The sequence below is a fragment of the Photobacterium sp. GB-50 genome (assembly GCF_003026755.1).
In the GTDB taxonomy this organism is placed as follows: Bacteria; Pseudomonadota; Gammaproteobacteria; order Enterobacterales; family Vibrionaceae; genus Photobacterium.
Window position 1 is genome coordinate 230,686 of the sequence record NZ_PYNX01000001.1, and the last position, 115,343, is coordinate 346,028.

Genomic DNA, 115,343 nt, shown 5'->3' on the forward strand with positions numbered 1-115,343 from the left:
GCTTTCTTTAATATTGTTGGGTGACACAAAACCAACGCCATAGGACTCTATAAGCAAACTCAAATATGAGCAGAAATTATTTAGAAACTCGCTCTATTTTTACAAGTAAATATTAGAAAAAGTAACGATAAATTCGACTATAAACATTTACTAGCCAAAATGATTAAAACTACAGAATCACTTCTTTTCTATGAAAAATGCTCTACAAGTAAACGTCCTGTTTATTTTATTTCTAGCTGTTTACTCAGCTTTCGCCAAAGTTACTTCTTGATCTAGTTTGCTGAAATCCCAGTATGTGAAATTTTCTCTCAGTGAAAAACCACCTAAATTCTCTTCCCAAGTAAAGTCTGTGTCACTGTTATTCCATTTTACCGAATACAGTAACCCGTCCCCCTTCTCATTACATTTTAATTTTTTCGGTGTGCCATCTGAAAATTTAGCGGATGTTTCAATTTCCTTATTCGCATTACATGACGTAACAAACAATGCAAACGCACTGAGACTATAATCTTTGTTCTTATAAACATGAATTACGTATCCCTTATTCATATTGACCTTTCTAAGAATACTCTTACCGTCTACCTCACGAATCTGAATACGTTCATATAAGTCATGCCATACCCAGTCTTTATCGGTAGCATAACTTAACTCAACCTCATCTTTCTTTCGCTGCTCATTCTCATTGTAAAAGTAGTAACTCACGCCACTTAATATTGAGATTAAAATAATTACAAGAGTTACTTTTAATAGCGTTCTTATGAACTTCACAATGTATCCTTTATCAAATTACAAATCAGTATTCTTACGCTATAGGCAAAAAAACACTCATAAATTACGCGATAATATTCTATTTAACTCATAGTTATCATTAGGTTGATTGCTATTTTTTATTTCAAAGTGTTTTTTAAAGATGTAGAAAACAAGAAATGTACTAAATTCTCCTTAGAGAATTTGCCCTGCTTTAACAATACAAATGACCCAACTTAAAAAGGCTGCTGAGTCAAACTCAGCAGCCTTCTTTAATATGATGGAGAAGTTATAGGTATTAGAGGATTTGAATCCTTCTAATATGGGTATAAGTCTAGAAAAATATATTCATTCTTTCAGATGCAAAAAAGCCGCTGAGGATTAACCAGCGGCTTTTTCTAAATATGGCGGAGAGATAGGGATTTGAACCCTAGATACGCTATAAACGTATGCCGGTTTTCAAGACCGGTGCTTTCAACCACTCAGCCATCTCTCCTAAATTGTCATCTCTTATTAAATAAGAAATGGCGGTGAGGGAGGGATTCGAACCCTCGATACGTTGCCGTATACACACTTTCCAGGCGTGCTCCTTCAGCCACTCGGACACCTCACCACATTGTTGCTGAATCGCTATGCGTTTCAACGGCGGCTAATGTAATCACTTATGCGATATCGGTCAAGGTATTTTCCTGTTCTCTTATTCATTCGCCGACTTATAGATCAATTAGGTCTATTCTCATACCAATCTATTGTTTTTCATCAATTTCAATTACTGTAACATAACGCTGATATACCTTGCTGTTTATGCATCCGTAGTACTCAATTACAGGTTTTTTATGCGATTTTTCTCATTTTTTTATCTCTTCTTATTCTTTCTCATTTCCACCCCACTATCTGCTGAAGAGAATGCATCACACCAACACATTATTGCCAACAAGATCAGTCAGCTTGAAGCTCAACAAAAAACGCCTGAAATAATCAAACAGCTTTCTGCCTATCAAACAGCGGAAAACCAGCTTGAGAAAACTAAAAACTTTAATCAAGCAATACGTAGTTATGAAAAGTTAATGAACTCCTATCCAGAAGATAAGGCAAGAGTTCAAGATCAAATAGCGAATTTTAGCGCGACAGAATTTCCAGCATCTAACGACTGGGATCACGACCAGCTAACATTAGAAATTGCAGAGCAAGATACCAAGCTGATCCAACTAGAAATAGCACGCCAGTCATACCGCAATATTTTAATTGAAATTGAGCATGGTATTGACGATTTCTCATATCAAACCAATAAGTTAAGAACACAAAAACAAAGTATCACTAAAGAGCTATCTCAAGCGCAACGGGGCAATAACACAGAAGCTATCATGCTGCTCCAAATCGCCGAGCAATATACGACTAGTCATTTATTTATGCTGGAAGCTGAACAGCTAAGTGCAGGTAATCGTCGTGCGTTAGCAAAATTAAATCTGCAATATGAAAACTTACAAATTGAAGCACATCAGGCATATCGTAATAACTTACAAAATACACTTAATCGTGTTTTACGCTCTAACGTTTCTGAAAATGATGAGCAAAATGAAGAGCTACAAGCTGATATTCAAAACCAGCCAGAAGTGATTAAACAGCAGTTAACATTAAACAAGCATTTGTCTTCTGAGCTAGCAGCGCTGACGTCTAATATTGAGCAAACACAGCAGTCTATTAGTACAACCAATGAGCAAATTACTGAAACCACACAAACAGCAGATGCATTAAGAGTCATGGCTGATTGGCTTAAAATAAGCCCAATTATTAGTGAGAACCTTCGTAACCGATTACAAAGTTTACCGTCAAATCCACCGATTGATAAACTTAATCGTGATGTCGCCCGTAATCAAATTCGACTTTATGATTATCAACAACAGTCTGATTTACTTAAAAATAACAAAGAAAAGATCAGTACCAGTAATCTATCACCGCAACAAATTGATCGTTTACACGCGCTGATACAAGATAACCTCAAACTATATAGTGATATTAATAAAGCGTCTGAAACGTTAATTTACCAACAAGCCAAGCTTAAAGTTATTTTCGATCGCCTAAATAGCATGCTGATCAAGATTAAAAATGAATCAGCAAAATTACTTTTTTGGGCACCCAATACTAACCCACTCAGCTTTGATGTCATCAAGCAAATGGGTGAAAAAATCAAATGGTTCTTTTCTCCAACACAATGGATAGGTCTTGTTAAAGTCCCGCACTTTATTAGCCCTTACTCATTGTTTGCTAGTATATTTGTCATTGCTTCACTGCTTGCATTTCTATATTTTGCCAAAAAGCATTGGGTACTTTATTTAGAAAAAACCAGCAAACGAATTAACCGTGTCACTGAAGATAAATTCCGTTATAGCTATACCAATGTTGCGATAGCCTTCCTTCTGGCATGGCCAATCCCTCTGATCATATTTGTTGTTGGTTATACTTTAAGCCTTGCTTGGCAGTTACCCTTTATTTTCCATTTAGGCCAAGCCCTATCGCTACCTTATGCACTGGTTGTGTTCTTTTTCATTCGAGAGTTATGCCGCAAAGATGGACTTTTCATCAGTCACTTTGGTTGGTCTGAAGAAATTACGAATAAAGCATTAGATAATTATCGACGCTTAATGATGGTGTTTATTCCAGCACTTATCTTGCAGCAATTCACTATGCTAACAAGTGAACTCGATACAACGGCTACCCTTGGACGATTAGCTTTTATTATTTCTAATATCGCTATCAGTTTTTTCCATTGGCGATTGTGGAAACTCAAGATGCCAATGACCTATGGTGATTTGCCTGAAGGAAAAGCCCATATTGGACACCATATCTTTTGGTGGGTACTCATCATTACCCCACAGGTACTCAACTATGCGGCACTCAATGGATACTTAGCCACATCACAAACCATCATGCTACGTATTCAGCAAGGTGCCGTGATTGGTGTTGTCGTCTTACTGGTGTACTTCTTAATAAAAAGATTGATGTTAATACAAAAACGTCGATTAGCATTTGAACGCGCAAAAGCAAAACGCCAAGAAATCATTGCTCAGCGTCAAGCAGAAATGTTGGAAGATAAAGACGAACACCACGTTAGTAACGATCTCAGCATTGACATTGAAGAGCCGAAAGTAGACTTAGATAAAATCAGTGCTCAATCATTACGTTTATTACGCTCGCTATTATCACTGATTTATCTGTTTATTTTAAGTTGGTTGTTTTCCGATTTTTATCAAGCAACGTCACTATTAGAAGGTGTTACGTTATGGGATGTAACCAATACCATCAACGGTATTGAAGAGCTACATACCATTACATTACAAAGTGTTTTACTGGCGGTATTTGCTTTTGGTTTAACGGTTATTTTGGCACGCGATTTACCCGGTGCTATGGAACTGCTTATTCTGCAGCATCTTGATTTAAGCCCAGGTACGGGTTATGCGATAACTTCTGTTACTCGCTATTTAGCTATTTTCATCGGGATTATTGTTGGCTCGGCATTAATTGGTTTTGACTGGAGCAAGATGCAATGGCTAGTCGCAGCCCTTGGTGTTGGTATTGGTTTTGGTATGCAGGAAATATTTGCCAACTTTATTTCTGGCTTAATTATCTTGTTTGAAAAACCAATTCGTATTGGTGATACGGTAACGATCCGTGAGCTCACGGGTGTAGTCGCGAAAATAAAAACCCGCGCAACGACGATTGTAGACTGGGATAGAAAAGAAGTAATCGTGCCTAATAAAGCTTTTGTTACTGAGCAATTTATTAACTGGTCATTATCCGATGCGATAACTCGAGTAAATCTTTCAATCAATGTGAAATTTAAAGCCGATCCTGAGCTAGTAACACAATTATTATTTGAGGCGGCAGAGGAATGTGAACTGGTACTCGATAATCCAGCACCTGAAGTATTCTTCTTAGGTTTAACCGCTAATTGCCAACAATTTGAATTGCGTGCTTATGCCGCAGAAACGGGGCATCGCTTAAGCTTAACCCATGATCTCCACTGCCGAATTAAGAACAAATTCATTAAAAATCATATTGATATAGCATCGCCGCAGTTAGAAGTAACAATGAAAGGCCAGCAATTTCATCCCGCCAGTGGCAAATAACATTTAATCATATCTTCACGTACTGCTATTAAACCGATAGCAGTACGTATATTAAGAACCACTCTCGTTTCACTTCCCTTTTAGAACCCTCTTAATATATCTGTTAAAACAGAACAACATAATAACAATCATATTACCTTTTAGCGAAAAATCATGAACTAAGATCACAAAAAACAGTTACTGATAAAACTATTATGTTAATTTAATGTTTTTAAAAAGTTTTTAACTCTAATATGGATATTTGTATCAATAGCTTTATGATACAAAATTTCATCGAAATACCGATTTTACAAGAAGAATAAAAAGACAGGGGTCAAGGATGAAGCCAATGATGTATGTTGTTATTGAAGGTATTATCTGGAAAATTACAGAGTCAGGCGAATGGGTTCAAATTCCAGCTTCAGAAATTATCGATCAGTCGATTCCTTTCATCAAAGAAAGAGCCTACATCAATGACATTTTAAAAACACAAACCCACCAAGATGATGCCCCTGTTATCGAGAGCTCTTCGCATCGTACCCAGTTTTTTCTTGATACCAATATTGGCCAAGAGCCATTATCAAGCAACAGCGCTTCTTTTATTTCTCAGATAAAAGCCACATTAGCTGAAACCTTACCCAAAGCGGGATTTAGTACTCGTTCAATAGCATCCATTCAAAAAACAGAAAATGAATCTGTTGCAGATGCTATCCCATCTCTTAAAGCTTCTGCGACGTTATCAGCCTCCATTATTGATGGTAACGATGGTTATAAAAGCCGATTTGAAACACCTTCTGCGGTACTACTGGGCGACGCTATTGATATTGAAGATGGCAGAATAGTTATCGTTACTGTGACAGATATTAACGGCAAAGTATTCACTGCCAGTGCAGTCGTACAAAATCAAAAATGGATAGTTAATCATCAAGACTTGAGCTCTCTTGCTGAAGGTGAGCTTTCTATTTATGCCTCTGTTACTGACTTCTACGGCAATGTTGTTGATGCCAAAGACACAACAATCAAAGATACCTTTGCTGAAATAAACGCAAAAATTGACGGTAAAGGTGATAATTACTTAAACCTATCTGAAATTACAAATAGTGATTTATTCGGTGAGATAAATTTTGTTGAAAATGATCAACCAATATTTATCACCATAACCGATAGCCAAGGTAAAACACTACGCTTTGAAACCGCCAATGATGATGCGGCTGCTTGGCAAATAAATAATGCTGATCTTTCTTCTCTTGCTGAAGGTGAACTCACTGTTCTAGCAGAAACCGTCGATATTGCGGGAAATCCTGCTTCCGCCACCAGCACCATCATCAAAGATACCTTAGCCACTATTACGACTGATTTTGACGGCAACGGTGATCGCTTCCTCAATCAAGCCGAAGTCTCAACGACTGAGCTATTTGGCAGTATCGCGAATATTGAAGATGGACAAACCGTTACTATTACTGTTACTGACAGCCAAGGCTTAGAGAAAACCTTTGAAAGTACTGTTAGCGCTGGGAAATGGACAGTTAGTAATGCCGACTTAACCGATTTAGCAGACGGTGAACTAACCATTCTCGCTGAAACTACCGATATTGCGGGCAACCCAGCCTCTGCAACCAACACTATTATCAAAGATACTGCGGCAAATGTTACGACCAGCGTTGATGGTAAAGGCGATGCGTACCTCAACGCCGTTGAAACACCCATAACCGATTTATTTGGCGCTGTTGAAAATATAGAAGACGGACAAACAGTGACTATTGCTATCGCAGATAGCAGCGGTGCCGAGAAAATTTACACCGCCACTGTTAATAATGGTAAATGGACAGTAAATGACGCCGATCTAACATCGCTTGCTGAAGGTCAACTCACCGTTACGACCACAGCCACCGATATTGCAGGTAATATAACATCAGCCACTAACACCATAATCAAAGATACCCTTGCTAACATTACAGCGAGCTTTGAAGCTAATGGCGATAGCTTTTTAAATAAAGCCGAAATCGACGCTAAAACCACTCTGTTTGGTGACATTGATTTTGTTGAAGACAACCAACCAGTCACAGTAAAAGTAACAGATAGCAATGGTAAAACTCTCACCCTGACCACTACAGTCATAAGCGGTGCATGGCAAATTGATGATGTTGATTTATCTGCACTTGCAGAGGGCGAGTTAACCGTTACTGCTGAAGTTATTGATGTTGCAGGCAACCCAGCGTCTACCACCAACACCATTATCAAAGATACCCTTTCTACCATTACGGCTAACTTTGATGGTAAGGGGGATGAGTATCTTAATCGTGATGAAATCTCTGTGACCGATCTTTTTGGCTCGGTATCCAATGTTGAAGATGGTCAAACCGTTGCAATTAAAGTCACCGACAGTAACGGCCTAGAAAAGTCGTTCGAAACCACTGTGATTGATGGCAAATGGACAATAGAAGATGCCGACTTAACCGATTTCGCTGAAGGTGAACTGACAGTCAATGCTGAAACAGTTGATCTTGCTGGTAACACATCGTCTGCTTCCAACACTATTACCAAAGACACATTCACTGGTATTAGCGCCGATTTTGATGGTAAAGGCGATGAGTATCTCAACCGCGTTGAAATTCCAGTTACCAATTTATTGGGTAAGATCGAAAATGTCGAAGATGGACAGTTCATTACCATTACCATCACCGATAGTAACGGATTAGAAAAAATCTATACCACCACCGTCATTAATGGTAATTGGACAGTTGATAATGCTGACTTAACAGGACTTAGCGAAGGTGAGCTCACTGTCATCGCTGCTACTGTTGATCTTGCAGGTAACCAAGTATCAGCCACAGACACCATCATCAAAGATACCTTAGCGACTATTACGGCGGATTTTGAAGGCAACGGTGATCGCTTCCTTAATCAAGCCGAAATCTCAACGACTGAGCTGTTTGGCACTATCGCCAATATTGAAGATGGACAAACCGTGACTATTACCGTCACTGACAGCCAAGGCTTAGAGAAAACCTTTGAAGGTACTGTTAGCGCAGGTAAATGGACAGTTAACAATGCCGACTTAACCAATTTAACAGACGGTGAAATAACCGTTCTCGCTGAAACTACTGATATTGCGGGCAACCCAGCCTCTGCTACCAACACTATCATCAAAGATACTGCGGCAAATATTACGACCAGCGTTGATGGTAAAGGTGATGAATACCTCAACCTCGTTGAAACCCCCATAACCGATTTATTTGGCGCTGTTGAAAATATAGAAGACGGACAAACCGTTTCTATTACCATCACAGATAGCAATGGTACTGAAAAAATTTATACCACGACGGTAAATAACGGAAAGTGGACAGTAAATGACGCCGATCTCACGACACTCGCTGAAGGTCAACTCACCGTTACGACCACAGCGACCGATATTGCAGGTAATACAACCTCGGCCACTAATACCATTACCAAAGATACCCTTGCTGAAATCACGGCGAACTTTGAAGCTAATGGCGATAGCTTTTTAAATAAAGCTGAAATCGATGCTAAAACCACTCTGTTTGGTGACGTTGATTTTGTTGAAGATAATCAACCAGTCACAGTAAAAGTAACTGATAACAATGGTAAAACTCTCACCCTGTCCACTTCGGTTATCAATGGTGCATGGCAAATTGATGATGTTGATTTATCAGCTTTTTCTGAAGGCGAATTAACCGTTACCACAGAAGTGATTGATATCGCAGGTAATACTAAAGAAACAAGCAATACCATCATCAAAGATACGTCAGTACTTACTATTGATATTGATACAAGCAGTTACCAGCAAGGAGGCTTAAATGTCTCGGCATTAAAAAATGGTCAAGTACCTTACTTGCAAGGTTCAACAACAGGTACCCAAGCTGGCGATAAGATAACCGTTACCTTTAGTGACGGAGTAGATACTGTATCTCTGACAACATCAGTAGATAACTCAGGCAATTGGCGTATAGATAACATTGAATTATCTCAATTAGATCCACAGCAAACTTGGCAGATGATCGCCACAGTTACAGACGCTGCAGGTAATACTGCCAGTGACGATATGCCCACATTCGCGAGCTCAAGCGATATGACTTTCTCTGAAAAAGCGCTTGAAACGGAATCTTCAATTGAATCAAGCTCAACGATTAATATTGAATTCGCCGAATTTACTTTCGGCGCAGCGCAGAGTGCTTTAGAACAGTTAACTTCTAATGGTAAAGACGTTACCGTTACTATTTCTGCTGACGGCTTAACGCTAACCGTACAAACAGCCACCACAACCGTACTCACTGCGGTTATTGACCCTAGCACTCAAACAGTAAAAACAACATTAAGTGCTGCCATTGATCACTCCCCCGGCAACCCTAATACTGAAACAGTGATCTTCATTGACGGTATTCAAACGGATAATGATGGTACGAGTGAAACTGTCATCATGCCAATCGAGATCAATATTCAAGATGCCGCACCTGAGATTGTCGATGATACGAGTGACGTTATTGAAGGCAACGTTGTTACAGGTAATGTGCTAACCAATGATGTGGATGTGGATGCTTCTCTTCTCGTTAAAAGTATCACTATTAATGGAGAGACAAAGGCACTGAATAACACATCGGTTACCTTTGATCTTCCTGAAGGAAAGTTCACCATCAATAGTGATGGCGAATGGACATTTACCGCCAATCGCAATCTTAATCATAGCCAAGGTGATATCAACCTTTTCATTGATTACGTCGCTTCAGATAAAGATCAATACGAGAACAATGCAAGCCTTACAATTTCAGTTAAAGATGGTCTTGCCAATGTCATACTCGATGATAATGCAAAGACGGTTGAAAGTGTGATTTCAGCTGGAAGCGCTACCTACAAGGGTGAGTTTACTGTACAAGCTGGAGCAGATAATCCTGATCCAAGTAGCCTAACATTTAATTCCCAGACAATAACGGCACTTGAAGCACTAAATTTGTATTCTGGTATCTCAACAGCATCGCTTAGTTATACCGTCAGCGCCGATGGTAAAACAATCACCGCCAAAGCGGGTGGCGACACTATTTTTACCTTGAGTTTATCGGCAACCGCCTCAGGCGATAACGCGACGGGTACTGTCACCTTGGTACAACACTTCCCTCTCAATCAACAAAGTTTAGCTGATGCTATCACCCTACCTCTGTTTATTGATGCCGTTGACAGTGATGGTACTGCTACTCCAACAGGGAAATTTGATTGGGTTATCGAAGATGGCGCGAATCCAGTATTAGCCGCATCTGGGCAATTAGAGTTTAAAGAAACGGATCTATCTAATCCGTCAAATCAACCTAATCAACCCAATCAACCATTGCAACAAACAGGCACGATCACCGTCACCATTGGTAGTGATGGTTTAAATGGCACCACAGAGCAAAGTCCACTGTATTTTGATTTAAGCCAACTACCAACCGGTTTAACCAGTGGTGGAAAAGCGATTTCTTATGTGATCTCTAATGATAATCAAACTATTGAAGCAAGAACAAGCTCAGGTAAAGTCTTTGAAATAAGCTTATCTTCTCGCCCAGATGCAGAAGCAAACTCAACCGTTGACTATGTTTTTACCCTGCATCAGGCACTGGATCAAACCAGCGTAAACGATGAATTAACTATTTCTATTCCGGTCTTTATTAAAGACAACGATGGAGATATTAACCAAACTGCTATCGATGTTGTCATTGTTGATGGTAGTGCCCCTGTTATTAATACAACGTCAATAGAAATATCAGAAACGCCGATGAGTGCTTCTTCACCAGCAGGTAGTTCAAACCAAGCAGACGCCACAATCACAGTAACCGCAGGACAAGATCCTATCGTCGATTTAAATCTTGTTTTATCGGGTACGGTGAAAAGTAGTGATGGCAATAACATCACCTACCAAGGACAAGCATTAACTTGGCAATTTGATGGCAGTAACACCTATAACGCATCATTACCTGATGGCACAGTGATCTTTTCTGTTCATTTATCAGATATTGGTGCAGTTCCATCGGGTAGTGCAGCAAATGCAACAATCACAGTGACGCTTAATGAGTCTATCGACCATACCAATGGCAACGATACCGAACTTAATTTATTACTGCCCGTTGAAGTGAAAGACAGTGATGGCAGCTCGAGCACATCAAACGTAACGGTGAGTATTTTAGATGGCTTAGTGCCGAGCATTACCGTCAACAGTAACCTTAACGTTCACGAAAATGACTTACTGGATGATAATTTAGCCGTTGATGCATCAACCACGTCAGCACCAACACTCAGCTTTAACCAAAGTAGTGATGCGCTTGCTTCCGTGCAGCTAGATACTGCGCAGTTTAATAGTCAAAACTATACCAGTGGTGGTGAAAACATCACACTTAGCGCAGCAGATGCGAACGGTTGGTATAACGCAACAGCAAACGGTAATGATATTTTCCGTATTAAAGTCAATCTAGATGGTACCGTGCAATTTGAGCTTTTCGAAGCGATTGACCGTCCGTCATCATCAAGTCAAGGTGTGCTTAATTTAGAGTTTGGCGCCATTGCCACAGACGTAGATGGTGATAAATCAGCCACCACTCCTTTTGAAGTGACAGTTACTGACGATATCCCTGTTGCAGGTCCTGATGAACAACTTGCTGTTTTTGAAGGTGTTGATAAGACACTACGCCTATTATCTAGAGGCGTTACTGGTGCTGATGGTGGTGAGGTCGTCAGTATCAAGTATCGTGGCAAAGAGTATCCAGCAGACGGTAATCCAATTGATTTAATAAATACTCAAACGGACCCACACACTAAATATGGCACTATCGCTGTTAATTCAGATGGCACTGTCATCATTAAGACGATTGCCAGTAAGGAAAGTAGTGGCGAGATCAGTGATGAGTTCAGCTACACCGTTAAAGACAGCGATGGTGACACTGCGGTAAGAACCAAGAAACTATCATTTGCAGATGATCCTGGTCGTATTGAGGTGAATGCAGAGCAGACACTTGAAGACAGTATGAGTAACCCACTCACGATTCAAGTATTCCTTGGTGATATTGACCAGAATGAATCACTTAGCACTATCACAATCAGTGAAAGCTCATTAGCGGGTGGACAGCTGTATTTAGATGGCAATTTGCTAACGGCAACAAATGGCGTAATTACCCTTAGCGACTTTATTAGTGAAGGTGATTTCTACAAGCCAAACGGTGATCTTACTTATAAACCTGCACCTGATACTGCGCTTAATCAACAAGATACAGTTGTGCTTAAAATAACAGCGACGATATCAACCAATAACCAAGATAAAACACTGACCAAAGATCTCACTATCAAGGTGCTACCTGATGCTGATGCCGCAATTTGGGACGAGGCTAAAGATTACGAGTACACCGCAGTCGAAGATGATAGTAATGGCATTCAACTCAATGTTGCGGCGGATCTACAAGACACCGATGGTTCAGAAACCCTTAAATACCGAATTTCAGGGATCCCAGACGGCATTACACTCAAACTGGGTAACACCATCATTAGCGACGGCAAAATCATTATCGCTGATCAAATTAATGATGTGAAGATATTTTCTGATAAACACTCAGCAGGCACATTTACCTTCACCATTACTGCGCTCAGCACAGAAAAAGGCAATCAGTTCCTTGATAAAAGTACCGATCGAACAGAAGAATCGCAACGTCTTGTCACAGTAAATATTATTCCTGAAGCGGATGCGCCAAAACTCTCGGTTAAAAACCTTAAAGGCCATGAAGATCAGCCTATTGATCTCAGTAAGGCCATTATTGGTAAATTAGCTGATAACGATGGTTCTGAAAGCCTAAGTTACCGAATTAAAGTGCAAGATGGTTGGTCAATTCAAGGTGGCGATGCGGTAGAAGAGCCTGCCGGATCTGGCATCTATATTGTGAGTGCAGAATATATTGAAAATGGTCAAGCACAGCTTCATCCAAAAGCTGATATCAGTTCACACACTGAAAAACTCACTATTGAAGTAACGGCTATATCTACTGAAGCCGCTATTAACGGACTCACCTCTGCTACCAGTACAGAGGGTGCGACAAAGACTATTTCCATTAACTTAAAAGGCACCATTGACCGCCCAGACATTACAGACGGCGGTAATGGGCATTGGCAATACATTGCTAGTAGCACAGATAACACCACTGGCTTTAAGGGCACGCTCAAAGGCATTAATGGTTTTGATGAAGATAAGCCATTACCGCTCGATTTTTTAATTACCACCAGTGATAACGATAAATCAGAAGAGATAACCATCTTAATCACCAACTTGCCTGACGGTGTGAAGTTTATCGATTTTCATGGCAAGCCTTTAAACCTTGAAATTGTCGGTAAGGATGCTTCAACTGGGCTGATCTATCGGATCACATCCGATCAATTAACATCGACGTATTTATCCACCCCTGAAGACATGAGTGGCAACTTAACATTTGATGTTATTGTAATTTCTACCGAGCCCGACGGTGCGAGTGGTGAATTTAACTACAAGGTGGATATTGAAGTCTTGCCTGCTGTTGATGAGAAAAATGAGATAGATAAGGAAGGTCGCCCTATATTGCAAATATTGCAAAACACTGGTTTTGAAGATCAACCTATCTCATTTTTAGTTGAACCGACCATCAGAAAAGATAGCGACAACAGTGAAACGCTGACAGGTTATAAAATTACCAATGTACCTGATGGGTTAACCCTATTTATTGACGGTATAGAAGTTATTATTCCTGCTAATGGGCTCGATCTTGCTAACTATAAAGGCAACCAATCATGGGCTGAATTTATTAACAGTGGTCGCGTGACCATTCATGCTGATGAAGATCTCAGTGGCATTTTTGATATCAAGATTAATTATGAAGTAACGGATACGTCAACTTCCGGACAAACAGCGAGTAAAAACATCAATGCCATTATCCAAGTTGATGTTGCAGGGGTCGTTGAAACCGATACGCGCTTAGAATCTACAGAAGATCTGTTAAGTAGTACCGGTGATATCCCTATTGATTTAACCAATGCGGTTCACTTTATCGATGAAGATCTTGATGGCTCAGAATATCTAGATTACATCGTGATCGAAGTACCTGATGGCATTAATCTCATCATCGATCACCCTAACGGTGCCCATATTGACGGTAGTGGTAACTGGATTATTCCCGCAACGGGCTTAACAAGCGCTAGCATTAAAGAAGCAATGCAAGATCTGTTAGCTGGAGCAACCGTAAGCGCTAGCTTTAATACACAGGTGATTGATCTTGTGGTTAAAGCTCGTGTGGTTGACGGCAACGATTCTCGCTTTTTAGAAGCACCCGTTCAGATCCAGATCACAGGTAAAACAGGAGGTGGAGGTTCATGTCCTCCGACCGAAGCGCCAGATAAAATTCAAGGTGATATGATTATTGCTAAAGAAGGCGAAGATATTAATTCATCAGGTCTACTAAATGGCGATATTGATAATAACCCAGAAATCGCCCTCTCCTTTTTTATTGACGTTAATGACTTACCTGACAATGTTGAAATTATAAGTAACAAAAATACTCCCGACTTTAGCGGTATCATTACCGAATATAACGATGCGGGTGAAATTATTGGTTACACCATCACAGAAAATGGTCTTTCCAATATGACATTCATTGGATTAGATGAAGCTTGGGCTGGATCTTTAGATATTCCGATCACGATCACTCAAACCTCTACCTGTAATGGTACAAAATCCACCACCACACAACATATCAAAATTGACGTTGTTCCGGTTGTTGATAACATCATTACAACAACAGATACCACCAGTATTATAGAAGATACCGCAACCGCAATTAACTTAACGGTGCTGTTAGGCGATAGTGTAAGTAACGGACAAACCATCACGGGTGAAGGTACTTCTGCGACTGGTAAAGAAACCATCAACTGGATGACAATCACCTTAGCACCTGGTGGTGAATTGATTGGCGATCCTGCGATAGTAGCCCAGAACCCCGATGGTAGTTGGCAAGTACTGGATCCAAGTCGTTTAGACGAATTGCTTTTAAAGCCGCCTCATAACTACAGCGGCGATTTAACCATTACTGTTGATACCAACATCACCGATAAATCCGATTCATCATCGCAAACGGATACTCAGACCAAAACCTCTTCTGTGATTATTAACGTTGAGCCTGTGACTGATATCGCCACCATGCCGAATACCATCACCGAGCAAGGTGATGAAGATGGCTACATTCATATCGTTGGATTAGGCGCAATCTTATACGATGATGACGGCTCTGAAACCATTTCACTGAATCTATCCGGCGTTCCTAATGGTGCCGTGATGTTCTATTCACCAGACGGTGGCACGACCTTTATCCAATTGCCTAATACTGGAAAATCATGGAGCTTTGATATTGCGCAAGCCGATAGTATCTATATTCGTCCACCCACAGATTTCAGTGGTGATATCACATTGAAGTTGGATGCGATCACGAACGAAATTGGTACAACGGAAATAATAACATCGACCTCTGAAGTTATTATTGGCGTCAATCCTATTGGTGATGATATTCAATTTATTGGTGTACCAGAGAGCCTATCGGGCGATGAAGGTGAAAGCTTCACGATTCCAGTCGATATTGAAAGTACCGAAACCAATAGTAATGAAACATTATTCTTAGAAGTGATCTTTAGTGCAGCTGAGCAAACTCAGTTAGCAGGCCTAGATAAAATTCAAATCGGTGATCAAGAGATAAGTATCATTAAAAGTGGTGATATATGGCTTGCGACTGCAATAGTAAATAGCACTACCTTAGACCAATTAACCCTATTTAGCGGTGATGCTTTTGGCGACATTACTATCACACTCAAAGCCAGCAGTATTGATACCGATACTATTTTAGGCTCAGAAATTACGCATTATGGTCAAACTGTTGAGAAGAATATCAGTTTAACTCTTGCACCTATGCCTGATGCGCCAGAGCTTAATCTTCAGTACAACAGCGTTATAGCTAAAACCGAAACGACGATTGCGCTAAATCTTGAGCTATCAATGTTTAATCCTGCGCCTAATGAGCAAGGGAGTATTATTATCACAGGTTACCCTAGTGATTTCGCATTCTCAGCAGGCCAAGCGAAAGGAAATGGTTGGGAAGTCGCATTTGACGAAATTGCCGATCTGACGATGACTGCTAATAGTGAGCAAGATTTCTCTCTTTCTATTGAGCCAATTTCAACTCTGGATGGACAAACGGCTGCAGGTGTCACGCAAACCATCGACGTTAGTATCACGGATAAAAATGATAATTCGCTTATCGGCACTGCAAATGATGATGTGATCATTGGTACTGCCAATAACGATAACATGACGGGCGGTAGCGGTAATGATCGCTTTGTATTCAAAGCCGAAGATCAAGGAACTAGCTCTAGTCCGGCACAAGATACCATTGTAGATTTCGATGTCACAGCCAATAGTGACAACATTGATTTACGCGCTATTTTAAATAACGTTACAGATGGAATATCTGCTGATAACTTTATTGATATCACGGAGAATAACGGTTCAGTAACATTACATATTAAAGAAAATGGCGAAGATATTAGCCAAGAGATCACGTTAGAAAACGTAGACAAAGATGCACTTTATAGTAACGATGCAAGTACAACAACAGATGCTGAACTATTACAAAAAATGATAGATGATAATAATTTACTCGCTGGATAATTACTCTATTTAGGCGTCTAACTCTATCAATTTAAGACTTTGATACTAGCTCATCTTGCGTACTACTATTCACCCAATAGTAGTACGCAACTTTTGCAATATATCTTTTAGCTCCTATAGATATAAATATCTAAACCCCACTGATTATTAATAAATTTTATTGGTCACAACGCACCCATCTCTATTAACAAATATGTAACCAGCATCACAAAAAATAATGTCTGCACCGTAGGTTTTGTAAAAATAATGTTTTTCAATCCTTTTGCTCTCTAATATTGATTAACGTGGCGAGATTGTGCATTGGATGAAACAAACACTCGACACACTTTTCCACAATAAATAATAAAACGCAGGGGCCAAGGATGAAGCCAGTAATGTATGTAGTTGTTGAAAACGTTATCTGGAAAATAACAACGGAAGGTGAATGGGTACAAGTTCCGCCATCGGAGATCATTGATAATTCAGTACCTTTCATTGCAGAGCAAGCACAAGTTAACGACATCATAAAAACTCAAAATAATGAAGACGATGTTGTTAACTTGACGCAATCTGATTCGGCACCTCGTCACACACAAAACGCCTCAGAATCTAATATCAGTTCAAGTGATGGTATTTCTTTTATTACCCGTATTAAACCTACGCTTGCTGAAACCTTGCCTGAAGCGGGATTTACTACCCGTCCAACAACTTCCCAAGAGAGAAACGAACGAGATGAAATTGGCGATACCATTTTGTCACTTCGTAACTCTGCCGCTTTAACAGTCACAATTGTTGACGGTGGTGATGGTTATGAGAACCGCTTTGAAGTGCCGACGGTCGATCTCTTTGGTGACGCTATTGATGTTGAAAATGGCCGTATTGTGGTTGTGACTATCACGGATATTAATGGCAAAGTGTTCACAACAAATGCGGTCGTTAAAGATCAAAAATGGTTTATTAACGATCAAGACTTAAGTGAACTCGCTGAAGGTCCACTTGATGTTTATGCTTCTGTCACTGATTACTATGGCAATTTTGTTGACGCCACAGATAACACCATCAAAGACACCTTAGCTGAAGTTACCGCTGAATTTGATGGCAAGGGTGATAATTATCTCAACCAATTTGAAATCGTTGTTAGTGATTTATTAGGCGATATCACCTTTGTAGAAAATAACCAACCCGTTACGATTACCGTCACCGATAGCCAAGGTAAAACCATCACCTTTGAAACAACTAACACTGATGGTACTTGGAACATTAACGATACAGATCTATCTTCCCTCGCCGAAGGTGAACTCACAGTAGTTGCAGACACGGTCGATATTGCAGGTAATCCAGCCTCTGCCACCAGCACTATTATCAAAGATACCCTTGCAGATATCACCGCAGCCTTTGATAGCGATAACGATGGCGTTGCTAATGATTATCTCAATAGCGAAACAGTAAAAAATACCCATCTTTTTGGTAGTGTTAATCACGTAGAAAATGGTCAAACCGTTACCATTACCGTTTCAGGACAAGGCAGTAATAATTTAACGTTTACCACCACTGTAACCAATGGTAGTTGGAATATTGCTAATGTCGATCTTAGTGATTTTAATGATGGCGAAATCACTATCACCGCAGAAACCATGGATATCGCAGGTAACCCAGCGGTATCGAGCAATACAATCATTAAAGATATCACGCCACCAACTATCGATATTGATACCAGCAATTACGATTTGGGCGGATTGAATATCACCGCACTCAAGCTTGGTTATGTCGAGTTTTTAGAAGGTACAACAACAGGCACTGAGGCGGGTGATAAGATCGAAGTCACTTTCAGTGATGGCACTGAAACCGTTATCTTAACCACCACTGTAGATAGTGCGGGAAATTGGCGTATTGAAGATTTCGATCTTAGCCAACTCAATGTACAAAAAACATGGGAAATGTCAGCAACCGTTACCGATATAGCAGGTAATACTGCGACTGATGATATGCCGACATTAAGACATCCTGATTCTTCAGTTTTTTATGAGACGACATTAGATTATCAAGGTTCAGAAACTGCAACGGCTTCTATCAATATCGAGTTTGCTGAGTTTACTTTTAATGCCAATCAAGCATTACTAGAAAAGTTAACCTCTAACGGTAACCCGATTACGGTTACCATCTCACCGGATGGGCTCACACTCACTGCGGTAAGCAACGGCGTCACCGTTTTAACGGCAACGATTCAAACCGTCTCTCAAGACATTAAAATTACGTTATTTGAACCTATTGATACTAAATTTGGTTTCAATAGCACTCAATCAGCGATCTTGATTGATGGTGTCCAAACCGATAGCGATGGCACAACAGAAACGGTTGTTGCGCCCGCGTTAATTTATATCCGAGATTCAGAACCTACGATTCTTGATGACTATAGCAATGTGATTGAAGGCAATATTACCTCTGGCAATGTGCTCAACAATGATAGTGATCTTGATTCCCCTCTCTCTGTTGTTCGTGTCACGATTAACGGTGAAACCAAAGATCTAACAGGTTCTTCTGTAACGTTTGATCTTCCTGAAGGTCAACTGACCATGAAAGAAAATGGTCATTGGATTTTTACCGCCAATCGTAATCTCGACCATAGTGCGGGTGATATTGACCTCGTGATTAGTTACATTGCAGGTGATAACGATAATGACAACGGAAGTGCGGATCTCACCATCACAATTAAAGATGGCGAAGCAAATACCATCATCAATAACAATGATAGTAACGTTGAAGGACTGATTTCTAATCCTACAGATACCTTTACGGGTGACTTTACCATTAAAGCAGGATCAGATAACCCCGATCCTAATAGCATCACTTTTAACGCCCAAACTATTGCTACTTTAAGTGCTTTAAATCTAACGTCAGGTACTTCCGTTAAATACCTTGAATACACACTAAGTAGTGATGGAAAAACCATTACAGCAACTTCTGGCGGAGAAACCATCTTCACCTTAACTCTAACTGGTGCTGCCAATAGTGATGATGTAACAGGTACAGTAACCTTGGCTCAACATCGTCCGTTAAATCACACCAATGCCAGTGATGTAATCAAATTACCACTACTGGTTGATGCTACCGATCTTGATGGTACGAAAACCCCAACAGGACAATTTGATTGGTATATCCAAGACGGCGCAGATCCTGAATTAATCGTAAAACAAGAACTGGCATTTGATGAAGCCAACCTATCTTCAAGTCAGCCAATATCCAAAACAGGCACTATGGACGTGGTTGTTGGTAGTGATGGCTTAGATGGCACTCTTACCCAAAGCCCATTATTTTTTGATCAAACACAGCTACCATCAGGATTAACCAGCGGCGGCGATATCATTACTTACACCGTTACTGGTACAGGTCAAATGATTGAAGCATCGGTCAATGGTGAAAAAGTTTTTGATATTGCCATTACACAAAAACCTGATGCTGAAGGTAACTCGACGGTTGAGTACACTTTCAACCTGTATAAATCTATCGACCAAACAGATCCAAATGGCATTGAAACCATTACCATTCCAGTCTTTATTCGCGATAACGATGGCGACGTTAACCAAGCCAATATCACTGTAACGATTGCCGATGGTGACACGCCAGTCATTACTAATACCACATTAGAAATTACCGAAAACCCAATTGCTGTAGCACCCGATGCGCCACCAGCAGGCACGACAGAAACAGCAAGCTCAACAATTTCTGTTACCGCAGGGCAAGATCCGATTGTTGATTTACAACTAGCTCTAACAGGCGCAGTTCAAACCAGTGATGGTGATGCGATCACTCATAACGGTGAAGCACTGACGTGGCAGTTTGATGGTAACAATACCTATGATGCGGTTTTAGCTAACGGTACGGTGATCTTTTCCATCAACCTTTCCGACATTGGCACTATCGCTGCAGGTGGCAGTGCAGATGCAACCATTACCATTGTGCTGAATGACTTTATCGATCACCTCAATGGTAAAGATACCAAGCTTGATATCACCCTTCCCGTTCAAGCTACTGATAGTGATGGCAGTGTTGGAACATCCAACGTAACGGTCACAATTTGGGATGGTTTGAAGCCAGAAATCATCGTTAATGGCAGCTTAAATGTCCAAGAAAATGATTTATTAGATGATGGTGTAGACAGTGATGCCTCTGATGTAGCAACACCAACACTGAGCTTTAATACAGGCAGTGATAGTGTGGTATCCGTGACCTTAGACACCGCCTTATTTAATGGTAAAAACTACACCAGCGCAGGCGATAACATCACGCTTGGCGCACCTAATGCTGATGGTTGGTATATCGCAACAGCCGCGGGTAAAGAAATATTCCAAATTAAAGTTAACCTTGATGGTACGGTGGAGTTTGATCTCTTTGCCTCTATTGATCATCCAGATGCCACATCACAAGATACGCTTAACCTTGAGTTTGGTGCCATTCTGACTGACAGCGATGGCGACACCTCGCCTGCCACTATCTTTGATGTGAATGTCTTAGATGATGTTCCAAAAGCCGGTACTGACAGTACATTGTCTTTAGTTGAAGGACAAAGCCAAACCTTACAACTATTAACCGATGAGATCACTGGGGCTGACGGCGGTGAAATTGTTAGCTTCATTTACAACAAAACCACTTACACTGTTGATGGTAATCCGATTGATTTAATCAATACTACGATCTCGCCGTCGAAAAAGTACGGTACCATGGTCGTTAATGCTGACGGTACGGTTGAAATAACAACTGTCTCAACGTCTGAATTTAGTGGACGGATCCTCGATACACTAAAATATACAGTTAAAGATGGCGATGGTGATACCGCGAATCGAACCGCAACAATGGCATTGGGTGATAACCCAGGTCATATCAACGTTGAACTGATGGAAGTATTGGAAGACACGTTGACAGCCCCGTTAACAATCAAAGTCTTCCCAGGCGATAATGACCAAAATGAAACCCTTACCAGTATCACTATTAGTGAAAGCTCATTGGCAGGTGGACAACTTTATTTGAATGGCACGTTACTCACGGCAGTCGGCGGCGTCATCACGATTACCGATTTTATTAAAAACGGTAATTTCTACTCTCCTAACGGTGAACTCACCTATCAACCAGCCCCTGATGTTGCAATTAATCAGCAACGTATGGTGAACCTTGAAGTCACAGCAACCATTTCAAAAGATTCAGGCATTACATCCTTAGATAAGAAGTTACCTATAAAAGTATATCCAAATGCTGATGCGCCTGTATGGGACGCCCCTGAAACTGAATACACAGGCGTTGAAGATGATAACGGCAGCATTAAACTAGACCTTGCTGCCAATCTTACCGATACCGATGATTCCGAAAAATTAACATATCGAATTTCAGGTATTCCAGATGGCATTACATTAAAACTCAATGGCAATGTCGTTAAAGACGGTGATGTATTAAATCAAAATCAACTGAATAAAATCACTATCGTTTCAGATAAAAACCTTGCAGGTAAATTTGAATTTACCGTAACCGCTATAGCGACCGAAAAAGGTAATCAGTTCATTGATAAAAATGAGCATCAAACCGAAGAAACACCACACCAAGTTATTATTAACATCAAGCCAGACGCTGATACACCGACCCTATCGGTGAAAAACATTAAAGGTATTGAAGATCAACCGATTAACTTAAGCCAAGTATTAGTCGGTAAGCTTACCGATACCGATGGTTCTGAAAGTTTAAGCTATCAAATCAAAGTGCAAGATGGTTGGTCTATTCAAGGCGGTGGTGCTATTGAGCAACCAGTAGGATCAGGTATTTATATTGTCAGCGCTGAAGGTATTGAAAACGGTACAGCCCTACTTTATCCAAAAGAAGATATCAGCTCATGGACAGAAACGCTGACCATTGAAGTCACGGCGGTATCGACCGAAACCTCCGTTGATGGACTTGATCCCATTAATATCACTGCGGTTAGTGATACCAAAACCATTACTATTGATTTAAAAGGTGTGATTGATCGCCCTGATGTTGTAGATGGCGGTAATGGTCATTGGGAGTACGTTACAGAAAGCCCAAGCACTGGAAATTCCACGGGCTTTAAAGGCACAATCAAAGGTACATCCGGCTTTAACGAAGATAGTCCATTGCCTTTAGATTTCATGATCACCACCAGTGATGATGATAAATCGGAACAGATCACTATTATGATCACCAACCTTCCTGACGGGGTAATGTTTGTTGATAGTAACGGTGATCCGATCACACTAGAAATCGTAGGTGAAAATGCATCGAATGGCGTGATCTACCAGATCAGCAACGATCAGCTTAAAACCACCTTCTTAAAAACACCGAAAGACTTCAGTGGGCAACTTAATTTTGATGTTAACGTGATTTCAACTGAGCCTGATGGTGACAGCGGCGAATTCAATTACCAAGTAGAAATTGATGTGCTTCCTGTCGTTGATGAAAAAGATGGCGCTATCCTTGAAACAACAACGCTTGAGGATAAATCAGCAAGCTTCTTAAGTGAGCCCATGATTAATCAAGATATCGATCACAGTGAAAGTTTAACCGGTTATAAGATCACTGGATTACCTTCAGGCTTAACACTCTTTATTGATGGTATTGCCGTATCTGTACCTACTGGTGGATTAGATCTTGCTGGCTACAAAACCAGTGGCGAATCGTGGACTGACTTCATTAACAGCGGTCGTGTTACTGTGCTTGCTGATGAAGATTTAAGTGGTTTATTCAATATTTCAATTAGCTATGAAGTCACTGACACCTCACCTACAGGACAAACGGCGACAAAAGACATTAATGCAACCATTCAACTTGATGTGAATGGTATTGTTGAAGGCGATACCCGTTTAGAATCAACATCAGAAGTGCTCACCAGTACCGATGGAAGCCCTATCGATTTAACCAACGCGGTTCACTTTTTTGATGAAGATCTCGATGGCTCAGAGTACCTTGATTACATCATCATCGTCGTACCAAATAGTATTAACTTAATCGTTGAACACCCAAATGGTGCGTCCATTGACGGCAGTGGTAACTGGATTATTCCCGCAACGGGATTAACCAGTGACACAGTAAAAGAATCGATGAAAGATATCTTGGCAGGTGCAACCATTAGCTCTAGCTTTGATACTGACATTATCGATCTACGTGTTGTAGCCCACGTTATTGATGACGAACATTCACGCTATATTGAAGCTCCTCTTCAAGTCCAAATTACAGGTCACAGCGGCGGTGGTTCTTGTCTTCCAATTGACGATCCAGATAGCATTCAAGGTGACGATGCCATTATTGCCAAAGAAGGTGAAGATATTGATTTATCAGGGTTGCTGGATGGCAACATTGACGACAACCCTGAAATAGAAATATCGTTTTTCATTGATATCAAAGATCTACCTCTAGGTGTTGAAATTGAAGGCGATGGTGTTATTCCTGAATACAATGCTGTTGGTGAAATTCTTGGCTATACCATTACACCAAGCGGCTTAGAAAATATGGTCTTTGTTGGACTCGATGAAGATTGGGCTGGCTGTATTAATATTCCGATTGAGATCACTCAAACGTCCACCTGTAACGGTCAATCGTCCAAAACAACGCAGAATATTAAGATTGAAGTTATCCCTGTTGTCGATGATATCATTGTCAATGCAGGACAAACCACGATTCAGGAAGATACCGAATCTGCTATCAACTTAGAATTAATCTTAGGTGATAATATTTTCGCGGGGCAAACCATCAGCGGTGAAGGTGAATCAGCCACAGGTAAAGAAACCATTAACTGGTTGAAAATTACTTTACCTGCCGGGGCAGAACTCAACGGCGATCCCGCCATTTTACAAGACAACGGCGATAACACATGGACAATTAAAGACCCAACCCGTTTAGGTGAATTAACCTTAACACCACCACTTAACTTCAGCGGTGAGTTAATCATTAATGTTGCAGCCAACATTACTGATGAAGCTGATTGCCCAACCCAAACCGATACCCAAACCAAAACGGCATCAGTGGTCATCAATGTTGCACCAGTAACTGATTTTGCTGAAATGCCCGATAAAATCGAAGTTCTCGGTGACGAAGATAGCTACATTAATATCACAGGCATAGACGCAATTTTATTTGATAACGATGGTTCAGAAACACTATCTCTGAATATTTCAGGGCTACCTGAAGGTGCTGTATTGTTCTATTCACCCGATGGCGGAAATACATTCGTCCAGTTACCTAACAGTGGTCAATCATGGAGTATCAGTGCCAGCCAAATGGACGGGGTTTATATACGTCCACCGCTAGATTTTAGTGGCGATATGAAACTCAAACTAGAAGCCATCACCAACGAAATTGGCACCAATGATATTAAAACCTCGACCACTGATTTAGTCGTAGGCGTTAAACCTATTGGCGATGATGTTCAGTTCTTTGATGTCCCAGAAAGTCTTGCTGGAACTGAAGGTGATAGTTTCACTATTCCAGTGAATCTAGAAAGCTATGAAACAAACAGTGATGAAGCATTACGACTCACAGTAACGATCAGTGCGAATGATCCTGCTCAGTTACAAGGGTTAGATAAAATCGTTATTGGCGGACAAGAAGTTACCTTTGGGCAAAAAGGAAATAATTGGTTTGCTACCGTCGTCGTTAATGCCAATACATTGGATGAATTCACACTTTATCCTGGTGATGCTTATGGCGACATGACGATCACATTAGCTGCCAATACTGTTGATACCAATATCGTATTAGGCACTGAGTACACTCATGAAGGTGTTATCGCTACCGAAGAGATCAAATTAACCATTGATGCGCTACCTGATGAGCCTGAATTAACGGCGCAATACAACAGTATTATTGCTGAAACAGATTCAGCGATCGCCTTAAATCTTGATCTCATGATGCAAAATCCAGCACCTAATGAAAAAGGCAGCATTATGATCACAGGCTTCCCAAGTGATTACACTTTCTCTGCTGGAAAAGAAAATAATGGTGGTTGGGAAGTCGAACTTGCTGATATTGCCAGCCTCACCATGACAGGCAACAGCGCACAAGATTTCACTTTATCTATTGAGCCAAGTGCCAGCATCGGCAACCAAACTGCAACGGGCACAGCGCAAACCATCGATTTCAAAGTCGCAGTATCGGGTGATAATACCCTAGTAGGTACAGCCAATGACGATTTGATTATCGGCGGTAAAGGTAACGATATAATGTCAGGTGATAACGGTAATGACAGTTTCGTCTTTAAATCTGATGATCTTGGTTCAATCTCTGCACCAGCACAAGATACTATTTTAGATTTTGATACCACAATTAATACCGACAACATTGACTTAAGCGCTATTTTATCAAATGTCACTGATGGTATTTCAGCCGATAACTATATTGATATTACTGAAAATAACGGTTCCGTCACATTACATGTTAAAGACAATGGTACAGATGTTACACAAGAGATAACTTTAGACAATGTAAGTAAAGATGCGCTTTATGGCGCAGATACGAGCTCTGCAACGGAAGCAGAGGTTCTACAAAAAATGATAGATGATAATAATCTAATTACTGGCTAGGGATGGTATGAGTAGTAAAAATCCGCCGTTAGATAATGACATCTGGCTCGCCTCTATTTTGTGGCTATGCCAGCATTACAGCATTCGCTGTCATCGTCTAAAAGTCACCTCAGGTTTACCCTTAATAGAGGGTAAACTTGACGATTCTCTGTTTGAACGTGCAGCCAACCAAGCTCAGTTGGACGTTGGCTTACACCCGAAAAAAAAGCTAATCACAGCAAGCTTACCAGCCGTAGGGATAACTGATGCTGGCGAGCCAATCATTATTAGTGAGCACGTTGATGGTGTATTTAAAATCGTCCAGTTTAAAACTAATGATGATCATACCCCAACTCCCGTTGTATCTCAGCAATCAAGCGATGAGCTAACACATCTGCTCAGCGGCGATGTCTGGCAAGTTTCGCCGATCCAAGTTGCTGACCCCCGCGTGGATGATATTAAACCTAAGCCGAAAAAACATTGGTTACTTGCAGCGATTTCAGAGGTAAAACCTTGGTATCGTGATCTGCTTATTGCCTCTATTTTTATCAACCTACTCGCTCTTGTCGTGCCGTTGTTTACCATGAACGTCTACGATCGCGTGGTACCCAACCAAGCCTTTAATACCTTATGGGTGTTGGCGGCAGGGGTATCAATTGCGTTGATATTTGATTGGTTATTACGTGAAGCACGAAGCGCTATCACCGATATGGCTGGGCATCATATTGATACCAAACTATCGGCAATTTTAATGCAAAAAGTCTTGGGGATGAAACTTGAACATCGCCCCCAATCAGCCGCTGCATTTGCGCGTCAAATTCAAGATTTTGACAGTGTGCGAGAGTTTTTCACGTCAGTCACTTTAGTTACCTTGGTGGATTTACCTTTCACCTTGTTCTTCCTTGCATTAATTGGTTGGCTTGGCGGACCTATGATGTTTGTTCCTATCGCTGTTATGGCGGTGCTATTGCTCCTAAGCACCGTTATGAAAGGAAAAATTGGTCAAACATTGGATGAATCCGCTCGCTTATCGACCCAGAAACAAACCCAACTATTAGATAGCTTATATAATCTGTCTGATATCAAACAAAACAATGCTGAAGGCATCATCCAACGCCGTTGGGAGCAAACCGTCTCTGCACTCTCTGATTGGCATATAAAATCACGAAAATACACCAATGTTGTTTCTCATTCGGTAATGAGTAGTCAGCAAATCGTAACCATAGGTTTAATTATCATTGGTGTTTATCGTATTTCAGAAGGCTTGCTTAGCATGGGTGGCTTGATTGCTATTGTTATGCTGAGCGGTCGAGCCGCGAGTTCAATCAACCAGTTATCGATGTTAATGCTGCGCTATCAGCAAAGCTGCTCTGCTATTACAGGGCTGGATCAAGTGATGGTATTACCGCAGGAAAGTAATGAGCATCAGGTCATGGATCGCGGTGAGTTTAACGGTAATGTTCAGTTAGATGATGCGAACTTTGCCTATCCTGAGCAGCAATTCAATGCCCTCAGTAATATAAAATTAGCGATCCGCCAAGGTGAGCGTGTTGGTATTATTGGCGCCGCAGGCTCTGGTAAATCGACCCTATTAGCCCTACTTTCTTATCAATATCGTCCAAGTTCAGGACAATTGTATTTTGAAGGTATTGATGCTCAGTTATGGCCACCCGCCGCCCTTCGTAACAACATCGGTTGGGTTGGACAGCAGCCAGCTCTTATTTACGGCACTATTTATGAAAATATTCTATTTGGCTGTGATGAAGTCGATGAAAAGCGCCTAAGTCATGCCATAACCACGTCGGGCTTAAATAGCTTTATGGATCGCCTTGCCAACGGATTAGAAACCCAAGTCGGTGAAAATGGCCGTAATTTATCAGGCGGTCAACGCCAAGCAGTAGCACTGGCTCGCGCACTGTATCGCTCACCTAGCCTATTGTTGATGGATGAGCCAACTAGCGCTTTAGATCAACAAGCAGAAGAACGTTTTCGTCAAGCCCTGCATAAATTACCGCGTGATATCACCATGGTAATTAGCTCTCACCGCCAGTCTATTTTGGCACAATGTGATCGCATTATTGTGCTAGAGCGTGGGCAAATAGTGGCAGATGGTGATGCAAAAACCATTCTTGCTAAACAAAAACCACAACGTCCAGTTAGCCGTGTTCGATCCGTCAGTATTGTTCAAGGAGGCGGTAATGAGCAGTAATTTAAAATGGGCAAATCAAAAACACGCCTATCGTTCTCGTAAAATCGTTTGGCTTTGTTCACTACTAGTTATCTCTATTATCACTTGGGCTGCTTATTCCAAATTGGAAGAAGTGGTCGTGGGTGATGGCAAAGTTGTACCGACCCTCGCCATTCAAAAAATTCAGAGTTTAGAAGGCGGTATTATTGAACAAGTCTTAGTTAAAGCAGGCGAACAGGTAAAGAAAGGTCAGCCTTTAATTATTTTAGATGACACCCGTTTCCGTACCGCTTTCCAAGAATCTGATGAGCATTACCGTACTTTACAAGCGCAAATCAAACGCCTGAAAGCCGAATTAGACACAGTAAAAGTCAATACCAAGGAAAAAGATTGGAAAAAACAAATCACTATTTCCCATCAAGCTATCGCTTTTGATGATTTAAGTAAGCGTGCCCAGCTTAATGCTAAAGCCAATTACAACGAACGTATTGGACAAATTGAGTCACAACTTGAAGAAGCACAGCTTACGATTGAACAGCAAACTGAAGCGTTACGTGATGCGAAAAGTAATACATCCACACTTTATAGCAGTCTTCGTTTAGTCAATAAAGAAGCCAAAATGCTCGAAGGGGCGGTAAAACGAGGCGCTGTTGCGGAAGTAGAATTGATCCAAACACGTCGCGATCAGGTCAAATTACGCGGCGAAATTGCCAGTTCAAAAGTTGCACAACAAAAAACGTCAGCAGCATTACGTGAAGCTATTGTGATGCGCCGCAATCTTGCGTTGGAATTTAGAACCTCAGTCCAAGCACAACTCAATGAATTGACCAATCAATTTGCCCAATTAGAAGATAGTCAAGAAGGGTTAGCCGATCAGTTAAAACGAACTGAAATCACCGCCCCAATGGATGGCACTATTAAAGATATTTTAGTGCGCTCATTAGGCGGTGTTGTAAAACCCGGTGAACCCATCATGGAGTTAGTGCCTAATGACAGTAAGTTAATCGTTGAAGCACGAATTTCGCCGCAAGATATTGCTTTTGTACAAACAGGATTAGAAGCCACCATTAAATTTACAGCCTATGATTTTGTGGTTTACGGTGGACGTAAAGGCACGGTGACATATGTCAGTGCTGATGCCCTACAAACAGAAGACGGTACCGCTTATTACCGCGCCCATATTCAGCTCCATGATGATCCCGAAACACGTTTGCAAGCCATTCCTGGCATGCAAGCTATGGTGGATATCTTAACGGGAGAAAAAACCGTTTTGAGCTACTGGTTAAAGCCGTTATTACGCGCCAAAGCAAGTGCATTAAGAGAGCCATAACATTTAGCTAATTAGTCATGCCGTTTTACACAAAACGGCATACAGAATAAGAGATAAAGGAAAAGGAATGCGTTTATCATCATTAATAGCAGCTGCGCTATTTTCATCAAGTGCTGCGCACGCGCTCTCTTTAGAAGAGTCTGTTGCCTCAGCCATTGATTACAGCCCACAAATTGCGGGGCAATATGCCCGTTTTCAATCAGTACTTCGTGAAGTCGATGGCGCACAGGCTGATTACTTGCCACAAGTAAATCTATACGCTGCTGCGGGTTATGAAGAAACCCGTTACAACAGTGGCAATAAAATCCCAAAAGACGATCGCGGCATGAACCGAACTGAAATTGGTTTCAAAGCCTCGCAGTTAATCTTTGATGGCTTTAAAACCTCAGCCAATACTGATCGTCTGAGCTATGAAGCAGAATCTGAGCGGTTAACCTTGTTATCTGATGCAGAAGATATCTCATTAGATACCACACGTTTATACATGGAAGTACTGAAAGCCAAAACCATTCATGAATTAACCCAACGTAACGTTCGTGAACATGAAGCGATTTACCAAGATATTCTGGATAAAAACTCAAAAGGTTTAAGCAGTAATTCTGACTTGGCCCAAATCGCAGCACGTGTTGCGACGGCGCGCTCATCACTCATTGCCGCCGAAAATAACCTCTACGATCTCGATGCCCAATTTATGCGTTTAGTTGGAAAACCGGCAACGGGTTTAGTCGATCCTGTGGTCGATACTGCCCTGCTGCCTAGCAGCAAAGAAATTGCTATTAAACAAGGTATTAAGCAGCATCCTGAAATTCAAGCCGCCATGGCTGATATTCAAGCGGCACGTGAAGAAATTCGCCGTGAAAAAGGCAATTACTTCCCTGAATTTAAGCTAGAAGTACACGCAAATGCCAACGACAACGTGGGGAACACACTGGGTCCGGATCAAGATGCCCGTGTCATGCTAACCATGAATTACGACATCTATAACGGCGGAAAAACCAATGCTGATACAGAAGCCTCTGCATGGCGTCATGAAGAAGCACGTACTATCCGTTTGCGTGCAGAACGTGAAGTGGTTGAAGGAACAACCCTAGCGTGGAATGCCTACAACATGTTAGAGCAACAGAAGAAATTGTTAAAACAGAACGTTGATGCAGCAAAAGCCGCTGAAATGGGTTATGAAGAACAATTTCGTTTAGGCCGTCGTAGCTTACTTGACGTACTTGATGCAAAAGTAGAAGTGTTCCTTGCCCGCAAGAACTACATTAATACCGAATATGACCACACCTTAGCGGCATATCGCATTCTTAATGCTATGGGTAAATTGACCTATGCGTTACGTGTTGAATACCCAGAACAATGGCAGGCGAAGGAGCAATAATCATGAAAAAATCACTACTTTCTCTCATTTTATTGCCTTTGCTTTTAACTGGCTGTGCAGATATGCCTGATACTCAAGTCACTCGCCATCAGATTGATGATCTTCGCGATCATGATAAAGATGGCGTGATCAATCAACGGGATATGTGTGCCGATACGCCTGCTGGTACGCAAGTTGATATTACTGGCTGTGCACCTTGGGAAGTGAAGCCAAAATACGACATCCAGACAGTTTACTTTAACTTTGATGACGACCATATTCGCTTAGATCAAAATGAAACCTTCACTCAACTTTTTGATTTATTAAAGCAAAAGCCACAGGCAAAGGTCATCCTTGTGGGTGATACTAGCCCTGAAGGTACAAACGAATACAACAAAGCATTAGCGCAACGTCGTACAGGTGTGATTAAAGATGCATTGATTGAAAATGGTATTGCACCTGAGCGCATCTCAGAGCAAGAGTTTACGCAGGTGACCGAATTAACCAAGCACCTAAAGAAACGTGAGCGACGCACCATTGCTGTTATAACCAGCAACCAAATGGAGCCTGTAAAAAAATGGACAATTTACAGCTCTGAGCAATCAGCGCAACATGCATCAACAGCACAGTGAGGGAATACTCGTGAATAAATCAACTTTAACTTACATGTTACCACTGGCGCTGTTTGCTTCTTCTGCTTATGCCGATAGCAGTAAAACCATTGCGGTTGAAAATGAACTCAATACCGTTGTCAACGAGCTAATTTCAACAGCTACGTTGAACAATCATTTACTCACCGAACAAAGCAATGATATTCAAAAAGTCATGATTGAAGATGGGGTAAAAATTGGTATTAGCTCTCGTCGTTGGTTAGATAGCGAAGTCGCCGTTTTTAAAGATAAATACGGTTATAAACCAACCGAGCTGTACTTTACATCCGATGCCATCGCCATTTTGGTTAATGAAGATAATCCAATTAAGTCTATTTCAATCAATGCACTGGCTGATATTTTTGGCTGCCAATCATCATTAAAATCAATTCAATGGCAGACAGTAAGTCCTGTACTTGCCAACAATACTGAACTGGCACAAGTACACGCTTATTCAGTCAATGGTGATTTATCAGCACACCGTAATTTCACCAAGATGATCACCTGCTACGATGGCCAAAAAACGGCAACTAAATCGTTAAACAGCCGTAAAGATTTAATCGATACTATTGAATCAAAAGAAAACGCCATTGGTTACACCGTATATCAAAGCCAAGATAAAGATATTAAACGTATTGATATTATTGATAAAAATGGTGAGCGTTTTGGTCTAGATCATGAAACAATTTTATCAGGCCGCTATCCACTTGCTAACGTTTATTACATGTATCTGAATTTAGAGCCAACAAATAGCTCTCTATCGCCGCAGCAAGCAGCCTTTGTCAATTACGTAATGACACCAGAAGCGCAACAGACACTGACTGACAACGGCTTTATCAATTTACCAGCAGCGGCAATTACGCGTAACAAAGTCGTATTAAAGCAGCAGCAACCTGAAATTCAGGGCGGTTATAAATAATTTAACAATTGTTTTAAAACAGCCATGAATTGGTATCTATCGCTATCAAAGCAACAGGGGCGTAAAGTTAAACTTTACGCCCCTGTTTTTTATACTATCGCGTATTTTTAATCATACCGCATTCGGTACACGGAACATGCGGCGACACATTTCTAAAAACTGACCATAAACAATCCCCAACGCACCAGAAACCACGATATTACTGGTTACAGCAGTGACAATTTGATCAAAGTTCGCCCCTACAACTAATAATATGCAAGCATAGATCGGTGATTGAAATAACACATAAGCCACCATATCAGAGAAGCCCTTCATCCAACGTTTTGTTGAAAAGCGCATACCTGTTCGGATCATGTAATCTCTAAACATGCCATAAGGCCAAGCAATCGCAATATTAACAGGGATAGATAATGTTCGTGATGCTAACGACTGCTCAAACGACATACCTGAAATAAAGATCTCAATCATCATGCCAGCGGCAAAGCTAAACACAACCATCGCAAAAGTATCTGCTGCGGCATTTCTATACTTTAAAGGAAACTTAATCACAGACATGGCTATCTCTTACCAAACAATAAACTAATTAAAACACTGCTTAGAGTGACCTTCACTGCCTTTAAATTTATAAGCAGTTTATTTGCGTATTAAAACAGAGTTTAACTAAAATAAGACACCATATTTTAATGTTATTTTCATTCTGGTAACTAACTTTCAATATAAAAATAGTGTTTTAAACTGCCTTTATTCAAACTAGCCAGTGTAATCATTTATTTATATAGAGATTAACTATGCTGCGCCCTTTCTCACCTTCATACAGATAATAAAAAATCCGAACACTCATAATAAGTGCTCGGATTTATAGATATTCTTTTCTCAAATTATCCAGTTAGTGATTGACGACTAACTGTGCTTCATTTTCACCGTTAGGTAATTGGATGGTTAATGCAATCACAAAAGAGACAATCAATAATGCGAACATCAAGTAGAACGTTGCAATAAAGCCACCAAAAACGGATGCGACAATTGAACCAATCAAGCTACCAACACCGAAGCCTAGGTAAATAACAATGCACATACAGCCACTAAACAGATCGTCAACGCAATCGCTATTACCTTAGTACGTGCGATTTTATCTGTCAGAATACCAAGTACAAACGTCCACAGATGTTGGACAATAAATATTAATCAAATAACGGTGAATACCAGCAATCATCCATCAACTTTCACTCCCATATAGGTATTTAACACTGCAAAAAGGAGCAGTAAAAGAGACATAATGATAGTTTAAAAGGTCGACAATGTTGTTTTTTAACAATCGACTGAAAGTGCGGGGTTTGTGTTAATCAAAAAAGTGCCATTAATAGTAAAGCAGCACGTTCAAATACTGCTACCAACATCATTAATTGGTCGTTATACACAAGTAACCGACTAATAAGGATATAAACGCAATTATACGAAATATAATTTTAGTCATTGGTTATGAAACAAAAGTTTGCAAAAACGGGTCATAGTTATCGTCACGGGTAATTTATTGATTAAATAATTAAAATCGCATTGCTTATTGCATAATTATAATTACTATCAGCATCGTCTTACGTCTCTTATACCTTAAGACGGCAACCTTTTTTAACCATGAGAACACGGTATGTTACCTGCGTTTTACTTTCTTTTAATTGCCGTGTGTATTTTACCGACATTGCCAGGGCTACTCGGTGTAGTGATCACTGCATTAGGGTATATGCCACCATTAGGGCTAACTCAATTCTCATTCAACGGCTTTAGCCAAGTATTACAATGGCAAGGTGTCGAACACTCCATTGCCTTAACATTTTATACAACGGCAGCTAGCTGTTTTCTTGCTGGTTTATTTACTTTTGCAATCATCCAAACCTGTTGGGGCACCCGCCTGTGGCAGCGAATTGAATCAGCATTAAGCCCTCTTCTCGCTATTCCCCATGTTGCTTTCGCGATTGGCTTTGCCTTTTTATTTGCGCCAACAGGAATGGGCGTTCGTTTATTGTATTCAGTACTTCCAGCCAATCTCAGTACTCATGCTGTCAGTGAAACCGCGTTACTGATCAATGATCCATATGGCTTAGGGCTTATCGTTATGCTCGCCTTAAAAGAGACGCCTTTTTTAGTGCTAATGAGTATTCCGGTTCTCCAACAATTAAATATTGAGCAAACCCAAAAAGTATCAACATCTCTGGGCTATAACCGTGCTCAAACATGGTTAAAGTGTATTTTCCCTCAGTGGTTACCTAAGATGCGTTTTCCTCTATTTGCTATCGTGGCTTATGGTGTCTCTGTCGTCGATGTTGCACAAATTATAGGGCCAACCAATCCACCCACCTTTGCTGTTTTAGTCTGGCAATGGTTTATAGATCCAAACCTACAACTCATGCCGCGAGCTGCCGCTGGGGCAATCATGCTATTTGTTATCGGCACAATATTATTAGGTATTACGGTGGCGATAGAATGGCTACTCACCCAGTTTTTTAAACAGTGGCAATGGTCGGGCAGATATGGCTTTGCGTTACCAGGAAAATCACTTTTTACCCTATTGCTGGCATTAACAGCGTTGATTATCCCAATATTAAGTCTATGGTCAGTCGCACTGCGTTGGCGCTTTCCTGACGTACTTCCAAGTCGTTATAGCTTGCGTTTTTGGCAACTAGAATGGAGTCATATTCTTAGTACAATCAACATCAGTGTAGTGATCGCACTGATTAGTGCATCGCTTGGATTATGTTTTGCCATTGCAGCGCACGAATATCGTATAAAACATAAATGGCATATTCCTAACTACATTATTGCTATTCCGATGCTGATCCCACAGCTATCGTTGCTTTTCGGTTTGCAAGTACTAACTTTATTTTCCTCACTTAATACTTATCTACTATGGGTCTGTTGGGCACATCTCTTTTTTGTTTTCCCTTATGTCTATCTCGCACTTGATGGCCCTTATCGCAGTTATGATCAACGTTTAACTCAAATTGGATTAAGTTTAGGGAAAACACCTTTTCAGGTATGGCTTAAAATAAAGCTGCCGCAATTATCATCGGCATTTATTTTTGCATGGGTTATTGGCATTAGCGTCAGTTTGGCACAATACCTCCCAACATTAATGCTGGGTGCTGGCCGAATAAGTACGTTAACGACAGAAGCCGTAACCCTTGCAAGTGGTTCGGACAGGCGAGTTACCGCTATTTACGCCTTATGCCAAGCGCTGCTCCCGTTCGGCTTTTTTATTTTAGCTCGACGAATAAACCGACGAAAAACAATAAACGTTTAAAAATAGAGTCAACTAATCATGAGTCTACATATCAACAACGTCACAATATCAATGCCTAATGGTGATGCTTTACTGACTTCTTTTTGCTTACAAATCGCAAAAGGAGAAATCGTGACCTTAATGGGAGCGAGTGGCTGTGGAAAATCCACCTTATTAAATTACATTGCAGGCCATTTAAGTGATGCATTTCAGGCACAAGGTAACCTTATATTAAATAATAACGATATCACCGAAGTACCTGCTCACTTACGTCAGATAGGCATGCTATTTCAAGATGATTTGCTCTTTCCTCATCTATTAGTATGGGAAAACCTTGCGTTTGCACTACCCAATCGTATTAAAGGTAAAGATCGCCACAAGCTGGCTCTTAATGCCCTTGAAGAGTTGCAGCTATCAGCGTTAGCAAATGCTTACCCTCATCAAATTTCAGGTGGGCAACGTGCGCGAATTAGCCTTACTCGACTGTTATTAGCCCAGCCTCAATTAATCTTATTGGATGAGCCATTCAGTAAATTAGACAGTGGCCGCCGTGCACAATTTAGAGATTGGGTTTTTAACCAAATTCAGCAAGCACAAATACCCACTTTAATGGTGACGCATGATAAACAAGACATCCCAAACAATAGCCGTGTGATCAATTGGCAAACGGAGAGCCATTATGCTCGATAATGTAAGTATTAAGCTTATTAAAGCCCCGCTGAATATTATTGCAGCCCGTCTACATCCCTATGGTATTACTGCAAATCAAGTCACCTTTACAGGCTTTCTTATCGGTTGCTTAGCGTTTCCAGCTTTAATGACAGAGCACTATTTCATTGCCCTGCTTTTTATCTTGCTCAATCGTATTTGTGATGGTGTTGACGGGGCACTTGCACGTATTCAAGGTCTTACTGATGCGGGTGGCTTTCTGGATATTAGTTTGGATTTTTTATTCTATTCCTTAATACCTTTCGGCTTTGTACTCGCCAATCCAGAGCAAAATGCCATTGCTGGCGCATTTTTAATCTATGCCTTTATTGGAACGGGCAGTAGTTTTCTTGCTTTTGCTGTTATGGCCAGTAAGCGAGGTATTGAAAACCCCGTATATCGTAATAAATCATTGTATTACATGAGTGGATTGACAGAAGGCACAGAAACAATCGCTTGTTTCATCCTCTTTTGTTTGTTCCCTCAACACTTCGCAGTCATTGCCTATATTTTTGCGTCAGCATGCTGGTTTACCACTTTTACGCGGATATATAGTGGATTTAACACTTTAAAATAAGGAGTTAGAATTATTTTTACCTTCAAACTTCTTTTTAACCTGCTCTAAAAAAACGGTTTCGGCTGTTGGCGATCCTACACGATTCGCCTCTAATAATAATTTTAGTGCTTTAGCAAAATCCCCTTTATTTAAAGACTGAGTGATTAATTGATTATAAATTCTTTCCGTTTCTACAAGCATACGTTCACTTTTCGTTGAAGTTTCTTGTTCAATTAATTTAACAGGCAACTCATCGGTTGAATTGTTTGACCATGAATTTTTATTATTATCAACTGTTTGAAATTTAGATGGATATTCTGCTTTTTTTGCTATCTCTTGATATGCTTTATAAGTTTGAGAATCATCAATAATATTTATATTTTCTTTTAAAGGTGTTGAAGGCACTTTTTTCAAAGGTACAACCAAAGGAGCTGCAGCAACTACTGGTGATGGCGATGGTATTACATTTTTCTTGATATTTAATGGTATTAGCTCAACATCTACCATTTCTGTTATTCTCTTTGTTATAGACACATCATCAAAAGATAAACTCCCCTTGGTATACAAATTGACAAGCTCTTGTCCACTAGGGGTATCGAATATAATCTTAGTACCTTCATGACTTTGAGGTGTGAATATAATCATATAAGGTATTTTTCTACTTAACCTTATATTTTTAATACTATAGCTTTCGTCTTTTCCATTATTTTCAAAATCAAAAAAATTAACTGATTTAAAAAGTGAAAGTTTATCATCGAAGATCATAACATTAGGTGAAAATACATTATTACTTGTAATTTTGCTTTCAATAGAGAATGTAATATCCTCAATACCATCAGCTAATTTATAAGCTTTATATAAACTTTTTTCACCAGAAAAGTAGCCAATATTTGATTTTTCATTGATATAAAGTTTCTTTTCTTCACCATTTATCACTTGCCAATTTATATATTCAAACGATCGACAACATACAAAAGACTTTGATGTTGGATCATTATCAGACAAACTGAATAAGTGCGATGAGCAACCACTTAATAAAAGCCCTCCTAAAATAATAACATACCAATATTTTATCATAGTTATACCTAACTCAATATGTTTAACTTATTTAAGGTTTATATGAACATATAAGTACTATAGTAAATATAAAAAATTAATCTCTCTGCTATTCGTATTATTTTTAAGAATTAAAACGAGCAACTTGTCTGGTAAGACATAAACTTAAGCTGTATAGGGGTTTATTTCTCGCTATTAATTTTTAAGTAATATCAACTTATCGATCCAAGTAACAACCAAAATAATCAAAATGAAATACCAAGAAACTAAACCACCGCTGCTATCCGTCGTGACGATTTCTTTCTCAGGTTCAGGTTCTGGTGAAGTTCTTTCTTGAGGGTAATCTGGTATTGATACAAATGGGTCAATATCTATAGTTGGTTTTAAGTTATTATCGTTGAGTGTAAAATCCTGATAACCATGGTGTTTCGTTACACAATCTTCTATCCAGAGTTTGTAAGATGAAACCTGCGTATATTGACCAGTAAGTTGGTTATATTGATTTTCAGGAAAGTTATTTCGATTTATACATATCGCCCCATTACTAGCCAGTCCAATTAGCCTTACTCCCTTATCACTATCTGACATAGTCTGTTCATTCTGCCAAATAAGAGGATTACCCGAGTCACCATTACAAACATCTTTAATGAGTCCGTTAATATTTGAATCAGCGCATACAATATAATCATGATTATCAGTTAAACCTATGCATTGTTCGTCAGGAACCCCAGCTAAGGTGACTACCTGCAAGATTGATGGATAGCCTTTGCTAACAGTATCTCCCCAACCTGACGCAATTGTCGTTGATGATGAATCAATATTTGTTGCCCAAGAATTTCTAAATTGCTCATCTACAATATATTGCTCATTAACTGTAGCGATCTTAATCGCTTGAGACACCTCAAAAAGTGAGCGGTCTACCCTTAATAAAGCGATATCATTTAAGAATGTTAGCGGGTCATAATCTGGATGTGATATTTTATCGACAATATTAAACTTATATCTATCATGTAAAAGAACAAGATTGTCCACATCAACACTATGAGCACCAACAATAGCTACATTACCTAAATTATCATTATTACAGTGAGCAACAGTTAGCAACCAATGCTCTGCGATGACAACCGCACCACAAATAATGGAATCGTTATTTTTACTTATAAGAGCGGCATTCCATGGTAGTAGAAAAGAATCAAAAAGATCGACGTCAGAGCCATTAAGCACTTTTTTAACAGGCTGGGAAAAAGATTGCGCAGATAAAAATAAAAGTACAATATAAAAGACCATTTTTTGCATGATTTTTACCATCGAAATTCAATATTTATATTCACTCTTAATAATAAACACCTTTGATAATAATTTAAAAATGATTCCATATATTCTTAAAAGTTAAACTATATTATTTATTTTAAACTTAATAGATAACATATATTAAATTGAAATAGTGATTAATAGACATACAGCCTATAACTAAAAGTTAATAATGACTCTTACAGTAATAAAGATATACGAATAAAGTAACGTCTAGATCATAATAGAAAATACTTATATATTAGGTATATATAATAAAAATACAAAAAAGCCGCTAACTTTCGCTAGCGGCTTTCTTTAATATGACGAAGCAGTTCTGGGTATTAGAGGATTTGAACGCTTCAAATACCAATCACTGTATCACAATAGGTAGCAGTCATTTTTTAAACGTAAAAAAGCCGCTAACTTTCGCTAGCGGCTTTCTTTAATATGGCGGAGAGATAGGGATTTGAACCCTAGATACGCTATAAACGTATGCCGGTTTTCAAGACCGGTGCTTTCAACCACTCAGCCATCTCTCCTAAATTGTTATCTCTTAAAAAATAAGAGATGGCGGTGAGGGAGGGATTCGAACCCTCGATACGTTGCCGTATACACACTTTCCAGGCGTGCTCCTTCAGCCACTCGGACACCTCACCACATTGCGTTAATAGGCACTGCTTCTTAACGGACGGCTACTATATTGTGCTAAAGGTATTAGGTCAAGATAAAACTGAAAGCATCGCATTAAGTGTCTACTTTTAAAACAAATCTGATACTTATACGAAAATATCTCATCGTGTCTCTATTTTGACCTAACGAGGCTGTTACAATAAGTAACTAATACTTGATTACTCTTTCGTTGATCGTTTAATAGGTCAAGGAATATCCTAACAATGATTAAATAGAGACTCTTTTATATGTCTTCAAAACTTAGCGTCATTTTGCAAGATCAACAGCTTGCCGAACTACTGCTCAACGAAGCGCAAACACGTGGCTTTGTCACTGCAATGGCTGCAGCACCTAATATTATTGCCCCAACAGAATGGCTAGCTTTTTTATGGGGTGGAGAAGAAACCTCTCCTTTTAGTACCCATGAAGAATTAGAAAACTATGCCAATGCAATCATTGATATTTTAAATGAAGCACGTACAACTCTCTATGACAACACATGGCAATGGCCTGAAGGCTGTGCACTAGACGATAGCCAAATTGTCACCGAAGCAACCAGTAACTTCTGTGAAGGTATGCTTCAGGGTTGGCAACTTGCGCGTGATGATTGGGAAACCATTATGCCACCTGAAAGTGAAGATAATGCCCTACTGGGTGGCGTATTGCTTTCTTTCAGCCTACTGTTTGATCCTGAAACAGCACTTGAAGCATTAAAAGAACAAGATGCTGATGCCTTAGCGCAATTTGAAGAGATCTTTAATGCCATTCCTGTAATGCTCTGTGGCTTAACGCAACGTGGCGCAATGTTAGTTCAAGACTAATAATCCACACATTTCCCTAAAACAAAGAAGGCGAACATCTCTGTTCGCCTTCTTTTTTATGCTCGTTTGTTATTCATTGCCGCTGATTCAACAAAAAGCTTAAGCATTACCTTTTACTTTTAACTGCAATTCAGCCGCAAAATCTAGCATTCGGTTTAACGGGATCAGTGATTTTTCACGTAGCGATTCATCAACAAAAATTTCATGCTGCTCACCACCATCATTTAATGCGGTGTAAATCGCTTTCAAACCATTCATTGCCATCCACGGACAATGTGCGCAGCTACGACATGTTGCCCCAGCCCCCGCTGTTGGAGCCTCTACTAATTCTTTCTCTGGCACCATTTGCTGCATCTTAAAGAAAATGCCTTTATCAGTTGCTACAATAAGCTTCTGATTCGGTAGCTCTTTCGCGGCTTTAATAAGCTGGCTTGTTGAACCTACAGCATCAGCTAATGCGACTACACTCGCGGGTGATTCAGGGTGAACAAGAATAGCAGCGTCAGGATATAGGTGCTTCATGTCGCGTAGGGCTTTAGCAGAAAACTCGTCGTGAACAATACATTCACCCTGCCACAACAGCATCTCTGCACCTGTTTTCTTCTGAATATAAGAACCTAAGTGACGATCCGGTCCCCAAATGATTTTCTTGTCTTCGCTATCTAAATGCTCAACAATCTCCAGTGCAATACTTGATGTTACAACCCAATCAGCACGTGCTTTTACTGCAGCAGAGGTATTGGCATAGACAACAACAGTATGATCAGGGTGAGCATCGCAAAACTCGCTAAATGCATCAATAGGACAACCTAAATCAAGCGAACATTCAGCCTCTAAGGTTGGCATCAATACATGCTTTTCTGGTGTAAGAATCTTGGCAGATTCACCCATAAAGCGTACACCACAAATAATTAAGGTGGTGGCTGGATGTTGATTACCAAAACGAGCCATTTCTAGTGAATCACCAACAAAACCGCCAGTTTCTTCAGCCAATGCCTGTATTTCAGGATCGGTATAATAATGCGCCACTAATACTGCATCTTTATCCTTTAGCAATTGTTTGATTTGCTGAATATATTGTTGTTTTTCAGTATCAGTTAGTCGGGCAGGTTTTGGTGGAAACGGATATACCATCTCTGATGGATCAAATGTAATACTCATTTTTCACTTGCTCATTAGCATTCCTTTAGTGTCCGAACATTATACGCTGGATTTTCCAAATTTCACCTTTAACCAACACTGCTTCGACTTCGTAGTAACAAAAAAGCCCACAACAGAAATAACCATTTCTTTGTGGGCTTTTAAAATCAAACCGTAACTGCGTTTATTTTAACTTCGTAAGCGCTGTTTTAGCTTGATTAGCAGACGTTGAATTCGGGTATGCTTTGATCACTTCTTGATAATATGTTTTTGCCGTCGCAATATCATTACCACGTTCTGCAATCACACCAAGTTTCAGCAACGCATCAGCGCGCTTACTTGAGTCTTTGGTATCTGCAACCACTTTAAAATTCGTTGTAGCATCTGCTAGCTGATTCTGAGCAAAGAATAATTGCCCCAACCAATAACTAGCATTCGGCTTATAAACCGAATTAGGGTAAGTCGTTAAGAAGCTTTGGAACGCTTTGGTTGCGCCTTTATAATCTTTCTCTTTTAAGATCAGATTAACCGCTTTTTCATAGGCCGTATTTTCATCGGTATTACTTGAAAAAGCTTCACTTGATGCCGCTTCTTTTTTAGCGTCCGTAGGCTCGGCTTTCGCTGGTTGGCGGCTCAAGTTATCAACTTCTCGATAGATGTCGCGTTGACGATCTACCACTTTTTTAATTTCATAACTATTACGTTCAACGTTGCCACGAAGCTCATCAATATCTGATGACATCTGCTCTAAGCGGCGCTGCATTTGTAACTGCACCTGACCTTGCGCTTCAAGCATACGCTCTAAGCTATCTAAATTCGCTGCCGATACAGGCGCGGCGACCACTTGGGTCGCCGCGCTCATCAGCAACACTAATGCAAGTTTTCGCATTACTTTGTTACTGCTCATATTGGGTTTACCTACATTAGATTAGTAAACTAAAACCGCGCGACGGTTTTTCGCATAATCAGCATCAGTGTGACCTAATACTAATGGTTTTTCTTCACCGTAGCTCACAATAGAAAGTTGAGATGCAGGTACACCTAATGCTTGCAGGTACTGTGCTACTGCATTGGCACGACGCTCACCTAACGCAATGTTGTATTCTGGCGTACCACGCTCATCAGCATGACCTTCAACGATGACTTTAATACTTGGGTGGTCACGTAAGTACGCAGCATGTGCTTCTAAAATTGCTTGGTACTCAGGTTGAATCTCTGCGTTATCAAACTTAAAGAAAACGGTTTGTTCTTGACGTAACTGCTGCAATTGTTGCTCAAGCAATTGTTCTTCACTCATGCTTCCTGATGGATCAACCGGAGTCACAATTGTTTGATCAGGCGAAGTGCTGCCGCCATTAGTACCGTTTTGGTTCGCAGCAGAGCTGTCTGCACTATCTGTTGAACTACATGCTGCCAATGTCATCATTGGTAGCACAATGGCTAAACTTTTCAAAACTTTGTTCAGTTGCATCTAGATTTCCTTTTTAAACTCAATCGTGCCTCAAAAGGCAAATGAGAATTAACTCAAATTATAAAAATGGGCCCCAAGATGGTGCTCGTACACGTTTACTTGTTGATGGTAAGCGTGCTTGGAAACGACCATCGATGGATACCAAAGAAAGTTCGTAAGTACCATTATTTTGCGCTGAGCTATAAATAATCATACTTCCATTAGGAGCAATACTTGGTGACTCGGCAAGGCGTGCTTTTGTTAAAATTTGCATTGCACCTGTTTTAAGATCTTGTTTAGCAATGTTGTAACCACTATCTGAACGGTTTACGACGACAAGATAACGCCCATCAGGTGTAATTTGTGGTCCCATGTTCTGAGAACCTTGCCAAGTTACACGTTGCGTATCACCGGTTGCTAAATCTAAATGGTAAACCTGTGGACGACCGCCACGATCAGAGGTGAAGTAAAGAGATTGACCATCGGGTGCCCATACCGCTTCCGTATTATTAGCACGGCCGTGAGTAATTTGGCGTAATTGATTGGTTTTCAGATCTTTAATATAGATCTGCAAGCTACCTGTTTTAGAAAGTACCATCGCTAATTTAGTACCATCAGGTGAAAACTGTGGTGAACCATTATGGCGAGGGTAATCCGCCACTACTTCACGCTTACCTGTGTAGATATCTAACACGAAGATCTGTGCTTTACCGCTTTCAAAGCTTACATACGCCAGTTTGCTACCATCTGGCGACCATGCAGGAGACATTAGCGGTTGTTTGGACTTCAATACCACACGTTCGTTGTAACCATCGTAATCAGCCACACGTAATTGATATGGAAACTTCGATGAACGATTATTATCAACGTATGCAATACGCGTTAAGAATGCACCACGTTCACCCGTTAGCTTCTGGTAAATTAAATCAGAAATACGGTGAGCATATTGACGCATGCGGTTAGGCTTTACTGACGCTTGATTATTCAATAGTAAATAATCGCCTTTTGCAGCCCCTTCAGTGCCTGCTGCTAGTTTACCTTTAACAATGTCGACTAACTGATAATTAACGGTGTAATTGCCATCTTGATTCTTAACAATTGTACCTGTTACAACCGCATCAACGCCCATCTTACTCCATGCAGAGTAATCAATTTGGCTTTCATTATGAGGTAACTGTGGCAATTTATTTGTCGGCACTGGGCTGAACTTACCACTTCGTTGTAAATCTGATGCAATTACTGCAGAAATATCAGTGGGTAGTTTACCTTCACCTTCCCATTTGAAAGGAACAACACCAATTGGGCGTGCAGAATCCACACCATCAGTGATCACTAATTCAAGTTCAGCATGTGCAAATTGGCTAACGCTTAATAGAGCTAAACATAAGCCCATTATCCAACGTTTCATCCATCGCTCCTATTTTATATTGCACCACAAATCATTTACTGTGGCGTGACTGTAAGTTTGATATCTCTTAATTTTTTCGCTATTTCTGGATCATCAGGCATTGGGAATTGGCTAACTTTGACTACCGCAGATTTTGCCGCGCGACATAATGCACCATCACCACCAGATTGAGTGACATCCAGTACTAAACCATCAGCAGACAAACGCATAGTCAAATTACATTCTTGGCCTTTAAAACTTTGATCAACCAATAAATTTTGTTGAATCATTTGTTTATATATTGCGCCATAACGTGCCACTTCATCAGCAATATGTTGCCCTTTCGCACCACCGCGCTGCTCGCTTTCCGCTTCAAGACCTGCAAACATATCATTCAATGCTGCTTCTTTTTGCTGCTGGAGTTTCTTCGCTTCAGCTGCTTTGCGTTTCGCTTCTGCTTCGGCTTTTTTCTTAGCTTCTGCTGCCTTACGCTCAGCCTCAATACGTTTTGCTTCAGCTTCTTTACGTTTCGCTTCCGCTTGAGCCGCTTCTTCTTGTGCTTTTTTCTTTGCTGCTACTTGCTTTTGACGCTCAAGTTCAGCTTGTCGACTTGCTTCTTCCGCTTTACGTTGTTCTTCAAGTTTTTGTTGACGAACTTGTTCCGCTTTTTCTGCAGCCTCTTGTTTCGCTTTACGCTCAGCTTCTGCTTTTGCTGCTTGTGCTTTCGCTACTTTTGCCGCTTCATCAGCTTTACGTTTTTCTTCAGCCGCTTGCTTTTGTTGCTCTGCGACTAGCTTGCGTTGTTTCTCTGCTTCTCGTGCTTCTTTCTCAGCTTTTAGCTTGTCGGCTTTTAACTGTCTAACACGTTCAGCTTCATCTTTTCTCTGCTTTTCAAGCGCTTCCGTCTGCTCTTCCAGCCTTTTTTTACGCTCTTGTTCAGCACGTTTCGCCGCTTCCCGTTGCTCTCGAATTTGCGTCGCTTGTTGATGAATCATTGCAGGATCGACAACCACAGCTTGAATGGTATTGCCGCCCACATCTGATTTTTTCATCGTAAAATCAGCGCCCCAGAACAATAATCCAATCAACAGCGCATGAATAAATAACGATATAACGGTGGAACCTGTGTAATTGTTATTTTTCATTCTTTAACCTTATTGCTCAAGAGGCTCAGTCATTAAGCCAACAGAGCCGACACCGGCTTGGTTTAAGGCGTCCAATGTTTCGATAATATGTGCATAAGGTGTACGACCATCACCACCTACCATCACTAACGTTTTAGGCTGCGCTGCCATTTGCGCTTTTACACGTGCAAGCACTTCTTGCAACGATAAGCCCCGTTGCATGTCAGCATTGTCGATACTGACACCAAGGTGGCCATCTTTATCGACTTCCACAATAATTGGCGGAATATCGCTATCTTTATTCATCTCTGCAACCGTTTCTGCCGTGGTGGTCTGTGGCAGATCCACATCCACACCTTGGCTAACGAACGGCGCTGTTACCATAAAGATAATAAGCAATACCAACATAACGTCGATATAGGGAACAACGTTAATTTCCGCTGTCATTTTGCGCTTTTTCGGTTGATAAGCCATTGCTTACTTCTCCTGATTAGCGGCAAATGCTTGACGGTGTAAAATACTTGAAAATTCTTCCATAAACGTTGCGTACGTATGTTCTAGCTTTGATACTTTATTGGTTAAACGGTTGTAGAACATTACAGCAGGAATCGCAGCAAATAAGCCCATCGCTGTTGCAATCAATGCACCTGCGATACCAGGTGCAACGGTTGCTAATGTTGGCTGTTTCATCGCACCAAGAGCGATAAATGCAGTCATGATACCCAGTACCGTACCAAATAAGCCGATATACGGACTAATTGAACCCACCGTCGCTAAAAACGGTAGATTGGTTTCCAATTCATCAACTTCTTTTGACAGTGATACGCGCATAGCTCGACTTGTACCTTCCATCACCGCTTCTGGCACTTTATCGTTGCTGCGGTGTAAACGTGCAAACTCTTTGAAACCTGAATAGAAAATTTGCTCAGATCCCGTTAGGTCATCTTTACGTGCTTGTACTTCTTTATACAACTGAGATAAATCAATACCTGACCAAAAACGATCTTCAAACTGTGCGGCTTTACGGCTAGCCTCTGACAATACTTGAGAACGCTTGATGATCATTGTCCATGATGCAATCGACATGCCTAATAAAATAAGCATAACCATAATTTCAAGCGCACCTGAATTTAGAATAATGTCTAAAACCGTCAACTCTGAGTTCACTTAATTTATCTCCAGCTTTAATTGTTCAGGAAGTGCAATAGGCTTCATCTGTGTCGGATCGACACAAGCAATTTTCACCAATACCTTACACAGCACTTCGTTGTTATTGTTTACTAATTCTTGGCTAAATTCGATTGAAGCTCGTCGTATATTTTGCACCACTGTATGGACCATTAACTGATCATCAAGTTTTGCACCACGAAGAAAATCAATCGTTAGGCTGCGCACAACAAAACTCATATTTAACGAAAATAGCTGTTGCTGATTTAGCCCAATTTTTCTCAAGTATTCTGTTCGTGCTCGCTCAAAAAACTTCAAATAGTTAGCGTGGTATACCACCCCACCAACATCGGTATCTTCATAGTAAATGGTTACTGGCCACTTAAAAACATTAAGTTGTGTCATTTTATTACCATTGAGTCGTGGCTATCATTCATATATGCAAAAATACATTGCTGCTACTATACATCAACTTAATATAACGTTGTTACTGAGTGATGCTTTCAAGTCGTTATTTTATATAAAATTAACGCTTACGTATCCATTCTGACAATCAAATCACATTTCTGTTCACATACCATGCGTAACAAGCGAAATGAATGCAATTCCTACCTAATATTTATAAAAAAACGGCTTACTACCACAGTAGTAAGCCGTTTGATTATTCTACAAATCGCCTTCTATTAAAAAAAGTACAATTTAAGAACATAAATTAATATCGGAAGTGCGATGATTGGCGAGAAAAATAACTGCCAATACCAGCGATGAGGCACAAAACTCATACCAAAAACCATGGCACTGCATGTTGCCCAAATCATCAACGGCGCAATTACAGGACCAAAGCCACCAATTGCATCAGCAAACTGGTGTGGTTCCCACATCACTAACCCTGCAACAGTCACTGCCATTGCAATCGCTAATAATTTTAGTGGCAACATCATCAATGGTGCATGTATTGCTTTTATCGCACGATCCATATTACTCACTGTCGTTATCCATGTTTTCGGTCGTTTCAAGCCATAACGCATTGACGATACCAAAAGAACAAGCCAGTAGAACACCTAAAATCCAAGCAAAATACCACATTGTTCGTCTACTCCTTAGTACAGTGAAGTTTTGTTGTCTTCGATATATTTAGTATCTAGACGACCAAACATTTTGTAGTAACACCATGAGGTGTAAGCCAAGATCACTGGAACCATAATAAAGGCAACTACAGTCATGATCTTCAATGTTAACTCAGAGGATGTTGCATCCCAAATAGTCAAGCTGATGTGTGGATCTAGGCTTGAAGGCATAATGAATGGGAATGTTGCAAAACCAAACGTTAATACCACACCTACCATAGTTAGGCTTGAGAATAAGAAAGCAAAACCTGCACGGTTAGCACGTGAACACAGCGCTGTCAGTAACGGCATCGCTACCGCAAGGATTGGTGCAATCCATAGTGCTGGGTAGTTTTCGTAGTTTATAAATAGTGCACCCACTTTGCGTACTACATCTTTCGTTGTTGGATCTGAAGGTGCATTTTTAATGATTTCAGATGTAATCACGTAGCCATTAACACCGTGAGCAACAAAACCAGCAATAACGAACACAACAGCCATTAGGATTGCAGAGCCTGCAGCAACCTTACGAGAACGCTCATGAATAGCATCTGTTGTTTTCATTTGTAGGAATGTTGCACCTTGAGTCACGATCATCAGTAAGCTCACCACACCACACAATAGTGCGAATGGATTTAGCAGACCGAAGAATGAACCCTTGTAGGTTGGGATCATGAACTCATTCAGTTCAAATGGTACACCCTGCATTAAGTTACCGAATGCCACACCGAAGATCACTGGTGGTACAAAACTACCGACGAAGATAGCTTTATCCCAAAGGCTACGCCATTTTGGATCTGTCAGCTTTGAACGGTAATCGAAACCAAGAGGACGAAGCCAAAGTGCAGCTAACGTCAGAATCATTGCAACGTAAAAACCAGAGAATACTGTTGCGTAAACTAGCGGCCATGCTGCAAACAATGCACCACCAGCGGTGATCAACCATACTTGGTTACCATCCCAGTGAGGTGCAATTGAGTTGATCATTACACGGCGTTCGTTATCCGTTTTACCAATGATATGAGATAGGATACCTACCCCCATATCGAAACCATCCGTGATTGCAAAACCGATGCATAGCACACCAATTAGTAACCACCAAATTAGTCGCAAGCTTTCATAATCAAACATTATTTGTTTCTCCCTGCTTACGCTTCAACCTGACGTGAAACCACATCTTGTTTTGTGTCATTTTGTTCGAAATGGTAGCGACCTGTTTTCAAGCTACTTGGACCAAGACGAGCGAATTTAACCATTAGGTAAACTTCAGCAACTAAGAATGCTGTGTATAGCGCTAGAATTGCCGCTAACGAGAACCATAGTTGTGACGGTTCAAGGTTAGATGCTGCCATATGAACAGGTAATATTTCACCTACTGCCCATGGTTGACGGCCGTATTCTGCAACGAACCAACCTGCTTCAATCGCAATCCAAGGTAGTGGAATACCAAATAGTGCAGCTTTAAGAACAAGCTTGTTACCAGTGATCTTATGACGACAAGACTGGATAAATGCAGCACCAATAATGGCGAACATTAAGAAACCAGCACCCACCATGATACGGAAGCTAAAGAATAGCGGCCATACTTGAGGGATTGAGTCATCTACTGCTTTTTGAATTTGTTCAGGTGTCGCATCAACAACTTTGTCGGTGTAAGGCTTAAGTAGTAAACCGTAACCTAAGTCTTTCTTCACTTCGTCGAAAGCTGCAATATTTTCAGGTGTCTTATCACCCGCGCGTAATTTCTCTAGAAGGCCGTATGCAACCATACCGTTACGAATACGTACTTCGTGCTCTTTCTTAAGATCACGGATACCCGTTACTTGTGTATCAAAAGAACGTGTTGCAATGATACCCATTAGGTACGGGATCTTAATTGCATAATCGGTTTCCATGGTTTCTTGATTAGGGAAACCAAACACAGTAAATGCCGCAGGTGCTGGCTCTGTGTGCCATTCCGCTTCAATTGCTGCTAATTTAGTTTTCTGAACGTCGCCTAGCTCGTAACCTGACTCATCACCAAGGATCATTACAGAAACGATAGATGCCATACCGAACGCTGCTGCGATTGCAAATGAACGACGCGCAAACGCAATATCACGACCCTTCAGCATGTAGTATGCACTAACACCTAGAATGAACATTGCACCACATACGTAGCCAGATGCTACAGTGTGAACAAACTTCACCTGTGCTACTGGGTTAAGCACTACGTCTGCAAAGCTCACCATTTCCATACGCATTGTTTCAAAGTTGAAATCAGCGCCGACTGGGTTTTGCATCCAACCGTTAGCAATAAGAATCCATAGTGCGGAGAAGTTTGAACCAAGAGCGACTAGCCAAGTGACAGCAAGGTGCTGGCGCTTAGATAGGCGATCCCAACCAAAGAAGAACATGCCGACTAGCGTTGATTCTAAGAAGAATGCCATTAGTGCTTCGATTGCCAATGGCGCACCGAAGATATCACCAACGTAGTGAGAGTAGTATGCCCAGTTTGTACCAAACTGGAACTCCATAGATAGGCCGGTAGCCACACCAAGAGCAAAGTTAATCGCGAAAAGCTTACCCCAGAACTTAGTCATGTCCTTGTAGATTTGCTTTCCGGTCATTACATAAACTGACTCCATAATGGCTAGTAAAAAAGCCATACCTAGAGTCAATGGAACGAACAAAAAGTGATACATCGCTGTTAGAGCGAACTGTAACCGCGATAGTTCGACGACATCAGTTAACATTGATAACTCCTTTATTCACCAGCTGACTGGTGACAGTACTAATATGTACCGATTATTGGGTTTAGCTTTGTATAGAGAACTTATTGCAATTTTGCCGACCTTCCTGATCACTTGCTTATAGTTGCAAGCATCCATATTGTGTTGCAATATTGTTTAAATAAATTTAAATATACGTAATTCTATAGCTAATTTAGTCGTCGGTAATATTACAGATATTAAATGCAATCTTCAAAGAGTTTATTACGCGTTTTGCTTTGACAAATATCAAGAAAAAATGAGCTTGATAGCCTGTACGCAGATATTTTTGATTTAGATCAATTTACAGAAGATTTTGATAGGAAGAATGAATTTGGAAGGAGTAAACAATGAATTATATTTGATCGTATTCTGAAATAATATTCCTTTTCCTATTCTTATTTAATCATGATAGTTAAATGAAGTGAATCATTTTTTGCTTTACTTTTGTTATAACTTAATAAAATTTATGAATAATCTAGAAAGATCATCAAACCACCTTCTAGACTGTCATTCGTTGTCTTGTAAGGTATCGTAAACACCGCTCAAATATCTAAACTTACGAATGTATAGATATCTAAGTTAAACATAACGTTTTTTATTTTTTACTAAATATCAGCCCGTTAATGTATAAAATTAAACCATCGATACAATAAAAATAAAACGTTCTGCTTTTGTGATATTGTCTTGTTTTATATTTCTCATTAGCTTTCACCTAATAAAAATGAAAACCATAATCATATTTTTGATAATAAAAAACAGATAAATATTACTTGAATCATGAGTAAATAGTAAAATTGATTTTTAAATAACTAACGTGATAAATAAACATCAAATCAAAATAACAATAAATTCACAATATAATAAAATTATTAAACAACAAAGCGTGACTTTAATCGCCACGCTTAATTTTTCTGATTTTTTTATTTTACTTCGTATTTTTAGGAAGATCTAAACCAAAATGGAGATATGCACGATGTGTCGCAATTCGGCCTCTTGGTGTCCGTTGTAAATAACCTTGCTGAATCAAATACGGTTCAAGTACATCTTCAATTGTATCTTTCTCTTCACCAATAGCTGCTGCTAAGTTATCTAAACCGACAGGGCCACCCATAAACTTTTCAATAATAGCTAATAGAAGTTTACGGTCCATATAATCAAAACCGCTGCTATCAACATCGAGCATGTCTAATGCTTTATTAGCGATATCAGGACAAATATGTCCGTTACCTTTTACTTCAGCGTAATCTCGCACACGCCGTAACAAACGATTAGCGATACGTGGCGTGCCACGAGCACGCATGGCCATTTCCATCGCGCCGCCTTCTTCCATTGATAGTCCTAAACATTTAGCACTTCGGCCTACAATGTCTTTGAGATCTTCTACTTTGTAATACTCAAGGCGTTGTGTAATACCAAAACGATCACGTAGAGGTGACGTTAATGAGCCCGCTCGTGTCGTTGCACCTATTAAAGTAAAGGGTGGCAAATCAATTTTAATTGAGCGTGCGGCTGGGCCTTCACCTATCATAATATCTAATTGGTAATCTTCCATTGCAGGATAAAGTACTTCTTCAACCTGAGGACTTAGACGATGTATTTCATCAATAAACAACACATCGTTTTCTTCAAGGTTTGTAAGTAGCGCAGCCAAATCACCGGCTTTTTCAAGTACAGGGCCTGAGGTTGTACGAATACTTACCCCCATTTCATTCGCCACTATATTTGCAAGCGTTGTTTTACCCAATCCTGGAGGACCAAAGATCAATAAATGATCTAAGGCTTCATCACGCATCTTTGCCGCTTTAATAAATATTTCCATTTGATCACGAACATGATCCTGTCCTTGATAATCATCAAGTAATTTAGGTCGTATTGCGCGATCAATTATATCGTCTTCACGGGTTGTTTCGAAATTACCAGAAACCAGTCGATCAGCTTCAATCATATTTTAATGCCTATACCCAACTTACAGGGTTATACCATTGAGCGGAGTGCATCACGAATAATCGCTTCACTACTCATCTCTGGTTGTGTGACTTGAGAAACCACTTTCGCGGCAATTTGTGGTTTATAACCCAGTGCAACCAATGCACTCACCGCTTCATCTTCAGCGCGAGCTTGATTTGATGGATCTTGGATCGGAGCATTGGATGCCGCTGTATCAAGTGCTGGCGTAAATAAGTCACCTTCACCCCACCCTTTTAAGCGATCTTTCATTTCAACAACTAAACGTTCTGCTGTTTTCTTGCCGACTCCGGGGATTTTAACTAGCGTAGTCACATCTTCTAATTCAACGCTACGAACAAATTGACTTGCAGTCATAGCTGATAAAATTGCTAAGCCTAATTTAGGCCCAACACCGTTCGCTTTAATTACTTCACGGAATAACTCACGTTCATTTTTATTATTAAAGCCATACAGTAGTTGCGCATCTTCTCGTACCACAAAGTGAGTAAAGATAATGGCTTCTTGGCCGATCTGTGGTAACTCATAAAAACAGCTCATTGGCATCTGCACTTCATAACCAATCCCACCAACTTCAAATAATACTTCAGGTGGCTGCTTTTCAATTACAATTCCGCGTAGTCGACCAATCAAAACATCATCTCTATAGTGAATTTAAACTGGCACTAGAATAGTAAAGAACTGGATAGACATCCAGTTCTTTATCGATTTTACGAAGAGTGAGAAACAACTTGATCAAGTTGTTGTGTTAAATGACGAACAGCAACCACTTGCTGATTTAATTCTGTACCATGTTGTGCAACTATTGCAGCCACACTTTGTGTATTTACCACACTATTAGCAACTTCACTGCTCGCTTCATCCAGCTCTTTTAATGCGGTTGATTGAGCAGTCATCAAACCCGATAACCCTTGTACATCTTGCGAAATCGTTGTGACTTGCTGAATGATATTATTCATCCGTTCAGTACTGGCGTTAATCACACCTTGACCGTGCCGTACTTCCTGCTCACTACGATCCAATAGATGGCGGATCTCAACGGCAGATTGACTACTTTTCGCCGAAAGCTCCCGTACTTGATCTGCTACAACTGCAAATCCCCTTCCCTGATCTCCAGCACGAGCCGCTTCTATCGAAGCATTTAGCGCAAGCAAATTGGTTTGTTCAGCAACAGAGGTGATTAAGTCCGCCACTTTCATAATCTCATCATGGCTATTAATAATTTGGCTGATCGCTTGCGTTGAATCTTCTAAGTGCGCCGAACTTTTTTGCGCCAGCTCATAAACCACGTCGCTTTTTTCACGTAATTCCTCAACAAACTGACTTGAGCTCTCAACTCCAAGGACCATTTGGTGTACTTGATGGCTCATTTGTTCAGCAGCGCTGGCTTGTGATTCACTATTAATATTCAGTTCATTGACTTGGCTATCTAGCTGAGACGATTGATTCGCTAAGCTATAAGATACTTGCTTTAATTGTTCAGAATTATTATTCGCTTGAAGTAATACATCAGATAGACGTAACTCACCTTCCGTTGCTTTACTGGCTTCTGATTCACTTTTTAGCTTAGCTTTTTCGGCACGATTAATTGCTATATCACGTTGTTTCGCCGTAAAAGCTAATGCAATACCAATGACAATCAATGGCAATACGGTTCCAGACCAAACCTCAATTTGCTGTGCTGTATGAGATAAAGAAAGCTGTGGAAATGAAACACCCTGCATATGTTGGTATGTCATGTAAGCCGAAACACAAATGATCAAGCTACTCCAAAGAATAGCCATCGCGCGCGTTGCCGAGAGGAAGAAAGAGACAACTAACAAAGGCACCCAATAAGTCTGCGTTGAATCAACCACACCACCACTTTGATAAATAATATTCAGCGCGTGGATTGCCATACCAATAAAACCTAAATTTAAAGATATTAAAGGCTGCTGAAGCCAACGCAGGCTCGAAATAGCAAGGAGTTCTAATACAATCAATATGACAGAAGTAAAAACAAGATTATCATGACCATGGTTTGACCATTTAATCAAACTATAGATACCAACGAGAAAAGCGATAAAAGTAAATAAGGAAAGGATATCGGCTTGGCGTTGTTGTGCTGTTGTCCATTGAGGTTGGCGCGGCATAAATATACTGCGCCATAAAGTGGCAGGGTTCATGATCACTTCCTTGCTTATTATCGTTAGACCTCTGACCACTATAGATTGTTAACATTTCTATAACAAATATCTTAATAAATATATGCCTTAAGTGTCTCATCTTTAATAATAGTAAGCTTATTAACGATAACGCCCCTTTCGTGCTCCCGTCGCTTTCCCTGCCATTGCCACTAAGGTTTTATAGGTATGCGCGTGACAAATCGCAACAGCTAAAGCATCAGCAGCATCAGCTTGAGGCTTACCTGCTAGCTTTAATACGGAACAAACCATATGTTGTACTTGCGCTTTATCTGCCCCACCGTTTCCGACTACCGCCTGTTTGATCAATCGCGCGGCATATTCACTGACCGGCAAATCTGCATTTACCGCTGCAACAATTGCACTGCCTCGCGCCTGACCTAATTTAATCGCAGAGCTGGCATTTTTGCCCATGAACACTTCTTCAATGGCAAAAAAATCAGGCTGAAATTGCGTGATCACTTCAGACACGCCTGCATAGATTTGCTTTAATCGTCCAGGAATACCAGGCTCTGAGGTGCGAATACAGCCGCTTCCTAAATACTCTAAATTACGTCCAACCTGACGAATTACCCCGTACCCCGTAATACGAGAGCCGGGGTCTATACCTAAAATTATCGACATTTTTCACTACTATTAGTAGCAATTATTCAAGCGTAGCTGCTACTTCATCTGACATGTCACCGTTATGGTAGACTTCTTGAATGTCATCCAAATCTTCTAATGCATCAATTAAGCGTAATAGTTTAGGTGCTGTTGTTGCATCTAACTCAGCCTTCGTTGATGGCACTAAGGTTACTTCTGCATTTTCTGCTGTAAAACCTGCGGCATCTAATGCATCTTTCACGCTACCGAAATCGGCAGGTGTCGTGTAAACATCGATTGAACCATCGTCATTAGTTTCAATATCGTCAGCGCCAGACTCTAACGCGACTTCCATAACAGCATCTTCATCTAACCCCGCCGCATAAGAAATCACGCCTTTTTTATCAAAAAGGTAACCTACGCTGCCATCCGTGCCAAGATTCCCCCCCGCTTTAGAGAAAGCATGACGTACGCCAGATACTGTTCGATTACGGTTATCTGTTAAACACTCAACCATTACCGCCGTACCCGCAGGACCGTAACCTTCATAAATGACAGTTTCTACGCCTTCGTCACCTTCACCACCAGCACCACGTGTTACTGCACGGTTGATAGTATCTCGAGTCATGTTATTTGATAGTGCTTTATCAATGGCAGCACGTAATCGAGGATTATTCTCAGGCTCACTGCCACCTTCTTTAGCGGCTACAGTAATCTCACGAATTAACTTAGTAAAAATTTTACCGCGTTTAGCATCTTGAGCTGCTTTACGATGTTTTATATTGGCAAATTTACTGTGTCCAGCCATGTTATCTCCAATCCGGCAATGTTAATTTTTTTGCTTGCATGAAAACATAAACCAAATAAGAGGTTAAAGCGAACAAAACACTTTTACCAAATAAGATGGACAGCAGAAAGGAATCAACAAAAGACAAAAAAGCCGATATCTTATAGGCGTTCACTAAAAAGTGGCAAATAAGTCATCGGCTTTTATTACAGCAAATTAATCAGATCACTCTGCGTCTTTTGCTTCTTCGTCTTTCTTAGCAATTTTAACGGCAATAGATAATTCTTCTAGTGCTGCTGGGTTTGCTAGGCTTGGCGCGTCAGTTAATAGACATGCTGCTGCCGTTGTTTTAGGGAACGCGATAACATCACGGATATTATCTGTACCACAAAGAAGCATTACAAGACGGTCAAGACCAAACGCAAGACCTGCGTGTGGTGGCGTACCGAATTTCAGAGCGTCAAGTAGGAAACCAAACTTCAAACGTTGCTCATCAGCAGAGATACCTAAGATATCAAATACTGTTGATTGCATAGCAGAGTTATGGATACGTACTGAACCACCGCCCACTTCATAACCATTGATTACCATATCGTACGCATTTGATAGCGCTGCTGCAGGGTTAGCCGCTAGCTCTTCTGGTGTTAGGTTTAATGGTGATGTGAATGGGTGGTGCATTGCAGATAGTGAACCATCTTCGTTCTCTTCGAACATTGGGAAATCAACAACCCAAAGTGGTTTCCATGCTGACTTGTCTGTTAGACCTAGATCTTCACCTAGTTTCAGACGAAGTGCGCCCATCGCTTCTGTTACAACACGTTTGCTGTCTGCACCGAATAGAATGATGTCGCCAGATTCTGCTTGAGTGCGCTCAAGAAGATTAGCAACCACTTCTTCGTTAAGGAACTTCGCAACAGGAGATTGAACACCTTCAAAACCTGCAGCGCGATCGTTAACTTTCATCCATGCTAGGCCTTTCGCGCCATAGATACCCACGAACTTAGTGTATTCGTCGATTTGCTTACGGCTTAGCTCAGCACCACCTGGTACACGGATAACCGCTACACGACCTTTTTCGTCGTTAGCTGGGCCTGAGAATACTTTGAAATCAACATCTTTAACGATGTCTGCAACATCAACTAGCTCAAGTGGGTTACGTAGATCTGGCTTATCAGAACCGAAACGACGCGCGGCTTCTTCGAAAGACATGATTGGGAATGTGCCTAGATCTACGTTTAGTAGTTCTTTCCACATTTCAGTGATCATCTTTTCAGTTACAGCACGCACTTCTTCAGCTGTCATGAAAGATGTTTCGATATCGATCTGAGTAAATTCAGGTTGACGGTCAGCACGTAAGTCTTCATCACGGAAACACTTAACGATTTGGTAGTAACGGTCAAAACCAGACATCATTAGCAGCTGTTTAAATAGCTGTGGTGATTGTGGTAATGCGTAGAAATTACCTTTGTGAACACGGCTTGGTACTAGGTAGTCACGTGCACCTTCTGGTGTCGCTTTCGTTAGTACTGGTGTTTCAATATCAAGGAATGCATTGTCATCTAGGAAACGACGAACGAAGCTTGACGCTTTTGCACGTAGCTTAATACGATCACTCATTTCTGGGCGACGAAGATCTAAGTAACGGTACTTTAGACGCTGCTCTTCAGAGTTCTTTTGGTTGAAATCAAGCGGTAACGCGTCAGAACGGTTAATGATTTCAAGGCCAGTTGCATAAACCTCAACTTCACCTGTTGCCATGTCTTTATTACATTGGCTTTCAGGACGCTCACGCACTTCACCCGTTAGGCGAATACAAAACTCGTTACGTAATTGGTTTGCTAGTGTGAAGATCTCAGTCATATCAGGATCAATAACAACCTGAACCACACCTTCGCGATCACGCATATCAATAAAGATAAGGCCGCCTAAATCACGACGACGGTTTACCCAGCCGCATAAATCGACTGTTTGTCCTGCAAGGGACTTGTTCAGGTGTCCACAATAATGGGTGCGCATAAGAAATTCCCAATCTATATACTTTACATTCCTGCGTTTAGTGTCGATAACGCTAAACGTCAGGCGAATTCAATCCCGACCGCTTGCTGTCTAATTTATCGTCTAAATTGGATAGCAAGAAGGCCAAGAGGTAAAAATAACGAGGCATTATACCCAAACAGGCTCAATAAGCGAAGTGATCCGACGGTAATTCATCACCAATTCGTTATGACGACTTTAAAGTCTTATTATGACCAAATATCTACGGCGATTTAGACTTTTACAAACAAAATCACGTAAGATAAATCATCACTCTCTACTTAATAAACCCAAGTCTTATTATGTCTTCACCTTCTGATTTATCTTTACCGTTATATCTTGGGTTATCTCAATGGTCACACAATCATTGGCAGCAAAGCATATACGGTAAAGGCTGTAAAAATGGTGACCGTTTAGCTCGCTATGCAGAGGTATTTCATACTGTCGAGGGAAATACCACCTTTTACGCTATTCCGAGCATGACGACGGTAAAAAATTGGAACGGTGCGACACCTGACAGTGGATTTAAATTTACCTTTAAAATTCCCCAAACCATCACCCATCAGCAGCAGCTTCGTCATAGTAATCAAAGCTTGGTGGATTTTCTCAATACCATGTCGCCGGTTGAAGAAAAAACGGGCGTATGGATGATTCAGCTACCTGCGAGGTTTAGTCCTCACGATTTACCCTTACTCGATGCCTTTTTAGATCAGTTTCCACGCCACTTTACTACCGGTGTCGAAGTTCGCCATCCTGTGTTCTTTGCCAAAGGCGAAGAGGAAAAAGCACTTAATCGAATGCTGTTAGAAAAAGGCAGTAACCGCATTATTATGGATAGCCGTCCTGTCTTTTCAGCCATAGCGAATACAGAAGCGGTGATTGATGCACAAAAGAAGAAACCTCGCGTGCCAGTTCATGCAATCGCAACCGCTGATAACCCTGTGATCCGCTTTATTGGTCATCCTGATGATGCGTGTAACGATCCTTTTTTTAAAAACTGGCTACAACGACTGCCTTTATGGATCAAAGAAGGTAAAACGCCCTATCTCTTTATTCATACCCCAGACAATAATGCTGCGCCTGAATCAGCCCGTCGGCTTTATAATGTGTTACGCGATAACCTTATCAGCGAAAACCACACTCTTTCGCCACTCCCCGAACTTGCTATGCCCAGTGCTGCTGAAATAAGTACGCCACAAATCTCTTTGCTATAAACGCAAATAATCAATCAAAGAACAAATCAGAAATCATTAAAGACAAATGCTGCTATTTTCTCTACAATACGCGACCTTTCAAAGGTGATGGATCGCCTGAGTATCAGCAAGGTTTGATGCTCAATACGTACAATGGATCCCTGTTCTTTATATATTATGAGGTTCGTGAGAAATGGCAGGCCACGACAATATTTTTGCTGCGCCAATTGAAAAACTCGGTGATTTTACGTTCGATGAGCGTGTTGCTGAAGTCTTCCCTGATATGATCCAACGCTCTGTGCCGGGTTACAGTAATATCATCTCAGCAATTGGCATGTTAGCTGAGCGCTTTGCCAAGCCTCATTCTAAAATCTTTGATCTTGGTTGTTCTTTAGGAGCAGCTACTCTTTCTATGCGTCGCCATATTCAGCAAGAAGGTTGCGAAATTTTAGCAATTGATAATTCTGCTGCTATGGTTGAACGATGCCGATTATTAGTGGACGCATATCGCTCTGACACACCAGTGCAAGTCATTGAAGCTGATATCCGTGATGTTGATATTCATGACGCTTCAGTTGTGGTGTTAAATTTCACTCTCCAATTCCTTGTACCTGAAGATCGCCAAGCATTATTAGAAAAAATCTATGCTGGCTTACGCCCTGGCGGTATTTTAATTTTGTCGGAGAAATATATTTTCGATGACGAACGTGCCAATGAATTATTGATTGATTTACACCACGATTTTAAACGAGCAAATGGTTATAGCGAGCTAGAGATCAGCCAAAAACGGAGCGCAATAGAAAATGTGATGCGCCCTGACAGTATTGAAACCCACAAAACACGTTTCAAGAAAATAGGCTTTTCTAGTTCTGAAGTATGGTTCCAGTGCTTCAATTTCGGCTCAATGTTTGCGATTAAATAAGGTTTTTTGTTCCATATGTTTAGTTTTTCTGATTTTTATCAGCTTCTTGCCCAGCATGAAACATTACGTCCATGGCTAAATACTCTACCTAAACAATTAAGTGATTGGGAAAATAGAGAGCACGGGGATATGGCTCGTTGGGTTCGCGCATTGCAAAAGTTCCCAACCGATAAACCCGATATTATTGATTTAAAAAATGAAGTCAGTGTTCGTAATGAAGTTCCGATTGCCGATGGTGAGAAAAAACGTTTAGAAAGTCTATTACGTTTGCTTCACCCTTGGCGTAAAGGCCCATTCACCATGCATGATATTCATATCGATACGGAATGGCGCTCAGATTGGAAATGGGATCGTGTACTGCCTCACATTACACCACTAAAAGGCCGTAGCGTATTAGATGTAGGCTGTGGTAATGGCTATCATATGTGGCGCATGCTGGGTGAAGGTGCAAAGCTTACCGTCGGTATCGACCCATCAAGCTTATTTTTAATTCAATTTGAAGCCATTAAGCGATTAATGGGCAACGATGATCGCGCATTCTTATTACCATTAGGTATTGAAGATCTGCCCGAATTAAAAGCATTTGATACGGTATTTAGTATGGGAGTCCTGTACCACCGTCGTTCACCGCTCGATCACATTATTCAGTTAAAGAATCAACTGCGTAAAGGCGGTGAAGTCATTCTAGAAACATTGGTGATTGATGGTGATGAAAATGCGGTATTGGTTCCAACTCACCGCTACGCCCAAATGCACAATGTTTATTTCTTCCCATCAGCAAAAGCATTAAAAGTGTGGATGGAAAAATGTGGCTTTGTTGATGTCCGTATTGTTGATGAGAATATAACAACAACAGATGAGCAAAGAACGACAGATTGGATGACAAATAATTCCCTTCCGGAATACTTAGATTCAAAAAATCCGTCAAAAACTATCGAAGGATATCCAGCACCAAAACGTGCGGTTTTAATAGCCCGCAATCCTGACTAGTAACTGACACTGGGATGCTGTTCGCATCCCTTTTTGTAAGGTAAACTACGGTCGACATTAGAAAATAGACGCACATAGGAGATATGATGCTTCGCTTCAGCGTACCATTAATCACAATTGCAATACTGACAGGGTGTTCAACCACGCAGCCTCAAGATCATCAAGAAACCTTGGCAGCGATCAGCAACGTAGAACAGAATATTAATTCTCAATTCGATACTGTTTCTACCCGAATGGATTCACAACAGCAATATATTACCGAGCTAGAAAGTAAATTAGCGTCTATCTCTAAAGATCTAAAGTTTATTAAGCAAAAAAGCCTAGAAAAGCCTAAAGTTATTGTTGAAAAACAAATTGTTCGAGTGCCTGTTGAGCCAAAAATTGAAGCGAACCCAACCCAAGCCAATGGTAAAGCTATCCTTGGTCAGGAAGAGTGGGTTTGGATTGATTCAGTTAAATCATTCTTTAAAGCACGTGTCGATACAGGTGCAACCACCTCATCTTTAAATGCTGTTGATGTACAAACTTTTGAACGAGATGGTAAAGAATGGGTACGTTTTAACCTGAGCCATGATTCAGCAGAAGATACTCCAGCAGAAAAAGCACAAAACGATAAAGCAAAACCTGAAACTATCGAAGCACCCATTCTGCGCTGGGTTCGTATCCGCCAGTCAACGTCAGAAGAAGCAGTGCGTCGCCCTGTCATTGAAGCTTGGATCACGCTTGGTAATTTACATGAAAAAGCGCAATTCACGCTTGCAGATCGAACGAAGATGGATTTCCCTGTCTTATTAGGTCGTGAGTTCTTTAAAGACATTGCACTGGTTGATGTGGGTAAAGAATTTGTTCAAGGAAAAACTGAGCCAAAACCAGAGCCAGTTAGTGCTAATAAATAAATGATGAGGATGTCATGACGTCTAGAGTACCCTTTTATATCCTTATTTCGCTGCTTATTATTGCAGGTTTAGGACTGAGCATGTATCGCCATGATGTCTACGGTGTGCCGTGGACACCAGGCGAAGAGCGTGCAGTATGGGAAGTTGAAGCACGTGTTCAATTCGATGCTGTTGGTGATCCTGTACAAGTTAAAATGGCGACACCTGAAACACAGGAAGGCTTTACCTTAATTGATGAAAGTACGTCGTCACCTCCTGGCTACTCTGTACTTATCCATAATACGAAAGAAGGTCACCAAGCTGACTGGGCTACGCGTACCGCTATGGGTAAGCAAGTACTTTACTACAAAACTCAGCTTCTTGTTGATGATCAAGCGCAGTACAAAGAGATCCCACCTAAAGGTGAACCCGCTACAGTCAGTTTAAGCAACCCGCAGCAAACAGCAGCAACAGCACTGTTAACACAGGCGCGTAATTTATCTGCGAACAACACTACGTTTACCCGTGAACTTATTCGTCAATTACAAGATAAACAAAACCAAAACGCATCCGTGTTACTTGATTCTATGAGTCCGCAAGAAGCCATTACAAGTTTACTTTCACTTGAAGGTATCCATTCGCGTATTGTTAGCGGTTTAAAACTTGAAGATGGTCGTCGTCGCCAAACAGTGATGCCGATGGTTGAAGTGTGGGATAACAATAGTTGGAAGCTCTTTAATCTGACTACTGGCGAAGAAGGCAAACCTTCGGATGTAATGATTTGGAACCAACAAGGCAGTGCGATGCTAGATGTTGTTGGTGGTCGAAATTCTAATATTAGTTTTTCTATCATTGCTCAAGACATCACACCACAGCGTGCTACGCAAGAGAAGATTAAAGCCGAAGACTTATTAAACTTCTCAATCCACTCATTACCACTCGAAGAACAAGCAATGTTTAAAACCATTATGCTTGTTCCTATTGGTGCCCTGATTGTGGTATTCCTTCGCGTGATTATTGGCTTGAAAACCTCTGGTACTTTCATGCCAGTGTTAATCGCGGTTGCGTTTGTCCAAACACAATTATTAACGGGTATTGTTGGTTTCTTATTGATTGTTGGTACAGGTTTAATTATTCGAAGTTATTTATCGAAATTGAACTTGCTCTTAGTCTCACGAATATCCGCGGTAATTATTACCGTAATATTGATCATTTCAATATTCACGGTTGTTGCCTTTAAGATTGGTCTTATTGAAGGTCTAACAATTACCTTCTTCCCAATGATCATCTTGTCATGGACTATCGAACGTATGTCGATTCTATGGGAAGAAGAAGGGGCGAAAGAAGTCTTCGTACAAGGTGGTGGTTCACTACTCACTGCGATCCTTGTGTACCTTGCAATGACGAACCCTATGATCCGTCACCTAACATTTAACTTCATTGGTGTGCAGTTCATCATTCTAGCTGCCATCCTAATGCTAGGTAACTACACAGGTTATCGTTTAAGTGAACTTCGTCGTTTTAAGCCGCTAACTGAGGATTAATCGATGAATTTACTTGCACGTTTTACTTCACCAAACAAGCTGAAAGAACGTGGCATCATGGGGATGAACAAGCGTAATCATAGCTACATTGGTCGCTATAATGATCGCAGCCTTTATCCTCTTGTTGATGATAAATTAAAAACAAAATTTATCGCCCAACAAGCCGGTGCAACCGTTCCTGATTTGATCGGTGTTATCGATAGCCAAGGCTCAGTAAAAAAAATCCACGATATGGTAAAAGATTGGCCTGGATTTGTGATTAAGCCCGCACAAGGCTCGGGCGGTAAAGGCATTTTAGTTATTGTTAAGCACAAAGACGGTATTTATGTAAAACCGTCTGGTGCAGAAATCAATAAACAAGATGTTGAACGTCATATTACCAATACCCTCGCGGGACTATTCTCGTTGGGTGGTAAAAATGATGTCGCCATGGTCGAAAACTTGATCCAATTTGATAATGTTTTTGATGGCTTTAGTTTTGAAGGTGTACCTGATGTTCGTGTCATCGTATTTAAAGGCTATCCTGTGATGGCGATGATGCGTTGTTCGACCTCTGCGTCCGATGGCAAAGCAAACTTGCACCAAGGTGCTGTCGGTGTCGGGATTGATATCGCGTCAGGTAAAGCGGTACGAGCAGTTCAATTTAATCAGCCAATTGAACACCACCCAGATACTGATCGTTTACTCAGCGAGCTTCAAGTACCTAATTGGAACAAGCTACTAACGCTTGCTGCGAGTGCTTGGGAAATGACAGGCTTAGGCTACATGGGTACAGATATGGTGTTAGACAAAGTGAAAGGCCCTATGGTGCTAGAGCTCAATGCTCGACCAGGATTGGCCATTCAAATTGCAAATGGTTGTGGTTTACTCCCTCGCCTTCGCCATATTGAAAATATCGGTACTTCTGCACATACGCCAACACCTGAAGAGCGTGTCGCTTATGCTGCTCACCAGTTCGGTGTCAAACCTAAGTTTTAATCTTCTCGGTTAATACCTTTTGAAAGCCCTGTCGTGTTATCACGACAGGGCTTTTTTATTTTTATTAATAATATAAAAAATTAAAGCTCTTGGCATTGATGTCGATATAAAGACTATCACTATGATTAAGGCTTACTTTTCCATGCAACACATTTCTTTAGATAATATGCTGATCAATGAGATCCAGCTCGGTACAGGACTCAACCAAGCGGTTGAATCTGGTCGTCGTGCTGATTTCTCATTAATGCTTGCATTGCTATCTTCTGAATTAATGGAAAACACACCGCAAGATAACGAGCCTGAGCAGATTCAAACAGAGCAACAACTACGTGCTTATTTTGAGCTACCTTTTCCTCAACCGCTGACCACATCAAAACATTGTTACCAACGCTCTGCGGATCAGGCAAAAGCTTTCCATGAATCAGGTATTGCGAGTACCCGTTTACTACACGGCCTGCAACCCACAGCGTTAACGTTCCCAGCAGAGAACACTAAAGGATTACCTGAAGATATCTTTCACAACCTTTCAGTACACGAACGTCGCAAGCTTCCACCAGAAGAGCCTCGTCCTATCTCGGCATCACCAAAAAACTTATATGCTTCGCTTATTCATGCAAAGCGAACTTCTGAGCTTTATCACGCCGCTTAATATTCATATAACTATCTGCCAACCCAGCAATGATACCCAATAGGTATCTTTGTGAGCGCAATCAAACATTGTCACATCCAATTATTCTATTGTGAAAGCGCTAACTAATATGGTTCTTAACTACTTTTGGTCTGATCAGTTAATGCCATATTAACATGATAATTTTGGGATGATACTACTATGCTTATTGATCAATCTGTAATAGTCATCACTGCTGCAGGTACTCTCATCGGTAAAGCCATAGCTCTTCATTTTGCATCATTAGGGGCAAAACTTGCGCTCGTTGATAATGACATCCAAAATTTAGAGGCAACACAGGATGCTTGTTCTCAATTCTCTCGTCATATCAACATCTTTCATTTAAAAAACACCCAACCGCATTCAATTAAACAAGTCTTTACCAATATTCAGCGCCAACTAGGTACATTTAATGTCTTACTCAATACATGGCCAAAATGTACGAATACACCAAGTATTCTTGAGCCCAATGCAATTAATAAATTCAATGATGTAATGTGTAACAACGCAACCACTTTTTTTAGCGTTGGACAAATAGCAGCAACAATGATGCAAGACAACAAACAACCTGCTGTTATTATTAATTTAGCCTTACAACCATCTCACCATCACGCTCACCTTTCCGATACTAGTAAATCAGTAATACAAGGCTTAACTTTTGGCTGGTCTAAAGAATTATCTTCTTTGAATATCCGAGTGGGTGCCATTATTCCAATTACTTCAGATAATCAGACAATGCTCCATACACGATTACAAGTAGAAATAGTCAGTTGCACGGAATACATTATTACTAATGATTCCTTCAATGGCAGGATACTTGAAGCAGAGTGTTTGATATAACCATCTATAAGATATAAAAAAGCCCGCTAAGTTAGCGGGCTTTTTTTCAATCAACGCTAGGTATTAAGCTTTTGCTTTTTTACCTTTAGTGGTTTTCACTGGCTCTGATTTTTTAATCACTGTTGTGCCTTCAAACGCTTCACCTTCAATGAAAGGCTTACCGTAGTAAGATGCCATTAGTACATCTTTAAGCTCAGAGATTAGAGGATAACGAGGGTTTGCACCAGTACACTGGTCATCAAACGCTTCTACCGCTAACTCATCAACTTTCGCAAGGAAATCAGCTTCTGAAACGCCTGCTTCTTGGATTGACATTGGAATCTGAAGATTCACTTTCAATTCGTCTAACCAAGTTAGTAGACGCTCAATTTTCTGTGCAGTACGGTCACCCGCATGTGATAGACCTAAGTGATCAGCAACTTCAGCATAACGACGACGCGCTTGTGGGCTTGCGTACTGTGAGAATGCTGTTTGCTTTGTTGGATTATCATTCGCGTTGTAACGAACAACGTTAGAAATCAACAATGCGTTAGCAAGACCGTGTGGTACGTGGAACTCGGCACCTAGTTTGTGCGCCATTGAGTGACATACACCTAGGAATGCGTTCGCAAATGCGATACCCGCGATAGTTGCCGCATTGTGTACTTTCTCACGTGCGATTGGGTCATTAGCACCATTTGCATAGCTTGATGGTAAGTATTCTTTTAGCATTCTTAGTGCTTGAAGTGCTTGACCATCAGAGTATTCGTTAGCAAGAACTGATACGTAAGCTTCTAGTGCGTGAGTGACGGCATCGTAACCACCAAACGCTGTTAGAGACTTAGGCATGTTCATTACAAGGTTAGCATCAACGATTGCCATGTTAGGCGTTAGTTCGTAGTCAGCTAGTGGGTACTTAGCACCTGTTTTATCGTCAGTTACAACCGCAAATGGTGTTACTTCAGAACCTGTACCAGATGTAGTAGTGATACATACTAGTTCAGCTTTCTTACCCATTTTAGGGAACTTGTAAATACGTTTACGGATGTCCATGAAGCGCATTGCTAGTTCTTCGAAGTGCGTTTCTGGGTGCTCATACATTACCCACATGATCTTCGCAGCATCCATTGGCGAACCACCACCGAGTGCAATAATCACATCAGGTTGGAAGCTCTTCATTGCTTCAGCGCCTTTCTCAACAACAGACAGTGTTGGATCCGCTTCTACATCAAAGAATGTTTGAACTTCGATACCTTGTGCTTTAAGCAAAGATACGATTTCATCTGCGTAACCGTTATTAAATAGGAAACGGTCTGTTACTAAGAACGCACGCTTCTTACCTTCTAAATCGCTAAGTGCAATTGGAAGGCTACCACGACGGAAGTAAATTGATTTAGGTAGTTTATGCCACAACATATTTTCAGCTCGCTTCGCTACTGTCTTCTTGTTGATAAGGTGCTTAGGACCTACGTTCTCAGAGATAGAGTTACCACCCCATGAACCACAACCTAGAGTTAACGAAGGCGCAACGTTAAAGTTGTAAAGATCACCGATACCACCATGAGTTGTTGGGATATTCACAAGAATACGTGCTGTTTTCATTTTGTCGCCGAAGTACTTAATACGGTCAGCGTTAGTGTCTTGATTCGTGTATAAGCCAGATGTATGACCGATACCACCAATCTCTACCATTGTTACTGCTTGATCTACTGCATTTTCAAATGAAGACGCGCGGAACATACCTAATGTAGGAGATAGTTTCTCGTGTGCGAACTCATCGTCGAAAGAAACTTGCTCACCTTCACCAATAAGGATCTTAGTATTAGCAGGAACAGTAACACCCGCCATTTCTGCGATCTTCGTTGCTGGCTGACCTACGATATCTGCATTAAGGTTACCGTTGATAAGCAGAACTTTACGTACTTTCTCTGCCTCATCTTTTGATAAAACGTAGCCATTGTGAGAAGCAAAACGCTCTTTCACTTCATCATAGACTTCGTCCATAACGATTACAGCTTGCTCTGAGGCACAAACAACACCGTTATCAAACGTTTTTGACATAAGTACTGATGCAACAGCACGCTTAATATCAGCTGTTTCATCGATAACAACAGGCACGTTACCCGCACCAACACCGATAGCAGGTTTACCTGAAGAGTAAGCTGCTTTAACCATGCCTGGACCACCAGTCGCAAGGATAAGGTTGATATCATCGTGCTTCATTAGTGCGTTAGATAGTTCAACTGATGGTTGATCAATCCAGCCAATAATATCTTTAGGTGCACCTGCGGCAACAGCGGCATCTAATACTAATTTAGCAGCAGCGTTAGTTGAGTTTTTAGCACGCGGGTGTGGCGAGAAAATAATTGCGTTACGTGTTTTAAGAGAGATTAACGATTTGAAGATAGCTGTAGATGTCGGGTTAGTCGTTGGAACAATACCACAAATAATACCTACAGGCTCAGCAATAGTCATGGTGCCGAACTCATCGTTCTCTTCCAAGATACCGCATGTCTTTTCGTCTTTGTATTTGTTGTAGATAAATTCAGAAGCGAAGTGGTTTTTAATAACCTTGTCTTCGATGATACCCATGCCAGATTCAGCAACAGCTTGCTGAGCGAGAGGAATACGTGCGTTGTTTGCAGCAAGAGAAGCAGCGCGGAAAATTTTATCCACTTGCTCTTGAGAGAAAGTTGCAAATTCTTTTTGTGCCGCTTTAACGCGAGCAACCATTGCATCTAGTTCAGTGATATTTGTAACAGGCATAGTAGACTCCTACCTTAAGATTGAAAACTTTTTAGTAAGGATACGGCTTCATTCTTAATTCTCGAACTAAGAAAACCACACACTTAGTAAATTACTTTCAAAATTGATTATATTTATTCACATTCTAAAAAGATTTGATTTAGATCAGTGTTAGCTCTGATGATTAATTTATACCTAAAAACCATAAAAATGAGTAAAAAACAAACACATACTCTATAGAATCAATCTTTTTACTAATATTTCACATCTTAGCGACAATAACCACTTATTTCACAAGGAGAAATATTACGTAATAAAAATACATTTACTAGCCCTACATTTGTCTACTTGTGACAATTATCACCTTTTCATATACCAATTGGTCAATGTTGAGTCATTACTATTAATAAGCATTTCGTTTCACCATAGTAGTTCATGTTTTCAACAATAAAAGTTTATTTAAAAATAATGGAGAAATCTTTCACTAGAATTTTAAAAGCAGGCTTTTTTTTGTGGTTAGGCTAATAATTTAAGATTAAAATATCATCGAGTGATTAATTAACATTGGTTTTACCTGTCAAAAAATTAGCGTGCATAACCTAATTGTTAAGTTAATAACTACGCCTTATATACGAGGCTTTTTTACTCTGAGATCAACTGTATTGATTAATACTATTCTCATGACTTACACCTAGTGAAATCTAACTGAGAAAATCATGCAAGCCATTGAAATAGGAATATTTTTACACTTTTTTGTCGGGCTTTTTGCAACGGTAAACCCTGTTGGTATTATGCCTGTTTTCGTGTCATTAACTGGTTCAATGACACCTGAAGAGCGTAATAAAACTGCGTTAACAACCAATACAGCTGTTGTTATCATACTGGTAGTGGCTCTTGTTGCTGGCCAACACTTACTGGATCTCTTTAGTATCTCTATTGATTCATTCCGAGTCGCCGGCGGCTTACTGTTGCTGAGTATCGCTTTTTCAATGATGAGCGGTAAGATTGGCGAGGTGAAACAAAATAAAGAAGAGAAATCAGAGTCAGCCATACGTGAACAAGTCGGTGTGGTGCCACTTGCAATGCCTTTAATGGCAGGACCAGGTGCTATCAGTTCAACCATTGTTTATGGTTCCAAGTATCCAACAATGACATCAACGATTGGCATTGCCATTACCATCGTTGTATTTGCTTTTGGCTGTTGGTTACTGTTTCGCTCTGCACCATTAATTGTTCGCTTCCTAGGTCAAACAGGAATTAACGTTATTACTCGTATCATGGGTTTGATCCTTGCCGCACTTGGTATCGAATTTATTATTAATGGATTAAAAGTAATGCTACCAGGCCTAGTTTAAGCGTCACAACATAAACACCTCGCTAATAAAAGATAATAATTAAATATAAAGTCTCGATTTTTTCGGGACTTTTTATTATCAATTATCTACGCTCATCATTTACGCACTTACCTAATACTATTTTTGGTATACTAGTCTGCTGATTGATATGCCATACAAAATAATAACCTACTTCTGCGTAAGCTTACGGCTAACTAACACTTAATTATGATTAAACTGACTCTAAGACAACGTCTTTACCAAATTATTTTTGGTACCTCTACACGCGCTGGACAGCTATTCGATATTGGCTTAATAATCGCTATTGTTAGCTCTGAACTGATCCTAATCATTTCATCTGTTGCCAGTATTGAATCAAAATTCTCTACAGCGCTGTTAGGTGCTGAGTGGCTATTCACGATCTTATTTACCATAGAGTATATTCTGCGCTTGTATTGTTCGCCGCGCCCTCTCGCTTACGCGCGAAGTTTTTATGGCATCATTGATTTAATTGCCATTGTGCCTGCTTACATTTCTTTCTTTGTGCCAGGTTCAAACTATTTACTGATCGTACGTTTAATCCGTGTTTTACGTATTTTCCGTGTTCTAAAACTGGCTAGATTCTTACAAGACTCCAATATTCTTTTACGATCACTTCGCCATGCCCAACGTAAAATTTTTGTTTTCTTTAGTTCTGTATTAATTCTAGTTACCGTATTTGGTTCATTAATGTTCTTGATTGAAGGCCCTGAAAATGGCTTTACCAGTATCCCTAAAAGTATTTACTGGGCAGTCGTGACTATTACAACTGTTGGTTATGGCGATATTGTGCCGCAAACCGTAATGGGTAAGGCGTTAGCTTCATTGACCATGTTACTCGGTTACTCAATTCTTGCCGTTCCGACCGGTATTTTGACCGCAGAACTCAATCAAGAAATGAAAACACACCGAAACCTAAGACGATGCCCTAATTGTGCAACCAGTGGTCATGAAGTGGATGCTGATTACTGCAAAAAGTGTGGAACACAACTCCCTGAAAATATCTAATTATCATTAAAGAAAACCATTAATTTTAATGATTAACCACTTGATCTTTAAGACGTGATCTAATTCTTACTTTTACAAGATAACAATTATTCTCGTCTTATTTGGTCTACCTTTGTCTTCATCATTCAGGAAATATGAAAAATTAATGCGATTAACGATATACTCATTACTCTGTAGTTTCATTCTGATATTCAGTACTTCAGCATCTGCTACGCTAACCCTTTTTGAATCAGAGCAGCCTGAATTAACCCAAGCAGCAACGAGCATAAATACTGCCATTAATCAGCTACCTGATCAGCATTTGTTCACTCATAACGATGTTAAAGAAGTTAATTCCTTACTGTCTAAGACCCTCTCACAACAGAAGAAGCATCAAAAGTTACTGGCAACAGCACTGAATAAATACCAGAAAAGTGATGATAAAGAACAAGCATGGGAAAAACTGTCGTCGGTTTACAATTCACTACTGAGTATTAGCCAAGATAAAGAGCGCCTTCTCAATTTAAGTTCATCAGCTATCCAAGATAAGGTGACAGGATTTGGACCTTTTGGCGTTCAACAATTTAAGTTAGAGCTATCAATCACAGCACTTAACTTACAGTACATGGTCTTATATCAATTACGCAGTTTCCATGATTTGCTAAAAGATATGCTGATTTCGCCAGTCCCCATTCTTGTGGTTGCCTTAAAAGTTTTCGCTATTTTATTTTTACTTTCTTGGTGGCAGCGTAATAGCGCACGTTTGATCGAACATTTTAGAGAAACACAACTCGAACATAACCCGCATCCCAATCTTTTGTTTCGTGCGATTTGGTATATTAGTCGAGCGCACCGTCCAATTGGTTGGTTAATTGCAATCACGCTTTCACTCCGTATTGTTTCTCAATTACCAAGCTTGCACCACTTGATCTACTTGGAAATCTTCACATGGTGGATCCTTGGTGGCTCAATTGCAGTGCGATTTATACTTGAGTTTGCGCGTCGTAATAGCATCAATAATAGCGATGCTGAAGTTGTCGCATTACGTCTTTCAACTATTCGCCAATACGTATGGGGATTTATTGCCGCAGGCGTAATTCTACAAATTTCAGCGCGCACACTGGGGCAAGGCACCATCTATGCGTGGATTTGGTCAATTATCTTCTTTGGTTTTATCTTATTAACCTTAATTACGCTTCGTCGTTGGCGACATATCGTCTTTAAGCGTTTAGAAGGCGCGACACATCTGCCCCTTTCTATTAAATGGGCGCTCAATCATAAAGATAAATTATTACTTTCAATTCCAGCAACAGCACTAGGTGCAGCATGGCTTACCTTACGTCGCTTTCAACATACACTGGTTGCTAACTTATCAAAGTACATTTTCTTTCGTCATGCACTCGCCTATCTATTCCGTATTGAAGTTGCTAAACAAACAGAAACCTCTCGCGAACAACTCAATATGGTTCGTATCAAAGGTGCCGCTACTTATGAATATGTAAAGCCAGGTAGTGAGGATAGCCCAATCATTGAAGACTATGCGTTAGAAGAAATTAAACAGCTTTCAGGCTACTTATTAACTGATAAACCCGCAGTTTGTGTTGTTTCTGGTGAGCGTGGCATTGGGACAACGACACTTCTTCGACGCTTGTTACACAAAGTTAAAAATGCAACACCGATATACATTAACTGTCCTTATGATGGCTACGCAGAATTGCTACAACAGTTCTCTACCGCTCTTGGGCTTGCTAGTGACAGCTCTGAAGATGATATTCTTGAATACTTACGCAATAGTGAAACAACCTATTTAATTGCCATCGATAACGCTCAACGATTGGTGACACCTAAAGTCGGTGGACTAAAAGATCTAATGAGTATCACTAATTTATTGCGTAAAACACGGAAAAGTCATCGTGCGATTATTGCGGTTGAAAAATCATGTTGGCGTTTTGTTGATCGTGCTCGTGGTGAGCGTTTACTGTTTGATTTAGTCACCTTTATGCCACGCTGGAGCGAACAGCAAATTGGCGACTTATTAAAAACCCGCACCTCTTCCGAAGGAGAATTTGCCATTAGTTTTGAAGGCCTAGTGCTGCCTCGCCAGTGGGATGAAGATGACATAACAGAAGAAGAAAGAGCTCAACGAGGCTTTTATCGTATTTTGTGGGATTACTCTGATGGTAACCCTACGGTTGCTGTACGTTTCTTCCGTTTCTCTCTGCAGCGAGATAAAGACACAGATAAAGTACTGGTACGTTTATTTAAAGCACCACAATCTGAAGATTTAGAACAAATGCCAAAGCCGATGTTAGCAGTGCTACGTTCTATTGTGCAGTTAGAGGTCGCATCCCCGCAAGAGCTCTCTGAATGTACTCAGCTCAGCCTTGATGAAGTTATTGGTACGTTACGTTACTTCCAAAGTCGTGGTTTTATTGAATGGTCAGATGATAAAGCGAAAATCTCCGATCACTGGTTCCGTCATATCACTAATGTTCTCCACCGTCAGCACTTATTGGTGAAATAAATGAAGCGTTTATTCTGTCTACTTAGCCTAGTACTTCTAAGTTTTTCACCAGCTGTTTTTGCTGATGACATGCCAAACATTGAGGACTTCCAGCAATTTGCTAACCTTATTCGTTGGAGTGGCGTGCTCTTTTCTGCATTAACGGTTTGTGCCGCTTGGATATTACTGCGATTTATTCAATCGATTGTTGATGGTATCAGTAGCCAATTTGCTCAACGTCGAATGTTGCTGCAAAAGCTGCAATCTTTCTTCCAATTCTTCATTTATATGTCGACGGGTATTGCCGTCTTTATGATGAGTTTCCGTGTTGATGATCGTATCTTAGCTTTGATTGGCGGCACTATTGCGGTATCTGTTGGTTTTGCCCTTAAAGACTTGGCAGCCTCGTTCATTGCAGGCTTAACCGTGATGATTGATAGACCTTTCCAAGTTGGCGATCGTGTAACATTTGAAGGCAATTATGGTGACATTATTACTATCGGTTTGCGCTCTGTACGTATGCGCACCTTAAATGACGATATTATCACCATACCAAACAACAAATTCTTAAGTGAAGTCACCGTCAGTGGTAACTATGGTGCGCTGGATATGCAAGTGGTGATCCCCTTCTATATTAGTATGGATCAAGATATCCGCTTAGCCCGAGATTTAATCCAAGAAGCTGCGTCATCAAGCCGTTATATTCACCTACCAAAACCTGTAACGGTTTTAGTAAAGCAAACGATCACCGATAACTACCTAGCTATCATGTTGACTTGTAAAGCTTATGTGGTTGATACCAAATATGAAAAGTTATTTGAAACTGATATTACACTGCGTGTAATGGAAGAATTTGCACGTAACGGCATTAGGCCACCAGCAATCGCACTCAAAAGTACCGATGCTTAATTCGTATTTATATTACTGATATAAAAAAACCGAGCACTTAGCTCGGTTTTTTCTTATGGGGATGTAATTACTTACGACGCCATGTTGTGCCTTGTGCACCATCTTCTAAAATAATGCCCATTGCTAATAACTTATCACGAGCGTCATCTGCTGCAGCCCAATCTTTTGCTGCACGCGCATCGAGACGTTGTTGAATCAATGCTTCAATTTCAGCCACATTATCATCTTCACCAGCACCACCTTGTAGGAAAGCTTCAGGCTCTTGAGATAGAAGACCAAGTACATCAGCAAGCTCACGCATACGTGCACCTAATGCAGAAGCCGTAGCAACATCATCTGTTTTCAAACGGTTAATTTCACGCGCCATATCAAACAGTACTGAATAAGCTTCAGGTGTATTAAAGTCATCATCCATCGCTTCTTTAAAGCGAGTAACGAACTCTTCACCGCCAGCCGCTTCAACTGATGTGTCTAAACCACGAAGCGACGTGTATAGACGCTCAAGTGCAGAACGCGCTTGTTTCAAGTTATCTTCGCTGTAGTTTAGCTGGCTACGGTAGTGACCAGACATTAGGAAGTAACGTACCGTTTCAGGATCGTAGTGGTTTAATACATCACGAATCGTGAAGAAGTTACCTAATGACTTAGACATCTTCTCGCGGTCAACCATTACCATGCCACTGTGCATCCAAGTATTTACATACTGGGTATCATGTGCACAGCAAGATTGCGCGATTTCGTTTTCATGGTGTGGGAACTGAAGATCTGAACCACCACCGTGAATATCAAAGTGATCGCCTAAGATTGCAGAGTTCATTGCTGAACATTCAATGTGCCAACCTGGACGACCTGGGCCCCATGGCGATTCCCACGTAGGTTCACCTGGTTTAGACATTTTCCATAAAACGAAATCTAGCGGGCTACGTTTTGCCATATCAATATCAACACGCGCACCTGCTTGAAGTTGGTCAAGATCTTGCTTAGATAAACGACCGTAATCTTCATACTTGCTCACTTCAAACATGACATCGCCATTAGAAGCAACATAAGCAAAACCACGTTCAATTAATCGCTCACAAAGCGCGATAATTTCTGCGATAAACTGTGTCGCACGTGGTTCAACGTCTGGACGTTTCATACCTAACGCATCAAAATCCGCATGCATTTCACCGATCAAACGCTCAGTTAATGAATCACAACTTTCGCCATTTTCAGCGGCACGCTTAATGATTTTATCGTCGATATCAGTGATATTACGAACAAATGTTAAATCATAACCAGAATAGCGCAGGTAACGAGAAACCACGTCAAAAGATACAAACGTACGACCGTGTCCGATGTGACACAAATCGTAGATCGTTACTCCACAGACGTACATGCCTACTTTGCCAGGCTGGATTGGGGTGAATGCCTCTTTCTGTCGTGTGAGCGAGTTATAGATCTTTAACATGTCTCTTCATTACTCATAGTAGTAGGATTACAAATTCGAAGGGTAATTACACCTTTTATGCCTTTTGTTGGCAAGGAAAATCCTTTAATGAATGCTATTTTAACCATTAGCCACCGATTAATCGGGTAATGTTTGTCTGAGCAGGCTATGGTAAGTTAATATTCAAGACTTAAAGAAAAATACTCCATTAAAGGAAAAGATCATGATTACCCTTCACACAAATTTTGGTGACATCAAAATTAACCTATTCGAAGACAAAGCACCTCAAACGTGTGCAAACTTCCTTCAATACTGCCGTGATGGTTTCTACAACGGTACTATTTTCCACCGTGTTATTGATGGTTTCATGGTTCAAGGTGGCGGCATGCTTCCTGGTATGGAAGAGAAAGAAACTCGCGCTCCAATTCAAAACGAAGCAAACAATGGCCTAAGCAACAAGACAGGCACACTTGCAATGGCGCGTACTAACGCTCCTCACTCTGCTAGCTCTCAGTTCTTCATTAACGTAAAAGACAACAACTTCCTTGATTTTACTGGTGAAAACATGAGCGGTTGGGGCTACTGTGTATTTGCTGCAGTGGTTGAAGGTATGGATGTAGTTAACAAGATTAAGGCTGTGAAAACAGGCCGTCACGGTTACCACTCTGATGTACCCGTTGAAGATGTTGTTATCGAAAGCGTAACTATCGAAGAATAAGTCTTCATTGATATTAAGGGTGGCATTAGCCGCCCTTTTTCTATTATGACAACACTATTTATTTCAGATCTGCACTTAAGTGCTGAGCGTCCCGATATGACAGCATGTTTTTTGCGATTTATGGCAGAAGACACAAAAGATATTGACGCCTTATACGTGCTCGGGGATTTGTTTGAAATGTGGATTGGTGATGATGAAGACTCGCCTTTTTTACAACAAATCAAACAGGCCTTTAAAGCCCTCACTGACTCGGGGATTCCTTGCTATTTTATCCATGGTAATCGCGACTTTTTAATTGGTAAACGTTTTAGCCAACAAACGGGGGTTCAGTTACTTCCTGAACATTGCATTGTTGAGCTGTACGGAAAACCAACCTTAATCCTCCATGGTGACACTTTATGCATAGAAGACGAAGCGTATCAACGTTACCGTAAAAAAGTGCATAACAAGTTTATTCAATGGTTATTCTTCCGCATTCCTCTTTCTCGTCGTATTAAAATTGGTGAGAAGTTTAGAAGTAATAGTAGTAAAAATAATCAGATGAAGAGCCAATCCATCATGGACGTCACACAAAGTGAAGTGGTGCGATTGATGCAAGCTTTCCATGTTGATCAAATGATCCATGGTCACACCCATCGACCAGATATTCATTCACTCACTATTGATAATAAGCCAGCCTCACGTATTGTCCTCGGTGATTGGTATGAACATGGTTCGGTATTAGTCGTTACGCCTGATGGTTATCAGCTAGAAACCCGTAATTTTGATACTAATCAGCAGCAATAAAAAAGGTACGCACTGCGTACCTTTCTTTTTATGCGATCTTTTCTTCAACATTGACTTGCTTGAGCTGTTTTCGATCAGCTGCCCAAGAACGATACATCGTCAAAGAGGTATAGAAGACAACCCCACAAACAAGCCAAGCCAATACCTTCATATCTAGCGATTTCACTAAATAGGCTGCAATCACCACACCGATAGGCCCTGTTATTGCAACCGCCACTGACGCTCGACTATTAATTTTGTCTCGACGTAAGAAACCACCAGCAGAAAAGAAGCCTAAAAATCCACATGAGCACATCATCACAGGGAACGCAGCAAGCGGATTCATACCTAGCATGTAGATCATCGTCATACATGGTGCGTATAAACCAATACCTACCGTCATTAATGCGCCAAATAAGAAGTTACCAGCAATACCGACTGCCAACTTCCATCCTGTTAAGCCTAAACTGGTTCCGCCAAGAGGGAATAGCTTTAACTGACCCGCAAGCATTAAGCCCGCCACCACCAACAAAGCACCACTCATCACAATACGTATAAGTTGGCGATCCCAATTAGAAACTAAACGCGAACCGACGGTTGCCCCTAAACACGCTGAAACAACAAGACTTAATAAGGTAACTGCATCCACATTCACCGCAGTAAGAAAAATAAGTGCTTGTACGACCGTGGCTAACACCGCTTGGCAATTCAATGTTCCGGGAAGAACTTGATCATCAATAAGCTTAAATTGTTTATAACCTGCTGTCATAATAGCGAAACTTCCAACACCAAGAGTGTCACAGAAGTTTGCAAAACCACCAATCAAGGCGACGGGAATAATACGTGTATTTGCTTCCTGCTTTCGGTTTCTTCGCCAAGCTCTAATAAGCATCACAATAAAAACACTACCACCAACAAGCAATCCCGCTTGTATCAAGGCAAATATAGACATAACTAGTACAAATACGATTTGATAGAAAATTTAAAAGGTAGATCAAACAATTCACGACAAGAGTGAATGTTTAAACACTAATATTATGAACTCAAAACAGATCTTACACCATTTTCATTATTTATAATGGTTTTATGTGCTAATATATTTATAAGGTTTGATTATTTTAACCATCTGTAAACGTGATGTGCTTGTCGCTTCAATATTTTATTTAAATAGTGTTAAAAACATCACTTTGTGAAATATATAAATTTGATATGATCTAACTAATAACAACAATACTAAAACGATTTTATTTTTTTGGACTTTTCTGTAGATTTCAATGTTCTCATATATTGCTCGACAACCCATTTTAAACAGAAATAAGCAAACTATTGGCTACGAACTTTTATTTAGGGATGGCCCAGATAACTGCTTTCCAAATATTGGTGATGAGCAAGCTACAAACCGTCTGCTTAACGATAACTTTTTCAGTTCTGCTGGAGAAGCGCAATTAACATCAGGCAAACGCGCATTTGTTAATTTCCCTTATAGTTCAATAATATCAGGTACACCTCTTCTTTTCCCAAAACAAAGTTTCATCATCGAAATTCTTGAAAACTGTGAACCAACTGACGAGCTTTTTGAAGCTATAAAGAAACTTCATCAAAAAGGCTACACACTCGCACTTGATGATTTTATCCCTAATAAACAATGGACTCGCTTTTTTCCCTATATCCATATTATTAAATTCGATATTCGTCTTATCAGTATTGAAAAAGCCGCACGATTTATTCAATTCTATAAAGAAAAAACAAAACTACGTTTCTTAGCCGAAAAAGTAGAAACCCAAGAAGAATACCAACAAGCTTATGATGCGGGCTTTGATCTTTTCCAAGGCTTCTTTTTCAGCAAGCCAGAAATGATCCAACGAAAGTCATTAAAACCCTCATCTTTAACAACATTACGTTTGTTTAAAGAAATTTGTGTTACTGATGTTGATTTTGACAAAATTGAAGAAATTATTGCTACTGATTTAACCTTATCGTACAAATTACTTCGTCACGTCAATGCGCTAACATCAACGCGCTCAAAGCCAGTGACCTCTTTTAAACAAGCGTTAATTTTTCTTGGTGAAGATCAACTACGACGTTTTGTCACATTTGTCGCAACCTCGCATGCGGTTGAAAATAAACCTCAATCTCTTTATAACTTATCACTCCAACGTGCACATTTTTGTGAGCAGTTATATCGGACCCGAGTACCCAAAGATAATGGTAACCAAGCCTTTCTTACTGGGTTATTTTCCTTATTAGACTCTTTGCTTGATCAACCATTAGAAGAGTTGATAGAGCTCCTCCCTTTAAGCGAGCAAGTTAAGTTAGCGTTAACTAAACGTGCCGGTCCTTTAGGCGCAATACTAAACTTAACAGATGCTTACGATCAGGCAAATTGGCCATTAGTTAAAAAATACAGTGCGGCATTGAAAATCAATGAATCAAGCATTGCAGACTACTATTTAGAATCAGTAAAATGGTCTACTGAATATGAGCAATCCTCGGCTAAATAAACATGTCTAAACACACATCAATGTGTCCTTGTGGAAGTAATAAGCCCCTTATTGAGTGCTGTAAACCTATCCATCTTGATCATTCAAAAGCAAAACACCCAGAACAACTGATGCGTGCACGTTACAGTGCTCATGTGCTTGGGTTAGTTGATTTTGTCGTTCAAACTTATCACTCTAGTTGTGAAGCAGAACAGCACCGCAATGCCATTGCAGAATCAGTACACTTAACATGGTTAGGGTTAGATGTTCTAAACAGTGAAATCGCTGAAAGTGGCGAAGGTTTTGTTGAATTTAAAGCCATGTACAAAGAAGCAGGCAATGAATATATCCTGCAAGAACGTTCACGTTTTTTACAGCAAGAAAAAGATAATAAGTTATGTTGGTTTTACATTGATGGTGAATACCCAGAACCACCACCAGTAGAGCAAACAGCTCCACCAGCTCCCGTTAAAAGTGAGAAAACTGTCGGTCGTAACGACCCTTGCTTATGCGGAAGCGGTAAGAAATATAAAAAATGTTGTGGTTAATACAGCGTTAACATTCTTCTCACTGAAACCGATCTTAGCGTCGGTTTTCTTATTTAAGTATGCTATTCACACAAAACTATGTACTGAACCAATAACTTACCTTGCTCTTACTTCTTTCGACATAATTAATTTAACCACCTAAAACTCAATAAGTTAGGAAACTTATTCTTACAATTGCGACAACGCCGAAACTATTTTCGAAAAGAAAAATAAATAAGATAAAAGGTTAAAAATAATGTTGCATTATCTAACACTCTTAGTTAGTGTGGGTAACAAGAAAGTAACACTATTATTTATTAACGAGATTTATTATGCGTATCCAAATGACTAACAATCATATTCATCACCATCCTGACTAGTCTTTCGGGAGGATACGCCTCACCCTGGAAGACAACATACTCTTCCAGTGGTCACAAGGAATAATCAAATTCAGACCCTCGGAAGATACAAGCTTCCGAGGGTTTTTTAATACCAGATTTTGAATTAAGTGAATTAGGACAGGGAAATGACTATGCAAACACAACGATTACGCATTGCGATTCAGAAAAAAGGCCGTCTAAGTAAAGAGTGTCAAACACTGCTTAAACGCTGTGGTGTGAAATTTAACATGGTAGGCGAACGTCTTGTTGTTCACGCTGAAAACATGCCTATAGACTTGCTACTTGTTCGTGATGACGACATTCCTGGTCTGATCATGGATGGTGTAGTTGATTTAGGTGTGATTGGTGAAAATGAACTTGAAGAAGTTGGCCTTGAACGTGCTGCTCGCGGTGAACCATCAGATTATATAAAACTACGCCGCCTAGATTTTGGTGGTTGCCGCCTTTCTATCGCAATTGATAAAGATGCTAAGTACAACGGTCCTCAAGATTTAAACGGCAAACGTATTGCAACGACTTATCCGCAATTAGTTAAACGCTATATGGATGAACTGGGCGTTAAATTTAGCACTTGTATGCTAAACGGCTCTGTTGAAGTTGCTCCACGAGCTGGGCTTGCTGACGCCATCTGTGATTTAGTTTCGACTGGTGCGACACTTGAAGCGAATGGTCTTAAAGAAGCAGAAGTGATCCTGCGTTCAAAAGCGGTACTGATCCAATCAACGCAGACACTCGATGCAGAAAAACAAGCATTAATTGAACGCTTACTGACCCGTATGCAAGGTGTGATCCAAGCAAAAGAATCAAAATACATCATGCTACATGCGCCAACTGATCGTCTAGAGCAAATTAAACTGCTACTACCTGGCGCTGAAGATCCAACGGTACTTCCTCTTGCTGAAGACAAATCTCGTGTTGCTATCCATTTAGTGAGTTCTGAAAACCTATTCTGGGAAACAATGGAACAACTAAAAGAATTAGGCGCAAGCTCTATTCTAGTATTGCCAATCGAGAAAATGATGGAGTAATCGATGAAGACAGTTGTATGGCAATCCTTAAGTGAAAGTCAGCGAGAAAATCTTCTTGCTCGACCAGCCGTAAATAATGGCGCTAATATTAGCGCTATTGTTTCTGGCATTATTAGCGATGTCCGTGAACGTGGTGATGAAGCTTTACTGGAACTGACAGAAAAATTTGATGGTATTCGTCCAGCATCCATCAAAGTCAGTGACACAGAAATCGACGATGCATGTGCTCGATTAAGTACAGAGATGAAAGAAGCGCTACAGCAAGCTTTTAACAATATCAGTACCTTCCATAAAGCACAGAAGCAACCGACACTTCGTGTAGAAACACAGCCAGGTATCATCTGTGAGCAAATGACACGCCCTGTTAATTCAGTCGGTTTGTATATTCCAGGAGGCAGTGCACCACTACCATCAACCGTATTAATGCTCGGCGTGCCCGCTAAAATAGCAGGTTGCCAAAAAGTGGTGCTGTGCTCTCCACCGCCTATTGCAGATGAAATCTTATACGTTGCCAAATTATGTGGCATCGATGATGTTTACAACGTCGGTGGTTCACAAGCCGTTGCGGCAATGGCCTACGGCAGCGAAACCGTCACTAAAGTCGATAAGATTTTTGGCCCAGGCAATGCCTTTGTAACAGAAGCTAAACGTCAAGTAAGTAATGATTTCCGTGGTGCTGCTATTGATATGCCAGCAGGCCCTTCTGAAGTATTAGTGATTGCTGATAGCAGCGCAGATCCTGACTTTATCGCTGCTGACTTACTTAGCCAAGCAGAGCATGGCCCTGATTCTCAAGTCATTTTGGTTACGCCTGATCCAGTGATTGCTGATAAAACAGCAGATGCTATTCAACGTCAACTAGCTCAATTATCACGTGCAGATATTGCTAAAGAAGCATTAGGCTCAAGCCTATTAATTGTCGCTGAAACATTACCGCAGTGTATTGCGATTTCTAACAACTATGGGCCTGAGCACTTAATTGTTCAAACCCGTACGCCACGTGATTTAGTGCCATTACTTGACAATGCTGGCTCTATTTTCTTAGGTAACTGGTCACCTGAATCTGTTGGTGATTATGCATCTGGTACTAACCACGTATTACCAACCTATGGTTATACACGGACTTATTCAAGTTTAGGCTTGGCTGACTTTTCTAAGCGTATGACAGTACAAGAGCTGTCTGCGGATGGCCTACTGGGGTTAGCAAAAACAGTAACCACGATTGCCGATGCTGAAGGTCTTGATGCCCACAAACGTGCAGTAACAATCCGTGTTGAAAAATTAACGGCTAAGCGTGAGGGATAAATCATGACGATGGCAAGACTAGCACGTAAAACAGTACGTGAATTAACCCCTTACCAATCAGCCCGTCGATTAGGCGGCAACGGAGATATTTGGTTAAACGCCAACGAATCGCCGTTTGATAACGAGTACAGCATTAGTCTTGCTCGATTAAACCGTTACAGCGAATGTCAGCCACCAGCATTAATCAATGCCTACGCAGACTATGCCAATGTAAAACCCGAGCAAGTGTTAACCTCACGTGGTGCCGATGAAGGTATCGAACTTCTGATCCGCGCTTTTTGTGAGCCAAACCAAGACAGTATTTTATATTGTCCACCGACGTATGGCATGTATGCCATCAGTGCTGAAACTTACGATGTAAATGCGAAAGTTATTCCGCTCACAAGCAAGTGGCAATTAGATTTAGAGGCCATTTCACAAAACCTTGATGGCGTAAAAATAGTTTTCGTTTGTAGCCCGAATAACCCGACAGGTAACTTGTTAGCACGTAAAGACATTGAAGCCCTGCTCGATATGACAGTAAACTCAGCCCTAGTCGTTGTTGATGAAGCCTATATCGATTTCTGCTTAGAAGAAAGCGCCAGCGATTTACTGTCAAGCTACCCTAATTTAGTCATTCTTCGTACGTTATCAAAAGCGTTTGCACTAGCGGGTTTGCGCTGTGGCTTTACCATTGCTAACAGCGATATTATCGATGTTTTGCTTAAAGTGATTGCCCCCTACCCCGTACCTGTACCTGTCACTGAAATTGCAGTCCAAGCCCTATCGGAAGCAGGTCGAGCACGAACAAAATTCCAAGTGCTTGATATCAGTGCTAACCGCGCTTACTTACAAGCGGGTTTAAGCATGTTAGATGGCGTAACCGTATTTGATGGCTACGGTAATTACCTACTGGTTGAATTCCCTAATGCAGATCAACTCTTTAAAGCATTATGGGATAACGGCATTATTTTACGCCGCTCTCCGATTGAAAACTGTATTCGAATCAGTGTAGGTAACCGCGATGAGTGTGAGAAAACTCTCGCCTTTATTCGTAGCCAATTAGAACAACAATAAGGACATTGATTGTGAGCAAGGAAAAGATTTTATTTATTGACCGTGACGGCACCTTAATTGTTGAGCCGCCAGTAGACTTTCAAGTAGACCGTTTAGACAAACTTAAATTTGAACCGAATGTGATTCCTGCCCTACTTGCTTTGCAAAACGCAGGCTACAAACTAGTGATGGTGACAAACCAAGATGGTTTAGGTACAGATAGCTACCCACAGGCAGATTTTGATGCGCCACATAACATGATGATGGAAATCTTCGAATCACAAGGTGTAGTATTTAGCGATGTGCTGATCTGTCCTCACTTTGATAACGAAGGTTGTAGCTGCCGTAAGCCTAAACTTGGACTGGTCAAAGAGTACCTTCAACAAGGTCGCGTCGACTTTGAAACCTCTGCAGTCATTGGTGATCGGATTACCGATCTACAGCTTGCTGAAAATATGGCAATTCGTGGTATACAGTACAACCCTGAAACCATGAATTGGATGCAGATATTAACGGATTTAACCACCCAACCTCGCATTGCTGAAGTAGTACGAACCACCAAAGAAACTGACATTCGCGTTAAAGTGAATTTAGATCAAACGGGCGGTAATACGATTTCAACTGGCCTTGGCTTTTTTGATCACATGTTAGATCAAATCGCCACGCACGGCGGTTTTCAAATGACCTTAACCGTTGATGGTGATTTACACATCGATGATCACCACAGTGTTGAAGATGCTGCACTTGCGTTAGGCGAAGCGTTGAAAAAAGCCTTAGGTGATAAACGTGGAATTGGCCGCTTTGGCTTTAGCCTACCGATGGATGAGTGTTTAGCACAATGCGCGTTAGATCTCTCTGGTCGTCCGTATTTAAAATTTGAAGCACAATTTAGTCGTGATCAAGTCGGTGATTTATCAACGGAAATGGTGCCGCACTTCTTCCGATCTTTAACTGATACGCTCGCTTGTACTCTGCACTTATCATCATCAGGTAATAACGACCACCACATTGTTGAAAGCCTATTTAAAGCTTTCGGGCGCACATTACGCCAAGCGATTAAAGTAGAAGGTAACGAGCTACCAAGCAGTAAAGGAGTGTTGTAATGACAACAACCAATACTCAGCAGCGCGTCGTCATTATTGATACCGGCTGTGCCAATGTCTCTTCTGTTCGCTTTGCTATTGAACGTCTTGGCTATCAAGTAGAAGTCAGCAAAGATCCAGCAGTTGTACTTGCTGCCGATAAACTTTTTCTTCCGGGTGTCGGTACCGCCAGTGAAGCAATGCAGAACCTACAACAGCGTGATTTAGTTGGCTTAGTCAAGCAAGTGACTAAGCCATTATTAGGTATCTGTTTAGGTATGCAATTACTGGGTAAAGCGTCGCAAGAGCACGGGCAAAATGGCAGTGAAATTATTCCCTGCTTAGATTTGTGTAATGCTTCTGTAGAGAAAATCCAAGCAGAGGGGTTACCGCTGCCACATATGGGCTGGAACACCATTACACCGGAAGATAATCACCCACTATTTAAAGGTATTCCTGCGGGAAGCTATTTTTATTTCGTTCATAGTTACGCCATGCCTGTATTTGATCATACCGCGCAGCAAGGTGGCAAAACCATCGCCAGCGCGCAATATGGTCAAAGCTTTACCGCAGCAGTGCAAAATGGCAATTACTACGGGGTGCAATTTCACCCAGAGCGTTCAAGTAAAGCTGGCGCGAAACTCATTCAAAACTTCCTCGAACTATAACGATAACAAAAGGACTTGTTATGATTATTCCAGCATTAGATCTGATTGAAGGCCAAGTCGTTCGTCTATTCCAAGGCGACTATGGTCAAGTGACAGAATACAAAGTCGATCCCGCAGAGCAATTTAATCTTTACCACCAAGCTGGCGCTAACTGGCTACATTTGGTTGATTTAACGGGCGCAAAAGATACGCAAGCGCGTCAGTTATCTTTAATTGAAAAACTACTCAAAAGCACACCAGCCAATGTACAAATTGGTGGTGGCGTACGCACCGAGCAAGACGTCGCAGATCTGTTAAACGCTGGTGCTAAACGTGTGGTAATTGGTTCTACCGCCGTTAAACAACCAGAAATGGTAAAAGGTTGGATGGAAAAATACGGTGCTGAACACATCGTATTGGCTCTGGATATCAACATTGATGACAACGGTAACCGCATTGTCGCTGTCTCTGGTTGGCAAGAAGATTCAGGCGTTACTATTGAGGCGCTATTAGAAAATTTCTTAAAAGTGGGTTTAAAGCACGTGCTGTGTACTGACATTTCTCGCGATGGCACATTGGCTGGTTCAAATGTCGAACTGTATGTCGATCTTTGTCGCCAGTACCCGCAAGTACAATTTCAATCATCTGGTGGCATTGGCTCGCTTGATGATATTGCAGCATTAAAAGGCTCAGGTGTGGCTGGCGTTATTGTCGGTCGCGCCCTACTTGATGGTAAGTTTACTGCCGATCAAGCCTTTACATGCTGGAACAATTAAGGAGACCGCAATGTTAGCTAAACGTATTATTCCTTGTTTAGACGTACGTGATGGTCAAGTTGTAAAAGGTGTCCAATTTCGTAACCACGAAATCATTGGCGACATTGTACCACTGGCAAAACGTTACGCTGAAGAAGGCGCAGATGAATTGGTTTTCTACGATATTACCGCATCAAGTGACGGTCGTGTTGTTGATAAAAGCTGGGTATCTCGCGTTGCAGAAGTGATTGATATTCCATTCTGTGTCGCAGGTGGGATTAAATCTGCTGACGATGCGAGCCGTATTCTTCAATTTGGTGCAGATAAAGTCTCTATCAATTCACCAGCGCTGGCAGATCCAACATTAATCACCACATTGGCGGATAAGTTCGGTGTGCAATGTATCGTTGTCGGTATTGATTCCTATTTTGACGCTGAAACAGGTCAATATCAGGTATACCAATTTACTGGTGATGAAAAGCGTACCAAAGCTACCCAATGGCAAACACGTGATTGGGTTGAAGAAGTTCAACGTCGTGGCGCGGGTGAAATCGTACTGAACATGATGAACCAAGATGGCGTACGTAATGGTTACGACTTAGAGCAACTCAACATGGTACGCAGTGTATGTGACGTGCCTTTAATTGCTTCTGGTGGTGCGGGTGAAATGCAGCACTTTAGCGATGCCTTTAAGCTTGCGAATGTAGACGGCGCCTTAGCTGCCTCTGTTTTCCATAAACAAATCATCAACATTGGTGAGTTAAAGCAATTTCTGAAAACGCAAAATGTGGAGATCCGACTATGAGTTTATTAACCAAAATCAATTGGGAAAAAGTAGCCGGACTGATCCCTGCTATTGTTCAAGATAATGCCAGTGGTCAAGTGCTAATGCTTGGCTACATGAACGAAGATGCGCTTCAAAAGACACTTGATACTAAACAAGTCACTTTCTGGTCTCGCACCAAAGAGCGCCTGTGGACGAAAGGTGAAACATCAGGCAATGTACTGCAACTTAAAAGTATTCAGCTTGATTGTGACCAAGACACCTTATTAGTACACGTCGATCCAATTGGTCCAACGTGCCACTTAAACACGACCACCTGTTTTGATTCTGATGAAAGTGATGCTCAGCCACCGTCACTGGTTTTCCTTCATCAACTTGAGCAGCTCTTGGCGAGTCGTAAAGGTGCAGATCCTGAGTCTTCCTACACAGCTAGCCTCTACGCCCGTGGCACCAAGCGTATATCGCAAAAAGTGGGCGAAGAAGGTGTTGAAGTCGCGCTTGCGGCAACGTCGGGTGACAAAGCGGAATTAGTATGTGAATCAGCGGATTTGATCTATCACCTGCTTGTACTACTTCAAGATCAAGGTTTATCACTGTCAGATGTGACGAATAAACTGCAAGAGCGTCATAATAAGAAATAATTCAATCGTCAGTTACGATGAAAAAGCCAGCCAAATAAGCTGGCTTTTTGTTTCGCAATAATTACGTATTACTGGATAAGATAAAAAGGACTATCCCTATTATCATTAAATAATTAACGACCTAATGCCTCTTTATAATGTAATCGACATACTGATACGTAACGTGCGTTGCCACCAATTTCAACTTGTTCACCATCAGCAATAGCACGACCGGTTTCATCTTGACGGATCACCATGTTTGCTTTGCGACCACAGTGACAAATTGTTTTTAATTCAACTAACTTATCCGCCCACGATAATAAGTAACGACTCCCTTCAAAAAGTTCACCTAAGAAGTCTGTACGTAAGCCGTAACATAAAACCGGAATATCGAGTTTATCGACCACTTCCGTTAATTGATACACCTGCGCTTTAGATAAGAACTGGCATTCATCAATTAATACGCAATCAATTTTACCTTTATCTGATAACGCTTTTAATCGTTCGAATAAATCATCTTCTGCATTAAATAACTCAGCCTCTTCTTCTAAACCAATACGAGAGCTGACTTTACCCACACCAAAGCGATCATCAATCGCAGCAGTAAAAATAACGGGGGTCATTCCTCTTTCGCGATAATTAAACGAGGATTGCAATAATGTGGTCGATTTCCCTGCATTCATTGCAGAGTAATAGAAATACATTTGGGCCATGAGGATTCCCTAGTAATACGATTGGTTTAAAAAAACTGCGCCGATGCTACAGAAATTCACTCACAATGAAAAGTGATAGACTTAACAAGTACACATTAGTTACAAAAAAGCCCATACTCTTTTTCATGAAAAGTGTATGGGCTTAAAAGAACAGAGATAAAATCAGCTTTTTACTGTTGGGACATAAGTACGTCGTGATAACCAAGCAAACAACACACAAACCATAATAAAAGTAATTATAGCCGCGATGAAGGCTACGGGTAATGAGTCAGTCATACCTAGCACAAGGAAGCCAATAGTAGAAACAAAGGCGACAGAAACTGCGTAAGGAAGTTGCGTTGCGACATGATCAATATGATGGCAACGTGCCCCCGTTGAAGACAATATTGTAGTATCTGAAATCGGTGAACAGTGATCACCAAATACAGAGCCTGCTAATACTCCCGCTAGCATTGGTAACATCAAGGTAATATCGGTTGCCCCAGCTAAATCACCAGCTATAGGTAACATAATGCCAAACGTGCCCCACGACGTACCTGTAGAAAATGCCATCACGCCTGATAATAAAAATAAGATCATCGGTAATAACATAGGGTTAATATTCCCTTGTACAAGGGTTGATAAATATTGACCCGTTTTCATATCACCAATAACGCTACCAATACTCCACGCGAATAATAAAATTAAAATCGCACCAAACATGGATTTAGCACCAATCCATAATGTGCGAATAACTTCATTAAATGCAATACGCTGGCGAATGACTGGAATAATCGCAGCAACTAAGCCAAATAAACCACCAAGACAAAGTGACTTACCGACATCAGTATTTTCAAACGCACCTAGCAGAGCAAAAGATTTACCATCTGCTGCTAATGCTTGATAGCCTGTAAAAACCATAAAAAAGAACGTGGCAAATATTAAAATAACAATCGGCCAAATTAAATCGCCAACTTTACCTTTCGTACTTTCAACAATTTCTAATTCGTCAGTTAAATCTTTTGCTTGTTCATCAACATCACCGCCTTCATCAAAACCACGGCCATGCATTGCTGCCATCTCATGTTTTTTCATTGGTCCAATATCCCATTGGAACCAAGACACAACAAAAACCATAGCTAAAGCAAAAATAGCATAGAAGTTCATTGGCGCTAGCGTTAAAAAGGCACTTAAAGGTGTATATTCTGTTACTCCATGCGTAACTAAAATACCGCCAATTAACGTAATTATATACGCACCCCAACTCGATACCGGCATTAGAACGCACATTGGAGCGGCTGTTGAATCTAATATATAAGCCAATTTAGAACGCGATACGTAATAGCGATCCGTTACGGGACGAGCGATAGAACCCACCGCTAAACTATTAAAGTAATCATCAACAAAAATAAACACACCTAAAAAAGCAGCAAGCAGTTTCGCGCCCCTTTTTGTTTTAATTTTTGTTTGTGCCCATGCAGCGAATGCACGAGTACCACCAGACAATGTTAACAATGCTGTCGTCATGCCTAATATAATGAGGAATAAAACAATACTCATATTCCAGGTATTAATACCACCATCAGATATGAATAAGTTTTGTATAGTGCCTCCTAAATAAGAAGCTGAATGGTTAAATGAAAAGTCATTTAAGTAAAGTGCTCCTAATACGATACCCGCACCAAGAGAAACTAACACACGCCGAGAAAGTATCGCTAACCCTAACGCAACAATAGGAGGAATAATGGATACTAATGAATGGGAGTAATCTACTAAATTCATGATCTCAAAGACAACCGAATTAGGTTGGAGATCTACTGGATAACATGGCGGTTAACCATATTTGAAGAACGTCTTGGCTCTTCTCTTTTCACAGTAGCGCTCCATAGTGAATATGATTATATACTATGGCAGTGTTGCACTTATTCAATACAACCCCAGAAAAAGGATTTGACGTCACTCTTACTTCGGCATTAGCTCCTTTCATTAACCGTCATTGGTTTCACCCTCTTGTTAATTACTATTAGATAACGCGCCTCTACCTTACATCAAGGTTGCGATTATTCTACGTAATGTTTCATTATTTGCAACAACATCACATGAAACATTTAACAACAGAACAAATAACATTGCTTTATAAATATAATCTTATCTAAGTATAGCTTCACCCATTAAATATTATGAACCTACGAGCAGATATGTTTCATTTTGTAACCATTTAAACATCTATTAAGCATAAATCCGATATTCGTATTTTTATAAAAATACGAATATCGCTATTATTAACAATTAACAATAAAGAATGTTTAAAGTGTTTTGACATAATGAATAAAAGCATTACTATTGTAATAAATGATTCGACACTGCTATTATTATTTACAGTTAGTTAAAAATAACAGGAAATATAAAAATGTCTGATGCAATGAAAGCACTTTTAAACCTTCGTAGTCTTCGTGCACTTTCTCGTGAATATACTTTAGAGCAACTAGAAGAAGCTTTAGAGAAATTAACTACCGTTGTTCAAGAACGTGCTGAAGCTGAAGAAGAAGAACAAGCAAAAGAAAATGAGCGTAATGAAAAACTAGCTCAATACCGTGAAATGCTATTAGCTGATGGTATCGACCCTGAAGAATTGTTAGCAAGCCTTTCAAAAGCACCAAAAGCAAAACGTGCTGCACGTCCAGCTAAATATAAATTCATCGATGAAAACGGTGAAGAAAAAACGTGGACAGGCCAAGGCCGTACACCAAGCGCGCTTAAGCAAGCACTTGAAAATGGTAAATCTTTAGAAGAATTTGAAATCTAATTTCATTTCCTACCATATATTTAGAAAGCTCAACTTAGTTGGGCTTTTTTTATACTGTCATGAACCAAGAATTATAGACATCAATCTAAACAACGCTGTTTTCGAATTGCTTAAAGATATGTCTAGGCAAATATTTATTCGCTTTTAAATATAGAAAACACATATCAAAATAAAAAGCCAGGCAGTAGTGCCTGACTTTCAATACAGATAACCTTTTATTATTGGTTATAGCTATTAGATACGATCAGCAAGATGGCTGACAGCTAAAGCAAAATAATGAGAACGATTCCATTTCATTAATGTTTGGTAATTACCATAAACAAGGTAAGCACGCCCATGTTCGTCATCAGGTTGAATTAACCATGCATCAATGTCTTCTTTGGGTAAATTCCCACCACTCATAGTACGAACACCGAGTGTTTGCCATTGTGCTAGTGTTTTGGTTTTTTCTACACCCGTACCTTTTAAATCGGCCGATAATGATGATGGGATCTTAACTTGACGTCCCCAAGTATATTTATCATTCCAACCTGATTTTTTTAGGTAATTCGCTGCAGATGCAAAAACATCCGCTTTAGTATTCCAAATATCAGCTTTACCATCATTATTACCATCAACCGCAAAGGTTAAATAAGATGTTGGCATAAATTGGCATTGACCCATCGCCCCTGCCCATGATCCTTTCATCTCATCAATCGTAATATGTCCTTCTTGAAGGATTTGTAATGCCGCCATCACTTGTTTACGAAATAAAGCTTCACGACGACCTTCATAAGCCAACGTGGTTAATGCTTCAACAACATGGTAATTACCTTGTAATTTACCAAAGTTACTTTCAACTCCCCACAACGCAACAATAAAACGTGGCTGTACGCCGTATTCTTTACCTATCCGATCTAATGTTGTTTTATTCTCTTGATATAAACGACGTGCTTGTTTTACTTTCCAGTCAGGTACAGCGCGTGGAATATATTGATCTAATGTTAACTTTTTCTCAGGTTGGTTTTTATCTGCCTTTACTGCACGATGAGTAAATGTAATGCCTTTAAAAGCTGAATCGAGAATAGGCTCAGAAATACCATTACTACGCGCTTCTGCTTTTAATTTATTTATATATGCGTTAAACCCTTCATCAGCAGCAAAAGCTGTTGAGGAAATCCCTAGTCCTAAGGCCACAACGGCCGATATAAAACGCTTATGCATAATAACCTTAATTAGCTCTGCCGGCTTTCTCGGCTTTATATTGATCCAATAAATTTGTTACTGGCGGTGGAACTTGAAGATAGAAACCAACGGTCTTTAATGCTTCTTTTACTTTTTCAACATCGGCCAAGGCTAACTTTCTCCCTTCTAACTTTATCACCATAACAAATTGCGGTTTACCAAATGTATTCATTAATACTTCAGGCACATCGGAGAAATCATCTTTCTTATTTACATATAAATATGTGTTATCTTTTTTTAAGCTTTTATAGATTGCACACAACATTTCAATTCACCTATTTGTTAAAGCTTATTCTTTCAGACAGCTATTTTAACGTATCATTCCCCGTTGGTTTATTTTTCCCCCTACAGGATGAGACTTTTGTCTGAATTTCCCATGTCAAAGCAAGGATAACTTGCCCCTAACTGCTCGGGAATATACCATGCTAGTACCTTTGTGATAATCAACAAGAATGGTTAATTTAAACATTAACCATAATAAATACCATGACCAAGACGACTGAACTTAAAGGGAGCTCATTTACGCTCTCTGCGCTTCATTTAATTGATGGTGATATCAAAAAAGCGACCGATCACCTAAAAGAAAAAATTGAACTCGCACCTAATTTCTTTGCATCAGCTCCCGTTGTTATCGATATCTCTAATGCAGGCAAAGATATTAATTTTGAGCAATTAAAACGAGCAATTGTCGACGCGGGCATGATCCCTGTAGGTATCAGCGGTTGTAAAGAACAAGCGTTACAAAATCAAGCAAAATCTGCTGGATTTGCTATTATGAATGCCGCACGCACGGTGAAAGAAAAAACAACAGTAGAATCTACTGAGGCTGAGCCATCTTCTCAGCCAGTTCAAGGCCGAGAGTCCGCACTTATCATTCGCACTCCTGTTCGTTCTGGTCAACAGATTTATGCTAAAAATCGTGACCTTGTCATTCTCAACCATGTGAGTGCGGGCGCTGAAATTATTGCTGATGGTTGCATTCATATTTACGGTACGTTACGTGGTCGAGCATTAGCTGGAGCCAACGGAGACCTAGAAGCGACAATTTTCTGTCAGAACTTGCAATCTGAACTAATTTCAGTTGCAGGAAACTACTGGCTAAGTGATAACATTCAGGATGAGTTCTGGGGCAAGGGTGTTGTAATTTCAATTACTGATAATACGCTTAGCATCGAGCACCTTGCTTTATAAAAGTTTTAATAAGGAATTTAGTAAATGGCACGAATTATCGTTGTTACTTCAGGTAAAGGCGGCGTTGGTAAAACAACCTCAAGCGCAGCCATTGCATCTGGTCTAGCATTATGCGGTAAAAAAACGGCGGTTATCGATTTTGATATTGGTCTACGTAACCTTGATCTCATTATGGGTTGTGAGCGACGTGTCGTTTATGACTTTGTAAACGTTATCAACGGCGAAGCAAATCTGAACCAAGCATTAATTAAAGATAAGCGTGTTGATAACCTTTTTGTTTTACCTGCATCTCAGACTCGTGATAAAGACGCACTCTCTCGTGAAGGTGTTGAGCGTGTTTTAAATGACTTGGATAAAATGAATTTTGATTTCATTATCTGTGATTCTCCAGCAGGTATTGAAACTGGTGCTTTAATGGCACTTTACTTTGCTGATGAAGCGATTGTAACAACGAATCCTGAAGTCTCTTCTGTTCGCGACTCTGATCGTATTTTAGGTATTCTAGATTCTAAGTCTCGCCGAGCAGAAGATGGTAAAGACGCAGTTAAACAACACTTACTACTAACACGCTATAACCCGACACGTGTAACGCAAGGTGAAATGCTAAGCGTTCAAGATGTTGAAGAAATTTTACACATCCCTCTTTTAGGTGTTATTCCTGAAAGCCAAGCTGTGCTAAACGCATCTAACAAGGGTGAGCCCGTTATTTTCGATAAAGAATCTGATGCTGGCATTGCTTATGAAGATACAGTAGCACGCTTATTGGGTGAGGAACGCCCATTTAAATTCTTAGAGGAAGAGAAGAAAGGCTTCCTAAAACGCTTATTTGGAGGCTAACTTTATATGGCACTGCTCGAGTTTTTCCGCCCGAAAAAGACGAAAACAGCGAATGTAGCAAAGGAAAGGTTACAGATTATTGTCGCTGAACGTCGTAGTGCTGGACAACCGGCTCCAGCCTACCTACCCCAGCTAAAACAAGATATTTTAGATGTGATCAGTAAGTACGTTCAAATCGACCCAAATCAAGTGTCTGTGAACCTTGATCATAAAGAGGAAGATTTATCCGTACTCGAACTTAACGTGACGTTACCTGACGAAGAACGTTAATACAGAAAAACCCGCAGATGGCGGGTTTTTTCTTTTAGGACGTAGTAATCAATTAGGCTTTTTCGTCTAATAACTTTAATACACGTTGCTCAAATAAATCACGACGCCAGTTTTTCAACATTTCAGGACGTTTTTCATCTTGACGCTGATACTTCCATGCCCAAGATAATACTTGGTGGATCTGCTTTTTAGAAGCTAAGAACTCAGGCGCTAAACCGGTCTCTTTTTCAACATCTGTTACTACGTCTTTGATGGATTTTACCATCTGCTTATAATGTGGGAAATCAACCAAACGCTCTATTTTCGCGGGATAATCTTGCGCTGCAATACGATCGCAATCATGCACCATTTTCAATAAACGGTTACCGTGACGTTGGATCTCCATTGGCTCAAAATCTGCTTTCTCAAGCTCAGCTCGTGATTTAATATTAAAACGCGCTAATTTCCATAAATGTAATTCTTTGACAATGAAGTTTAATGCGATATCCCGTTTCTGCGCTTCACGTACTCGCCAAGCTGCAACTTTTTGCAAAACAGCAAGTTGCTGTGGGTTTAACTGCCATGCGTTTTTAATATCAAGATACGCTTTTTCTGGATCAACGGGCTTAATACGGCGGTGTATTACAGATAGGCATTCTTGCTGTAATGCTTCCATATAGCCCCGTTCTTCAACCTTAGCTAATAAACTTTCAAACAACGGTTTTAAGTAATAAACATCGGCAGCGGCATAATCGAGTTGTTTTGCCGTTAATGGACGTGCAAGCCAATTGGTACGCGCTTCGCCTTTATCAAGCTCAACACCAACGTATTCTTTCACTAATGCACCAAAGCCCGTTGAAATACCTTGTCCAAGGAAAGCTGCCATTAACTGAGTATCAAACATTGGTGTTGGTAAACAACCGGCATGATGCTGAAATACTTCTAGATCTTCACCACAGGCGTGAAGCACTTTCATCACCGATTGATCACGTAACAGTGCCCACAATGGCTCCATGTCTTCCACTTCTAATGGATCAATTAACGATAACTGCTCACCATCGAATAATTGAATCAAACCTAAACGCGGGTATAGCGTACGAGTACGGACAAATTCCGTATCAAGCATAACGGCAGAGTGCGTTCTGGCTGAGTCACAACGCTGTTGTAATTGCTCGGTTGTTGTAATTATCTCGAAGTTCACATGATACCTTTTCGGTGTGGGGCTAAATCATTAACCTTTTTGTAAATTATATTAAGAAAAATGCCGACGTAATGTCGGCATCTATAATATCGCGCAATAGTATGTAATAACACTTTTCAGCAAAAACTGATGGGCTTTTTTACATATTTATTATCGCAAACACTTATTGTTGTGCTTTTTTATCAGACTCTTCACGCAATACGCGACGTAGAATCTTACCTACATTGGTTTTTGGCAAGTCATCCATAAATTCAACAATTTTAGGTATCTTATAACCTGTTAAATGTTGACGACAATGCGCTATCAATTCATCTTTTGTGAGGCTTTGATCGCGTTTCACCACACATATCTTAACCACTTCTCCAGACACTTCATGAGCCTGACCGATCGCTGCGACTTCAAGCACTTTGTCATGTAGCGCTACAACATCTTCGATTTCATTAGGATAAACGTTAAAACCTGACACTAAGATCATATCTTTCTTACGATCGACAATATGCAAAAAGCCTTCATCATCAAATTTAACGATATCACCCGTCGATAGCCAACCATCTTCTGTTAATACTTCTTTAGTGGCTTCAGGACGCTGCCAGTAACCTTTCATGACTTGAGGACCACGAACTTGTAATTCACCGACTTCGTCGATACCCACAATATTACCTTCATCATCAACCATACGCACTTCAGTTGAAGGGACAGGCAGGCCAATTGAACCGTTATATTGCGTCAAATCATAAGGGTATGCTGCAACCAGTGGTGAACACTCGGTTAAACCGTACCCTTCTAATAAGTAATTACCGGTGATTTTCTGCCACTTTTCAGCAACAGCACGTTGCACCGCCATACCGCCGCCAACAGAAAGACGTAGATTACTAAAATCGAGCTCTTGGAAATCTTCATTGTTGATCAGCGCATTAAATAAGGTGTTCACACCTGTAATTGCTGTAAATTGATAACGTTGAAGCTCTTTGACAAAAGTGGGAATATCACGTGGATTCGTGATCAGTAAGTTCTGACCGCCCATTTCCATTAATAATAAGCAGTTTACTGTCAATGCAAATACATGATAAAGCGGTAAAGCGGTAACAATGAGCTCACGCCCCTCTGTTAGCACAGGACCATATGCACCTTTCGCCTGCATGACATTAGACACCATATTATGATGCGTTAATATTGCACCCTTAGCGACGCCTGTTGTACCACCTGTATATTGAAGAAATGCCATGTCATCGCCAGTAATAAATGGCTTAACATACTGCATACGACGGCCTTTACGCAGTGCGATACGCATTGAAGTCGCATGCGGCAAATGGTACTTAGGCACCATTTTCTTAATGTACTTAACAACAAAGTTAACCAAAGTACCTTTTGGACGAGACAATTGGTCGCCAAGGCTGGTTAAAATTACATTTTTAACACCTGTATTTTTAACAACAGCTTCAAGGGTATGAGCAAAGTTAGACACGATAACAATGGCTTTTGCACCAGAGTCATTTAATTGGTGCTCTAACTCACGTGGGGTGTATAACGGGTTGACGTTAACCACAACACAACCTGCACGTAAAATACCGAATAGCGCGATAGGATATTGCAGTAAGTTTGGCATCATTACAGCAACACGGTCACCTTTTTGTAGCTTCAATTCATTTTGAAGGTAAGCTGCAAAGGCACGGCTACGCTCTTCCAATTTACGGAAGGTCATAACTTGTCCCATGTTAATGAAAGCAGTTTGATCAGCATATTTACGTACTGATTGTTCAAACATATCAACTAATGATGAATATGCATCCGGATTAATTTCTGCCGGTACATCATTCGGATAGCGGCTAAGCCAAACCTTATCCACTCGCATTCTCCTTATTATTAGACTGCTTTAATACCTATACAGGAATACAGGTAAATACTGTACGTATAAATCAAACATGCGTTTACATTCAAGTACAGTATACTTAACTTATAATTAACATCTTGCCAAATTAACTGAGTAGAAACTTTGAAGCTACTCATTGAAAAGCGAAGATTAATCTCTCTCGAGGGAAATAAAAGCCCTAATACAATTCGATACTGTATCTGGCTGTTCTAAATGGCAATGATGCCCCCCGTCAATCACTACCTGTGAAAACTGTTGAAGCTTGTATTTATCCTGCGGATCATCACGCAGTTGAGGAAATCCATGACTTCCGACAATCGAATAAATGGGTGCTTCTATTGACGACATAATTGCTTGTGCTTGTTGTTGTGTCATCCGGTAGAGTGATTCACAACGCAGGCGATGGTCATGTCGCCAGTACCACAGCCCATTACGCTTAACCGTTGCCCGCTTCACAACAGGCTCTAAACATGCCATGGGTAAATCATTAACGTTGGCACGTAATTGTAAAGCTTCAGTAAAAGAGCTCATTGCTCTTGCTTTACGACGTTCACTACTTTTACGGTATTGCTGTCGACTTTTAATCCCACACTTTAACCGCTCAACCGTTTGTTCGGCCTCTTCCACTAATGGCGATAAGCCTTCAATTAATACCAACTTATCTATTGATTGAGGATAAGCTGCGCTATAACAACTGGCAATAATCGCCCCTAATGAGTGGCCAACAAGACACACGCGAGTGGTGGGGAGCTGTGTAATGACTTGGTGTAAATCATCAATATAATCGAAAAAGTGATAATAGTTATCCCCACTTCGAGATTGTGATAAACCATGTCCAGGCAAATCAATGGCAACAAGATTAAAATCGTCCTCTAGTCGTGACCAAAGTGATGAAAACGTCGCAGCATTATCTTGCCAACCATGAATAAATAACAATACGGGTTTGTTATTCTCTAACGGCGACGATAATGAGAAATTGGTCAGTCCCGCTAATTCTAATTCAGCCAGCTTAAATGTTGTTACTTCCATGACTTACATTATCACTCTATCAACCACGCGCCCTTGAATGCCAAACGGTGGCATAAAGTAATCATCGCCCCAAAATCCACAGTTAATGCCAATACAACGATTAAATCGCATTGGTGTTTCCATTTGAATTTGCTGCTGTACTTGCCAAATTTGCTCACCTGAAGCATTTACCACAGGAAAAGTATAATCGTACTCTCCAACTTTACCTTTTTGCATTTCAGTATATTGCCCGACAACTGTCAGTAAACGTCCTTTGGCATACTCGATAGGATCAAGAAAGCCAGGTACATTCGCAATAAATCTACCTTGGGGTTTACTGTTCAATATTGGTCTACCGTCAGAGGTTAACGGCAATGCGACTATTTCAACGCGTGTTTGCTTTGCTTCATTTTTAATTGAAGCAATAATGCCACCTAACCTTACTTCCTGATGTTGCATTACAGTAGGATGCTCGGTGATAACGCGTAAATCCGTGATAGGATTTTTCGTTTTGGTCTGCAAGCTGGCTGGAACACTGGCGCAGCCTACCATAAAGATTAATATCAGCCCAAGAAATAGCGTGCGAAACATATAAAACCTCAACATAACTGTTCAATATTACAGCAAAAGTAATTATTTAGGCATAGTCTACGGACACGTTAAATTAACGTGATAACGATGAGAATAATAAGGAAAGTATTCGTTGGTTTAAACAACCATATTGATACCGATCAGATCGGAAAGTTGTTCTTTTCTATCATGCAGCATGACATCCATATACATAGATAATGCTTTCTGATGTTTACCATCAGGGCGATCATACTGTAATTGACGATATTCTTGACTCGCCCACTCTGCGTGTTGTGTTGTCGATAACGATGATAAAACAGACGTTGATGAAACCGTATCACTTGAAATGCTCGCTTTCGTACTAGAGGTCTGTGAGGTTGAACTAAATGGTTTTGATGGTAATGATATAACACCATGATTGATAGTAACCATAATCTCCTCTCATCATCCATTTAAAAAATTAGGATAAAGAAAAAGTAGCAGCACCCGCCACTACTCTTTATTTAATTATTCGCGACCTGGCAGTTTTTTCCATGTCACAGTATCACGTAAATACACAGGACTAGCCACTTCTGCGCTAACACTTTCACCACGAGCAAAAGCAAACTTCGCTAGGTGAACCATGTCTTGTGAATCAGGATATAACACCGAGCCCTGCTGCATTTCAAAAGGTAACTTAGCTAGAGTATCAGCATACACTTCCCACGCTGTACCCGCTATTAACCAAATACCCGTTTCGGTCTGAACAGATTCAACTAAAGCATCAGGCACAATCACCTGCTCTGCACCGATAATTTGCCAGTCACCATCGGTTTTACGCTGGTACTGACCCCAATAGATTTCGCCCATACGAGCATCAATAGCAGATAATACATTGTCAGCTTGATGGACACGGTAAGTACCTTGCGCCATTGCAGCTAATGTTGACACGCCCACCATAGGTAAATCGGCACCAAACGCTAAACCTTGCGCAATACCAATGCCGATACGAACACCAGTAAAGCTACCAGGGCCTTGGCCGTAAGCCAATGCATCGAGTTGGTTTAGCTTGATACCAGCTTCAGCCAGAACTGTATCTACCATAGGCAAAATTTTTGTTGTGTGCTCACGTGGTGCATATTCACAACGAGAGATAACTTCGTCACCCATTAATAGGGCAACAGAACAATTTTCAGTTGCAGTATCAACTGCCAAAATTTTGGTGCTCATTCAAGCCTCTGAATGTTGGTTGTCATCTTCAATAACGTTATTGTTATTAATAGTAGACAAAAAGTCACTAACCCCTTCAACACTACGTGTACGAGGGATCGGTGGTAAACTTCGTAAAAATACAGCGCCATAATGCCTTGTTACTAATCGGTTATCACAAATGATCAATACGCCTTTGTCTTTAGTATCACGGATCAAACGCCCAACACCCTGCTTTAAGGTGATCACCGCATCAGGTACTTGGACATCGGCAAAAGGATCACCACCACGCATACGACAATCTTCAATACGTGCTTTTAATAATGGATCATCTGGTGCTGTAAACGGTAATTTATCAATGATAACACAGCTAAGGGCTTGCCCTCTAACATCAACCCCTTCCCAGAACGCCCCCGTTGCCACTAATAATGCATTACCATGAGCCAAATACTCATTAAGTAGCTTTTGTTTCGTTGTTTCACCTTGCGCTAACACGGGTAAACTCAGCTTCTCACGAAACCCTTCTGCAAGATCGCGTACCATTTGATGAGAAGTACACAAGAAAAAACAACGACCATTATTCGCTTCAATCACAGGCGCTAACATATCAACCAATTTGTTAGCGAGACCATAACTATTAGGCTCAGGTAAATGGCGAGGTACACATAATAACGCCTGCTCGTTGTAATCAAACGGACTTTCAAGCGAGAATTGTTGCTTTGGCTCTAACCCTAAGCGATGACTAAAGTGGGTGAAGTTCTCATCAACGGCTAAGGTTGCTGAAGTGAAGATCCATGCCCCTTTTTGCTCAGCCATTTGCTCTTTAAATTTATCCGCAACAGAGAGCGGCGTGATATTTAAACTAAACTGGCGAGGTGTACATTCATACCAATAGGAATAGCCTGTAATTGCAGTATCTGATACTCGTTTTAGTTTGGCTTTTAGCGTTGCTGCACGTTCAAAGGCAGTATCTAGTAACTGGCTTCGACCTAACGCCAGCTTAAGTACATCGTAGGTAAGATCTAATGCATCTGACAGTCGAGTCAATTCCCGTTGAACAGCAGGGGTTTGTGATGCTTCTCGCCAATTTCCTCGAAACCCGGGATCACCTAAAATAATCCGCATTTCAAACGCAGCTTGCTGTAACCTGTCTGCCGTTTTTTGCAGTTGGCGCATATCACGCGCTTCTGTGCGATAACCAATATCAATATCTTTCGCGAGTTCAATTAATTGGCGACTGGTTAGGCTCTGGCCAAAGTACTGACTGGCAATATCAGGCATTTGGTGGGCTTCATCAAAGATAAATACTTCAGCTTCAGGAATTAATTCACCAAAGCCGGTTTCTTTAATGGCTAAATCTGCCAAGAATAAATGGTGATTAACAACAACTACATCAGCTTCCATTGCTTTGCGACGTGCTTTAACGACAAAACAATCATCATACGAGGGGCATTCACGGCCTAAACAGTTATCATTGGTCGAAGTAATCAATGGAATGACTGGGCTATCTTCTGCAACATCTTCACATTCACCAAAATCGCCGCTTTTCGATGATGAAGACCATTGTCGAATTTTAACCAACTGTGTTAATAACGTAGGATCAGATTCCACATCATGGCTTTCTATCACTTGGCGATTTAGGCGATCAATACATAGATAATTTGAGCGCCCTTTTAATAACGCGACACGCCCCGTAAAGCCAATAGCATCAGCCATTAATGGCAAATCACGGTGAAATAATTGCTCTTGAAGGTTTTTAGAGCCTGTACTGATAATAGTTTTCTTACCACTAAGCAAAGCGGGGATCACATAAGCAAAGGTTTTACCTGTCCCCGTTCCCGCTTCAACCACCAGCTGAGATTCACTCTTGATCGCATCAGCCACAGCATTCGCCATATCAATTTGAGGTTGGCGAGCCTGAAAACCAGGGATGGCTTTATCTAATGCGCCACCAGAGGCAAAAAACTTCGTTATCATTTACTTCGCACTATTGGTTATATATACAGTATTCATTATGCCAATTATCCAACTACTCGACTAGTCTTCTATCCATCGATTACAAAAATTAACGACATCACTTTCTTATTAATAACATCACCTAACAAATAAATACTTTGACCATAAGGTTAAATCTAGGTAATAGTTAATTAAGATCTTTGTAACACGCAATGTATTATATGCGTGAATCGCAGTCAGGAAACGACATGGAAAAGAAAACACTCCTCACGGAATGCCCAGATGAAATGGGACTAATCGCCAAAATAACCAACATTTGTCATAAGCACCAACTAAATATTATCAACAATAAGGAATATGTTGATAACACCCATAATCAATTTTTCATGCGTACTGAGCTTGAAGGCTATTTTAATGATACAACCTTCCTCGCAGATATTGATCATGCTTTACCCAAAGGCAGCAAACGCCGTTTAATCAGTTCTGATCGCAAAAAAATCGTCATCATGGTGACAAAAGAAGCGCACTGTCTAGGTGATATTCTAGTTAAAGCCTTCGATGGATCATTAGATATCGACATTGCTGCGGTTGTCGGTAATTACGACACCCTACAAGGGCTAACGGAAAAATTTGATATTCCATTCCATCATGTTTGCCATGAAGGATTAAGCCGTGAAGAGCACGAGCAAAAACTATTAGAAGCGGTACAACAGTATCAACCAAATTACGTGGTACTGGCGAAATATATGCGTATTTTAACGCCTAATTTTGTTGCACAATTCCCTAATAAAATCATTAATATTCATCACAGTTTCTTACCTGCATTTATTGGCGCTAAGCCTTACCAACAAGCATTTGAACGTGGTGTAAAAATCATTGGTGCAACCGCACACTTTGTAACTAACGATCTTGATGAAGGGCCAATCATAACCCAAAACGTCATCCCTGTTGATCATAGTTTCAGTGCAGTTGAAATGGCAAAGTCTGGTCGTGATGTAGAAAAATCTGTGCTCAGTAAAGCATTAGGCCTTGCGGTAGACGATCGTATTTTTGTCTATGGTAACCGGACGGTTATTTTATAATCAGGAAAAGACAATATTAACCAAGCGAGCGTAGTAATCTTTGGGGATTACTACGCTTTTTATTATTCGTATTTACAGCAACTAGGCTTGTTCACTTTCTAATACTGCTTTTAACGAGTGTCCGTGTAATTTAATACATACCCCATCACGTTTAAACGCAAAAGTAGGATTAGCTAAACGTTCATCTTCACCGGATGGTGAACTGGCTTTTACTTTGATCCCCTTCGCATCTAACCCATCCCAATCTAATTGTGGTAATTGTTCTAGTAAATCTGCTTTTAATTCTTCAATCGTTTGTGCACTAGATGACACCACAAACTCAATATGTTCCCATCCTTGCTTCAGATAAACTTTATCACTCGGATAAGGCAACTCTAACGCTTCGATTGTCCATCCATCTACGGCTAATGGCTGCTCAAACCCAATGATCACAATGGGACGACCATTGATCATATTGTTAGACCATTCTTGGCCATAACTCAGCCAGGCTTGATGTAACTGTTGCGCCACATCTTGAGCATTGACACGTAATGCAATGTGATCGGCTTGGTAATCAGCCAGTGAAATCCCTAAATCATCAATCAATGCATTAATCGCTTTCATAAACTCCGGTAACTGCGCAAGCATCTGCGTTGGATGAAGATTATATTGTTCAAGCTTGTGCATAAATTTATCCTATTATTGACAGCTATTACTATAATGAGACGGAGTGAATAATTATCCATTTTTCGTGATTTAATGAAACATGAATTTAACGCACTCTCTTTTCAATACAATAGCGTGTTACACATTATTTACTCATAACAAAAAAAGTTAAAAAAAAACGTAAACAATAGGTTTTTCCGGTTGCCAAAGTACCTCCATCTGTGGGTATTATTAGGACAATACCTACTGCGTATTCAAGACTTCGGTGCATATTTAGATATTCGCGACCCCGTCAAAAATACTCACGTTAAACACTTGATTTATTTATGTTATCATTTTGTTTTATTTCGTGATTATTTTTGACGGTGATCTTGTAATACGTAGACATTTTTGCCTCTTATTAGTAATTGGCGTTACAAATGATTTAAGGATCAGCGTGTGAACATTCAAGCACTTATTAATGATAAAGTATCTCAGGCTTTAGAAGCCGCTGGCGCACCTGCAGGCAGCCCTGCCGCAGTTCGCCAATCAGCTAAAGCGCAGTTTGGTGATTACCAAGCGAACGGTGTTATGGGCGTAGCAAAGAAGCTAGGTACTAATCCACGCGAATTCGCACAAAAAGTTATCGACTGCCTAGAACTAGATGGTATTGCTGAGAAAGTTGAAATTGCCGGCCCAGGCTTTATTAACATTTTCTTAAACAAAGCGTGGTTAGCTGAGCGTGGTGAAGAAGCACTAAAAGATGAGCGTCTAGCCGTTAATACTGAAACAGCACAAAACATTGTTGTTGACTACTCTGCACCAAACGTTGCAAAAGAAATGCACGTAGGTCACTTACGTTCAACTATCATCGGTGATGCAGTTGTACGTACTCTTGAATTTTTAGGCCACAATGTTATCCGAGCTAACCACCTTGGTGACTGGGGTACACAATTCGGTATGCTTATCGCTAACATGCAGCGTAAAGAGCAAGAAGGTACTGATGTTTCTATGGACATCAGCGATCTTGAAGGTTTCTACCGTGAATCTAAAGTACTTTATGATGAAGACGAAGAATTCGGTAAAACAGCACGTAACTTTGTTGTTCGTCTACAAAGCGGTGATGAGTACTGCCTTGAGAAATGGAAGCAACTTGTTGCCATTACCCTTAAGCAGAACCAACGCAACTACGATCGTCTAAGCGTGTCACTGACTGATGACAACGTAATGGGCGAATCTATGTACAACGACATGCTACCTGGCGTTGTTGCAGATCTTAAAGAAAAAGGTCTAGCTGTAGAAAGTGATGGCGCAATTGTTGTTTACCTAGACGAATACAAAAACAAAGACGGCGAGCCTATGGGTGTGATCATCCAGAAGCGTGATGGCGGTTACCTATACACAACCACTGATATCGCTTGTGCTAAATACCGTTACGAGCAACTTCATGCTGATCGCGTACTTTACTTCATCGACTCACGTCAGCACCAACACCTAATGATGGCTTGGGAAATCGTACGTAAAGCGGGTTATGTGCCAGAGAGTGTATCTCTTGAGCACCACGCATTTGGTATGATGCTAGGGAAAGATGGTCGTCCATTTAAGACTCGTGCTGGCGGTACTGTTCGTCTTGCTGATCTTCTGGATGAAGCTGTTGAGCGTGCTAACAAGCTAATTGAAGAAAAGAACCCAGAACTAAGTGCTGAAGAAAAAGCAAACATTGCACAAACTGTTGCAATGGCTGCGGTTAAGTACTCTGATCTTTCTAAGCACCGTACGACAGATTACATCTTCGACTGGGACAACATGCTAGCATTCGAAGGTAACACTGCACCATACATGCAGTACGCATACACACGTGTAGCATCTATCTTTAAGCGCGCGAATGTTGAGCTTGCAGATCTTACTCACCCAATCGTTATCACTGACGAAAAAGAGCAAGTACTGCTATCTAAACTTCTTCAATTTGAAGAAGCGGTACAATCTGTAGCACGTGAAGGTCAACCACACTTAATGTGTACTTACCTATTCGAACTTGCAGGTATGTTCTCTAGCTTCTACGAAGCATGTCCAATTCTTAATGCTGAAGAAGATGTTAAGCAAAGCCGCTTGAAGCTTGCATTGCTAACATCAAAAACTATCAAGCAAGGTCTAGACCTACTTGGTATCGAAACACTAGAGCGTATGTAATCTACATCCCTCTTAATATTAAAAAGCCTTCCATTTGGAAGGCTTTTTATTTTCTGTTTATCGCACTCTGAAATATGTTTATAAATTAGGCTCTGTAAATAAAAACATAACCAAAGATTCAATAGTTAGATCCCTTTATTGACCAAATCGCTGACCACCTTGGTTCAACCACATCAATTCACCTTGCGTAGAAAGTCGCCCCAGCACCGCATTACGATATGGAAAACGTCCAAATTGCTTAATCACATCATAATGGCTTCTCGCATAATTATAAAAGCCATCAAATAGTTCACGATTATTCAAGGAAGTTGATTCTCTTAAGTGTTGAAAGCGAAACACACTCTCTTCTTGATCTTCCAAATCTTCTGCATGTTCTAAAGGTAAATAGAAAAATACGCGTTCAATTGGCGATAAATCTACATCTTGATTCAATGCTAAACCACGTTTACACAATGCTAAGGCTAATGAGTCATAACGAAATGCCGCACTTAATCCACGGTAGATGTTGCGGCTAAATTGATCGAGTAAAATTATCAGGGCCAAGCGACCTTGGGCCGTTTCACACCAGTGATTTAACTCCCCTTTGCCAGCCTTACTCACCCAAGATTGAAAATGGGTTTTAATGTAAGCATCAATTTCTTCACCACCTAGAAACCAAAGCGCATGTTTATTTTCTTTGGTTACTTCACCCTCTAACTCGCCAAACCAATAATCGAGTATAAACTGATATTCGCTTGCCATAAGTTGCCTCACAATAATTAGAACTCTTAACCAAATGTTAGAGAATACGTTAAGGATAATACCAATCGTTTTAAATTAGGCATACTATGATAAATAATGCTCTGGCTTGTGAGCCATAATGTACTGTGAAGGAATAATTACATGCGTTTCACTCTTCATCCTCGCCTACAATCTGATACCACTGTACTCGGTGATTTTCCGCTTTCTCGTGTTTTATTATCTAAAGAAGCGCTGGGACCATGGATTATCCTAGTCCCTCGTATTGACGAGTTACGTGAGATCCACCACCTACCTGAACAAGACCAATACCAACTAATGCGTGAATCAAGTGCCGTAGCCACATTATTAGAAAACGACTATCAAGCAGAAAAGATTAACGTTGGTGCATTAGGTAACCTTGTACCACAACTTCATTTACACCACATTGCACGCTTTAGTCATGACATAGCATGGCCTGGACCAATTTGGGGGAATACAGATGGTACTCAACGCAGTGAAGCGCTACAAGCAGCACTGGCTGATGAGCTGCGCGAAGAGTTAAGTCAGGTTAAAGGCTTTACAGCTATCTCTCATTAGCATTAAAAAAGGCAGCTTAATTAAGCTGCCTTTTGATTTTACTACCTTCTATCGCATTACCGTTATCGATAATTCGTTAACGGATAAACAACGATACCAAATCTCTTTCGCAGGTTGGCAGCAGTCTGAACTTTCACAGCCAACCAATTCTTTTCCAATCGAACCCTTACGTATCCATACATCAAGCATTGCTTCAACCCCGTCTTCCGACATTCCGAAGTGATCAGAGAGTTGCTTGCGACTGACACGTCCATGCTGTTCAATATATTGTTTTAACTGCTGTAGGATCATTCTACTAACAAGCCTTCAAGGTTAGTTTGTTTTTTTCCTTCTCGTTTCAATAACAAGAAGATACCGCCATTAATCAATACGAAGAAGCTAATCCAGAATGCACTCGTTACAGGATGATCAACAAAGTGAGCAATTTGGTAGAACCAAGTGGCAAACGAGTAAGCCATTAACATCGTCCAACCTGCAATAAACAGAGCAAACTTCTGACCAAACTCACGTACGTAAGCACCCATTGCAGCCGCACATGGTGTGTACAACAGAATGAAAATCAAGTACGCCATTGCAGCTGCACCACTTACGAAGTGCGCTTGAATGTTACCGTATACAGATTCGTTAACACCCTGCTCTTCAGCAACGGCTTGTTTGTTTTCTAAATCACCCACTTCGATACCCAGTGGATCACTAAAGCTTAATGCTGCTAGGTTATCACCAACTGATTCAACTGCTTCTTTTAAGCTAGCAACAAGGTTGTATTCTTCATTGCTATCATCTGTTGCTGGTGCATATAAGCTGTTTAGCGTACCCACAACGGCTTCTTTTGCGAAAATACCCGTAATGATACCGACGGTTGCAGGCCAGTTATCGGCTTTCACACCAATAGGTTCTAATACTGGCGTTACAACTTGTGCGGCTTTTGAAAGTACAGATTTAGACGTATCTTCGTTACCGAATGAACCATCAGTACCTAATGAGTTAAAGAAGCTTAATACTGCCACAACGACAACGATGGTTTTACCCGCACCAAATACAAAGCGCTTTAGCTTTTGCCATGTTTTTATCACCACATTGCGAATAGTTGGTAATTCGTAGTTTGGCATTTCCATGATAAAGCTATCACTAGAGCCAGGGTAAAGCGTTGAACGTAAAATAAGCCCCGTCATCACAGCTGCCACAATACCTAATAGGTACAGTGCAAATACCACGTTCTGACCATTTTCAGGGAAAAAAGCTGCTGCAAACAGTGCATATACCGGTAAACGCGCGCCACATGACATAAAGGGTGCCATTGCGGCTGCGAGTTTACGCTCACGTTCTTGTTCAAGAGTACGAGTTGCCATGATCGCAGGTACATTACAACCAAAGCCAAGCACTAGAGGAACAAATGCTTTACCCGGTAAACCTACTTTTTGCATCACTTTATCAAGAACAAATGCGGCGCGTGCCATATAGCCCGAGCTTTCTAATACCGCAAGGAACAGGTACAAACACGCAATCACTGGAATAAAGGTTGCAACCGTTTGAATACCACCACCGATGCCGTTCGCAATAATTGTTACTAACCATACTGGCAAGTGATCATCTAAAAGATGATGACCACCATCGACTAATAGTGCGCCAAAGCTAATATCAAAGAAATCGATAAATGCACTACCAATGTTTATCGCAAACATAAACATCACGTACATTACTAAGAAGAAAAATGGGATACCAAAAAAGCGGTTCAGTAATACACGATCTATTTTATCCGTTAGGCTGTTACTTAAACGGCCTTCTTGACGACGGACTTTTTGACACAGCTGATGCAAGAAGGTGTAACGCACATCAGCGACTTGAATATCAGGATCAACCGTACTTAATAAATCTGCACGTAAACCACATGCTGTTGTTTTATCTTCATCAGATAGCGTGTTGATCACTAAAGTATCGTTTTCTAATACACGGATACCTTGTGCACGAGCATTTAGCTTATCGTTATGTTTGAATAACGGTGCTAATTGACTCACTGCTCGCTCGAAATCTTGACCATAATCAAGCTCAAACTCGTTAACGACAACACCTTGTGTTAACATCTTGTGTAACTTGGTTTTAAATTCAGCAATACGCTCCATATTATTAGCAGATAACGCTAATACAGGACACCCTAATGCTTTTTCTAACGCTTTAATATCCAATACCTGACGCTGGCGCTTCAATACATCCATCTTGTTAAGCACAACCACCATCGGGCGGCCTAGCTCACGCAGCTGTAGCGTCATGTATAAACTACGCTCCAAGCTCGATGCATCAACAACGTTGATTATCACGTCAGCAGGCGTTGTTAAAATTGCACGTGACGCGATTGCTTCATCAAGGCTATTCGCATCGTTTGCACTATCAAGGTTATAAATACCAGGTAGATCTGTCAGCGAAAAATCATCACCATTGTGTTGGTAGCGACCTGTTTTTTTCTCAACCGTTACACCAGCCCAGTTACCGACTTGCTGCTTAGCGCCAGTTAAGCCATTAAACAACGTTGTTTTACCACTGTTCGGGTTACCAACAGTAAGAATATTATATTGCATTACAGTGCCTCAACCTCGATGTTTTCTGCAATTTGCTTACGTAAAGCGATATCAACACCACGTACACGAACTTGAAGCGGATCACCTAACGGCGCCACACGAACAACGGTAATTTCTGTACGAGGTAGTAACCCCATAACCATCAACTTTTTTCGCGTCGCTGAGGGTAACGCAGACATATTAATGACGGTCCCACAGTTTCCGCATGACATCTCTGACAACTTCATAGTAAATCGTTACCTTAATAAGAATTATTAGCATTTCTGGTTTGAATTTTACATATTGATACATTTCATGTCTTGTCATAAATCAAAAAAACATTTGTTTTTTTGCCATTACATTGCTTAAAAACGACATGGAATCACCAAAAAGGAACAGAAATACAAATACTTAATTCCCTATAGATATAAATCATAAGTGTTGGGTTAATTTAAAAAACGTCTTTGATTAGTTAAATTCAGTGATAAAAACCATAAAAAAAGCGCACAATATGTGCGCTTTTTTACGATTAAACAACTTAGCTCGATATTACATCGTTAAACTTATCCTTATAAAAGCTAACTTGTTTCATTAAATTTTTGCGTTCTTTACCATAGAGTGGATCGGCTTGTGGCAAAGATACTTTCATTGCGTCAACAGGACGACCATTTTTTATCAACTCAAAATGTAAGTGTGGGCCTGTTGAGCGCCCAGTATTACCACTTTTAGCAATACGTTGTCCCATTTTCACTTTATCGCCCACCTTCACCTCACGTTTACTTAGGTGTAAATAACGTGTCATATATTCTCGGCCATGCTTAACGACAATATAGTTACCTGCTAATGGGTGGTAACGTGATTTTACAACGACGCCATCACCAGCAGCCAAAACAGATGTACCAATCGGAACTGCAAAATCGGTACCATTATGTGGTGATCGGCGTCCAGTGACAGGGTGGAGACGATTTGGATTAAAAGATGAGCTGATACGATAACGTTTCGATGTGGGAATACGTCTAAATGCTCGGTTTAAACTGTGTCCACTACTATCATAGAACTGATCATCATCACCTCTAATAATAAAGGTTGAATCCTTACCATTCGCTGATTTGTAGTAAAAAGCATTAACCTCACCTTTACCCACCGCCTTACCATCAATAAATTCTCGATCAATACCTACAGCAAAACGATCCCCTTTATGCGCTTCGCGTCCAAGGTTAAATTTCCATTGTAAGGCTTTTACTAATGTTTGGATCTGAGTCGGTGTTAGGCCTGCTGCTCGAGCTGAATTATAAAAACTGCCATTTACACGTCCGATGATAGTAACGGGTTTCATCTCACCTTTTTTAACTATCTTTTTATATACATAACCTTTTTTCGATAGTGTAAAGGCATCCGTCTCTTTTTTACTGCGGATAATTTTAAGTTCTGTTAATTTCCCATCATCATTGACTTCCCACTCAAGTGTTTGTCCAACACGCAAATTCTGTACTGACTTATTTGCATCAATTAAGCGGTACATATCTGAAATAGGCAAACCATACTGTGAAAAGATAATCCCTAACGTTTCACCCGATGCCACTCGATGTTTATGCTCAACTTCAACTTTAGCATCATCAAGTTGTTGCTCTATTTCATCTTTTGGTGCTTGGAATTCAGGATCATTTTGATCAAGAGACACACCTAATGGCTCACTATCTTGTTCAGATAATAAATCTAATTTAGATGGCAATGTGACATCAATACGCTTATTTACGCTTGATGATGGAAAAGTTACTTGTGGTTTTGATGGCTGCCACATTATGGCAGCCATCATAAGCACAGAGGTGGAAACTAACGCAATTTTGTGCTGACGCGGCAGCTCTTTAATAGAAGTTGCTGCCGCTTGATATAATTTCATTTTCTATTTTAAACACTTGGTAAAGCTCTGTCCGAGTTCCTTAATAAAACGGACGTATCCTCCCTTGCCCACTTCGACATTTGTCGCCATTGGATCAAGGGTTCCTATGTTTACCCCTGTGCCTTTAGTTACACTATCAACAACTGCTGGTGAAAACTGCGGCTCACTGAATACACAATAAGCTTGCTTATCTTTTAATGATTCACGAATTGCGATTAGAGTTTTAGCACCAGGCTTACGATCAGGCTCAACAGTAAAGTGCCCTAAGTTATTCAGACCAAACTGATGTTCGAAATACCCATAGCCATCATGAAAAACAAAATAGCCATTATTTGAAACAGGTTTTAATTCCGCATTAAGTTCACTTACAGCTTGATTAACTTCAGTGGTAAACGTTGAAAGATTATCGAGATAAACAGTTTTATGCAATGGATCATGTTTAATCAATGCTTCCGTGATCACATTTGCGGCTTCAATTGTCTGTTTTGGTCCCATCCAGAAATGCGGATTAAGCCCAGAGTGATGATGACCTGCATGATCACCATGGTCATCATGAGCATCGTGACCTTCATGATCGCCATGGTCATTGTGATCATCGTGGCCGGCATGATCGCCATGGCCATCGTGAGCGTCGTGGCCAGCATGATCGCCATGGTCATCGTGATCGTCGTGACTGGCATGATCGCCATGGTCATCACTCGGTTTAGCACCATAATTTAGAAAATCGATACCAGCTTGTTTTGTCAAAGCGAAGCTATTTGGGTTTGTAGCCATAAGTTTTGTTAAAAAAGTTTCTAGTTGAGGCCCAACCCAAATTACCAGATCTGCATCATTCAATTTTTTTACATCTGATGGACGTAATGCATAATCATGTGGAGAAGCTCCTGGTGGTAAGATTGCATCTGACGTTGCTGCACCTTGAACTAACTCACTAACAATCAGGTTTAATGGTTTAATGGTTGTAACAACTTTAAAGTCATCTGCCATTGCTGAACCTGATAAAGCCAGAGCTGCTGCACAAAACAATGATGATATACGTTGCATTATTTTATTATCCTAAAAAATAAGTGTTGCACTTTTATACTGCTAATTATTTATATGATGAGCAATATATTCCCTAACGAACATGATAATGTTACAATATAACACATCAGTAATGTTATATTATAACATTACCTTTTATTTCTAAAGCCTATTAAGACAACTTCCTTTATGTCAACCCTAATCGAACTACAATCAGTCACTGTCTCATTTGGTGAACGTGATGTTTTGGATAATATTACGCTTAAGCTTGAACGCGGTGAAATTACCACCTTAATCGGTCCTAATGGTGCAGGTAAATCAACCTTAGTAAAAGTCATAACAGGACTGAGTAAAGCCACAAAAGGAAAAGTGGTTCGTAAAAAAGGAATTCGTATTGGCTATGTGCCTCAAAAGCTACGCCTAAATAATACCCTGCCTCTTTCTGTCGATCGTTTTATGCGTCTTGCTGGGCGTTATAATCAAGAACAACGTATCGAAGCTTTAAACATGGTTAATGGTCGTCACCTACTTAATAGCGATATGCATGGGCTCTCTGGTGGTGAAATGCAACGTGTCTTACTTGCACGTGCCTTATTGCAAAAACCGGATCTACTGGTACTTGATGAGCCAGTACAGGGGGTTGATGTAAATGGCCAATTAGAGCTTTATCGCCTGATCCAACAGTTACGTGATTTACTTAACTGTGCCATCTTGATGGTTTCTCACGACTTACACCTTGTCATGGCGAAAACTGATAATGTGATTTGTTTGCAACATCACATCTGTTGCTCTGGTAGTCCACTGACTGTGACGAGCCACCCTAAATACATTGCATTATTCGGTCAAACATCGACAGAGCAGCTTGCTGTCTATGAACATAAACATAACCACCAGCATGACGATTCAAATAAAACTCATAAATGCTGTAATAACCATGAGGAATCAAAAGCATGATTGAGTTTCTTCTGCCGGCCTTGATCGCTGGTATTGGTATTGCAATACTCGCCGGTCCACTGGGCTCATTTGTTGTTTGGCGAAAAATGGCTTATTTCGGCGATACATTATCTCATGCCTCTCTACTCGGTATTGCGCTAGGTTTTCTTTTTAATATCAACTTAAATCTGGCGTTAGTTATCTGTTGTTTAGTGCTTGCAGTTGTACTGGTTACGCTACAAAAACAACGTTAT

88 protein-coding genes, 4 tRNA genes, 1 pseudogene, 1 riboswitch and 1 other annotated feature (1 of these 95 running past the window's edge) are annotated in these 115,343 nt (G+C 40.6%); of the genes and pseudogenes, 45 read left to right on the forward strand and 48 right to left on the reverse strand.

Annotation, left to right across the window (positions count from 1 at the left end):
* Positions 1–240 precede the first annotated feature (240 nt).
* The 3 genes from C9J41_RS01005 to C9J41_RS01015 all read right to left on the reverse strand — a co-directional run bounded on the left by C9J41_RS01005 (position 241) and on the right by C9J41_RS01015 (position 1,360).
* Entirely contained in the window at positions 241–768 is a 528-nt protein-coding gene (locus C9J41_RS01005) for a hypothetical protein (RefSeq protein ID WP_107290452.1), read from the reverse strand.
* A gap of 384 nt (positions 769–1,152) precedes the next feature.
* Positions 1,153–1,243: transfer RNA gene (locus C9J41_RS01010), tRNA-Ser, on the reverse strand.
* Between the two features lie 29 nt (positions 1,244–1,272).
* Positions 1,273–1,360: transfer RNA gene (locus C9J41_RS01015), tRNA-Ser, on the reverse strand.
* A gap of 223 nt (positions 1,361–1,583) precedes the next feature.
* On the opposite strand from C9J41_RS01015, the gene mscM reads away from it, so the two are divergent.
* The 8 genes from mscM (at position 1,584) to C9J41_RS01055 (ending at position 32,537) form a co-directional block, all read left to right on the forward strand.
* A complete protein-coding gene (mscM, locus tag C9J41_RS01020; RefSeq protein ID WP_107294106.1) occupies positions 1,584–4,874 on the forward strand; it encodes a miniconductance mechanosensitive channel MscM in 3,291 nt (1,096 codons plus the stop codon).
* A gap of 319 nt (positions 4,875–5,193) precedes the next feature.
* Positions 5,194–16,560: an Ig-like domain-containing protein gene (locus C9J41_RS01025; RefSeq protein ID WP_233220374.1), complete on the forward strand. Its 11,367-nt coding sequence runs from the start codon at positions 5,194–5,196 to the stop codon at positions 16,558–16,560.
* Positions 16,561–16,922: 362 nt separating this feature from the next.
* Entirely contained in the window at positions 16,923–26,114 is a 9,192-nt protein-coding gene (locus tag C9J41_RS01030) for a type I secretion C-terminal target domain-containing protein (RefSeq protein ID WP_233220375.1), read from the forward strand.
* A gap of 7 nt (positions 26,115–26,121) precedes the next feature.
* Complete coding sequence (locus C9J41_RS01035) at positions 26,122–28,302, forward strand: type I secretion system permease/ATPase (protein ID WP_107294109.1); 2,181 nt, start codon at positions 26,122–26,124, stop codon at positions 28,300–28,302.
* Complete coding sequence (locus C9J41_RS01040; protein ID WP_107205643.1) at positions 28,292–29,611, forward strand: HlyD family type I secretion periplasmic adaptor subunit; 1,320 nt, start codon at positions 28,292–28,294, stop codon at positions 29,609–29,611. Before C9J41_RS01035 ends, C9J41_RS01040 begins: the two co-directional genes overlap by 11 nt.
* Before the next feature lie 67 nt (positions 29,612–29,678).
* The gene (locus C9J41_RS01045; protein WP_107205642.1) at positions 29,679–30,989 is read left to right on the forward strand and encodes a TolC family outer membrane protein; all 1,311 of its coding nucleotides are present in this window, start codon (positions 29,679–29,681) and stop codon (positions 30,987–30,989) included.
* Between the two features lie 2 nt (positions 30,990–30,991).
* Positions 30,992–31,600 carry an OmpA family protein gene (locus C9J41_RS01050; protein ID WP_107205641.1) on the forward strand — a complete coding sequence of 203 codons (609 nt, stop codon included), beginning with the start codon at positions 30,992–30,994 and terminating at the stop codon, positions 31,598–31,600.
* Between the two features lie 10 nt (positions 31,601–31,610).
* On the forward strand, positions 31,611–32,537 hold the full coding sequence (locus tag C9J41_RS01055; RefSeq protein WP_107205640.1) for a PstS family phosphate ABC transporter substrate-binding protein: 927 nt from the start codon (positions 31,611–31,613) through the stop codon (positions 32,535–32,537).
* Between the two features lie 111 nt (positions 32,538–32,648).
* Here the strand turns inward: C9J41_RS01055 and C9J41_RS01060 are convergent, their stop codons facing one another.
* Together C9J41_RS01060 and C9J41_RS01065 are read right to left on the reverse strand one after the other, a co-directional pair.
* Complete coding sequence (locus C9J41_RS01060; RefSeq protein WP_107205639.1) at positions 32,649–33,092, reverse strand: L-alanine exporter AlaE; 444 nt, start codon at positions 33,090–33,092, stop codon at positions 32,649–32,651.
* 331 nt (positions 33,093–33,423) lie between these two features.
* Positions 33,424–33,689: pseudogene (locus tag C9J41_RS01065) on the reverse strand (oxalate/formate antiport family MFS transporter); the annotation flags it as partial.
* A 493-nt stretch (positions 33,690–34,182) separates the two neighbouring features.
* Between C9J41_RS01065 and C9J41_RS01075 the strand changes: the two are divergent.
* From C9J41_RS01075 to C9J41_RS01085, 3 genes are read left to right on the forward strand one after another with little or no spacing between them, the layout of a single operon-like run.
* Entirely contained in the window at positions 34,183–35,832 is a 1,650-nt protein-coding gene (locus tag C9J41_RS01075) for an ABC transporter permease (protein WP_107292061.1), read from the forward strand.
* Positions 35,833–35,850: 18 nt separating this feature from the next.
* Entirely contained in the window at positions 35,851–36,501 is a 651-nt protein-coding gene (locus C9J41_RS01080) for an ATP-binding cassette domain-containing protein (RefSeq protein ID WP_107205637.1), read from the forward strand.
* Positions 36,491–37,096, forward strand: a complete 606-nt coding sequence (locus C9J41_RS01085) for a CDP-alcohol phosphatidyltransferase family protein (protein ID WP_107205636.1) — start codon at positions 36,491–36,493, stop codon at positions 37,094–37,096. Before C9J41_RS01080 ends, C9J41_RS01085 begins: the two co-directional genes overlap by 11 nt.
* Here the strand turns inward: C9J41_RS01085 and C9J41_RS01090 are convergent.
* The 4 genes from C9J41_RS01090 to C9J41_RS01105 all read right to left on the reverse strand — a co-directional run bounded on the left by C9J41_RS01090 (position 37,088) and on the right by C9J41_RS01105 (position 40,080).
* A complete protein-coding gene (locus C9J41_RS01090; RefSeq protein ID WP_107205635.1) occupies positions 37,088–38,152 on the reverse strand; it encodes a MalM family protein in 1,065 nt (354 codons plus the stop codon). The genes C9J41_RS01085 and C9J41_RS01090 overlap by 9 nt on opposite strands.
* A 174-nt stretch (positions 38,153–38,326) precedes the next feature.
* Positions 38,327–39,427 (reverse strand): trypsin-like serine protease, encoded by a 1,101-nt coding sequence (locus C9J41_RS01095; protein WP_233217599.1) that lies wholly within the window; start codon positions 39,425–39,427, stop codon positions 38,327–38,329.
* A gap of 445 nt (positions 39,428–39,872) precedes the next feature.
* Positions 39,873–39,963, reverse strand: a tRNA-Ser gene (locus C9J41_RS01100).
* A gap of 29 nt (positions 39,964–39,992) precedes the next feature.
* Positions 39,993–40,080: transfer RNA gene (locus C9J41_RS01105), tRNA-Ser, on the reverse strand.
* 261 nt (positions 40,081–40,341) lie between these two features.
* On the opposite strand from C9J41_RS01105, the gene C9J41_RS01110 reads away from it, so the two are divergent.
* The gene (locus C9J41_RS01110) at positions 40,342–40,914 is read left to right on the forward strand and encodes a UPF0149 family protein (protein ID WP_105060577.1); all 573 of its coding nucleotides are present in this window, start codon (positions 40,342–40,344) and stop codon (positions 40,912–40,914) included.
* A 99-nt stretch (positions 40,915–41,013) separates the two neighbouring features.
* On the opposite strand, the gene nadA is transcribed toward C9J41_RS01110, so the two are convergent.
* From nadA to aspS, 18 genes are all read right to left on the reverse strand, one after another.
* Positions 41,014–42,075 (reverse strand): quinolinate synthase NadA, encoded by a 1,062-nt coding sequence (gene nadA, locus C9J41_RS01115; RefSeq protein ID WP_107205632.1) that lies wholly within the window; start codon positions 42,073–42,075, stop codon positions 41,014–41,016.
* 163 nt (positions 42,076–42,238) lie between these two features.
* On the reverse strand, positions 42,239–42,961 hold the full coding sequence (gene ybgF / locus C9J41_RS01120) for a tol-pal system protein YbgF (protein ID WP_107205631.1): 723 nt from the start codon (positions 42,959–42,961) through the stop codon (positions 42,239–42,241).
* Positions 42,962–42,982: 21 nt separating this feature from the next.
* On the reverse strand, positions 42,983–43,525 hold the full coding sequence (gene pal, locus C9J41_RS01125; protein ID WP_107294110.1) for a peptidoglycan-associated lipoprotein Pal: 543 nt from the start codon (positions 43,523–43,525) through the stop codon (positions 42,983–42,985).
* A 58-nt stretch (positions 43,526–43,583) separates the two neighbouring features.
* Positions 43,584–44,912 carry a Tol-Pal system beta propeller repeat protein TolB gene (gene tolB, locus C9J41_RS01130; RefSeq protein WP_107205629.1) on the reverse strand — a complete coding sequence of 443 codons (1,329 nt, stop codon included), beginning with the start codon at positions 44,910–44,912 and terminating at the stop codon, positions 43,584–43,586.
* A 35-nt stretch (positions 44,913–44,947) separates the two neighbouring features.
* The gene (tolA, locus tag C9J41_RS01135; RefSeq protein ID WP_107259431.1) at positions 44,948–46,036 is read right to left on the reverse strand and encodes a cell envelope integrity protein TolA; all 1,089 of its coding nucleotides are present in this window, start codon (positions 46,034–46,036) and stop codon (positions 44,948–44,950) included.
* A gap of 9 nt (positions 46,037–46,045) precedes the next feature.
* Positions 46,046–46,489 carry a protein TolR gene (tolR, locus tag C9J41_RS01140; RefSeq protein WP_105060582.1) on the reverse strand — a complete coding sequence of 148 codons (444 nt, stop codon included), beginning with the start codon at positions 46,487–46,489 and terminating at the stop codon, positions 46,046–46,048.
* 3 nt (positions 46,490–46,492) lie between these two features.
* Positions 46,493–47,182 (reverse strand): protein TolQ, encoded by a 690-nt coding sequence (gene tolQ, locus C9J41_RS01145; protein ID WP_105060583.1) that lies wholly within the window; start codon positions 47,180–47,182, stop codon positions 46,493–46,495.
* Positions 47,183–47,587, reverse strand: coding sequence for a tol-pal system-associated acyl-CoA thioesterase (ybgC, locus tag C9J41_RS01150; RefSeq protein WP_107259429.1), 405 nt, complete (start codon positions 47,585–47,587; stop codon positions 47,183–47,185).
* Between the two features lie 278 nt (positions 47,588–47,865).
* Positions 47,866–48,159 carry a cyd operon protein YbgE gene (gene ybgE / locus C9J41_RS01155; RefSeq protein WP_107205626.1) on the reverse strand — a complete coding sequence of 98 codons (294 nt, stop codon included), beginning with the start codon at positions 48,157–48,159 and terminating at the stop codon, positions 47,866–47,868.
* A 1-nt stretch (position 48,160) separates the two neighbouring features.
* On the reverse strand, positions 48,161–48,268 hold the full coding sequence (cydX, locus tag C9J41_RS01160) for a cytochrome bd-I oxidase subunit CydX (RefSeq protein ID WP_005370675.1): 108 nt from the start codon (positions 48,266–48,268) through the stop codon (positions 48,161–48,163).
* Positions 48,269–48,282: 14 nt separating this feature from the next.
* The gene (gene cydB / locus C9J41_RS01165; RefSeq protein WP_107245543.1) at positions 48,283–49,419 is read right to left on the reverse strand and encodes a cytochrome d ubiquinol oxidase subunit II; all 1,137 of its coding nucleotides are present in this window, start codon (positions 49,417–49,419) and stop codon (positions 48,283–48,285) included.
* Between the two features lie 17 nt (positions 49,420–49,436).
* The gene (gene cydA / locus C9J41_RS01170) at positions 49,437–51,023 is read right to left on the reverse strand and encodes a cytochrome ubiquinol oxidase subunit I (protein ID WP_107205624.1); all 1,587 of its coding nucleotides are present in this window, start codon (positions 51,021–51,023) and stop codon (positions 49,437–49,439) included.
* A gap of 943 nt (positions 51,024–51,966) precedes the next feature.
* A complete protein-coding gene (gene ruvB / locus C9J41_RS01175; RefSeq protein ID WP_107205623.1) occupies positions 51,967–52,986 on the reverse strand; it encodes a Holliday junction branch migration DNA helicase RuvB in 1,020 nt (339 codons plus the stop codon).
* 29 nt (positions 52,987–53,015) lie between these two features.
* Positions 53,016–53,639: a Holliday junction branch migration protein RuvA gene (gene ruvA / locus C9J41_RS01180; RefSeq protein ID WP_107259427.1), complete on the reverse strand. Its 624-nt coding sequence runs from the start codon at positions 53,637–53,639 to the stop codon at positions 53,016–53,018.
* A 77-nt stretch (positions 53,640–53,716) separates the two neighbouring features.
* Positions 53,717–55,171, reverse strand: coding sequence for a methyl-accepting chemotaxis protein (locus tag C9J41_RS01185; protein WP_107259425.1), 1,455 nt, complete (start codon positions 55,169–55,171; stop codon positions 53,717–53,719).
* 120 nt (positions 55,172–55,291) lie between these two features.
* Positions 55,292–55,813, reverse strand: coding sequence for a crossover junction endodeoxyribonuclease RuvC (gene ruvC, locus C9J41_RS01190; RefSeq protein ID WP_005370662.1), 522 nt, complete (start codon positions 55,811–55,813; stop codon positions 55,292–55,294).
* 22 nt (positions 55,814–55,835) lie between these two features.
* On the reverse strand, positions 55,836–56,582 hold the full coding sequence (locus C9J41_RS01195) for a YebC/PmpR family DNA-binding transcriptional regulator (protein ID WP_107245547.1): 747 nt from the start codon (positions 56,580–56,582) through the stop codon (positions 55,836–55,838).
* A 204-nt stretch (positions 56,583–56,786) separates the two neighbouring features.
* Complete coding sequence (gene aspS, locus C9J41_RS01200; protein ID WP_107245548.1) at positions 56,787–58,577, reverse strand: aspartate--tRNA ligase; 1,791 nt, start codon at positions 58,575–58,577, stop codon at positions 56,787–56,789.
* A gap of 320 nt (positions 58,578–58,897) precedes the next feature.
* Between aspS and C9J41_RS01210 the strand changes: the two genes are divergently transcribed.
* The 8 genes from C9J41_RS01210 to C9J41_RS01245 all read left to right on the forward strand — a co-directional run bounded on the left by C9J41_RS01210 (position 58,898) and on the right by C9J41_RS01245 (position 66,604).
* Positions 58,898–59,809 carry a DUF72 domain-containing protein gene (locus C9J41_RS01210; RefSeq protein WP_107205618.1) on the forward strand — a complete coding sequence of 304 codons (912 nt, stop codon included), beginning with the start codon at positions 58,898–58,900 and terminating at the stop codon, positions 59,807–59,809.
* Between the two features lie 172 nt (positions 59,810–59,981).
* Positions 59,982–60,710, forward strand: a complete 729-nt coding sequence (gene cmoA, locus C9J41_RS01215) for a carboxy-S-adenosyl-L-methionine synthase CmoA (RefSeq protein WP_107259421.1) — start codon at positions 59,982–59,984, stop codon at positions 60,708–60,710.
* Between the two features lie 15 nt (positions 60,711–60,725).
* On the forward strand, positions 60,726–61,700 hold the full coding sequence (cmoB, locus tag C9J41_RS01220; protein WP_107205617.1) for a tRNA 5-methoxyuridine(34)/uridine 5-oxyacetic acid(34) synthase CmoB: 975 nt from the start codon (positions 60,726–60,728) through the stop codon (positions 61,698–61,700).
* Between the two features lie 86 nt (positions 61,701–61,786).
* Positions 61,787–62,596, forward strand: a complete 810-nt coding sequence (locus C9J41_RS01225; protein ID WP_107292065.1) for an ATP-dependent zinc protease — start codon at positions 61,787–61,789, stop codon at positions 62,594–62,596.
* A 14-nt stretch (positions 62,597–62,610) separates the two neighbouring features.
* A complete protein-coding gene (locus C9J41_RS01230) occupies positions 62,611–64,119 on the forward strand; it encodes an inactive transglutaminase family protein (protein WP_107294111.1) in 1,509 nt (502 codons plus the stop codon).
* 3 nt (positions 64,120–64,122) lie between these two features.
* Complete coding sequence (locus C9J41_RS01235; protein WP_105060595.1) at positions 64,123–65,097, forward strand: alpha-L-glutamate ligase-like protein; 975 nt, start codon at positions 64,123–64,125, stop codon at positions 65,095–65,097.
* A 142-nt stretch (positions 65,098–65,239) separates the two neighbouring features.
* The gene (locus C9J41_RS01240) at positions 65,240–65,746 is read left to right on the forward strand and encodes a VC2046/SO_2500 family protein (protein WP_107205614.1); all 507 of its coding nucleotides are present in this window, start codon (positions 65,240–65,242) and stop codon (positions 65,744–65,746) included.
* Between the two features lie 180 nt (positions 65,747–65,926).
* The gene (locus C9J41_RS01245; protein ID WP_107290564.1) at positions 65,927–66,604 is read left to right on the forward strand and encodes an SDR family NAD(P)-dependent oxidoreductase; all 678 of its coding nucleotides are present in this window, start codon (positions 65,927–65,929) and stop codon (positions 66,602–66,604) included.
* Positions 66,605–66,667: 63 nt separating this feature from the next.
* Here C9J41_RS01245 and adhE read toward each other — a convergent pair whose 3' ends face one another.
* A complete protein-coding gene (gene adhE, locus C9J41_RS01250) occupies positions 66,668–69,349 on the reverse strand; it encodes a bifunctional acetaldehyde-CoA/alcohol dehydrogenase (protein ID WP_107205612.1) in 2,682 nt (893 codons plus the stop codon).
* A 695-nt stretch (positions 69,350–70,044) separates the two neighbouring features.
* Here adhE and C9J41_RS01255 point away from each other — a divergent pair.
* The 4 genes from C9J41_RS01255 (at position 70,045) to C9J41_RS01270 (ending at position 75,100) form a co-directional block, all read left to right on the forward strand.
* On the forward strand, positions 70,045–70,683 hold the full coding sequence (locus C9J41_RS01255; RefSeq protein WP_045127240.1) for a YchE family NAAT transporter: 639 nt from the start codon (positions 70,045–70,047) through the stop codon (positions 70,681–70,683).
* 207 nt (positions 70,684–70,890) lie between these two features.
* Entirely contained in the window at positions 70,891–71,709 is an 819-nt protein-coding gene (locus tag C9J41_RS01260; protein ID WP_005370644.1) for an ion transporter, read from the forward strand.
* A 145-nt stretch (positions 71,710–71,854) separates the two neighbouring features.
* On the forward strand, positions 71,855–74,212 hold the full coding sequence (locus C9J41_RS01265) for an AAA family ATPase (RefSeq protein ID WP_107245556.1): 2,358 nt from the start codon (positions 71,855–71,857) through the stop codon (positions 74,210–74,212).
* Positions 74,213–75,100 (forward strand): mechanosensitive ion channel family protein, encoded by an 888-nt coding sequence (locus C9J41_RS01270; protein ID WP_107259417.1) that lies wholly within the window; start codon positions 74,213–74,215, stop codon positions 75,098–75,100.
* Positions 75,101–75,167: 67 nt separating this feature from the next.
* Here C9J41_RS01270 and cysS read toward each other — a convergent pair whose 3' ends face one another.
* Positions 75,168–76,550, reverse strand: a complete 1,383-nt coding sequence (gene cysS / locus C9J41_RS01275; protein WP_105060600.1) for a cysteine--tRNA ligase — start codon at positions 76,548–76,550, stop codon at positions 75,168–75,170.
* A gap of 202 nt (positions 76,551–76,752) precedes the next feature.
* On the opposite strand from cysS, the gene C9J41_RS01280 reads away from it, so the two are divergent.
* Positions 76,753–77,247, forward strand: a complete 495-nt coding sequence (locus tag C9J41_RS01280) for a peptidylprolyl isomerase (RefSeq protein ID WP_005370640.1) — start codon at positions 76,753–76,755, stop codon at positions 77,245–77,247.
* A 45-nt stretch (positions 77,248–77,292) separates the two neighbouring features.
* Entirely contained in the window at positions 77,293–78,033 is a 741-nt protein-coding gene (gene lpxH / locus C9J41_RS01285; RefSeq protein ID WP_107259415.1) for a UDP-2,3-diacylglucosamine diphosphatase, read from the forward strand.
* A 28-nt stretch (positions 78,034–78,061) separates the two neighbouring features.
* Here the strand turns inward: lpxH and C9J41_RS01290 are convergent, their stop codons facing one another.
* Positions 78,062–78,964, reverse strand: a complete 903-nt coding sequence (locus C9J41_RS01290) for a sulfite exporter TauE/SafE family protein (protein ID WP_107259413.1) — start codon at positions 78,962–78,964, stop codon at positions 78,062–78,064.
* 322 nt (positions 78,965–79,286) lie between these two features.
* Between C9J41_RS01290 and C9J41_RS01295 the strand changes: the two genes are divergently transcribed.
* The 10 genes from C9J41_RS01295 (at position 79,287) to hisIE (ending at position 88,697) form a co-directional block, all read left to right on the forward strand.
* Positions 79,287–80,513 (forward strand): EAL and HDOD domain-containing protein, encoded by a 1,227-nt coding sequence (locus tag C9J41_RS01295; RefSeq protein ID WP_107205606.1) that lies wholly within the window; start codon positions 79,287–79,289, stop codon positions 80,511–80,513.
* Between the two features lie 2 nt (positions 80,514–80,515).
* Positions 80,516–81,040, forward strand: coding sequence for a YchJ family metal-binding protein (locus C9J41_RS01300; protein ID WP_107205605.1), 525 nt, complete (start codon positions 80,516–80,518; stop codon positions 81,038–81,040).
* A 334-nt stretch (positions 81,041–81,374) separates the two neighbouring features.
* Positions 81,375–81,510 (forward strand) — a sequence feature (His leader region).
* A 41-nt stretch (positions 81,511–81,551) separates the two neighbouring features.
* Positions 81,552–82,448 (forward strand): ATP phosphoribosyltransferase, encoded by an 897-nt coding sequence (gene hisG, locus C9J41_RS01305; RefSeq protein ID WP_107205604.1) that lies wholly within the window; start codon positions 81,552–81,554, stop codon positions 82,446–82,448.
* Between the two features lie 3 nt (positions 82,449–82,451).
* Positions 82,452–83,753, forward strand: a complete 1,302-nt coding sequence (gene hisD / locus C9J41_RS01310; RefSeq protein WP_107205603.1) for a histidinol dehydrogenase — start codon at positions 82,452–82,454, stop codon at positions 83,751–83,753.
* 9 nt (positions 83,754–83,762) lie between these two features.
* Positions 83,763–84,809, forward strand: coding sequence for a histidinol-phosphate transaminase (gene hisC, locus C9J41_RS01315; protein ID WP_107259504.1), 1,047 nt, complete (start codon positions 83,763–83,765; stop codon positions 84,807–84,809).
* 11 nt (positions 84,810–84,820) lie between these two features.
* Positions 84,821–85,891 (forward strand): bifunctional histidinol-phosphatase/imidazoleglycerol-phosphate dehydratase HisB, encoded by a 1,071-nt coding sequence (gene hisB / locus C9J41_RS01320; protein ID WP_369917432.1) that lies wholly within the window; start codon positions 84,821–84,823, stop codon positions 85,889–85,891.
* On the forward strand, positions 85,891–86,538 hold the full coding sequence (gene hisH, locus C9J41_RS01325; protein WP_107245566.1) for an imidazole glycerol phosphate synthase subunit HisH: 648 nt from the start codon (positions 85,891–85,893) through the stop codon (positions 86,536–86,538). Before hisB ends, hisH begins: the two co-directional genes overlap by 1 nt.
* Before the next feature lie 20 nt (positions 86,539–86,558).
* Positions 86,559–87,293, forward strand: a complete 735-nt coding sequence (hisA, locus tag C9J41_RS01330; RefSeq protein ID WP_107290565.1) for a 1-(5-phosphoribosyl)-5-[(5-phosphoribosylamino)methylideneamino]imidazole-4-carboxamide isomerase — start codon at positions 86,559–86,561, stop codon at positions 87,291–87,293.
* Positions 87,294–87,303: 10 nt separating this feature from the next.
* On the forward strand, positions 87,304–88,077 hold the full coding sequence (gene hisF / locus C9J41_RS01335) for an imidazole glycerol phosphate synthase subunit HisF (RefSeq protein WP_005370612.1): 774 nt from the start codon (positions 87,304–87,306) through the stop codon (positions 88,075–88,077).
* On the forward strand, positions 88,074–88,697 hold the full coding sequence (hisIE, locus tag C9J41_RS01340; protein ID WP_107205601.1) for a bifunctional phosphoribosyl-AMP cyclohydrolase/phosphoribosyl-ATP diphosphatase HisIE: 624 nt from the start codon (positions 88,074–88,076) through the stop codon (positions 88,695–88,697). The genes hisF and hisIE overlap by 4 nt, the downstream gene beginning before the upstream one ends.
* A gap of 113 nt (positions 88,698–88,810) precedes the next feature.
* Here hisIE and C9J41_RS01345 read toward each other — a convergent pair whose 3' ends face one another.
* Both C9J41_RS01345 and C9J41_RS01350 read right to left on the reverse strand, forming a co-directional pair.
* Positions 88,811–89,389, reverse strand: a complete 579-nt coding sequence (locus C9J41_RS01345) for a thymidine kinase (protein ID WP_005370610.1) — start codon at positions 89,387–89,389, stop codon at positions 88,811–88,813.
* A gap of 162 nt (positions 89,390–89,551) precedes the next feature.
* On the reverse strand, positions 89,552–91,150 hold the full coding sequence (locus C9J41_RS01350; RefSeq protein WP_107294112.1) for a Na+/H+ antiporter NhaC family protein: 1,599 nt from the start codon (positions 91,148–91,150) through the stop codon (positions 89,552–89,554).
* Positions 91,151–91,236: 86 nt separating this feature from the next.
* Positions 91,237–91,417: riboswitch (Lysine riboswitch) on the reverse strand.
* A gap of 361 nt (positions 91,418–91,778) precedes the next feature.
* Here C9J41_RS01350 and C9J41_RS01355 point away from each other — a divergent pair.
* Positions 91,779–92,174 (forward strand): H-NS family nucleoid-associated regulatory protein, encoded by a 396-nt coding sequence (locus C9J41_RS01355; protein ID WP_045183993.1) that lies wholly within the window; start codon positions 91,779–91,781, stop codon positions 92,172–92,174.
* A 234-nt stretch (positions 92,175–92,408) separates the two neighbouring features.
* On the opposite strand, the gene C9J41_RS01360 is transcribed toward C9J41_RS01355, so the two are convergent.
* Positions 92,409–93,377, reverse strand: a complete 969-nt coding sequence (locus C9J41_RS01360) for a lytic transglycosylase domain-containing protein (RefSeq protein ID WP_045082690.1) — start codon at positions 93,375–93,377, stop codon at positions 92,409–92,411.
* A 7-nt stretch (positions 93,378–93,384) separates the two neighbouring features.
* Positions 93,385–93,663 (reverse strand): YcgL domain-containing protein, encoded by a 279-nt coding sequence (locus C9J41_RS01365; RefSeq protein ID WP_005370601.1) that lies wholly within the window; start codon positions 93,661–93,663, stop codon positions 93,385–93,387.
* 221 nt (positions 93,664–93,884) lie between these two features.
* Here C9J41_RS01365 and minC point away from each other — a divergent pair, with 221 nt between their 5' ends.
* The 3 genes from minC to minE are packed head-to-tail and all read left to right on the forward strand — an operon-like array spanning position 93,885 to position 95,696.
* Entirely contained in the window at positions 93,885–94,589 is a 705-nt protein-coding gene (gene minC, locus C9J41_RS01370; RefSeq protein WP_107205598.1) for a septum site-determining protein MinC, read from the forward strand.
* Positions 94,590–94,613: 24 nt separating this feature from the next.
* Entirely contained in the window at positions 94,614–95,426 is an 813-nt protein-coding gene (gene minD / locus C9J41_RS01375; protein WP_107205597.1) for a septum site-determining protein MinD, read from the forward strand.
* A gap of 6 nt (positions 95,427–95,432) precedes the next feature.
* The gene (gene minE / locus C9J41_RS01380; protein WP_005370595.1) at positions 95,433–95,696 is read left to right on the forward strand and encodes a cell division topological specificity factor MinE; all 264 of its coding nucleotides are present in this window, start codon (positions 95,433–95,435) and stop codon (positions 95,694–95,696) included.
* Positions 95,697–95,748: 52 nt separating this feature from the next.
* Here the strand turns inward: minE and rnd are convergent, their stop codons facing one another.
* From rnd to C9J41_RS01415, 7 genes are all read right to left on the reverse strand, one after another.
* Positions 95,749–96,876, reverse strand: a complete 1,128-nt coding sequence (rnd, locus tag C9J41_RS01385; protein WP_107294113.1) for a ribonuclease D — start codon at positions 96,874–96,876, stop codon at positions 95,749–95,751.
* 163 nt (positions 96,877–97,039) lie between these two features.
* The gene (fadD, locus tag C9J41_RS01390; protein WP_105060617.1) at positions 97,040–98,722 is read right to left on the reverse strand and encodes a long-chain-fatty-acid--CoA ligase FadD; all 1,683 of its coding nucleotides are present in this window, start codon (positions 98,720–98,722) and stop codon (positions 97,040–97,042) included.
* 174 nt (positions 98,723–98,896) lie between these two features.
* Entirely contained in the window at positions 98,897–99,775 is an 879-nt protein-coding gene (locus tag C9J41_RS01395) for an alpha/beta fold hydrolase (protein ID WP_107287064.1), read from the reverse strand.
* A gap of 3 nt (positions 99,776–99,778) precedes the next feature.
* Positions 99,779–100,345, reverse strand: coding sequence for a Slp family lipoprotein (locus C9J41_RS01400; RefSeq protein ID WP_107292072.1), 567 nt, complete (start codon positions 100,343–100,345; stop codon positions 99,779–99,781).
* 117 nt (positions 100,346–100,462) lie between these two features.
* Positions 100,463–100,756, reverse strand: coding sequence for a hypothetical protein (locus C9J41_RS01405; RefSeq protein ID WP_107294114.1), 294 nt, complete (start codon positions 100,754–100,756; stop codon positions 100,463–100,465).
* Between the two features lie 75 nt (positions 100,757–100,831).
* Entirely contained in the window at positions 100,832–101,533 is a 702-nt protein-coding gene (tsaB, locus tag C9J41_RS01410; RefSeq protein WP_107294115.1) for a tRNA (adenosine(37)-N6)-threonylcarbamoyltransferase complex dimerization subunit type 1 TsaB, read from the reverse strand.
* Entirely contained in the window at positions 101,534–103,489 is a 1,956-nt protein-coding gene (locus C9J41_RS01415) for an ATP-dependent DNA helicase (protein ID WP_107294116.1), read from the reverse strand.
* Positions 103,490–103,716: 227 nt separating this feature from the next.
* Here C9J41_RS01415 and purU point away from each other — a divergent pair, with 227 nt between their 5' ends.
* Positions 103,717–104,550 (forward strand): formyltetrahydrofolate deformylase, encoded by an 834-nt coding sequence (gene purU, locus C9J41_RS01420; RefSeq protein ID WP_105060623.1) that lies wholly within the window; start codon positions 103,717–103,719, stop codon positions 104,548–104,550.
* A gap of 81 nt (positions 104,551–104,631) precedes the next feature.
* Here purU and C9J41_RS01425 read toward each other — a convergent pair whose 3' ends face one another.
* Positions 104,632–105,216, reverse strand: a complete 585-nt coding sequence (locus tag C9J41_RS01425; protein WP_107294117.1) for a VOC family protein — start codon at positions 105,214–105,216, stop codon at positions 104,632–104,634.
* Between the two features lie 417 nt (positions 105,217–105,633).
* On the opposite strand from C9J41_RS01425, the gene argS reads away from it, so the two are divergent.
* Complete coding sequence (gene argS, locus C9J41_RS01430; protein WP_105060625.1) at positions 105,634–107,364, forward strand: arginine--tRNA ligase; 1,731 nt, start codon at positions 105,634–105,636, stop codon at positions 107,362–107,364.
* A 135-nt stretch (positions 107,365–107,499) separates the two neighbouring features.
* Here the strand turns inward: argS and C9J41_RS01435 are convergent, their stop codons facing one another.
* Complete coding sequence (locus C9J41_RS01435; protein ID WP_107205589.1) at positions 107,500–108,105, reverse strand: DUF924 family protein; 606 nt, start codon at positions 108,103–108,105, stop codon at positions 107,500–107,502.
* A gap of 141 nt (positions 108,106–108,246) precedes the next feature.
* On the opposite strand from C9J41_RS01435, the gene C9J41_RS01440 reads away from it, so the two are divergent.
* The gene (locus C9J41_RS01440; RefSeq protein ID WP_107205588.1) at positions 108,247–108,681 is read left to right on the forward strand and encodes an HIT domain-containing protein; all 435 of its coding nucleotides are present in this window, start codon (positions 108,247–108,249) and stop codon (positions 108,679–108,681) included.
* 48 nt (positions 108,682–108,729) lie between these two features.
* Here the strand turns inward: C9J41_RS01440 and C9J41_RS01445 are convergent, their stop codons facing one another.
* The 5 genes from C9J41_RS01445 to C9J41_RS01465 all read right to left on the reverse strand — a co-directional run bounded on the left by C9J41_RS01445 (position 108,730) and on the right by C9J41_RS01465 (position 114,177).
* Positions 108,730–108,972, reverse strand: a complete 243-nt coding sequence (locus C9J41_RS01445) for a FeoC-like transcriptional regulator (RefSeq protein ID WP_107245581.1) — start codon at positions 108,970–108,972, stop codon at positions 108,730–108,732.
* A complete protein-coding gene (gene feoB / locus C9J41_RS01450) occupies positions 108,969–111,254 on the reverse strand; it encodes a Fe(2+) transporter permease subunit FeoB (protein WP_107205586.1) in 2,286 nt (761 codons plus the stop codon). Before feoB ends, C9J41_RS01445 begins: the two co-directional genes overlap by 4 nt.
* Positions 111,254–111,481: a FeoA family protein gene (locus tag C9J41_RS01455; RefSeq protein ID WP_105060630.1), complete on the reverse strand. Its 228-nt coding sequence runs from the start codon at positions 111,479–111,481 to the stop codon at positions 111,254–111,256. The genes feoB and C9J41_RS01455 overlap by 1 nt, the downstream gene beginning before the upstream one ends.
* Before the next feature lie 290 nt (positions 111,482–111,771).
* On the reverse strand, positions 111,772–113,133 hold the full coding sequence (gene mepM, locus C9J41_RS01460; RefSeq protein WP_107205585.1) for a murein DD-endopeptidase MepM: 1,362 nt from the start codon (positions 113,131–113,133) through the stop codon (positions 111,772–111,774).
* 3 nt (positions 113,134–113,136) lie between these two features.
* Positions 113,137–114,177: a zinc ABC transporter substrate-binding protein gene (locus C9J41_RS01465; protein ID WP_107245582.1), complete on the reverse strand. Its 1,041-nt coding sequence runs from the start codon at positions 114,175–114,177 to the stop codon at positions 113,137–113,139.
* 168 nt (positions 114,178–114,345) lie between these two features.
* On the opposite strand from C9J41_RS01465, the gene znuC reads away from it, so the two are divergent.
* Positions 114,346–115,110, forward strand: coding sequence for a zinc ABC transporter ATP-binding protein ZnuC (gene znuC / locus C9J41_RS01470; protein WP_107205583.1), 765 nt, complete (start codon positions 114,346–114,348; stop codon positions 115,108–115,110).
* On the forward strand, positions 115,107–115,343 hold the 5' end (the start) of the coding sequence (gene znuB / locus C9J41_RS01475) for a zinc ABC transporter permease subunit ZnuB (RefSeq protein WP_105060634.1). Its footprint extends 549 nt past the window's final position; 237 of the gene's 786 nt are visible here — the first part of the coding sequence; the start codon lies at positions 115,107–115,109; its stop codon lies off the right edge, out of view. Before znuC ends, znuB begins: the two co-directional genes overlap by 4 nt.

Excerpts from the sequence above, each read along its gene's own strand:
- tolB (WP_107205629.1), bottom strand. The coding sequence starts at position 44,912 with ATGAAACGTTGGATAATGGGCTTATGTTTAGCTCTATTAAGCGTTAGC.
- C9J41_RS01345 (WP_005370610.1), bottom strand. The coding sequence starts at position 89,389 with ATGGCCCAAATGTATTTCTATTACTCTGCAATGAATGCAGGGAAATCG.
- C9J41_RS01245 (WP_107290564.1), top strand. The coding sequence starts at position 65,927 with ATGCTTATTGATCAATCTGTAATAGTCATCACTGCTGCAGGTACTCTC.
- C9J41_RS01050 (WP_107205641.1), top strand. The coding sequence starts at position 30,992 with ATGAAAAAATCACTACTTTCTCTCATTTTATTGCCTTTGCTTTTAACT.
- hisH (WP_107245566.1), top strand. The coding sequence starts at position 85,891 with ATGACAACAACCAATACTCAGCAGCGCGTCGTCATTATTGATACCGGC.
- cydA (WP_107205624.1), bottom strand. The coding sequence starts at position 51,023 with ATGTTAACTGATGTCGTCGAACTATCGCGGTTACAGTTCGCTCTAACA.
- C9J41_RS01060 (WP_107205639.1), bottom strand. The coding sequence starts at position 33,092 with ATGTCTGTGATTAAGTTTCCTTTAAAGTATAGAAATGCCGCAGCAGAT.
- C9J41_RS01395 (WP_107287064.1), bottom strand. The coding sequence starts at position 99,775 with ATGGAAGTAACAACATTTAAGCTGGCTGAATTAGAATTAGCGGGACTG.
- cysS (WP_105060600.1), bottom strand. The coding sequence starts at position 76,550 with ATGTTAAAGATCTATAACTCGCTCACACGACAGAAAGAGGCATTCACC.
- mepM (WP_107205585.1), bottom strand. The coding sequence starts at position 113,133 with ATGAAATTATATCAAGCGGCAGCAACTTCTATTAAAGAGCTGCCGCGT.
- znuC (WP_107205583.1), top strand. The coding sequence starts at position 114,346 with ATGTCAACCCTAATCGAACTACAATCAGTCACTGTCTCATTTGGTGAA.
- C9J41_RS01280 (WP_005370640.1), top strand. The coding sequence starts at position 76,753 with ATGATTACCCTTCACACAAATTTTGGTGACATCAAAATTAACCTATTC.
- C9J41_RS01045 (WP_107205642.1), top strand. The coding sequence starts at position 29,679 with ATGCGTTTATCATCATTAATAGCAGCTGCGCTATTTTCATCAAGTGCT.
- C9J41_RS01290 (WP_107259413.1), bottom strand. The coding sequence starts at position 78,964 with ATGTCTATATTTGCCTTGATACAAGCGGGATTGCTTGTTGGTGGTAGT.
- C9J41_RS01110 (WP_105060577.1), top strand. The coding sequence starts at position 40,342 with ATGTCTTCAAAACTTAGCGTCATTTTGCAAGATCAACAGCTTGCCGAA.
- C9J41_RS01415 (WP_107294116.1), bottom strand. The coding sequence starts at position 103,489 with ATGATAACGAAGTTTTTTGCCTCTGGTGGCGCATTAGATAAAGCCATC.
- C9J41_RS01195 (WP_107245547.1), bottom strand. The coding sequence starts at position 56,582 with ATGGCTGGACACAGTAAATTTGCCAATATAAAACATCGTAAAGCAGCT.
- hisIE (WP_107205601.1), top strand. The coding sequence starts at position 88,074 with ATGAGTTTATTAACCAAAATCAATTGGGAAAAAGTAGCCGGACTGATC.
- C9J41_RS01265 (WP_107245556.1), top strand. The coding sequence starts at position 71,855 with ATGCGATTAACGATATACTCATTACTCTGTAGTTTCATTCTGATATTC.
- C9J41_RS01350 (WP_107294112.1), bottom strand. The coding sequence starts at position 91,150 with ATGAATTTAGTAGATTACTCCCATTCATTAGTATCCATTATTCCTCCT.
- feoB (WP_107205586.1), bottom strand. The coding sequence starts at position 111,254 with ATGCAATATAATATTCTTACTGTTGGTAACCCGAACAGTGGTAAAACA.
- minC (WP_107205598.1), top strand. The coding sequence starts at position 93,885 with ATGACCAAGACGACTGAACTTAAAGGGAGCTCATTTACGCTCTCTGCG.
- C9J41_RS01185 (WP_107259425.1), bottom strand. The coding sequence starts at position 55,171 with ATGAACCCTGCCACTTTATGGCGCAGTATATTTATGCCGCGCCAACCT.
- tolR (WP_105060582.1), bottom strand. The coding sequence starts at position 46,489 with ATGGCTTATCAACCGAAAAAGCGCAAAATGACAGCGGAAATTAACGTT.
- C9J41_RS01400 (WP_107292072.1), bottom strand. The coding sequence starts at position 100,345 with ATGTTTCGCACGCTATTTCTTGGGCTGATATTAATCTTTATGGTAGGC.
- C9J41_RS01090 (WP_107205635.1), bottom strand. The coding sequence starts at position 38,152 with ATGATAAAATATTGGTATGTTATTATTTTAGGAGGGCTTTTATTAAGT.
- C9J41_RS01025 (WP_233220374.1), top strand. The coding sequence starts at position 5,194 with ATGAAGCCAATGATGTATGTTGTTATTGAAGGTATTATCTGGAAAATT.
- C9J41_RS01225 (WP_107292065.1), top strand. The coding sequence starts at position 61,787 with ATGCTTCGCTTCAGCGTACCATTAATCACAATTGCAATACTGACAGGG.
- adhE (WP_107205612.1), bottom strand. The coding sequence starts at position 69,349 with ATGCCTGTTACAAATATCACTGAACTAGATGCAATGGTTGCTCGCGTT.
- hisC (WP_107259504.1), top strand. The coding sequence starts at position 83,763 with ATGGCAAGACTAGCACGTAAAACAGTACGTGAATTAACCCCTTACCAA.
- C9J41_RS01270 (WP_107259417.1), top strand. The coding sequence starts at position 74,213 with ATGAAGCGTTTATTCTGTCTACTTAGCCTAGTACTTCTAAGTTTTTCA.
- C9J41_RS01085 (WP_107205636.1), top strand. The coding sequence starts at position 36,491 with ATGCTCGATAATGTAAGTATTAAGCTTATTAAAGCCCCGCTGAATATT.
- C9J41_RS01235 (WP_105060595.1), top strand. The coding sequence starts at position 64,123 with ATGAATTTACTTGCACGTTTTACTTCACCAAACAAGCTGAAAGAACGT.
- C9J41_RS01355 (WP_045183993.1), top strand. The coding sequence starts at position 91,779 with ATGTCTGATGCAATGAAAGCACTTTTAAACCTTCGTAGTCTTCGTGCA.
- C9J41_RS01360 (WP_045082690.1), bottom strand. The coding sequence starts at position 93,377 with ATGCATAAGCGTTTTATATCGGCCGTTGTGGCCTTAGGACTAGGGATT.
- ybgE (WP_107205626.1), bottom strand. The coding sequence starts at position 48,159 with ATGGATCGTGCGATAAAAGCAATACATGCACCATTGATGATGTTGCCA.
- ybgC (WP_107259429.1), bottom strand. The coding sequence starts at position 47,587 with ATGACACAACTTAATGTTTTTAAGTGGCCAGTAACCATTTACTATGAA.
- C9J41_RS01255 (WP_045127240.1), top strand. The coding sequence starts at position 70,045 with ATGCAAGCCATTGAAATAGGAATATTTTTACACTTTTTTGTCGGGCTT.
- C9J41_RS01210 (WP_107205618.1), top strand. The coding sequence starts at position 58,898 with ATGTCTTCACCTTCTGATTTATCTTTACCGTTATATCTTGGGTTATCT.
- C9J41_RS01435 (WP_107205589.1), bottom strand. The coding sequence starts at position 108,105 with ATGGCAAGCGAATATCAGTTTATACTCGATTATTGGTTTGGCGAGTTA.
- ruvC (WP_005370662.1), bottom strand. The coding sequence starts at position 55,813 with ATGTCGATAATTTTAGGTATAGACCCCGGCTCTCGTATTACGGGGTAC.
- cmoB (WP_107205617.1), top strand. The coding sequence starts at position 60,726 with ATGTTTAGTTTTTCTGATTTTTATCAGCTTCTTGCCCAGCATGAAACA.
- C9J41_RS01295 (WP_107205606.1), top strand. The coding sequence starts at position 79,287 with ATGTTCTCATATATTGCTCGACAACCCATTTTAAACAGAAATAAGCAA.
- tsaB (WP_107294115.1), bottom strand. The coding sequence starts at position 101,533 with ATGAGCACCAAAATTTTGGCAGTTGATACTGCAACTGAAAATTGTTCT.
- C9J41_RS01230 (WP_107294111.1), top strand. The coding sequence starts at position 62,611 with ATGACGTCTAGAGTACCCTTTTATATCCTTATTTCGCTGCTTATTATT.
- C9J41_RS01440 (WP_107205588.1), top strand. The coding sequence starts at position 108,247 with ATGCGTTTCACTCTTCATCCTCGCCTACAATCTGATACCACTGTACTC.
- C9J41_RS01300 (WP_107205605.1), top strand. The coding sequence starts at position 80,516 with ATGTCTAAACACACATCAATGTGTCCTTGTGGAAGTAATAAGCCCCTT.
- C9J41_RS01095 (WP_233217599.1), bottom strand. The coding sequence starts at position 39,427 with ATGCAAAAAATGGTCTTTTATATTGTACTTTTATTTTTATCTGCGCAA.
- C9J41_RS01405 (WP_107294114.1), bottom strand. The coding sequence starts at position 100,756 with ATGGTTACTATCAATCATGGTGTTATATCATTACCATCAAAACCATTT.
- mscM (WP_107294106.1), top strand. The coding sequence starts at position 1,584 with ATGCGATTTTTCTCATTTTTTTATCTCTTCTTATTCTTTCTCATTTCC.
- C9J41_RS01240 (WP_107205614.1), top strand. The coding sequence starts at position 65,240 with ATGCAACACATTTCTTTAGATAATATGCTGATCAATGAGATCCAGCTC.
- cydX (WP_005370675.1), bottom strand. The coding sequence starts at position 48,268 with ATGTGGTATTTTGCTTGGATTTTAGGTGTTCTACTGGCTTGTTCTTTT.
- C9J41_RS01260 (WP_005370644.1), top strand. The coding sequence starts at position 70,891 with ATGATTAAACTGACTCTAAGACAACGTCTTTACCAAATTATTTTTGGT.
- C9J41_RS01040 (WP_107205643.1), top strand. The coding sequence starts at position 28,292 with ATGAGCAGTAATTTAAAATGGGCAAATCAAAAACACGCCTATCGTTCT.
- purU (WP_105060623.1), top strand. The coding sequence starts at position 103,717 with ATGGAAAAGAAAACACTCCTCACGGAATGCCCAGATGAAATGGGACTA.
- C9J41_RS01075 (WP_107292061.1), top strand. The coding sequence starts at position 34,183 with ATGTTACCTGCGTTTTACTTTCTTTTAATTGCCGTGTGTATTTTACCG.
- aspS (WP_107245548.1), bottom strand. The coding sequence starts at position 58,577 with ATGCGCACCCATTATTGTGGACACCTGAACAAGTCCCTTGCAGGACAA.
- C9J41_RS01445 (WP_107245581.1), bottom strand. The coding sequence starts at position 108,972 with ATGATCCTACAGCAGTTAAAACAATATATTGAACAGCATGGACGTGTC.
- tolA (WP_107259431.1), bottom strand. The coding sequence starts at position 46,036 with ATGAAAAATAACAATTACACAGGTTCCACCGTTATATCGTTATTTATT.
- hisF (WP_005370612.1), top strand. The coding sequence starts at position 87,304 with ATGTTAGCTAAACGTATTATTCCTTGTTTAGACGTACGTGATGGTCAA.
- minE (WP_005370595.1), top strand. The coding sequence starts at position 95,433 with ATGGCACTGCTCGAGTTTTTCCGCCCGAAAAAGACGAAAACAGCGAAT.
- C9J41_RS01080 (WP_107205637.1), top strand. The coding sequence starts at position 35,851 with ATGAGTCTACATATCAACAACGTCACAATATCAATGCCTAATGGTGAT.
- lpxH (WP_107259415.1), top strand. The coding sequence starts at position 77,293 with ATGACAACACTATTTATTTCAGATCTGCACTTAAGTGCTGAGCGTCCC.
- C9J41_RS01030 (WP_233220375.1), top strand. The coding sequence starts at position 16,923 with ATGAAGCCAGTAATGTATGTAGTTGTTGAAAACGTTATCTGGAAAATA.
- hisD (WP_107205603.1), top strand. The coding sequence starts at position 82,452 with ATGAAGACAGTTGTATGGCAATCCTTAAGTGAAAGTCAGCGAGAAAAT.
- C9J41_RS01035 (WP_107294109.1), top strand. The coding sequence starts at position 26,122 with ATGAGTAGTAAAAATCCGCCGTTAGATAATGACATCTGGCTCGCCTCT.
- C9J41_RS01365 (WP_005370601.1), bottom strand. The coding sequence starts at position 93,663 with ATGTTGTGTGCAATCTATAAAAGCTTAAAAAAAGATAACACATATTTA.
- nadA (WP_107205632.1), bottom strand. The coding sequence starts at position 42,075 with ATGAGTATTACATTTGATCCATCAGAGATGGTATATCCGTTTCCACCA.
- hisG (WP_107205604.1), top strand. The coding sequence starts at position 81,552 with ATGCAAACACAACGATTACGCATTGCGATTCAGAAAAAAGGCCGTCTA.
- pal (WP_107294110.1), bottom strand. The coding sequence starts at position 43,525 with ATGCAACTGAACAAAGTTTTGAAAAGTTTAGCCATTGTGCTACCAATG.
- C9J41_RS01425 (WP_107294117.1), bottom strand. The coding sequence starts at position 105,216 with ATGCACAAGCTTGAACAATATAATCTTCATCCAACGCAGATGCTTGCG.
- cydB (WP_107245543.1), bottom strand. The coding sequence starts at position 49,419 with ATGTTTGATTATGAAAGCTTGCGACTAATTTGGTGGTTACTAATTGGT.
- C9J41_RS01455 (WP_105060630.1), bottom strand. The coding sequence starts at position 111,481 with ATGAAGTTGTCAGAGATGTCATGCGGAAACTGTGGGACCGTCATTAAT.
- ybgF (WP_107205631.1), bottom strand. The coding sequence starts at position 42,961 with ATGAGCAGTAACAAAGTAATGCGAAAACTTGCATTAGTGTTGCTGATG.
- hisA (WP_107290565.1), top strand. The coding sequence starts at position 86,559 with ATGATTATTCCAGCATTAGATCTGATTGAAGGCCAAGTCGTTCGTCTA.
- minD (WP_107205597.1), top strand. The coding sequence starts at position 94,614 with ATGGCACGAATTATCGTTGTTACTTCAGGTAAAGGCGGCGTTGGTAAA.
- cmoA (WP_107259421.1), top strand. The coding sequence starts at position 59,982 with ATGGCAGGCCACGACAATATTTTTGCTGCGCCAATTGAAAAACTCGGT.
- ruvB (WP_107205623.1), bottom strand. The coding sequence starts at position 52,986 with ATGATTGAAGCTGATCGACTGGTTTCTGGTAATTTCGAAACAACCCGT.
- C9J41_RS01465 (WP_107245582.1), bottom strand. The coding sequence starts at position 114,177 with ATGCAACGTATATCATCATTGTTTTGTGCAGCAGCTCTGGCTTTATCA.